The organism is Mangrovimonas sp. ST2L15, from assembly GCF_001280515.1.
In the GTDB taxonomy this organism is placed as follows: Bacteria; Bacteroidota; Bacteroidia; order Flavobacteriales; family Flavobacteriaceae; genus Mangrovimonas; species Mangrovimonas futianensis.
In genome coordinates, this window is the sequence record NZ_LBIQ01000030.1 from 230,687 (window position 1) to 346,029 (window position 115,343).

General features: G+C 36.4%; 108 protein-coding genes, 1 tRNA gene and 1 pseudogene (2 of these 110 running past the window's edge). 75 read left to right on the forward strand and 35 right to left on the reverse strand.

Going from position 1 to position 115,343, the window contains the following annotated elements; translation table 11 throughout:
* The 4 genes from ZA07_RS04870 to ZA07_RS04885 all read right to left on the reverse strand — a co-directional run.
* On the reverse strand, nt 1-65 hold the 5' portion of the coding sequence (locus tag ZA07_RS04870) for a slipin family protein (RefSeq protein WP_053972049.1). Its footprint begins 1,033 nt before the window's first position; the window shows 65 of its 1,098 coding nt (coding positions 1-65); the start codon lies at nt 63-65; the stop codon falls past the left edge of the window.
* A 1,047-nt stretch (nt 66-1,112) separates the two neighbouring features.
* Nucleotides 1,113-1,703 carry a hypothetical protein gene (locus ZA07_RS04875; protein WP_053970607.1) on the reverse strand — a complete coding sequence of 197 codons (591 nt, stop codon included), beginning with the start codon at nt 1,701-1,703 and terminating at the stop codon, nt 1,113-1,115.
* 744 nt (nt 1,704-2,447) lie between these two features.
* Nucleotides 2,448-5,033, reverse strand: a complete 2,586-nt coding sequence (locus ZA07_RS04880; protein ID WP_053972050.1) for a phosphoenolpyruvate carboxylase — start codon at nt 5,031-5,033, stop codon at nt 2,448-2,450.
* Between the two features lie 162 nt (nt 5,034-5,195).
* Complete coding sequence (locus ZA07_RS04885; protein ID WP_053970608.1) at nt 5,196-5,528, reverse strand: single-stranded DNA-binding protein; 333 nt, start codon at nt 5,526-5,528, stop codon at nt 5,196-5,198.
* A 176-nt stretch (nt 5,529-5,704) separates the two neighbouring features.
* Between ZA07_RS04885 and ZA07_RS04890 the strand changes: the two genes are divergently transcribed.
* The 4 genes from ZA07_RS04890 to ZA07_RS04905 are packed head-to-tail and all read left to right on the forward strand — an operon-like array spanning nt 5,705 to nt 8,627.
* Nucleotides 5,705-6,343, forward strand: a complete 639-nt coding sequence (locus ZA07_RS04890; RefSeq protein WP_053970609.1) for a spermidine synthase — start codon at nt 5,705-5,707, stop codon at nt 6,341-6,343.
* A 44-nt stretch (nt 6,344-6,387) separates the two neighbouring features.
* On the forward strand, nt 6,388-7,527 hold the full coding sequence (locus ZA07_RS04895) for a serine hydrolase (RefSeq protein ID WP_053970610.1): 1,140 nt from the start codon (nt 6,388-6,390) through the stop codon (nt 7,525-7,527).
* 2 nt (nt 7,528-7,529) lie between these two features.
* Entirely contained in the window at nt 7,530-7,880 is a 351-nt protein-coding gene (locus ZA07_RS04900; protein ID WP_053970611.1) for a hypothetical protein, read from the forward strand.
* A gap of 48 nt (nt 7,881-7,928) precedes the next feature.
* Entirely contained in the window at nt 7,929-8,627 is a 699-nt protein-coding gene (locus tag ZA07_RS04905; protein ID WP_053970612.1) for a hypothetical protein, read from the forward strand.
* Between the two features lie 8 nt (nt 8,628-8,635).
* On the opposite strand, the gene ZA07_RS04910 is transcribed toward ZA07_RS04905, so the two are convergent.
* Nucleotides 8,636-9,115: a CBS domain-containing protein gene (locus ZA07_RS04910; RefSeq protein ID WP_053970613.1), complete on the reverse strand. Its 480-nt coding sequence runs from the start codon at nt 9,113-9,115 to the stop codon at nt 8,636-8,638.
* Between the two features lie 121 nt (nt 9,116-9,236).
* On the opposite strand from ZA07_RS04910, the gene ZA07_RS04915 reads away from it, so the two are divergent.
* The 5 genes from ZA07_RS04915 to ZA07_RS04935 all read left to right on the forward strand — a co-directional run bounded on the left by ZA07_RS04915 (nt 9,237) and on the right by ZA07_RS04935 (nt 16,451).
* A complete protein-coding gene (locus ZA07_RS04915) occupies nt 9,237-11,534 on the forward strand; it encodes a M28 family peptidase (RefSeq protein ID WP_053970614.1) in 2,298 nt (765 codons plus the stop codon).
* A 120-nt stretch (nt 11,535-11,654) separates the two neighbouring features.
* Nucleotides 11,655-13,037 carry a sensor histidine kinase KdpD gene (locus ZA07_RS04920; RefSeq protein ID WP_053970615.1) on the forward strand — a complete coding sequence of 461 codons (1,383 nt, stop codon included), beginning with the start codon at nt 11,655-11,657 and terminating at the stop codon, nt 13,035-13,037.
* Nucleotides 13,034-13,735 carry a response regulator transcription factor gene (locus ZA07_RS04925; protein WP_053970616.1) on the forward strand — a complete coding sequence of 234 codons (702 nt, stop codon included), beginning with the start codon at nt 13,034-13,036 and terminating at the stop codon, nt 13,733-13,735. Before ZA07_RS04920 ends, ZA07_RS04925 begins: the two co-directional genes overlap by 4 nt.
* Before the next feature lie 15 nt (nt 13,736-13,750).
* A complete protein-coding gene (locus ZA07_RS04930) occupies nt 13,751-15,535 on the forward strand; it encodes a T9SS type A sorting domain-containing protein (protein WP_053970617.1) in 1,785 nt (594 codons plus the stop codon).
* 214 nt (nt 15,536-15,749) lie between these two features.
* A complete protein-coding gene (locus ZA07_RS04935; protein WP_053970618.1) occupies nt 15,750-16,451 on the forward strand; it encodes a hypothetical protein in 702 nt (233 codons plus the stop codon).
* Nucleotides 16,452-16,510: 59 nt separating this feature from the next.
* On the opposite strand, the gene ZA07_RS04940 is transcribed toward ZA07_RS04935, so the two are convergent.
* Nucleotides 16,511-18,601 (reverse strand): M13 family metallopeptidase, encoded by a 2,091-nt coding sequence (locus tag ZA07_RS04940; protein ID WP_053970619.1) that lies wholly within the window; start codon nt 18,599-18,601, stop codon nt 16,511-16,513.
* A gap of 74 nt (nt 18,602-18,675) precedes the next feature.
* The gene (locus ZA07_RS04945; protein ID WP_053970620.1) at nt 18,676-19,182 is read right to left on the reverse strand and encodes a hypothetical protein; all 507 of its coding nucleotides are present in this window, start codon (nt 19,180-19,182) and stop codon (nt 18,676-18,678) included.
* A 130-nt stretch (nt 19,183-19,312) separates the two neighbouring features.
* On the opposite strand from ZA07_RS04945, the gene ZA07_RS04950 reads away from it, so the two are divergent.
* From ZA07_RS04950 to ZA07_RS04975, 6 genes are all read left to right on the forward strand, one after another.
* Nucleotides 19,313-20,275 carry an NAD-dependent epimerase/dehydratase family protein gene (locus tag ZA07_RS04950; protein ID WP_053972051.1) on the forward strand — a complete coding sequence of 321 codons (963 nt, stop codon included), beginning with the start codon at nt 19,313-19,315 and terminating at the stop codon, nt 20,273-20,275.
* A gap of 160 nt (nt 20,276-20,435) precedes the next feature.
* Nucleotides 20,436-21,152, forward strand: a complete 717-nt coding sequence (locus ZA07_RS04955) for a hypothetical protein (RefSeq protein WP_053970621.1) — start codon at nt 20,436-20,438, stop codon at nt 21,150-21,152.
* Nucleotides 21,153-21,309: 157 nt separating this feature from the next.
* A complete protein-coding gene (locus ZA07_RS04960; protein ID WP_053970622.1) occupies nt 21,310-22,122 on the forward strand; it encodes an alpha/beta hydrolase in 813 nt (270 codons plus the stop codon).
* A gap of 141 nt (nt 22,123-22,263) precedes the next feature.
* Complete coding sequence (locus tag ZA07_RS04965; RefSeq protein WP_053970623.1) at nt 22,264-22,845, forward strand: hypothetical protein; 582 nt, start codon at nt 22,264-22,266, stop codon at nt 22,843-22,845.
* 176 nt (nt 22,846-23,021) lie between these two features.
* Nucleotides 23,022-23,711 carry a hypothetical protein gene (locus ZA07_RS04970; protein ID WP_157492067.1) on the forward strand — a complete coding sequence of 230 codons (690 nt, stop codon included), beginning with the start codon at nt 23,022-23,024 and terminating at the stop codon, nt 23,709-23,711.
* A gap of 163 nt (nt 23,712-23,874) precedes the next feature.
* Complete coding sequence (locus ZA07_RS04975; RefSeq protein ID WP_053970625.1) at nt 23,875-24,480, forward strand: hypothetical protein; 606 nt, start codon at nt 23,875-23,877, stop codon at nt 24,478-24,480.
* A 40-nt stretch (nt 24,481-24,520) separates the two neighbouring features.
* Here the strand turns inward: ZA07_RS04975 and ZA07_RS04980 are convergent, their stop codons facing one another.
* Nucleotides 24,521-25,765 (reverse strand): NAD(P)/FAD-dependent oxidoreductase, encoded by a 1,245-nt coding sequence (locus ZA07_RS04980; protein WP_053970626.1) that lies wholly within the window; start codon nt 25,763-25,765, stop codon nt 24,521-24,523.
* Nucleotides 25,766-25,873: 108 nt separating this feature from the next.
* On the opposite strand from ZA07_RS04980, the gene hutH reads away from it, so the two are divergent.
* The 34 genes from hutH (at nt 25,874) to ZA07_RS05150 (ending at nt 60,058) form a co-directional block, all read left to right on the forward strand.
* Entirely contained in the window at nt 25,874-27,394 is a 1,521-nt protein-coding gene (gene hutH / locus ZA07_RS04985; RefSeq protein ID WP_053970627.1) for a histidine ammonia-lyase, read from the forward strand.
* Between the two features lie 12 nt (nt 27,395-27,406).
* A complete protein-coding gene (locus ZA07_RS04990; protein ID WP_053970628.1) occupies nt 27,407-28,534 on the forward strand; it encodes a WG repeat-containing protein in 1,128 nt (375 codons plus the stop codon).
* A gap of 24 nt (nt 28,535-28,558) precedes the next feature.
* Nucleotides 28,559-29,290 (forward strand): 3-oxoacyl-ACP reductase FabG, encoded by a 732-nt coding sequence (gene fabG / locus ZA07_RS04995; protein ID WP_053970629.1) that lies wholly within the window; start codon nt 28,559-28,561, stop codon nt 29,288-29,290.
* A gap of 11 nt (nt 29,291-29,301) precedes the next feature.
* A complete protein-coding gene (locus ZA07_RS05000; RefSeq protein ID WP_053970630.1) occupies nt 29,302-30,525 on the forward strand; it encodes a beta-ketoacyl synthase in 1,224 nt (407 codons plus the stop codon).
* Between the two features lie 2 nt (nt 30,526-30,527).
* Nucleotides 30,528-30,770 carry an acyl carrier protein gene (locus tag ZA07_RS05005; RefSeq protein ID WP_053970631.1) on the forward strand — a complete coding sequence of 81 codons (243 nt, stop codon included), beginning with the start codon at nt 30,528-30,530 and terminating at the stop codon, nt 30,768-30,770.
* Nucleotides 30,771-30,791: 21 nt separating this feature from the next.
* Nucleotides 30,792-31,685: a lipid A biosynthesis acyltransferase gene (locus ZA07_RS05010; RefSeq protein WP_053970632.1), complete on the forward strand. Its 894-nt coding sequence runs from the start codon at nt 30,792-30,794 to the stop codon at nt 31,683-31,685.
* On the forward strand, nt 31,685-32,614 hold the full coding sequence (locus tag ZA07_RS05015) for a hypothetical protein (RefSeq protein WP_053970633.1): 930 nt from the start codon (nt 31,685-31,687) through the stop codon (nt 32,612-32,614). Before ZA07_RS05010 ends, ZA07_RS05015 begins: the two co-directional genes overlap by 1 nt.
* Nucleotides 32,615-32,617: 3 nt before the next feature.
* A complete protein-coding gene (locus ZA07_RS05020) occupies nt 32,618-33,751 on the forward strand; it encodes a beta-ketoacyl-ACP synthase III (RefSeq protein WP_053970634.1) in 1,134 nt (377 codons plus the stop codon).
* Nucleotides 33,752-34,183, forward strand: coding sequence for a FabZ (locus ZA07_RS05025; protein ID WP_053970635.1), 432 nt, complete (start codon nt 33,752-33,754; stop codon nt 34,181-34,183). It begins immediately after the preceding gene.
* A complete protein-coding gene (locus tag ZA07_RS05030; RefSeq protein WP_053970636.1) occupies nt 34,176-34,625 on the forward strand; it encodes an ABC transporter permease in 450 nt (149 codons plus the stop codon). Before ZA07_RS05025 ends, ZA07_RS05030 begins: the two co-directional genes overlap by 8 nt.
* A 6-nt stretch (nt 34,626-34,631) precedes the next feature.
* A complete protein-coding gene (locus ZA07_RS05035) occupies nt 34,632-35,042 on the forward strand; it encodes a hypothetical protein (protein ID WP_053970637.1) in 411 nt (136 codons plus the stop codon).
* Nucleotides 35,032-36,027, forward strand: a complete 996-nt coding sequence (locus tag ZA07_RS05040) for a BtrH N-terminal domain-containing protein (RefSeq protein WP_053970638.1) — start codon at nt 35,032-35,034, stop codon at nt 36,025-36,027. Before ZA07_RS05035 ends, ZA07_RS05040 begins: the two co-directional genes overlap by 11 nt.
* Before the next feature lie 5 nt (nt 36,028-36,032).
* Entirely contained in the window at nt 36,033-36,776 is a 744-nt protein-coding gene (locus ZA07_RS05045; RefSeq protein ID WP_053970639.1) for an ABC transporter ATP-binding protein, read from the forward strand.
* Nucleotides 36,769-38,040 carry an ABC transporter permease gene (locus tag ZA07_RS05050; RefSeq protein WP_053970640.1) on the forward strand — a complete coding sequence of 424 codons (1,272 nt, stop codon included), beginning with the start codon at nt 36,769-36,771 and terminating at the stop codon, nt 38,038-38,040. The genes ZA07_RS05045 and ZA07_RS05050 overlap by 8 nt, the downstream gene beginning before the upstream one ends.
* Nucleotides 38,018-38,467 (forward strand): thioesterase family protein, encoded by a 450-nt coding sequence (locus tag ZA07_RS05055; RefSeq protein WP_053970641.1) that lies wholly within the window; start codon nt 38,018-38,020, stop codon nt 38,465-38,467. The genes ZA07_RS05050 and ZA07_RS05055 overlap by 23 nt, the downstream gene beginning before the upstream one ends.
* A complete protein-coding gene (locus tag ZA07_RS05060; protein WP_053970642.1) occupies nt 38,460-39,608 on the forward strand; it encodes a beta-ketoacyl synthase in 1,149 nt (382 codons plus the stop codon). The genes ZA07_RS05055 and ZA07_RS05060 overlap by 8 nt, the downstream gene beginning before the upstream one ends.
* Nucleotides 39,605-40,669 carry a methyltransferase gene (locus tag ZA07_RS05065; protein ID WP_053970643.1) on the forward strand — a complete coding sequence of 355 codons (1,065 nt, stop codon included), beginning with the start codon at nt 39,605-39,607 and terminating at the stop codon, nt 40,667-40,669. Before ZA07_RS05060 ends, ZA07_RS05065 begins: the two co-directional genes overlap by 4 nt.
* Nucleotides 40,670-41,287 (forward strand): 3-oxoacyl-ACP synthase, encoded by a 618-nt coding sequence (locus ZA07_RS05070; protein WP_053970644.1) that lies wholly within the window; start codon nt 40,670-40,672, stop codon nt 41,285-41,287. It abuts the gene before it with no gap.
* A gap of 2 nt (nt 41,288-41,289) precedes the next feature.
* Nucleotides 41,290-41,547: a phosphopantetheine-binding protein gene (locus ZA07_RS05075; RefSeq protein ID WP_053970645.1), complete on the forward strand. Its 258-nt coding sequence runs from the start codon at nt 41,290-41,292 to the stop codon at nt 41,545-41,547.
* A 7-nt stretch (nt 41,548-41,554) separates the two neighbouring features.
* Nucleotides 41,555-42,757 carry a beta-ketoacyl-[acyl-carrier-protein] synthase family protein gene (locus ZA07_RS05080; protein WP_053970646.1) on the forward strand — a complete coding sequence of 401 codons (1,203 nt, stop codon included), beginning with the start codon at nt 41,555-41,557 and terminating at the stop codon, nt 42,755-42,757.
* 2 nt (nt 42,758-42,759) lie between these two features.
* Complete coding sequence (locus tag ZA07_RS05085) at nt 42,760-43,821, forward strand: beta-ketoacyl synthase N-terminal-like domain-containing protein (RefSeq protein ID WP_053970647.1); 1,062 nt, start codon at nt 42,760-42,762, stop codon at nt 43,819-43,821.
* On the forward strand, nt 43,815-44,591 hold the full coding sequence (locus tag ZA07_RS05090; RefSeq protein WP_053970648.1) for a polysaccharide deacetylase family protein: 777 nt from the start codon (nt 43,815-43,817) through the stop codon (nt 44,589-44,591). Before ZA07_RS05085 ends, ZA07_RS05090 begins: the two co-directional genes overlap by 7 nt.
* Nucleotides 44,584-45,201 (forward strand): outer membrane lipoprotein carrier protein LolA, encoded by a 618-nt coding sequence (locus ZA07_RS05095; protein ID WP_053970649.1) that lies wholly within the window; start codon nt 44,584-44,586, stop codon nt 45,199-45,201. The genes ZA07_RS05090 and ZA07_RS05095 overlap by 8 nt, the downstream gene beginning before the upstream one ends.
* Nucleotides 45,179-45,787, forward strand: a complete 609-nt coding sequence (locus ZA07_RS05100) for a hypothetical protein (RefSeq protein WP_231628631.1) — start codon at nt 45,179-45,181, stop codon at nt 45,785-45,787. The genes ZA07_RS05095 and ZA07_RS05100 overlap by 23 nt, the downstream gene beginning before the upstream one ends.
* A gap of 5 nt (nt 45,788-45,792) precedes the next feature.
* A complete protein-coding gene (locus ZA07_RS05105) occupies nt 45,793-46,404 on the forward strand; it encodes a porin family protein (protein ID WP_053970651.1) in 612 nt (203 codons plus the stop codon).
* 4 nt (nt 46,405-46,408) lie between these two features.
* Nucleotides 46,409-46,774, forward strand: coding sequence for a 3-hydroxyacyl-ACP dehydratase (locus tag ZA07_RS05110; protein WP_053970652.1), 366 nt, complete (start codon nt 46,409-46,411; stop codon nt 46,772-46,774).
* A gap of 1 nt (nt 46,775) precedes the next feature.
* Nucleotides 46,776-47,270: a hypothetical protein gene (locus tag ZA07_RS05115; protein WP_053970653.1), complete on the forward strand. Its 495-nt coding sequence runs from the start codon at nt 46,776-46,778 to the stop codon at nt 47,268-47,270.
* Nucleotides 47,271-47,289: 19 nt separating this feature from the next.
* Nucleotides 47,290-48,486, forward strand: a complete 1,197-nt coding sequence (locus tag ZA07_RS05120; protein WP_053970654.1) for a DUF2062 domain-containing protein — start codon at nt 47,290-47,292, stop codon at nt 48,484-48,486.
* Complete coding sequence (locus ZA07_RS05125; RefSeq protein WP_053970655.1) at nt 48,479-52,168, forward strand: 1-acyl-sn-glycerol-3-phosphate acyltransferase; 3,690 nt, start codon at nt 48,479-48,481, stop codon at nt 52,166-52,168. The genes ZA07_RS05120 and ZA07_RS05125 overlap by 8 nt, the downstream gene beginning before the upstream one ends.
* Before the next feature lies 1 nt (nt 52,169).
* A complete protein-coding gene (locus tag ZA07_RS05130) occupies nt 52,170-53,699 on the forward strand; it encodes an NAD(P)/FAD-dependent oxidoreductase (RefSeq protein WP_053970656.1) in 1,530 nt (509 codons plus the stop codon).
* A gap of 3 nt (nt 53,700-53,702) precedes the next feature.
* Entirely contained in the window at nt 53,703-54,572 is an 870-nt protein-coding gene (locus ZA07_RS05135) for a cupin-like domain-containing protein (protein ID WP_053970657.1), read from the forward strand.
* The gene (locus ZA07_RS05140; protein WP_231628632.1) at nt 54,565-56,265 is read left to right on the forward strand and encodes a C45 family autoproteolytic acyltransferase/hydolase; all 1,701 of its coding nucleotides are present in this window, start codon (nt 54,565-54,567) and stop codon (nt 56,263-56,265) included. Before ZA07_RS05135 ends, ZA07_RS05140 begins: the two co-directional genes overlap by 8 nt.
* Nucleotides 56,262-57,551, forward strand: a complete 1,290-nt coding sequence (locus ZA07_RS05145) for a phenylacetate--CoA ligase family protein (protein WP_053970658.1) — start codon at nt 56,262-56,264, stop codon at nt 57,549-57,551. Before ZA07_RS05140 ends, ZA07_RS05145 begins: the two co-directional genes overlap by 4 nt.
* A gap of 80 nt (nt 57,552-57,631) precedes the next feature.
* Nucleotides 57,632-60,058, forward strand: coding sequence for an ATP-binding protein (locus ZA07_RS05150; RefSeq protein ID WP_053970659.1), 2,427 nt, complete (start codon nt 57,632-57,634; stop codon nt 60,056-60,058).
* Here ZA07_RS05150 and ZA07_RS05155 read toward each other — a convergent pair.
* Together ZA07_RS05155 and ZA07_RS05160 are read right to left on the reverse strand one after the other, a co-directional pair.
* Nucleotides 60,055-61,392 carry a sigma-54 dependent transcriptional regulator gene (locus ZA07_RS05155; RefSeq protein WP_053970660.1) on the reverse strand — a complete coding sequence of 446 codons (1,338 nt, stop codon included), beginning with the start codon at nt 61,390-61,392 and terminating at the stop codon, nt 60,055-60,057. The genes ZA07_RS05150 and ZA07_RS05155 overlap by 4 nt on opposite strands.
* Nucleotides 61,393-61,536: 144 nt before the next feature.
* Nucleotides 61,537-61,857, reverse strand: coding sequence for a hypothetical protein (locus ZA07_RS05160; RefSeq protein ID WP_053970661.1), 321 nt, complete (start codon nt 61,855-61,857; stop codon nt 61,537-61,539).
* Between the two features lie 272 nt (nt 61,858-62,129).
* Between ZA07_RS05160 and nhaA the strand changes: the two genes are divergently transcribed.
* Both nhaA and ZA07_RS05170 read left to right on the forward strand, forming a co-directional pair.
* A complete protein-coding gene (gene nhaA / locus ZA07_RS05165; protein ID WP_231628633.1) occupies nt 62,130-63,452 on the forward strand; it encodes a Na+/H+ antiporter NhaA in 1,323 nt (440 codons plus the stop codon).
* A gap of 32 nt (nt 63,453-63,484) precedes the next feature.
* The gene (locus ZA07_RS05170; RefSeq protein WP_053970662.1) at nt 63,485-65,143 is read left to right on the forward strand and encodes an FAD-dependent oxidoreductase; all 1,659 of its coding nucleotides are present in this window, start codon (nt 63,485-63,487) and stop codon (nt 65,141-65,143) included.
* A 56-nt stretch (nt 65,144-65,199) separates the two neighbouring features.
* Here ZA07_RS05170 and ZA07_RS05175 read toward each other — a convergent pair.
* The 3 genes from ZA07_RS05175 to ZA07_RS05185 form a co-directional block, all read right to left on the reverse strand.
* Nucleotides 65,200-65,273 (reverse strand) — tRNA-Asn (locus tag ZA07_RS05175).
* A 57-nt stretch (nt 65,274-65,330) separates the two neighbouring features.
* Complete coding sequence (rseP, locus tag ZA07_RS05180) at nt 65,331-66,677, reverse strand: RIP metalloprotease RseP (protein WP_053970663.1); 1,347 nt, start codon at nt 66,675-66,677, stop codon at nt 65,331-65,333.
* 70 nt (nt 66,678-66,747) lie between these two features.
* Nucleotides 66,748-68,682: a M1 family aminopeptidase gene (locus tag ZA07_RS05185; RefSeq protein ID WP_053970664.1), complete on the reverse strand. Its 1,935-nt coding sequence runs from the start codon at nt 68,680-68,682 to the stop codon at nt 66,748-66,750.
* Between the two features lie 97 nt (nt 68,683-68,779).
* On the opposite strand from ZA07_RS05185, the gene ZA07_RS05190 reads away from it, so the two are divergent.
* The 3 genes from ZA07_RS05190 to feoB (ZA07_RS05200) all read left to right on the forward strand — a co-directional run bounded on the left by ZA07_RS05190 (nt 68,780) and on the right by feoB (ZA07_RS05200) (nt 71,850).
* Nucleotides 68,780-69,451, forward strand: a complete 672-nt coding sequence (locus ZA07_RS05190; protein WP_053970665.1) for an SCO family protein — start codon at nt 68,780-68,782, stop codon at nt 69,449-69,451.
* Nucleotides 69,452-69,524: 73 nt separating this feature from the next.
* Entirely contained in the window at nt 69,525-69,758 is a 234-nt protein-coding gene (locus ZA07_RS05195; RefSeq protein ID WP_053970666.1) for a FeoA family protein, read from the forward strand.
* Entirely contained in the window at nt 69,751-71,850 is a 2,100-nt protein-coding gene (feoB, locus tag ZA07_RS05200) for a ferrous iron transport protein B (RefSeq protein WP_053970667.1), read from the forward strand. Before ZA07_RS05195 ends, feoB (ZA07_RS05200) begins: the two co-directional genes overlap by 8 nt.
* 159 nt (nt 71,851-72,009) lie before the next feature.
* Here the strand turns inward: feoB (ZA07_RS05200) and ZA07_RS05205 are convergent, their stop codons facing one another.
* The 4 genes and pseudogenes from ZA07_RS05205 to ZA07_RS05220 form a co-directional block, all read right to left on the reverse strand.
* Nucleotides 72,010-72,444, reverse strand: coding sequence for a hypothetical protein (locus ZA07_RS05205; RefSeq protein WP_053970668.1), 435 nt, complete (start codon nt 72,442-72,444; stop codon nt 72,010-72,012).
* A 10-nt stretch (nt 72,445-72,454) separates the two neighbouring features.
* Nucleotides 72,455-74,630 (reverse strand): annotated as a pseudogene (gene feoB / locus ZA07_RS05210) (ferrous iron transport protein B).
* 16 nt (nt 74,631-74,646) lie between these two features.
* Nucleotides 74,647-75,669 carry a FeoA domain-containing protein gene (locus ZA07_RS05215; protein WP_053970669.1) on the reverse strand — a complete coding sequence of 341 codons (1,023 nt, stop codon included), beginning with the start codon at nt 75,667-75,669 and terminating at the stop codon, nt 74,647-74,649.
* Nucleotides 75,666-76,325 carry a metal-dependent transcriptional regulator gene (locus ZA07_RS05220; protein ID WP_053970670.1) on the reverse strand — a complete coding sequence of 220 codons (660 nt, stop codon included), beginning with the start codon at nt 76,323-76,325 and terminating at the stop codon, nt 75,666-75,668. The genes ZA07_RS05215 and ZA07_RS05220 overlap by 4 nt, the downstream gene beginning before the upstream one ends.
* A gap of 104 nt (nt 76,326-76,429) precedes the next feature.
* Here ZA07_RS05220 and ZA07_RS05225 point away from each other — a divergent pair, with 104 nt between their 5' ends.
* Nucleotides 76,430-78,682: a TonB-dependent receptor gene (locus ZA07_RS05225; protein ID WP_053970671.1), complete on the forward strand. Its 2,253-nt coding sequence runs from the start codon at nt 76,430-76,432 to the stop codon at nt 78,680-78,682.
* Nucleotides 78,683-78,691: 9 nt separating this feature from the next.
* Here the strand turns inward: ZA07_RS05225 and ZA07_RS05230 are convergent, their stop codons facing one another.
* The 4 genes from ZA07_RS05230 to ZA07_RS05245 all read right to left on the reverse strand — a co-directional run bounded on the left by ZA07_RS05230 (nt 78,692) and on the right by ZA07_RS05245 (nt 82,913).
* On the reverse strand, nt 78,692-79,612 hold the full coding sequence (locus tag ZA07_RS05230; RefSeq protein WP_053970672.1) for a hypothetical protein: 921 nt from the start codon (nt 79,610-79,612) through the stop codon (nt 78,692-78,694).
* Nucleotides 79,613-79,716: 104 nt separating this feature from the next.
* Nucleotides 79,717-81,513 (reverse strand): hypothetical protein, encoded by a 1,797-nt coding sequence (locus tag ZA07_RS05235; protein WP_053970673.1) that lies wholly within the window; start codon nt 81,511-81,513, stop codon nt 79,717-79,719.
* 10 nt (nt 81,514-81,523) lie between these two features.
* Complete coding sequence (locus ZA07_RS05240; protein WP_053970674.1) at nt 81,524-82,063, reverse strand: RNA polymerase sigma factor; 540 nt, start codon at nt 82,061-82,063, stop codon at nt 81,524-81,526.
* A 61-nt stretch (nt 82,064-82,124) separates the two neighbouring features.
* Complete coding sequence (locus ZA07_RS05245; RefSeq protein ID WP_053970675.1) at nt 82,125-82,913, reverse strand: TerB family tellurite resistance protein; 789 nt, start codon at nt 82,911-82,913, stop codon at nt 82,125-82,127.
* Between the two features lie 117 nt (nt 82,914-83,030).
* Between ZA07_RS05245 and ZA07_RS05250 the strand changes: the two genes are divergently transcribed.
* The 4 genes from ZA07_RS05250 to ZA07_RS05265 all read left to right on the forward strand — a co-directional run bounded on the left by ZA07_RS05250 (nt 83,031) and on the right by ZA07_RS05265 (nt 85,927).
* The gene (locus ZA07_RS05250; protein WP_053970676.1) at nt 83,031-83,441 is read left to right on the forward strand and encodes a BrxA/BrxB family bacilliredoxin; all 411 of its coding nucleotides are present in this window, start codon (nt 83,031-83,033) and stop codon (nt 83,439-83,441) included.
* 78 nt (nt 83,442-83,519) lie between these two features.
* Nucleotides 83,520-84,257, forward strand: coding sequence for a 1-acyl-sn-glycerol-3-phosphate acyltransferase (locus ZA07_RS05255; RefSeq protein ID WP_053970677.1), 738 nt, complete (start codon nt 83,520-83,522; stop codon nt 84,255-84,257).
* Nucleotides 84,258-84,269: 12 nt separating this feature from the next.
* Nucleotides 84,270-85,262 (forward strand): acyl-ACP desaturase, encoded by a 993-nt coding sequence (locus ZA07_RS05260; RefSeq protein ID WP_053970678.1) that lies wholly within the window; start codon nt 84,270-84,272, stop codon nt 85,260-85,262.
* A gap of 14 nt (nt 85,263-85,276) precedes the next feature.
* On the forward strand, nt 85,277-85,927 hold the full coding sequence (locus ZA07_RS05265; protein ID WP_231628634.1) for an HD domain-containing protein: 651 nt from the start codon (nt 85,277-85,279) through the stop codon (nt 85,925-85,927).
* Here ZA07_RS05265 and ZA07_RS05270 read toward each other — a convergent pair.
* Nucleotides 85,924-86,808, reverse strand: coding sequence for an AraC family transcriptional regulator (locus tag ZA07_RS05270; RefSeq protein ID WP_053970680.1), 885 nt, complete (start codon nt 86,806-86,808; stop codon nt 85,924-85,926). The two genes, ZA07_RS05265 and ZA07_RS05270, sit on opposite strands and share 4 nt — an antisense overlap.
* A gap of 207 nt (nt 86,809-87,015) precedes the next feature.
* Here ZA07_RS05270 and ZA07_RS05275 point away from each other — a divergent pair, with 207 nt between their 5' ends.
* On the forward strand, nt 87,016-87,615 hold the full coding sequence (locus ZA07_RS05275) for a hypothetical protein (protein WP_053970681.1): 600 nt from the start codon (nt 87,016-87,018) through the stop codon (nt 87,613-87,615).
* 81 nt (nt 87,616-87,696) lie between these two features.
* On the opposite strand, the gene ZA07_RS05280 is transcribed toward ZA07_RS05275, so the two are convergent.
* The 8 genes from ZA07_RS05280 to ZA07_RS05315 all read right to left on the reverse strand — a co-directional run bounded on the left by ZA07_RS05280 (nt 87,697) and on the right by ZA07_RS05315 (nt 95,747).
* Nucleotides 87,697-88,770, reverse strand: coding sequence for a PA0069 family radical SAM protein (locus tag ZA07_RS05280; protein ID WP_053970682.1), 1,074 nt, complete (start codon nt 88,768-88,770; stop codon nt 87,697-87,699).
* 110 nt (nt 88,771-88,880) lie between these two features.
* Nucleotides 88,881-89,663: an enoyl-CoA hydratase/isomerase family protein gene (locus ZA07_RS05285; protein WP_053970683.1), complete on the reverse strand. Its 783-nt coding sequence runs from the start codon at nt 89,661-89,663 to the stop codon at nt 88,881-88,883.
* A gap of 3 nt (nt 89,664-89,666) precedes the next feature.
* A complete protein-coding gene (locus ZA07_RS05290) occupies nt 89,667-91,127 on the reverse strand; it encodes an ATP-binding protein (RefSeq protein ID WP_053970684.1) in 1,461 nt (486 codons plus the stop codon).
* A gap of 50 nt (nt 91,128-91,177) precedes the next feature.
* Entirely contained in the window at nt 91,178-91,726 is a 549-nt protein-coding gene (locus ZA07_RS05295) for a CopD family protein (RefSeq protein ID WP_053970685.1), read from the reverse strand.
* Between the two features lie 2 nt (nt 91,727-91,728).
* Nucleotides 91,729-93,090 (reverse strand): MATE family efflux transporter, encoded by a 1,362-nt coding sequence (locus tag ZA07_RS05300; RefSeq protein WP_053970686.1) that lies wholly within the window; start codon nt 93,088-93,090, stop codon nt 91,729-91,731.
* Nucleotides 93,091-93,094: 4 nt separating this feature from the next.
* Complete coding sequence (hemH, locus tag ZA07_RS05305) at nt 93,095-94,123, reverse strand: ferrochelatase (protein WP_053970687.1); 1,029 nt, start codon at nt 94,121-94,123, stop codon at nt 93,095-93,097.
* A gap of 12 nt (nt 94,124-94,135) precedes the next feature.
* Nucleotides 94,136-94,834: a ThuA domain-containing protein gene (locus ZA07_RS05310; protein WP_053972054.1), complete on the reverse strand. Its 699-nt coding sequence runs from the start codon at nt 94,832-94,834 to the stop codon at nt 94,136-94,138.
* A 13-nt stretch (nt 94,835-94,847) separates the two neighbouring features.
* On the reverse strand, nt 94,848-95,747 hold the full coding sequence (locus tag ZA07_RS05315; RefSeq protein WP_053970688.1) for a helix-turn-helix transcriptional regulator: 900 nt from the start codon (nt 95,745-95,747) through the stop codon (nt 94,848-94,850).
* A gap of 189 nt (nt 95,748-95,936) precedes the next feature.
* Between ZA07_RS05315 and hemA the strand changes: the two genes are divergently transcribed.
* From hemA to ZA07_RS05390, 15 genes are all read left to right on the forward strand, one after another.
* Nucleotides 95,937-97,196, forward strand: a complete 1,260-nt coding sequence (gene hemA / locus ZA07_RS05320; protein WP_053970689.1) for a glutamyl-tRNA reductase — start codon at nt 95,937-95,939, stop codon at nt 97,194-97,196.
* A complete protein-coding gene (gene hemC, locus ZA07_RS05325) occupies nt 97,189-98,100 on the forward strand; it encodes a hydroxymethylbilane synthase (protein WP_053970690.1) in 912 nt (303 codons plus the stop codon). The genes hemA and hemC overlap by 8 nt, the downstream gene beginning before the upstream one ends.
* Complete coding sequence (locus ZA07_RS05330; RefSeq protein WP_053970691.1) at nt 98,097-98,744, forward strand: uroporphyrinogen-III synthase; 648 nt, start codon at nt 98,097-98,099, stop codon at nt 98,742-98,744. Before hemC ends, ZA07_RS05330 begins: the two co-directional genes overlap by 4 nt.
* Complete coding sequence (hemE, locus tag ZA07_RS05335) at nt 98,741-99,766, forward strand: uroporphyrinogen decarboxylase (RefSeq protein ID WP_053970692.1); 1,026 nt, start codon at nt 98,741-98,743, stop codon at nt 99,764-99,766. The genes ZA07_RS05330 and hemE overlap by 4 nt, the downstream gene beginning before the upstream one ends.
* 3 nt (nt 99,767-99,769) lie before the next feature.
* The gene (locus tag ZA07_RS05340; protein WP_053970693.1) at nt 99,770-100,306 is read left to right on the forward strand and encodes a GNAT family N-acetyltransferase; all 537 of its coding nucleotides are present in this window, start codon (nt 99,770-99,772) and stop codon (nt 100,304-100,306) included.
* The gene (hemF, locus tag ZA07_RS05345) at nt 100,296-101,198 is read left to right on the forward strand and encodes an oxygen-dependent coproporphyrinogen oxidase (protein WP_053970694.1); all 903 of its coding nucleotides are present in this window, start codon (nt 100,296-100,298) and stop codon (nt 101,196-101,198) included. Before ZA07_RS05340 ends, hemF begins: the two co-directional genes overlap by 11 nt.
* Entirely contained in the window at nt 101,189-102,211 is a 1,023-nt protein-coding gene (locus ZA07_RS05350) for a DUF4421 domain-containing protein (RefSeq protein ID WP_053970695.1), read from the forward strand. Before hemF ends, ZA07_RS05350 begins: the two co-directional genes overlap by 10 nt.
* A 1-nt stretch (nt 102,212) precedes the next feature.
* The gene (gene hemB / locus ZA07_RS05355; RefSeq protein WP_053970696.1) at nt 102,213-103,202 is read left to right on the forward strand and encodes a porphobilinogen synthase; all 990 of its coding nucleotides are present in this window, start codon (nt 102,213-102,215) and stop codon (nt 103,200-103,202) included.
* Nucleotides 103,203-103,228: 26 nt separating this feature from the next.
* On the forward strand, nt 103,229-104,317 hold the full coding sequence (locus tag ZA07_RS05360) for a CNNM domain-containing protein (RefSeq protein WP_053970697.1): 1,089 nt from the start codon (nt 103,229-103,231) through the stop codon (nt 104,315-104,317).
* Nucleotides 104,317-104,790, forward strand: coding sequence for a methylated-DNA--[protein]-cysteine S-methyltransferase (locus tag ZA07_RS05365; protein WP_053970698.1), 474 nt, complete (start codon nt 104,317-104,319; stop codon nt 104,788-104,790). Before ZA07_RS05360 ends, ZA07_RS05365 begins: the two co-directional genes overlap by 1 nt.
* A 37-nt stretch (nt 104,791-104,827) precedes the next feature.
* Nucleotides 104,828-105,991 (forward strand): serine hydrolase, encoded by a 1,164-nt coding sequence (locus ZA07_RS05370; RefSeq protein ID WP_053970699.1) that lies wholly within the window; start codon nt 104,828-104,830, stop codon nt 105,989-105,991.
* Nucleotides 105,975-106,688 carry a 3'-5' exonuclease gene (locus tag ZA07_RS05375; protein WP_053970700.1) on the forward strand — a complete coding sequence of 238 codons (714 nt, stop codon included), beginning with the start codon at nt 105,975-105,977 and terminating at the stop codon, nt 106,686-106,688. The genes ZA07_RS05370 and ZA07_RS05375 overlap by 17 nt, the downstream gene beginning before the upstream one ends.
* A gap of 2 nt (nt 106,689-106,690) precedes the next feature.
* Nucleotides 106,691-108,379 carry an ABC transporter ATP-binding protein gene (locus ZA07_RS05380; RefSeq protein ID WP_053970701.1) on the forward strand — a complete coding sequence of 563 codons (1,689 nt, stop codon included), beginning with the start codon at nt 106,691-106,693 and terminating at the stop codon, nt 108,377-108,379.
* 421 nt (nt 108,380-108,800) lie between these two features.
* A complete protein-coding gene (locus tag ZA07_RS05385) occupies nt 108,801-109,445 on the forward strand; it encodes a hypothetical protein (RefSeq protein WP_157492069.1) in 645 nt (214 codons plus the stop codon).
* Between the two features lies 1 nt (nt 109,446).
* A complete protein-coding gene (locus ZA07_RS05390) occupies nt 109,447-110,103 on the forward strand; it encodes an outer membrane protein (RefSeq protein ID WP_053970703.1) in 657 nt (218 codons plus the stop codon).
* Nucleotides 110,104-110,106: 3 nt separating this feature from the next.
* On the opposite strand, the gene ZA07_RS05395 is transcribed toward ZA07_RS05390, so the two are convergent.
* The 5 genes from ZA07_RS05395 to ZA07_RS05415 form a co-directional block, all read right to left on the reverse strand.
* Entirely contained in the window at nt 110,107-110,760 is a 654-nt protein-coding gene (locus tag ZA07_RS05395) for a 3-oxoacid CoA-transferase subunit B (RefSeq protein ID WP_053970704.1), read from the reverse strand.
* Between the two features lie 2 nt (nt 110,761-110,762).
* Entirely contained in the window at nt 110,763-111,464 is a 702-nt protein-coding gene (locus tag ZA07_RS05400; RefSeq protein ID WP_053970705.1) for a CoA transferase subunit A, read from the reverse strand.
* Between the two features lie 290 nt (nt 111,465-111,754).
* On the reverse strand, nt 111,755-114,085 hold the full coding sequence (locus ZA07_RS05405; RefSeq protein WP_053972055.1) for a penicillin-binding protein 1A: 2,331 nt from the start codon (nt 114,083-114,085) through the stop codon (nt 111,755-111,757).
* Between the two features lie 6 nt (nt 114,086-114,091).
* A complete protein-coding gene (locus ZA07_RS05410) occupies nt 114,092-114,580 on the reverse strand; it encodes a gliding motility lipoprotein GldH (RefSeq protein ID WP_053970706.1) in 489 nt (162 codons plus the stop codon).
* Nucleotides 114,570-115,343: the 3' portion of a regulatory iron-sulfur-containing complex subunit RicT gene (locus ZA07_RS05415; protein WP_053970707.1), read on the reverse strand. 456 nt of this gene lie beyond the right edge of the window; 774 of the gene's 1,230 nt are visible here — the last part of the coding sequence; its start codon lies beyond the right edge, outside the window; the stop codon is at nt 114,570-114,572. The genes ZA07_RS05410 and ZA07_RS05415 overlap by 11 nt, the downstream gene beginning before the upstream one ends.

A 115,343-nucleotide genomic window follows, 5' to 3' on the forward strand; every position in this document is an offset into this window, starting at 1 on the left:
CGAATATAATCACCATTTTTAAAAACCAAACCTACCTTACCGGCATTGATTCTTACTCGTTTCATGTTCATTCATTTTTAAATTAAACAACTGATTTTGACAAATCCTGTAACGGAGGCTGTCCACTTCAATCTCACGTTGAAGTTTATTTTCAATTCATTTTTCCTTTTTTAAAAACAGTAGATAGCAAATCATCTATCGGGCACGGGATAAAAAGTGGGTACACGGTTGGAAGTTCGTTTTTCGGCATTGGGAAATTTCAAACATTCCAAAAAGAATGGTTTCTATTTCTGAACACCTTAAAGGAACAACTACTCGTAGTAACCTATCCAATTATTCAAAGTACATTCTAGATTGCTTGTTAACCCTAAAGTTTTAAAGCGAACTTGCCATCTACCATTTTTGGTTATCAGTTTTACAAGATGATAAGCTTTGGTGTTGATGGATTATAAGTCCATAAACTACATTAAAAGTGTAGTGCTCTGCCGTTGAGCTACAAAAGCCATGGATGTCTCCAAGCTTAAGACCGGACTCGAACCGGCACCCTCTAAAGAGCTAATGTTCTAACCAGACTGAACTACGGAGCCATTTTAAAATATCTTTGTGGCTCCGGTGGGATTCGAACCCACGACCTATAGCGTGTCAACTATTTTTTGGTTAATAGTCAAAACCTCCAAGTCTGGTTGGATATAAAAGGGTCATACGAAACCGCAACCTTCTATACAATAGTGCCATACAGAAACACCCAACAAGACCAGCTTGATATTATCTCCTGCGTAGGCAGGAAGTTTTTTAATGAACTATTCATTTAAGGAACATACAGGAATTGAACCCGCAACTTTCCGAGAGACAGTCGGGTGCTCTACCTTTTGAACTACCCTCCTATTTTTAGTGTGGGAATTGAAGGATTAGTTCGCAAGTCTTCTATCTATTTTCCAATCGTGCTCATGAATGCTTTGCATTTCGAACCTCCTAAGCAAAATGCAACAAGTTTTAGCTCAAAATCAATATTTAATATTGTTGATTCGCTGAATGCATAAATGCATTTCAGACAGTTTCAGCACTCCAACGCTGACTAATTCCCGAGAATTCCCCAGCATTTAGGCCGGGGATTACAACAAGCCGTTTAGTCTATTTTTAAACCAACCGTTTGAAGCTTCTTTTTCCTTTTCTAACTCTTTTTTCTCTTCATTTTCTTTAACACGCTCTTTATTATTTCTCTCCTTTCTTTTTTTATCTACACGTGTTAAAACGTCATCTACATAGTAAGAAAAATCATTATTCATACTTAGTTGCTTCGCTTCTTTCAAAGCATCTTGAGCAGCTTTATAGTCTTCTTGAGCTTCCATGATATAGCCTTGATACAAGGCTATTAATGCTCTATCAATACCTTTAACATCTTTAGCATAATCAATCACTTTTTGAGCCACATCATAATCATGGTTGTTAATTAAAACCATGATGTAATCAGGGTATACATAAGATGCTTCTATATTGATTGCGATAGCCTTTTCAAAATAACTTTTTGCTATCTCATAGTCATTCAATTGCTCACTGTAAACTTTACCCATTAGGTGTAACCCTCGTACATTTTCTGGATCGTAAGACAGTGCATAATTTAAAGCCTCCACTGCTTTCTCCAATTCATAGGGATAATTCTCTATGGCTCGAAACAGATACATGTTATTTAAATTTGTTTCCATTTTCTTTAGTTTTAATAATAAATACTTCTGCAAGCTTACAGTACAAATCCTGTAAGGTGCTAACTGTTTGGATAGTTGTATCCTAAAATGAATGCGTAGGAAATCAATCCGAAACGGTAAATCTATTTGCTTCGGATCTCTTGTGGAAAGTTCTACAGAAAATACCGAAGCCAACTGAATGATCCATGATCACCCTTTTGTATTGTAATTGCTATAAGCTTTAACATGGCTTCTTAAGTTTTTATAAATATTATTTATTTTGACAGTTTGTTTATTGAAAACTGCGGTGCAAAGATGAAAACAAATTTTTAAAATCCAAACAAATTTTTGATTTTAATTTACTGATTATCAATGCTTTATAATGTTTTTAGACATAGTTATTCCTGTCCGCTTATGGCAGATAAATAGAGCTTAATGGCAACATACTGTCTCTCAATTGCTTACTCTTCAATTGCTGTATTCTTACTTTTTAAAATCTTGTTCCAAATTCTTCAAAAATTTTTTCATAAAAAAAGCGCCCAATACCTTGGACGCTTCTAAATCTATATATGTTTCTAACTTAAGTCAATAAAAAAATCAGTTTGAAATAGATACATAACGCCCTTTTCTTTGTGGATTACTTGATTCAATCCCACAAAAATCACACTGCTGTAAATACAGTGGTCCAGTTGCTTTATGTATACTTAAATTTCTCATTAGTTCTGCAAATATCATAAAAATCAGGATACTTACAAATTTATCTTTCTAAGCTGAATTTCTACTAGCATTGATATTTCCAAATAAGGAACGGGTCACCAATTTTTCGAAAACCTCTATTTTCTCTTTATCTGGATCTCCCTCTTTCTGCATTTCTTGAATCTTTTTCAGGGCGTATTGCTGTATGGTCAAAAGAGGTAATACAATGGATTCCCTTATGGCTATAGAAGCCTTCCCTGAAGGTTCTTCCTGCATTAATTCTGAATACCCTGTCAACTTCAAAATAAGTCGCTTGGAGGTTTCAGATTCCTCATAGATGATTTTCCAAAATTCCCCAAACTCAGGATCATCAGCCATGTATTTGGTTAGATCAAAAAAGGATTTGGATAAGGACATCATACTGTTTTCGATCAATGTTTTGAAAAAGCTAGATCCCTTATATAATTCCACGACTTTATCAAACTCACCAGCATCTTCATAATGTTTCAATGCTGTTCCAACTCCATAAAATCCGGGAACATTTTGTTTTAACTGACTCCAACTACCTACAAATGGAATAGCCCGTAAATCTTCAAATACCAGTTCAGAAGACTTTCCTCGCTTGGAAGGTCTACTTCCTATATTTGTTTTGGCATAATATTTAAGTGTACTCATGCGCTCCAAATAAGGCACAAATTTTGGGTGCCCTTTAAAGTCTGAATACGCCTTATAACTTCTTTTTGCCAAATCATCCATCACTTCAATATGTTCTTGTGACATAGCTAAACTTTCACCGTGCAATTTATTCTGGATTCCAGAACTGATTAATTGCTCCAAGTTATACTGGGATGAATCTAAAGTTCCAAAATTGGAACTGATGGTTTGTCCTTGAATGGTTAACTGTACTTCCTTGTCCTCAATAGTTGGCCCCAATGAAGCATAGAATTGATGGGTTTTACCTCCACCACGAGCTGGTGGTCCACCACGACCATCAAAGAAAATCACCGTTACATCATATTTTCTTGAAACCTCTGTCAAACGTTCTTTAGCTTTAAAGATTCCCCAATTGGCCATAAGATATCCACCGTCTTTAGTACCATCAGAGAAACCTAACATAATAGTTTGCTTATTGCCTCTTTTCTTTAAATGTGCCGCATATTGCGGATTGGTATAAAGTTCCTCCATGACTGCAGGTGCATTTTCCAAATCCTCGATAGTTTCAAATAATGGTCCAATATCTACTGTGAGGTCATCATGGAAAGCCACCAATTTTAACATAGCCCAAAGTTGCATCACATTTAGGGTAGTCTGGTTGTTACTGATGATATATCTATTGGCTGCCCTTTCCCCATTTTCTTCTTGAATGGTTTTAATAACCTTCATAGTCTCCAATGTTTTTAAAACATCTTCATCTTCAAAAATGGACAAATCAATTTTCCCCTTGATATTAGAGAGAATTTTTACTTGTTCCTGCTCAGTTAAATCATGGTAATTCTTTGGGAAAATATCACTTCCTGTTTCAAGAAGTTTATCCACCATATCGTTGAATACCTTCGCGTGTGCTCTACTATCTTGACGAATGTCTAAATTGGCAAAATGGAAACCGAAAAGATGTACTTTATTGATCAAACTGTTTACCTGATCGATATACAAGCTTTGATGCTCCTTGATTAAAGTCTGTTTGATGTTTTGTAAAATGGATTTAAATTCCTGTACGTCCATAGCTTTTGGGTTCTTACCCTCACACATAGGTATGATTTTGCTTTCCAGTTCTGACACCTTATCTTCCACACCTCTAAAAGTCAAGCGTCTTTTTAACCTACGAACATCTTTATAGTAGTTTCTTAAAATGCTCTCTTTAAGCCTTTGAGCGACTTTCAAGGTAATTTCTGGAGTTACAAATGGATTTCCATCTCGGTCTCCCCCAGGCCAAAATCCTATGTTGATGACTTCATTTTCTAAAACCTCATCTTCAAAAATATTCTGTTGGATGTAGTCATATATTTTTCCGAAGGAATGATAGAATACATTCTGTAAGTACCACATCAAGCTTACGGCCTCATCATAAGGTGTAGGTTTGTGGTGTTTAAAAAATGGTGTTTTACCCAACTGGGCCAACAAGTCATTTATTTTTAAAAGGTCATTGTCTTCAATAGCCTCAGAAAGATCTGTGATAATTCCCAATACCTCGCCAGGATAAAATTGCGTAGGATGCGCTGTTAAAACAATACGCACCTTAAACTCCCGAAGGTATTTTTTTAGTTCCTCCAACTTGTTTTCGGCACGGGCAGATCCTTTTAAACTTCTTAAGGTACCTATTCCATCCATGTTATTTACAATGGGAAAAGCAGCATCTTCAATGGCATCAAATAAAACCACCTGTCTTTCAATATACTGAATGAATCTAAAAAGTAAATTTAATTGGCTTTCTTCATTTCTTCTACCTTGATACTTTTTAAAGAAGGTCTCAACAATTGTTGTTGGATTATCTCCATTCTTAAACCCTTTTTCACAGGTTTCATGAAACAACGGTAAGAGGACTCCCGTTTTTGAAATGGTATCAAAAGGCAGCGTCATAAAAATACTGTTGTAAATATGATATTTGGATAAGACGTTTTGTTTAAAGCGTGTTAATTTTGGTTGTTGTGTAGACATAAAATATGCTTGGTTTTTCATAAAATTAAGAAAGCTTTGGCAAAGGCTCAAGTCGATTTAAATATTTTAAGTATAAAATAACGTTACAACGATTTCGAAACCCGACTTAGAAATAAAAAAGGAGGCCCTAAGACCTCCCTTTCATTTAAAAATAACATACGTCTATTTACTAAGCATCAATAATTCATTGCAAATTATTTCTGTAATATACCTCGTTTCGCCATCCTTCGTTTCATAACTTCTCGAGGTTAATTTCCCTTCAACAGCAATTTCCTGTCCCTTGTTTACATAATTTTCAACAACTTTTACGAGTCCGTTGCGAACTACCACATTATGCCAATTGGTGCGTTCTACTTTGTTTCCCATTTTGTCTTTGTAGCTATCATCTGTAGCCAAAGAAAATTTTGCCATTTTAGCTCCATCACCAAAAGTGATAATTTCTGGGTCTTGCCCTAATCTTCCAATCAACTGTACGTTGTTTCTAAGTGAGTTCATAATAATTTAATTTTACGGTTAAACAGTTAATACTATCGAGTTCTTATGTTTCGACAAGGCAAAGATGATTTGATTGATAGTGATTATACGGTAGTTACCTATTTAAATTCGTTTGTAAATGTTTGTAGTCGTTTGTAAACGATTAAGTTTTTATTCTAAAATTGTACTTTAGCCCCATGAAACGCTGGTTAAGCTATATTATTCCCTTTACCAAAAAGGTGTCATCTTCTCATAATGGTATTTTGGAAATTACTTGGTATAATGGAAAAAAACATCTCAACACCCAAAACACCAATTACTCTTATGGCTCTTTGCAACGTATTTTAAAAACCGGTTTACGGCAATTAAACATAGAAGGTTGTCAACATATTTTATTACTTGGTTTGGGAGGTGGCTGTGTGATAGAAACCCTTCGAAAAGACTTTGACTATCAAAATAAAATAACAGCTGTTGATATCGACCCAACCATGATTTCCATCACGAAAGAAGAATACGGGTTGCAGGAAAATGAGTTCTTGGAATTGATTTGCATGGATGCACATGAATTTGTTTCGAATGCAACTTCAAAATTTGACCTTATCATTGTTGATATTTTTGTCGATGATCAAGTACCGAAACTATTTTTAGAACGCCCCTTTTGGTCAGAACTAGTCCATCGTTTTTCAAAACAGGGACAATTACTATTCAATGCCTCCTTGAACGGAAATTCCAAGAATTTAAAAGCCATAGAAGAGATCTTAAATTCCAATGGTTTCCATTGCCAATGGTTAAACAAAGTTAACGGCACAAACACTTTACTATTAGGGAAGAAATAGTTTAGGAAAATTCGCTATCTTGAATAACTAAACGCGCTTCCTCCATGAAAAAATATGGTCTTCTATTTGCTCTTTTGTTTTCGTTTCATTTGAGTGTTAATTCGCAATCAAAAGTAACCACGGCAGATTCTATTACTTCATACTTAGAAAGAATTGTTAAAGAGAATAACCTGCCTGGAATGAATTTCACCTATGTGAGTGATGATGGATGGCATCATGATTTTTCAGTAGGCTTGTCGGACGTTGAAAAAGAAATTCCACTAACTACTAAAAACACTTTTTTTTCTGGCAGCATTGGAAAAACCTATGCAGCAACCATCATTTTCCAATTGATTGACGAACAAAAACTGGCATACGACCAGTTGTTTAAAAGCTATTTTCCTGAAATAGATTGGTTATCTAAGCTACCAAATATCGATGAGATTACCATCGAGATGCTTCTTACCCATAGCAGTGGTTTGCCAAGATATGTTTTGCTTCCCGAAATATGGAGCCAACTTCATGAAAACCCTGATAAAGTATGGAACTACGAAGATCGCTTATCAGTTATTTTTGATAAGGAACCTATTCACGAAGCTGGAAAGGGATTCGCTTATTCAGACACCAATTACATCTTATTAGGAATGCTTATTGAAAAGTTAACCAACAAGCCTTATTACGAACTCATTCAAGAAACCATTTTGACACCTTATGAATTAAGCTCCACTTATCCATCCCTAAAAAGGGACATGCCAAATTTGGCTGTGGGTTATTCTAAAATGCCCCCAAGTTTTATGGTTCCTAACAAAACAGTAACCGATGGTTCTTATATTTTTAATCCCCAATTTGAATGGACAGGAGGCGGATTTGCATGTACCGTTTCAGATTTAGCTCAATGGGCAACCATCTATTATACGGGTAAATTATTTTCTGACCTGGCTTTGAAAAGAATTCAAAACTATTCTCCAGAGGATTTTAAGAATGGGAAACCCATGGTCTATAGTATGGGAAGCTTTGTCTTCAATACACCCTATGGCATTGCATATGGCCACTCTGGCTTTATGCCCGGATTCAATTCCATTTTTATGTATTACCCCGAATTGAAAATAGGTGCTGCCATCCAAAGCAATTGTGACTATGTTGAATCCAAAATCCGATTACATGACTTAATGAATCAATTGATTGGAATTGTAAAATCTAACTAGATATGGCAAAAAACTGTTTGGAATGTGATGAAAAAATTGTGGGACGCATCGACAAGAAGTTTTGTAGTGATGCCTGCCGAAATGCCTACAACAACAAACTAAACAAGGACTCAAAAAACCTCATCAGGAATGTCAATAACAGATTGAGAAAAAACTATCGTATTTTGGAATCCTTGAACCCCAATCAAAAATCAAAAGCCTCCCGCTCAAAACTCATAGAAAAAGGATTTGATTTCAATTACGTTACCACCATCTACACTACCAAAGCTGGAAAAACCTATTATTTTGTATACGATCAAGGATATTTGCCATTGGAAGATGATTACTATGCCTTAGTAAAAAGAGAAAATTAGATTGTAACAAATAGACAAAAACAATCACTTATCCTAAAAATACCACCAATGAAAATCTTTCTTTCTGGAACTCCTTGGCCTGTTATTATCATTATCGCTGGTTTCGTTATTGCTATTATCTTAACACAAGTATTTAGCGCCAAAAATGTCATTTTAAGAACCCTTAAAAGACTTCCAAGTAGATCAATTAATGGTGTTAAATCCAATGAATTTGTAAAAATACATGGCAAAGCACTCCACGCCAACGAGCCCCTTTTGGCACCATTAAGCCGAAGGAAATGTGTCTTTTATAGTATTAAAATTGAGCAGAAAAAAGGTAGTGGCAAAAACTCCCATTGGAAGACCTTGGTGCAAGAAGAACGCTATCAGGATTTTTTTGTGGAAAAAAATGGTGAATTACTGCTTATAAAACCCACTAAAAACCCTCTAAATTATATCAATTATTTAGTTACGGATAAAGAAACAGACTCTGGAACTTTTAATGACCCAACCCCTGAATTTGAAAGGCTATTATCTCAATACGGCATTAGCAGCACAGGGCTATTTGGCTTCAATAAATCACTAAGGTATACTGAAGGAATTATATCGGTGGGAGAACGCATTACAGTAGCGGGGAAAGTTTTTTGGAAAACACTTAATGAGCCCATTCCAGAATATCCCTATTCAAAAATTGCGCAATTAGAAGCTGATGGCAAACAAAAAATAATCATAACCGATCTACCCGAAGCACAAAAAACGACTATCTAAACAATAGATCATTTCCAATTATGCCCCCTTAATTTCATGGCGGCTTTTAGGATGTCTTTTTGGCTAATTTGACCAACCAATTTTCCACCTTCCAATATGGGGAATCGTCTTACTTTAGAATCCAAAAACTTTTTAGCCGCATCAAAAACATCCATATTGGCATCAATGGTTTCTACTTCAGTCACCATTCTGCTTCCAACATCATCCTGCATCATAGGCATGTTATAATATCTGCTGTCACTTATCTGTTTTAGGCAATCTCCTTCTGAAATAATTCCCACCAATTCATTGTTGTCATTTACTACAGGTCCCCCCGATATTTTATGAACAATTAATGCTGAAATAACCTCCTCAACAGATTGCTCTGGCCTAAAGGTTACAAGCTCTTTGGTCATGTAATCACTCACCTTGATAGGGTCCTGTAACATCATGTTTTGTTGCTCTTTTTGGGTTTGCCTTCTTGCCCCTTGAAAACTTTTAATTCCCATAAGTCTGATTTTGAGTTTCTTAAATATACCTTTTTTTTATGAGCATTCCTAAGAAATATTATTAACAGCCATTTTGTATATAATTTGCTTATTTTTATAGGAACTAACTTTCATTCCACCCATGTTAAGAAAAATCATTTCCATTCTTCTGATAGTTTTGGCTATCTATTGGAGTTTTAAAGCTTTGTTACCTAACACCATTTCAACAAAAGATGCCGCTTCCAATCAATTTTCAACGGCACGAGCTTTAGAAAAGTTAAAGCCCATGAGCTTAGCGCCACACTTTTTAGGAAATAAAGAGCATGAAAGCGTGAGAAACTATTTAGTGGACGAGTTGAGAGCCCTTGGTTTAAAACCAGAAATTCAGGAAGGTTATTCCATGAGCCAATGGGGGAATTTAGCAAAAGCTAAAAACATCCTAGCCAGGATAAAAGGCTCCCAAAACACCAAGGCATTGTTGTTGTTAAGCCATTACGATAGCAACCCTCACTCTTCCTTAGGGGCCAGTGATGCCGGTTCTGGAATTGTAACGATCCTGGAAGGTATTCGAGCCTACATGGCTGATGGTAAAAAGCCAAAAAACGATATTATTATTCTTTTTTCTGATGGAGAAGAGCTTGGATTAAACGGCGCCGATATTTTTGTCAACCAACATCCATGGGCTAAAGATGTAGGGTTGGTTCTCAATTTTGAGGCCCGAGGAAGTGGCGGCCCTAGCTATATGCTGGTAGAGACTAATCAAGGAAATAGTCTATTAATGAAAGGTTTTGTGGAAGCTCATCCAGAATATCCCGTGGCAAACTCCCTCGCATACAGTATTTATAAAATGCTTCCCAACGACACCGATTTAACCCGGTTTAGGGAAGATGGAAATATTGATGGTTTCAATTTCGCATTTATAGGGGACCATTTTGACTATCACACCGCATTGGACAATTTTGAAAGACTGGACAGAAATACCTTAGAACACCAAGGCAGTTATTTTATGCCGCTTTTATCCTATTTTTCTCAAGCAGATCTCACCCAATTAAAAAGTAACGACGACCACATTTATTTTAATGTTCCCTTTTTAAAGACAGTTACTTACCCTTTCTCATGGATTTGCCCTATGTTAATTATTGCCTTTGGGCTCTTTCTATGGCTTTTAATTTATGGCTTTAGGAATCAAAAGCTATCTGGTAAATGGCTAGGAAAAGGGTTTTTAGCATTTTTTGGAAGTTTGATGCTGTCTGGGGGAATCGGTTTTTTTCTTTGGAAACTTATGCTATCCATTTACCCTCAATATGGTGAAATCCTTCATGGCTTTACTTATAACGGCTATACCTATATTGCAGCATTTATTTCTTTGGCAATGATGATAAGTTTCTTTATCTACTCTAAGTTTCATACAGAGACTAAATTAGCTAGTTTGTTCGTCGGGCCCTTAACCTTTTGGCTCTTAATATGTACTATAGCAGCCTTTGCCTTAGAGGGAGCAAGCTTCTTTATTATTCCTGTTTATTTCGGCCTTTTAAGCCTCTTTATCATGCTCAGGCAACAAAAACCAAACCTCATACTATTGGCGTTACTGACCGTTCCGGTGCTCATGATTATGTCACCATTTGTAAAAATGTTTCCAGTAGGTTTAGGCTTAAAAATTCTTTTTGTAAGCTGTATTTTGACCGTCATGATTTTTGGGTTGGTTGTTCCTGTTCTGGGATCCATAAAACATAAAAACAGGTTTACAATCGTGTTTGGAGTACTAACTCTATGGCTTTTATTCTCGGCTCATTTTAACTCTGATTTTTCTGAAGATAGACCTAAACCCAATAGTTTAGTATATCTATTGGATTCCGACACACATACAGCCCAATGGGCCACTTATGACCATTTGCTTGATGACTGGACGCAAAACTACATCTCTCAAGAAAAAATGGAGGTTCAATCAGAAAACCAAAATGTATTTGCGAGCAAATACAGCACGGGTCTAACTTATACACACAAAGCTCCAGTAAAAATGATTCCAGAACCTACTATTGAGTACATTCAGGATACGATAATAAATGGCTTTAGAAATATTGAACTCATTATGATTTCAAATAGATCTGCCGAGAGAATTGAAGTATTCTCAGACTCCACTTCTGTTTTCAAAAACACCAAAGTCAACGAAGTCTTAGCGTTTTCAGACTCTTTAGGATATAATTTCTCTGAGAGGAAAAACAATCGCCTTTTTAGTTACTATGTATCTGATGAAGAACCTTTGAAACTTTCCTTTTCAGTGCCCGAGAATCAAGCGACAACCTTACAGTTTTATGAAGCTACTTTTGATTTATTAACCAATAAAAAATTTACAATACCACAACGAAAATCCAACATGATACCGAAACCATTTGTTTTAAACGATGCTGTGATTATTAAAAAAACCGTTCAAATTAATTAAGTCCCTTACTATGGCGAAATAAGGGAATTTTTAATTTTTCTTTATCGGTTAATTTAATGTTAAACGGATTGTTTATTTTACTGTAAAATAAACCGTTACAATAATTTTAACGCCGTGAAGATGATAAAAAATACCCGCCTTCTAGTTTTCCTGTCAGTGTTTACTTTAATAGCACTAACGGGCATACAGTCCTATCTTATCTTCAATACCTATAAATTAAAAAAGAAGGATGCTATAAACAATGCCAGAATTTCATTAGCAAAGGTATATACCACAAAGAAAATCGATTCACTTATGTGGATTTACAGAAATGATTTTCTAGTTCAGCTTGAACAATTTGAGCAAGGAAAAATTTCTAAAGATCAAGTTTTAAAAAACCTCGAAATTAAAACTGAAGAAGTTAATCCTGTTTTTAGAGAAGCCTACCAAAATGGATTAAAGGACCAAAACCTACCATTTACGGTTAAGTTCAATAAAAGTGCCATATCCATATTTGTAAAAGATAGTTTAGATCAAACCACGTCTTTTTTATCTCAAAGCGATGCCCCCATATTTTTATTAGGAGACAAGCTAGGACCAGACGAAGAATCCATACTGGTAAACAACAGCTCATGGAATAAAGACCATGAAATTATAATAGATGGTCAATCGCAAACTTTTCTATTAGACTTTAAAACTCAAATCTATATGAGTGTGGAAAACTGGAGAATGTTTGTTGCAAAGCAAATGACCATTCTTCTGCTTTTATCTTGTCTTCTATTTCTATTCATGACGGGTTTATTTTATTACTCGATTAAGAGCCTAATGAAACAAAAAAAACTGTCGGAAATCAAAACAGATTTCATTAATAACATGACTCATGAATTAAAGACGCCTCTATCAACTTTATCCATAGCCACTCAAAACTTAACAGACAATTTTGATCACGATGACAAATCTATGTCTGCAGAAATCATTAACGTCATTAACAGACAAAATATTAGATTACAAAAATTGATTGACCAGGTGTTGAATAGCAGTCTGGGATATCAAGAAATTGAATTAGAAAAAGAGGAAATCGAATTCGTCGCTTTCATGGAGGAGCTCATAGACGATTTTAAAATCCCTCTTCCAGACAATATTGAAATTAGATTCCTTTCTGATTTAAAGTCTGCCACTATGGTCTTAGACCGATTTTATATCAGTACTGCGATTTTAAATATTTTAAACAATGCTGTTAAATATGGTGGTACGGTTGTCGACATACATTTTTCAAAAGATACATCAACCAATTCCTATTTATTGAACATTCATGACAATGGTATTGGTATTGACAAGAAACACTTACCAAATCTTTTCCAGAAGTTTTATCGTGTGAGTGAGAAGGACCAACATAATTACAAAGGCCTAGGCTTGGGTCTATATTATGCAAAGCAAATTATCACGGCACATAAAGGGACTATTTCAGTAAAAAGCTCAAGAAGCACAGGAACTACATTCACCATTAAATTACATCATCCATGAAAAAAATATTGCTAGCAGAAGATGATATCGATCTAGGCACCATGCTCAAGCATTACTTAGAAGGGAACGGATATTTGGTGGATTGGGCTCAAGATGGAAATCAAACTTTGGATGCATTCACAACAAAAAATTACGATCTGTGCATTTTGGATGTGATGATGCCCAAACTAGATGGGTTTAATGTGGCTAAAAAAATGGTTTATATCAACCCCGAAATCCCTTTTCTATTTGTCACTGCCCGAATAACCGGTGAGGATAAAATAAAAGGATTAAAATTGGGTGCCGATGATTATATCACCAAACCATTTAACGCTGAAGAACTTCTATTAAGAATAAAAAATATTATTAAAAGAACAGAACAGCAGCAATTTGTTTTAAAGGATATAGAAGACAAAAATATCATACAAATAGGCTCTTATGCTTTTGATTTTAAAAATTCACTTCTTAAATCTAAAGACGAATCCTTTAACCTAACTAAAAAAGAAGCGCAATTAATTTACCTCCTATACAGCCAACAAAATCAATTAATTAGAAGAGAAGATATTTTAACAAAAATTTGGAACAGTAATGACTTCTTTTCAGGCAGAAGTATGGATGTGTATATAAGTAAAATCAGAAAATACTTTAAAGATGACGAAAGCATTCAAATCAAAAGTATAAGAGGATTGGGCTTAGAATTTCAGATAAATAATATTTAATTAAAAACAAATTTCATGAAACAATTCAACCTTTTAATTTTAATGGCCATTTTCTTGGGACAATCCATTTATGCCCAGGTCTACAATCAGACCAACACCTTTGGTCAGGCGGGACTTACCTTCCCATTTGGAAGAGCTTATGATAGTCAAAATAATTATTACACAGTTGGTTTCCATCAAGGGTCATTTACCTATGGAGATACAACGGCATCCTTTGTAGGAGGGAATCAAGATGTTTTTTTAACAAAAACAGATGCCAATGGTAACCCGGTTTGGGTGAAATCATTTAATGGTGCAGCAGATAATGCAGGATTAAATATTACCATTGATAATAATGATAATATTTATCTCACTGGTTTTTTTCAAGGAGCTGGATCCAATGCTTTTGATGCAGACCCAGATCCAAATACTGAGTACTTTTTAGCACAAACTTCCTTTTTATTATCACGTGATGCTTTTATCATCAAATTAGATAGTAATGGTGATTTTTTATGGGCAAAACAATTTAGTAATGCCTATGGTGGGGCCAATGAAAATGGTAAAGGTATTAAGGTAGACTCAGAAGGTAATGTTTATGCTATTGGCGAATTTTTGGTTGCAGATTTTGATCCTGGCTCATCAGAATATGCACTTTGTGCTAATAATGGAGCTGGCATTTATACAAGTCAAATTGATTGTGTTTCTACCAGTGAATCACTTTCTCAAGATGCCTATATTGTAAAATTGAATGCAAGTGGTGATTTTATTTGGGCCAAACAACTAAAAAGTCTTGGGACCAACCAGAGTACTACAACTGCTGAATCTATTGATATTGATGAGTCAGACAACCTTTACATAGCTGGAACTTTTAACCAAACTATTGATTTAGATCCTTCCTCAGAATCTGAAGACCTTCATGATAATGTAGGAAGCTTCGATTCTTATGTAGTAAAACTTACCAATGACGGTGATTTTGTTTGGGGACACACTTTTGGAAATGCCTCTCTTGATGATGTACAATCTGTCATTTGCATCAATGAAAATGTTTATGTAACAGGTCAAGTTTGGGGGAATACAGATTTTGACCCAACCGAAGGAGAAAATACCATATCCATTCAAGGCGGCACTGCCGGATTTGCATCAAAATTTAATCAGGATGGTACCTATCTTAGCACCTATATAGTTGATGGAAATGATGCAAGTGGAACAGGTGAGATGATTTATTCAGTGGGCCTAAATGGCGGTAATCTTTATTTCTCAGGAGTTATTCAAGGTGAAACAGATTTCGATATTGCTACAGAAGGTGTGGTATCTGAAACATCAAACAATAATTCTGAGGATGCCTTCTTACTAGTTATTGAAGAAACGACTGGAAATTATGTAGAACATTATCTAATAGGTGGTACAGGAGATGAAGAAAAAATTTGGGCAGATGTATTAGATCAAAGCATATTTTTGACCGGAACTTTTAGGAGCCCAACTGTAGATTTCAACCCTTTTGAAGGAGAAGATATCCAATCAAAATCAGCTGGACAAGCAGACTCTTACGTATCCGTTTTTCAATTAAATTCTTTGAGTATTGACGAATTCGATGGTTCTACGGTACTTACTCTTTATCCTAGTCCTGCTGTTGACCAAATTAGAATTTCTGGAAATAATCCAATTAATAAATTTGAAATCTATTCCATCACAGGTCAGTTAGTAAATAAAGGGGATCTAACCTCAAATACCATTGACATTTCTCAACTTTCAAAAGGAACCTATCTCCTAAAATTAGTTGGAAGAAATCAAGTGTTTGCAAAAAAAATCATCAAAAAATAGGTCATGTTTAAACAGTTTATAAAATACAGGCTACAGGTAGCTTTAGCTATTTTATATCTCTTGATAACGATTTGCATCTTTTTATGGGTCATTGAATAATCAATTCATGCTCTATTCTCAAGCAAAAAGGCCATCATAATGATGGTCTTTTTATTTATATATTGACTTAAAAGCTAATATTTTTACTAGATTTGGCTCATTAAATTAAGAAGAAATGAAAAGAATTTTAATCCTATTTTTATGGGTTGGAGTGGCTGTTCAGGCCCAAAGCAATCAAGAACTAATTAATCATTATAAAGCCTATTATAAGCAAATGCAAAAGCAAGCAGATGCACAAGGGGTCATTAATGCACTTACTCATTTAAATGTCTTACAACCATCTACGCAGCGCCAAGATACCTTAGCCTATGTTTACATGAGTGAAGGCATGTACTTTCAAGCTCTGAACACCTCTGGAATTGAACTGAATCCTACTGATTCTGACATGTCAGTTGAAGTAAAAGCTGTTTCCCTAAAGGCCATGAGCCAAGTAGAAAAGGCCATCCCCTTTTTTGAAGAACTGTTTAAAAGAGAAGCTACAGTAGGAGTTGCTTATGAACTTGCAGAAATGTATTTGCAAACCCAACAATTGCTTCAAGCTACCAAATATGTTGAATACGGAATAGAAAACTCAAAGCCAGATGTAGGTAGAACCTATTACGAATCACAACAGCCTTATCAGGTACCTATCAAGGCTGGTTTTTTATATTTAAAAGCATTGGTTACTTTTAATAAAAACAAGGCGACCAATATTGATACAGCCATAACCACATTAGATGAAGCCATTGCCTTGGCACCTAATTTTAATTTGGCTCATATAACCAAACAGGCGTTACAGGGACAGAAAAACCCACCGCAACCAGAAACCAAAAACTAAAAACATATAAAAAAGGGGCGTTGTAAACGCCCCTTTTTTTATTATTATTTCAATAGCTCTTACCAGATTCTAACTCTATCTTCTGGCGCCAAGTACATGGCATCTCCCTCTTTCACATCAAAAGCAGAATAAAAAGCATCAACATTCTTTAATGGCATGACAGCACGGAACATTCCTGGAGAATGTGGATCTGTTTTAATTTGGTTTCTTAAAGCGTCATCACGATACTTAGTTCTCCAAACGGTTGCCCAACTTAAAAAGAAACGTTGCTCTGGGGTAAACCCATCAATTTCCCCTGGGTTTCCATTTTCTGCCAAATACATTTGTAATCCATCATAAGCGGCATTAACACCTCCTAGATCACCAATGTTTTCTCCTAGAGTAAATTCACCATTAAGATTAACTCCTGGAAACACTTCTTCATTACTAAATTGACCCGCTAATTCTTTACCCAGCTTGGTAAATTGCTCCAAATCTTCTTCGGTCCACCAATTATTTAAATTACCATTGGCATCATATCTAGAACCGGAGTCATCAAAACAATGTGAAATTTCATGTCCTATAACTGCTCCTATACCACCATAGTTTACAGCCTCATCTGCCTCATAGTTGTAAAAGGGAGGTTGTAAAATAGCTGCTGGAAACACAATCTCATTATAAGATGGGTTAAAATAGGCATTCACAGTTTGAGGAGACATCCCCCACTCTGATTTATCTACAGGTTTTCCTAAATCTTCTAAATCCTTATTAAATCTCCATTTAGATACATTAGTCATATTATCATAGTAAGAACCACCCTCTTCATAAGTTTTCACCTCCATTTGGGAATAGTCTTTCCACTTATCTGGATAGCCAATCTTAACGGTCATTTTTTCTAGTTTTTCAATAGCCTTTTCTTTAGTTTCTGGGCTCATCCATTCTAGATTTTTGATTCTATTACCATAAGCGAGCATCACATTTTTAATCATGGCTTCTGCTTTGGCTTTAGCCTCTGCAGGGAATTTTTGCTCCACATATAGTTTTCCAAGAGCTTCTCCAACAGTCCAGTTGATAGTCTGCAAAGCACGCTCGTCTCTTTCTCTTTGTTCTTTAGAACCCTTTAAATCTCTTCCGTAAAACTCCCAACTTACTCTATCTAGTTCCGTCGTTAGCTTTCCAGAAGCACCATTAAGTAAAGTCCAAGTCAAATAGTCTTTCCAGTCTTGAACGCTCCCTTCCTTTAGGATTCCGTCCAAAGCTTTAAAATAACCAGGATCTGAAACAATAACCGTGTCTACAGATTGCACCCCGATACCTTTAAAATAATTGTTCCAATCGATAGATGGCGTCATTTCTTTCAATCCTTCCAAGCTTTTAGGATTATAGCGCTTTCTAGCATCTCTACGCTCTTCCTTCGTCATTCTTGGTTCAGCCAATCGTGTTTCAAATGCCAATATGTTTTCAGCCTTTTGGGTAGCGGTAGCATCATCGACACCTAGATATTTCATCATGGTTGCAATGTGCGCCTTGTAAAGCTCCCTTTTTTGCTTGGTATCTTCGTCTTGGTCAACATAATAATCTCTACTTAAACCAAGAGACCCATTACCTAAATAAGCTGCATTAATATCGCTATTCTTTGGGTGAGATCCCACACCAAAACCTAGAAAACCAGCTCCACCTTGTGGTTCCATTTTTATTAAATAAGCTTGTAAATCGGCCAAATTGCTAATTCCATCAATTTCTGCTAAATAAGATTTAATAGGTTCCAATCCTTGATTATCCCTTGCAACGGTATCCATGATGGTTTCATAGATTTTAATGGCTTTTTCTTGATCAGATCCAGGCATAACTTTTATTTGTGCCATGTCTTTGTTATCTGATGCCATTGCTGACTTTAAAATACCTAAGGCATCTTCATCAGTCATTTGACGAAGTTCGTCAAAACTTCCCCATCTGGTTCTATCAGCTGGGATTTCGTTGTTTTCCAACCAAGTCCCATTGACATACTTAAAAAAATCTTCACTTGGTTTTACCAAAGTATCCATGTTCTTGAGCTCAATACCCGGAGCAACATATACTTCGGCCATTTCCTTCTTTTCTTCCTTACAAGATGATAAGCCTACTAGCACACCCGCGGCAAGAACAGAAGCGTTCATGATTTTACGATTCATATTTAATTATAATTTTAAAATTTGCTATTATTTAGTTGAGAGTAATTTTTATAAATAAGGATTATTCCAGCTATTTAGGGTTTGTAGATCTGTTGGGATTCACGTTCCAATTTCTTGTTCATTTGAAGTCTCATATTGTTAAAAGCAATTAATACCTCACCAATAACACTAACCATTTCTTCATTGTCAATATTTGATAAATTAGCTAAGCTTTCCAATTTTAAACAGGCATTTTCAACAGCCACCAAACGCGCCATTACCGAAGGCGAGTTTAACTCTTTAGGTATGGTTTTTTGAAGATCTGTCAACAAGGTAGATAAGATTTCCTGGTTGTCTTGAAAATAGGAATAATCGCCTAATTTCAATTTAGCTATAACATCATTCAGTTCGGTATATTTGTTCCAGTTTTCAGTGTAGACAGCGACTTTGGGATCAACGACATACTCGGTATATTTTATTTGGGCTATGTCCTCTTTGGTTATTGACGAACTTTTTTCAACCTCTTGAACTACTTCTGTTTGTTGGGATTCACCACAACTTAAAAGGATAAAAAGAATAAAAACATATGTTATCTTGCTCATGGGCACTACTATAAGATTAGCAAATATATTGAATTCAAACCATTCCCAAAGAGCTTTAAGATTTAAGTGGCTTTTATGATTTGAAACCACAAAATCTTCTTAATTTTGTGCAACTTTTTAAATGACCAAAATGACTTCAAAAATCTTAATCATTGGTGCTTGTGGGCAAATAGGATCTGAACTAGCTCAAGCACTTAGAAACAAACACGGTAAAGACAATGTGGTTGCCAGTGATATTGATTCCAGAAATATGGAAGTTGTTCAATCTGGTCCTTTTGAAATTGTAGACGCCAAAGATTATAATTCGGTCAAGAATTGTATTGACAAATATGACATAGACACTGTTTATTTAATGGCGGCCATGTTGAGTGCAACGGGAGAAAAAAACCCAATGGCTGCCTGGGATTTAAACATGAATTCTTTATTTCATGTCTTGAATTTAGCCAAGGACGGTGTGATTAAAAAAGTCTTTTGGCCTTCAAGCATTGCTGTATTTGGTAGTAACACTCCCAAAGAAAACACACCGCAACATACCATCATGGAGCCTTCTACTGTTTACGGTATAACCAAGCAAGTGGGTGAACGTTGGTGTGAATATTATTTTAAGAATTATGGCGTGGATGTGAGAAGCATTCGGTATCCAGGAATCATCAGTTGGAAAACCTTACCTGGTGGGGGAACCACAGATTATGCTATAGACATTTATCACAAAGCACTTACCGAAAAATCCTATGAGTGCTTTTTAAGTGCAGATACCTCTTTGCCCATGATGTTTATGGATGATGCCATAAAAGCGACCATTAACCTTATGGAAGCTCCAGAAGAAGATGTAAAAATTAGATCTTCCTACAATTTGGCCGCGATGAGCTTTACACCTCAAGACCTATTTGAAGCCATCAAAAAACATATTCCTGATTTTACAATCACCTTCAACCCTGACTTTAGACAAAAAATCGCCGACTCCTGGCCTAAAAGTATTGATGACACTTCAGCCCGAAACGACTGGCACTGGCAACATGCCTTTGACATTGAAAAGATGACGGTAGAAATGCTTGAAAAATTGGGCGAAAAGTATGGGGTGCGTATTTCTTAATGGCACAAAACAGGTACTTCTTTTTCAAATAGAAATTTTTAACTAGCTACTGAAGGGATAGAAAAGAGTTCCATGTAAGTATTTCTTTATATTTGGGTGCATATATAATAAAAATAAACACACCAATGTGTTTATACATATGTTAACTGCAATTAGAATTATGAAAAGAATATTACTAATATGCTTAATCTTAGGGACTGTTGGATGTAAAAAAAATAAAACAATTAATCTTACAACTAATAAGGAGCTGAGCACATTAATTAAAGATACTTTGATTAGCAAAACTCTTAGCAATCAAACGGATTCTATAAATTTAGCTCAAAAACCAATTGTAAATTACGATGTTGACTTTTCCGATTGGAAAACGGATGAAATTGATTTGTCCCAATTTGACTTTTTACACAGAGTAAATGACACCCTAAGAATAATTGCTAGAGACACAATAATCATGATAATTAATGAACCTTATGACGAGGTGAAACAGAATTTTGAAGCTTCTGATTTTATTGTGGCCCATGTTTATCTTAAAGAAAGTGTTGTTGAATTACAAGCTGTTGCATATGAGTATTCATATCACGTTTTAGCTGATTTAAAAACTGGAGATACAATTTCATCATACGGTCAACCATTGTTTTCAAAGGATGGTAATTTTATTTTCACATCAAATGTTGACTTAGAAGTTGGATATGATGATAATGGTTACCAATTAATTAAACTAGATTCATTAGGATTTACGAATATTAAAACTGTTGACATTGTTGATTGGGGAATTCAAAAAGCCTCTTGGATAAGTAAAGACAGTATTATCTACTCCAGAGTAACCCTAAATAACAACTATGAATTGAGTTCAAAAAATGAAAAAATGAAAATAAAATAGCAGTTAACATCGTATAAAAACAATGCTAACTTGGCTACTTAATCGAGAGTTCGTGCATCTTTGGTCACTCTGATTTTCCTGCGGAAAATCCTCGGACACAAAACCGCACTATCTTTATACAAACCGTTGGCACTCATTTAAGAAAAACGAACATAATATGAAAAAAACAACCTTCCTTCTATTAATTACAATTTTGACAATTAGTTGTAAAGACAAAGGAATGGTATATAATGACCCAATTCCAAAGCACGACAGCTTGACAATTTCATCAAAATTCGTGAATGAAGAACGAATAATTAACATTTGGACACCACCAAATTATAAAAATTCGGGTGACAGCTTTCCAGTACTCTATATGCCAGACGGTGGAATAAAAGAAGATTTTCCTCATATTGCCAATACGTTGAATAAATTACTGTCAGAAAATAAAATTCCCCCTTTTATATTAGTTGGAATTGAAAATACCGAAAGAGGACGGGATTTAACAGGGTTTTCGGAAGCTGAATATGACAAGCAATTTTGCCCAATAACAGATGGAGCAAAAAACTTTAGAGCATTTATTGTGGAAGAACTAATGCCAGAAATCAATAAAAAATACCGAACAGCAAATAGAAAAGGAATTATTGGAGAGTCACTGGCAGGACTTTTCGTTATGGAAACATTCTTTACAAAACCTAATACTTTTAATTTTTATATCGCAATGGATCCTTCTCTTTGGTGGAATAATCACTTTTTAGCAAAAAATGCAGATTCATTATTATCAAAATTTCCCGACCAAAATTTAAAACTTTGGTTTGCGGGTTCTAGCGCAGAAGACATTTCGCAGTTCACTAAGAGTATTGATAAAACTTTAAAAACTAATGCACCAGCAAAATTGATTTGGAAATATTCGGACGAACCAAACGAAAAACACAATACCATTTTCAGAGCAACAAAAGAAAAGGCGTTGATTTGGTCTTTAAATGAATAAAAAAGAAGTACCAACAACGTATTAAAAAATAGTGGTTTAAGAGGCTTAAACGAAAGAAAATAAAAAGATTAAAGGTCTTTATCCGAAAAGTTAGCGCATAAAAATCCGCTACTTTTCATATACAAAACTGTTGTGAGCAATATGAAGAAAACGCTATCGATAATGATTTTAACTCTGATTTTAGCTTGTCAAAAATCAGAATACAAAACGGTTGGCTTCAAAGCGTTTGAAATTACTGTTCCTTCAAGTTGGAAAAAACATAAAATAAAGGGAATTGATAGTTATGTAAGCGGACTAATAACTGACAAAAATGATACTTTGATTTTCGATTTAGGTTGGTACTCTGGAGATTTGACAAGAAACAATGAAGTTCTGGTATTTGATAAATCTGAATACTCTGGATTTACAGAAAAACAAAAAAAGCAATTGGAAAAAGTGAAGCACTTAGTTGTCGATGATTTTCTAAACGCAAAATATAATGCAAAAGATTATCTGAAATACGAATATGAACTAGATAGTATTGATTGCTTTCAGGCTAAATTCATCAAACCAAAGAACAAAGGATTTGGAGCAAGTGGGATTTATATTGACAGTCTTAAAGGTGGTGGACCAAATTCTAATATAACGAGATTGAGTTTTTATGGAAATAGTTTATCTGACTCAACTCAAACGGAATTTTTTAAAGCTTTGAAAAGTATAAAACTGACAAAATATTGTGAATAAAATACTGTTCACAACAATGTATAACCGCAATTAAGGCCGATTCGACAACTTCCACACCCATCTAGATTTGCTTATATCGGTGGCAAATTAAATACTAACCCAAAAATCATTAACTTTAACCCGTCTTGACGCAATAAGTTAACCCAACTAGTGTCTAAACGAAAGACATCAAAAAAATGAAATTTGTCGCAACCATAATAGTGCTGCTTCTTGTTTTAACCGCTTGCCAAAACGAGAAGAAACAATCATCTGAAGATATTGAAGGATCAAAAAACTTAGTCTATTCATATTTGGTACTTCATGACCGTTATGAAAACACCCTGGTTTCAGACACCCTATTATTGGGTCGTGAGGCACAGTTTTCACCAGTCTATATTGGTAAAATGAACGACTCCATCCAACCTTATTACAAAACTGCAAAGGTTGGTTACCGTGTCGAAGATTGGAACAAATACCGAAGTCCGGAAGCCGATGACTTAGAGATCTATATTGACACCACGCAAACCATTGGTTTCCCAATGGGTGTATGGGAATATGAACAAGAACCCGAGCGAAGAGTCAATAAAAAATCCTACCCTATATTTATTAGAAACCAAAGCAATGATACTTTGAGCATTGGGTTTGGAGAGATTTTACCTATCGTAACAGAGGCTCAAGACTCTTTGGGAAACTGGATGCAAATTGAAAGTCCGTTGATGTATGATTGCGGGACCGGTTTGACCCAGTTCTACTTACCTCCAAATGAAATTGCCATTTCTACTTTAAGGCAAAACAAGGGCACCAATAATACCAAGTTTAGAGTGAAATTCAGTTTTGGTGACCATCAAATCCTTTCTAATGAGATTGTAGGAAAAATAAATGAATAATTTTAACTTTAAGTCAAGTTCAACTCAAGCTGCAAAAAGATAACAATACATTAGAAGCTTAAGAGTTTTCTTCATATTTTTCTAAGAAATAATCTATTTCCTACTTGTTTTCTATAATGGTATTTGTTTAGATTTGAGACTTAATCTAAACTATTCATCTATAATGAAAAAACTATTATTTATTGCCCTAAGTTTATTTATTACAACTAACCTAACTGCCCAAAAGGCCAAGGTAACCAAAGGAGACTGGAGTAACCTTAAAGGTATTACCTCCTATAATGTGGTATTTGATTACTCTGATTTAACCATTCCTAAATATGATTCTGAGGAAGAATTTTTAAAGGACAAAATGGCAAAAAGAGAAGAAAAAGAGCCTGGTACCGGAGAGGCTTTTAAAAAGTCTTGGTTTTCTGATAGAGAAGAATTTTACGAGCCAAATTTCATTAATACGTTCAACGACAGATACAAAGATGGCGCTGTAAAAGTTGGGAAAGACTTACCCAATGCAGAATACACCATGAAAATTCATACTACCTTCATTTACCCAGGTTATAATGTGGGTGTGGTAAGACATAATTCAAAACTTGAAGTGACCTTAAGCGTTTACAAAAATGATGCTCCTGATAATGTAATTTTTTCAGTGGATTACACAAAAATTGAAGGACAAGGAAATGGGGGATTTGATTTTAATTCTGGACAAAGAATTGCTGATGCCTATATCATTTTTGCAAGAGCCTTGACAAAGCATATGTACAAAAACAACAAATAAAATTTATTTGATAAAGAAGATGTAATGAGCGAATAGAAATCTATTCGCTCATTTCTTTTTGCATATCGATCACATGAGCCAAATTGGCTACAATACGATCATGTTTCTTTACAAATGGATTGGTTTCATCCCAAACATAACCAGCCAATACCGCACATATTTGTTTTTTAACCTCTAAGTTTTCAGGACGATGGAAAAACAAGGTCTGTAAATTACCCGTGTACCATTCCTTCACATAGGTGGCAAATACATTTACGCCATATTTAATGTAATCGGCATAGTCTTTTTCCCAATCTACGGTCTCGCCATTTAGTTCATTTGAAATCAATTTAGACGATTTTAAGGCAGATTCTGTAGCAAAAGTAACCCCTGAAGAAAACACAGGGTCCAAGAATTCGGCACTATTGCCTGTTAGTACAAAGCCCTTTCCATAAAACTTTTTCACGGCTTTGGAATAATTTCTAATACAAACGGGCTCAAACTCAAACTCCAAACCTTCAAACCTAGAATGGTAATACTCTGTAAGCTTCAACATGGCTTTCATTCGTTCAGTATTAGAACCGCTGTATGAATCTATCAATTCATTTTTTCCTACAAAACCGATACTGGTGATACCATTTGAAAAAGGGATAACCCAAAACCAAGTATCGGTATCCAATACATCAAAGGTAATCAGGGTTCCTTCTCTTCCTTCTGGGCGCTTTAAATCTTTAACATGAGTAAAAATAGAGGAGTGCTCTGGAATGGAAGAGGGTTTATCCAAATCCAACAAGCGAGGAAGCACCCTTCCATAACCACTAGAGTCGACTATGAATTTGGCGTTTACCTGATAGGATTCTCCTTGATCATTCTTTATTTGGGTTGTCGAACTTCCATCTTCCTGAATTTGCACATCCAATACCTCATGACCAAATTGAATATCTACGCCTCGTTTTATAAGTTCTTGAGTCAAGGTGTGATCAAAATCAGCTCTAGGTACTTGCCAAGTCCAATCCCATCCTTCGGTATGCTTTTGGCTAAAATCAAAATTACAAACCACATCATCCCTAAGAAATCGGGCACCTGCCTTGACTTCATAATTTCGTTCCTTTAAGCAATCTAGCAAACCAACTTCTTCAAAATGGTCCATGCATCTAGGAAGCAAGCTCTCACCTATTACAAACCTCGGGAAATGGCTCTTTTCAACCACTTTCACACGATGGCCTTGGTTAAATAAATAAGAGGCTGCCACACATCCAGAAGGACCAGCACCAATAATTAACACATCTACTTGCACATCCATCATAATCAATCAGCTATATAATTCATTTATTATATTAAATTTGCAATCCAAATTAACTATTTTTAGTTCAAGTTATTTAAATTTTTCACAAAAAAAATCCAATAAATATTAATGCTGACACTTAAAGGGACTCTAGGGATCAAGGAATTCTATCAAATCATTTTTGAACAACAAGATTTTCAATTGGATGACTCTGTTTTAGAGATTGTAGAAAAGAGCTTTAATTTTCTTAAAGAATTTTCTGAAAACAAGGTCATATATGGGGTAAACACAGGGTTTGGTCCTATGGCACAATACAAAATCAAGGATTCTGAGCGTAATGAATTACAGTACAACCTCATACGCAGTCATGCCTCTGGGACTGGCAACCCGATTCCTCCTATCTATGTGAAAGCTGCAATGGTCGCTAGATTAAACACCCTATCGCTGGGTAATTCTGGAATTCATAAATCAGCAGTTATGTTGATGACGGAGTTGATCAATAGAGATATTACCCCTTTGATTTTTGAACACGGAAGTGTTGGAGCCAGTGGTGATTTGGTTCAATTGGCCCATTTGGCCTTAGTGTTAATAGGCGAAGGCGAAGTCTTTTACCAAGGAAGTTACCAACCCACCAAAGAGGTTTTTGAAAAGGAACAGTTAACACCTATTTCTGTAGAATTACGAGAAGGGCTGGCACTAATGAACGGAACATCAGTGATGACTGGAATTGGATTGATCAATACCGTTTTCACAAGAAGATTACTGGATTGGGCCATCACTTCTTCTGCTGCTATTAATGAAATAGTGAAAGCATATGACGACCATTTATCCTTTGAGCTAAACGAGTCTAAGAAGCATATCGGTCAAAGAGAAATTGCTAAGAAAATGCGTGAGCATTTAGAAGATAGCCAATTAACCAGAAAAAGAGAACATCATTTATATTCTAAAAACGAAGATGTTTCTGTCTTCAAAGAAAAAGTCCAGGAATATTACTCTTTAAGATGTGTTCCCCAAATTTTAGGTCCTGTCCTAGACACCTTAAACAGCGTGGAAAAAATTCTAATTGAAGAAGTAAATTCTGCAAATGACAACCCTATCGTGGATGTGGAAAGACAACATGTTTACCACGGCGGGAATTTTCATGGTGATTATGTGTCTTTGGAAATGGATAAACTAAAAATGGTTGTTGCCAAATTAAGTATGCTTTCTGAAAGACAGCTAAACTACTTGTTAAATTCACGTTTAAATGACATGCTACCTCCATTTGTTAATCTCGGGCAACTTGGGTTAAATTTTGGTATGCAGGGAGTGCAGTTTACAGCAACCTCTACAACGGCAGAAAACCAAATGCTGTCAAACCCAATGTATGTGCACAGTATTCCTAACAACAATGACAATCAAGATATAGTAAGTATGGGAACCAACTCGGCTCTTATTACAAAAAAGGTCATAGAAAATGCATTTGAAGTGGTTGCTATTGAATTGATAACTATCGTTCAAGCTATTGAATATCTGAATGTTAAAGATCAGGTTTCTTCAAAAACACGTAAAGTATATGATGAGATAAGGAATATAGTCCCTATCTTTACCAAAGACGTTGTGATGTACCCCTATGTCAATAAAGTTAAGGAGTACCTCATCAATCATTAAAAGCTATTAATCATGTTTCGAGTATTCTTTTTTATTTTCATGATTGCTGGTTTCAGCAGTCATGGCCAAGAGTTAGCACTTGCCAGAACGGACGGTCAATTTGGTTTTATCAACACTTCTGGAGAATGGCATATTAAACCCCAATTTAAGGACGCCAAAAGTTTTTCAGATGATTTGGCAGAAGCCATGAATGATGACAAATCTTGGGGATACATCAATAGAAAAGGGGAATGGGTGATCAAGCCACAATTTAAAGATGTTAAGGCTTTTCACTCTGGAATTGCTTTAGCTACCGATGGCAATGATTGGTTTTACATTGACAAATCTGGAAATAAAACCCTTGCTCAAGTTCAAACAGATAAATACTATGATTTTAGTGATGGCATGGCCATCATCAGAAATGGAGATTTAGTAGGTTTTATAAATACCCAAGGAGCGGTTGTTGTCCAGCCTAAGTTTGAAAAGGCGTTCCCTTTTCAAAATGGTCACTCTAAAGTATTGGAAGGTGGGAAATGGGGATTGATTGACAAAACTGGAGCCTATCTGGTGAAAACAGAATATGATGGAATAGGTCAAGTTTCCAATGGCCCTGTTGTTGCTGAAATGGGATCCTCTAAAGGCTTAATAATTGACGGTCAATTCAAAGAGATTCCAGGAGCTGAAAAAATTTGGGATTTCACCTCTACTGAAGGTCTTGCCTTTGCAAAAAAAGATGGTCAATTGGGTTTTATAGATGCTCAAGGTAATTGGGTTATCGAACCCCAATTTGACAAAGTAAAAGATTTTAGCAATGGATTAGCCCCTGTTATGAAAGACAAAAAATGGGGGTATATTGATACCAATGGTCAAGTAATTATTGATTATCAATTCAAGGATGCTGAGACTTTTAGCAAAGATGGATTAGCACCAGTTAAACCATCTAAATTATGGGGATTTATTGATAAAAAAGGCAACTTAGTAATTGAGGATAAATACGATATTTCCTCGGTAAATTTTGGGGCCCTTTTTGGTGCCTCAGAAGACAAAGGCTTTATTGATGGCTTATCCAGAGTCAAACTGAAAAAAGAATGGGCTTTTATCAAACCCAACGGTGAAGTCCTAGGTAATACATGGTTTGAAAACCTAGAATTATTTAAATAAACGAAACTAAACGAACTATTATAAATGAAATGTGCCCTAATCACAGGCGGTTCTCGCGGCATTGGACGAGCAATTTGCATCCAACTGGCAAAAGATACCGACTATCATATTCTTATTAATTACAACAGTAACGAGCAAGCAGCATTAGAAACCCTAAAAGAAGTAGAAGCTCTAGGAAATTCTGGTGAGATTTTAAAATTTAATGTTTCTGATGCCGAACAAGTAAACTCTACCTTAGACACTTGGCAAACCAATAATCCTGATGCTATCGTAGAAGTTATAGTTAACAATGCAGGAATCACTAAAGATGGCTTGTTTATGTGGATGCCATCAGAAGATTGGAATTCTGTTATTAATACCTCTCTCAATGGATTCTATAATGTAACCCATTTCTTCATTCAGAAATTACTTAGAAATAGATACGGAAGAATCATCAACATTGCCTCAGTTTCTGGTGTGAAAGGAACTGCTGGTCAAGCCAATTATTCGGCCGCTAAAGGTGCCTTGATTGGTGCAACCAAAGCACTAGCACAAGAAGTAGCCAAAAGAAAAATCACTGTTAATGCAGTAGCTCCCGGATTTATTAAATCTGACATGACTGCAGAATTGGATGAAAAAGAATTAAAAAACATGATTCCAATGAACCGATTTGGAGAGGCTGAAGAAGTCGCCCACGTCGTATCCTTTTTAGCTTCCAAAAAAGCATCGTATATTACTGGAGAAGTCATTAATATTAATGGTGGAATTTACTCATAAATAAAGGGAACATGAAGCGAGTTGTAATTACAGGAATGGGTATTTATTCTTGTATAGGTGAAAATTTGGAGGAAGTAAAAAAGTCTTTATACGAAGGTAAATCTGGTATTGTCATAGATCCTCAAAGAATAGATTTTGGATACCGATCACCGCTTACGGGAATGGTCAATAGGCCCGATTTAAAAGGCATGCTATCTAGAAGACAAAGGATAAGTATGGGTGAGGAAACTGAATTTGCCTATATGGCTACCATTGAAGCCTTAAGAAATTCTAGGATAGACCAAGACTTTATCGACAACCATGAGGTAGGTATCCTTTATGGCAATGACAGTACGGCCAAATCTGTGGTAGAATCCAATGACAAAATAAGAGATAAAAAAGACACAACATTAGTAGGTTCTGGAGCCATTTTTCAAGGCATGAATTCTTCGGTCACCATGAACCTCTCCACCATATTCAAACTGACTGGCGTCAATTTTACTATCAGTGCAGCCTGTGCCAGCGGATCCCATTCCATTGGAATGGCTTACCAACTTATAAAAGCAGGTTTGCAAGAATGCATTATTTGTGGTGGAGCCCAAGAAATTAATCCCATTGCCATGGGGAGTTTTGACGGATTAGGAGTGTTCTCAACCAATACAGAAAACCCAGCGCAAGCCTCAAGACCTTTTGACAGTAACAGAGATGGACTGGTTCCTAGTGGAGGAGCTGCAACGCTTATTTTAGAGTCCTATGAATCTGCCGTAAAAAGAGGCGCCCCCATTTTGGGAGAAGTATTGGGTTATGGCTTTTCCTCTAATGGCGACCACATATCAACTCCCAATGTAAATGGCCCAAGCAGAGCAATGGAAATGGCTTTGAAACAGTCAAACATTAAAGCTTCAGATATTGAATATGTGAATGCCCACGCCACCTCTACTCCTGTAGGAGATGCCAATGAAGCACGAGCTATTTTTGAAGTCTTTGGTGAAAATGGACCTTATGTGAGTTCCACCAAATCCATGACAGGTCATGAGTGCTGGATGGCAGGTGCCAGTGAGGTTATCTATTCCATGCTAATGATGCAAAACGATTTTATCGCTCCCAACATAAACCTAGAAACTCCAGATGAAGCCGCCTCAAAATTAAATTTGGTGAGCAAAACGCTAGATAAAAAATTTGATGTATTTTTGTCCAATTCATTTGGATTTGGCGGGACAAATTCCGCCTTAATTATTAAAAAAATGTTGGTGTAGCAATGGATAAAGAAGTTATTATTGAGAAAATAAACGACTTTCTTATAGATGAATTTGAGGTTGAAAGTGAAGATATTTCACCTGAAGCCAATTTAAAGGACACTTTGGAACTTGACAGTCTAGATTTTGTAGATTTAGTGGTAGCTGTTGAATCTAATTTTGGTGTTAAATTGGTAGGAGAAGACTTTGTTGGGGTTAAATCCCTTGAAGATTTTTATAACCTTATAGAAAGAAAATTAAGCTAAATACAGCCCCTAAAATAATGTATGGCTACTGAGTGGAAAGGTAAATCCCGCGGAACGGTTTTGGGTTACAAAATATTTGTATTTTGTATGAAAAACCTAGGATTGGGGTCTGCCTATTTCGTCCTTAATTTTGTAGCTACATATTTTGTTTTCTTTGCATTAGATGGTTCTAAGGCTATCTATTATTACTTTCACAAACGCTTAGGATATTCCAAATTCAAAAGTCTCATTAGCATTTTTAAAAGCTACTACGTTTTTGGGCAAACCATCATTGATAAAGTGGCGATTTCATCAGGACTTCGGGAAAAATTCACTTATGAATTTGACGGTATGCACCTCATTGAAGAAACTTTAAGAGCTAAAAAAGGAGGGGTTCTTATTAGCGCTCATGTTGGCAATTTTGAAATAGCTGAACATTTTTTTGGAGATCTAGAAGAAGACGCATCCATAAGCCTTCTCACCACAGATGTAGAACATTCTGCCATCAAAGATTATTTGGAAAGCGTGACCAAGAAATCCAATATCAATTTCATTCTTATTCAAGAAGATTTATCACACATTTTTGAAATTAATGCCGCTTTAGCAAGGAATGAAATTGTTTGTATGACCGGAGATCGCTATATTGAAAATTCAAAATTTTTAGAACATGAATTATTGGGTAAAAAGGCTAAATTTCCTGCCGGACCTTTTTTGCTTGCATCCCGATTAAATGTTCCTGTTTTGTTTGTGTATGTCATGAAAGAAACCAATACCCATTATCACCTTTACACCAGAAAATCGCACACCAAACATAGAGATGCTTTAGGCCTTCTTGAAGAATATACACAAAGTGTCACTTGGATGCTTAAAAAATACCCCTTGCAGTGGTTTAACTATTTTGATTTTTGGGGTGCAAATAAAGACCTCAAAAACTAATGAAACACGTTTTAGTCATCCATTTTTCCCAATCTGGACAATTAACAGAAATAGTCAATAACGTGGTTACGGATCTCAAGAACCATGATCAAGTTCAAATAGATTATCACCAAATTGAAATGGAAGACCCCTTCCCTTTTCCTTGGTCCCGAGAAGCCTTCTATGGTGCTTTTCCTGACACCTATAGTCAGAAACCAAGAGCCGTAAAACCTGTTTCTGAAACCATATTGAACACCTCCTATGACTTGATTATTTTGGGATATCAAATTTGGTATTTAACCCCTTCTCTACCCACCATATCTTTTCTAGCAACAGATGACGCCAAGAAGCTTTTCAAAAACACCCCAGTAGTTACTGTTATTGGGTGTCGAAATTTATGGATGATGGCTCAGGAAAAGATGAAAGTTCATTTAACTAGTTTGAAAGCACAGTTAGTTGGCAACATTGCATTGGTAGACCATCACCTAAATCATATCAGTGTGATCACTATTGCCCAATGGATGTTTTCTGGAGAAAAGAAAAAGTATTTAGGCATCTTTCCTAAACCTGGTGTACAACAAAAGGACATTGACCATTCCGTAAGATTTAGTAAAACGATTTTAAACCATTTATTGAGTGGGGACTTTTCAAATTTACAACCCAGTTTATTAAAACAAGGTGCTGTTTCGCTTAAATCCTTTTTAATTTTAACCGATCAAAAAGGAAATAAGATTTTCTCAAAATGGTCCCAAATAATTCTAAGAAATAGTAAGGAAAATACATCAAAAAGAAGATTATTGGTAAAAATGTTCAGTATTTACCTTTTATTTGCAATTTGGGTCATATCCCCAATAGTTTTTATTTTATTTTTGTTGACTTATTTACCTTTGCGAAAGAGGTATAGTAAACAAAAAAGCTATTATTCATCAGTCGCCTTAAATGGAGAATAAACAATGAAGGAAGTCTATATAACACGCATATCTAAATTTTTACCTAATCGCCCTATTTCTAACGATGAAATGGAAGACAAATTAGGTTTAATAAACGGCCAACACTCAAAGGGAAGACGTATTGTATTGCGTAACAATCAAATCAAAACGAGATATTACGCGATTGACGACAATGGGAATATTACTCATAATAATGCCCAATTGACTAAAGAGGCTGTAGAAAGATTGTGTGATGACAACTTCAAAACCACAGACATCGAATTGCTTTCCTGCGGTACGTCAAGCCCAGACCAAATTTTACCTTCACACGCAGCCATGGTACATGGTTTTCTGAAAAATGGTAATATTGAAATCAACTCTCCTTCAGGAGCATGTTGTTCTGGGATGAACGCCATGAAATTCGGCTACCTTTCGGTGAAATGTGGACAAACTCAAAATGCTGTTGTAACGGGATCTGAAAGAACATCTTCTTGGATGAAATCCGATGTTTTTGAAGACGAACTCAAGCATTTAGAAAACCTAGAAGACAACCCCATATTAGCTTTCAACAAAGATTTTCTTCGCTGGATGTTATCAGATGGTGCTGGAGCCTTTTTATTGGAAAGCGAGCCCAAAGGGGATTGCCCTTTAAAAATTGAATGGATGGAGGGCACTTCATTTGCCCATGAGATTGAAGCTTGTATGTATGCTGGCGGTGATAAATTGGAAGACGGCTTTTTAAAACCTTGGAGCGAGTACCCTTCTAACGAATGGAGCAAAAAATCGCTATTTGCCATGAAGCAAGATGTTAAGCTTCTTGGTAAATTTATATTGAAGAAAGCTGTTGAAACCCTTCAAATGCTTTTTGAAAAACACCAAATGTCTTCATCAGAAATTGACTATTATTTACCTCATATCTCCTCTTACTATTTCAAAGAGCAACTTTATAAAGAGATGAAAGAAGGTGGTGTAGAAATTCCATGGGAAAACTGGTTCATGAATTTGGAACGTGTTGGAAACGTAGGTGCTGGTTCCATTTACATCATGCTTGAAGAATTAGTAGCTTCTGGAAAGTTGAAAAAAGGAGACAAAATACTCTTATCTGTTCCTGAAAGTGCCCGATTTGCATATTCTGTCGCATTAGTAACAGTGGTTTAGATGTCAAAACTCCCAATTACTGATATTTCAAATCTTATTCCGCAAAAATCTCCTTTTGTGATGGTGAATTCTTTGGAACATTTCTCTGAAACAGAAGTTGTTTCCACCTTTACGATTTCAGAAGACAACATTTTTGTTGAAAACGGTCAATTACAAGAACCTGGATTGGTGGAGAACATGGCCCAGACGGTGGCGCTTCATACTGGATACGCCTATTTTCTAAAAGGAGAAGATGCACCCACAGGATATATTGGATCCATAAAAAAAATAGCTGTAAAAAAACTCCCATCCATCAAAGAGACCATAACTACAAAAGTTAGTATTTTACACGAAATAATGGGAGTAACCATGGTTAACGTAACTGTATTAAACGTTGACCAAGAGGAAATTGCCTCAGGCGAAATGAAAACTGTTATTGCTGATAATGGATAAGATTCACAATCTTGATATCACCAAATTTCTACCGCATCGTGAACCTTTTTTAATGGTTGATCATGTACTTTCAATTGATGATCAACATGTATCGACCTCTTTTCATGTAACCGAAAATTGTCTTTTTACTGAAAATGGTTTTTTTAATGAAGTTGGGCTAGTAGAAAATGCTGCCCAGACTTGTTCTTCAATTGTTGGGAAAACCTATTTTGATGGCAACGATGCCAATGACATCAAACTCATTGGATATATTAGCGCCATTAAAAAAGTTTCCATTCTTTCTTTACCAAAAGTTAATTCTACTATAGTTACCAATGCCAAGTTAATCTCCCGTTTTGACACAGAAGAATTTAGCATCTGTACGTTACAATGTAAAATTGTCCAAGACCACAAAGAATTAGTATCTTGTGAATTGAATTTAGTGATTCAAGAATTAACATAGGAGCAAATGAAGAAGAATGAAGTGCCTCAAGATAAAAGTAATTTAGAATCTGCCAATTTTAAAGAATTGTGCTATGCTGTTGATGAGAACGGGGAGTATACCACGGTAAATAGTAGTGGTTGGACCCCTAAAACCATCGCTCTTAATCAAGCCATTGAAGATATTAATGAACGTGTTGCAGCAGCCAAAAATAGGGTCTTGAATAACGATGTTAGTCCTATTGAGTACTACATGGAATACCATAAAATGGATTTAGGTATCTTATCCAGTTATGTTGGTATGTGGCAATGGCGCGTAAAACGTCATTTTAAACCTAATGTTTTTAAAAGGCTATCTACCAAAACTCTAAAAAAATATGCTGATGCTTTTGATGTGAGCATTGAGAAATTAAAAAATATCGAATTGCATGAAAATTGATTTTACGCACCATCAATCGGCACATTGTGAAAATGGTGTGGTATCCAATTTAATGAAGCACAATGGATTTGAAGTAAGTGAACCCATGGTTTTTGGAATTGGATCTGGATTGCTTTTCTGCTATGTTCCATTGTTGATGGTCAATCATGCACCGGCCATTACATATCGCGCGATGCCAGGATTTATTTTTAAGCGATTTGCCAATCGTGTGGGTATTAAAATTAAAAGAGAAAAATTTAAAGACCCAGCCAAGGCCAAGGCTCGATTGGATGAAAATCTTGAAAAAAATAATCCTGTTGGATTGCAAGTAGGTGTTTATAACCTACTTTATTTTCCAGATGAATATCGCTTTCATTTCAACGCCCACAATATGGTAGTTTATGGCAAGGAAGGAGATACGTATCTTATTAGTGATCCCGTTATGGAAACGGTCACAACACTTACCGATAAACAATTGGAGAAAGTACGGTTTGCAAAAGGTGCTTTTGCTCCTAAAGGACATATGTACTACCCAATTGCCTTCCCCAAGGAATTACACTTGGAAAAAGCCATCATAAAAGGCATCAAACAAACCTGTAAGGATATGTTGGCCCCTGTACCCATTGTAGGAGTCAAGGGCATTCGAATGATAGCCAAACTGATAAGAAAATGGCCCAAAAAGAAAGGCACCAAAGTGGCCAACCACTATTTGGGACAGGTCGTAAGAATGCAGGAAGAGATTGGAACTGGCGGCGGTGGCTTTAGATACATCTTTGCAGCTTTTTTACAAGAATCCAGTAAAATTTTGGGCAACCAAAAACTTTCCGAACTTTCAAAAGAAATGACTAGCATCGGTGATGCCTGGAGGGATTTCGCACTGGAGGCTTCCCGCATATATAAAAATAGAAGTCCGAAAACAGATGCCTACAATCAAGTGGCCGATATGTTGGACGTCATAGCAGATAGGGAAGAACAATTCTTTAAGAAATTAAGAAAAGCTATCTAGTAGTTATGATTCAAATTGACCAGGTATCAAAAAAATATAAGGACGCCGATTATTATTCGGTATCCAATTTGAGCCTGCACGTCAATGAAAAGGAAATTTTTGGTCTTTTGGGACCAAATGGCGCTGGAAAAACAACTCTCATTTCTATTTTGTGCTCCTTGATTAAACCCACTTCTGGGACTTTCAAAATTGATGGATTGGATTATCAACATGATAAAAACCGATTAAAACAACTCATAGGTATTGTTCCTCAAGAATACGCCTTATACCCGGCTCTAACAGCCTTTGAAAACTTGCAGTACTTTGGAAGTATGTATGGTTTGAAGGGAAAGGATTTATCCAACAAAATTAATGTTGCCTTAGAGCGATTGGGTTTGCTCCCTTTTGCACATAAAAAAATACGAACGTTTTCAGGAGGAATGAAACGCCGAGTCAACCTGATTGCCAGTATTCTTCATCATCCCAAAGTGTTATTTCTTGATGAACCAACCGTTGGTGTGGATGTCCAATCCAAGAATGCGATTATTCAATTTTTACAAGAACTGAATCAAAATGGTACCACTATCATTTACACCTCCCATCATTTAAATGAGGCCGAAAATTTTTGTACTGAAGTGGCTATCATTGACCACGGAAAAATTATTATTCAAGGAAAACCGAAAGACCTTATTTCCAATCATGAAGGAACTCACAACCTGGAAGATGTCTTTTTAAGCTTAACAGGTAAAGCACTTAGGGATCATGCGTAAATTATGGGCATCTGCATATAAAGAATTTTTGTTGCTTACCAGAGACGTTGGGGGTATTGCTATCTTATTTATCATGCCTTTGGTCCTAATTGTAACCATTACATTAATTCAGGATAGCTCTTTCAAAACCATCGAAAATATTGACATTCCTATTTTGGTAGTTGACAACGACCAAGGAGATGTTTCTAAAACAATATTGGATGGCCTAAAAGAATCCGACGCATTTGAAATTCATTCCAAAACCTCTGAAGATGAAGCCAAGGATTTGGTTTTTAAGGGAAAATATCAAATGGCTATTGTCATTCCAAAAGAGCTTTCTGAGGAACTACAGGCCCAAGTAGATCAAAATGTGGAAGGTATTATGGCTAAATTTTCTATGGATTCTGATAGCACAGATACCACTCCCAAAAAACAGATTGAAATAAAGGAAGTTCGCCTCTATTTTGATCCAGCCACTCAAATTACCTTTAAGACATCGGTGAAGAACGGGATTGACAAGATGATCTCTAAAATTGAAACCGAATCCATTTATAAAGCTTTTCAAGAACAAATATCAGATGACCCTGAAGAAGTCATTTTTGATACAAAAAGCTTAATTAGCTTTAAAGAAGTTCTCCCAGAAAAAGACGAAAAAGAAATGATTCCCAATTCGGTGCAACATAATGTTCCGGCTTGGTCTCTATTTGCCATTTTTTTCATCATTGTACCTTTATCCATCAATTTGGTAAAGGAAAAAAATCAAGGAACGTTCGTTAGACTCCGAACCAATCCTGTGTCTTATGCTACCGTATTGGGAGGAAAAACATTGGTTTATTTATTGGTTTGCCTGATTCAGTTCATGCTTATGCTTATGATTGGGGTGTTTCTTTTCCCAAAAATAGGTTTACCAACCTTGGATGTATCTGGACGTTTACCACTATTGTTTGTCGTGGCATTGTTTGCTGGGTTAGGAGCCATAGGTCTGGGGCTTTTGTTGGGAACCATTGCTAAGACCCAAGAACAATCAGCGCCATTTGGAGCTACCTTTGTGGTAATTTTGGCAGCTTTGGGTGGTGTATGGGTTCCAGTGTTTGTAATGCCTAAATTTATGCAGACACTATCTCATATTTCACCTATGAATTGGGGGCTTAATGCTTTTTATGATGTTTTCTTGCGTAATGCTTCATTTTTGGATATTTTACCTGAAATTTTCACCTTACTTATCTTTTTTTTGGTGACAACTTTAATTGCTATCGTTTACAATGAAAGAAAAAATGCCGTCTAAACCTATCATTTCACATACCAGTAAAGTACGTATCCGATTTGTAGAGACCGATCCATTGGGAATTGTTTGGCATGGAAACTATATTCAATACTTTGAAGATGGAAGGGAAGATTTTGGAAGACATCACGGTATTTCCTACTTAGATCAAAAAAAATATGGCTTTGCCACTCCGATCATAAAATCAAGTACCGATCATAAAAGACCGTTACGCTATGGTGATATTGCGACCATAAAAACCATTTTTATAGATAGTCCGGCAGCCAAAATGGTATTTCGTTATGAAGTATTCAATCAAGATGATGATCTTGTTTGTACTGGAGAAACCGTTCAAGTTTTTGTAGACCAAATTGGGGAAGGAGAGCTTTGGCTCACGCCTCCAGATTTTTTTATTGCATGGAAGAAAAGTGTAGGATTGCTAGATGAATAAGGTATTTCTTTCATATAACAATATTATTTCTTCTTTGGGATTTTCAAGTGAAGCCGTTGTTGAACAAATTCAAAAGGAAGTTTCTGGTTTATCTTTAATTAAAGACAAAACTTATCTTCCACAGCCTTTTTATTCGTCATTGATAGATAACAACCTCTTAAATGAGGCCTTTGAATCTTTGGGGAGCCCACAAAACTATACCAAATTAGAAAGAATGATGATTCTTTCTCTAAATGACGTCATCACCCAATCAAATCTATCCATAAACGATCGTGTTGGATTGATCGTCTCAACTACAAAAGGAAATGTAGATGCCCTTGATGCAGACAATTCATTTCCTGAAGAAAGAGCCTATTTGAGCTCTTTGGCTAATTCCATTTCAAATTTCTTTGGAATAACTAGGACTCCCATCGTTATTTCTAACGCATGCGTTTCAGGGATTTTAGCAGTGGCTACCGCCAAAAGGTACATCCAACAAGGCATGTATGACCATGTATTGGTAGTTGGTGGTGATTTGGTTACCGAATTTATTTTGTCAGGTTTTAATTCCTTTCAAGCCTTAAGTGACGAACTTTGCAAACCTTATGATAAGGATCGCAAAGGAATAAATATCGGAGAAGTAACCGCTAGCGCATTGGTTACTAACGATATAGAGTTATTATCAGAAGATGCTGTTGCAATTATAGGAGAAGCTTCCTGTAACGACGCCAATCATATTTCAGGACCTTCTCGAACGGGTGAAGGTCTATTCAGAAGCATTCAGTCGGCCTTGGAACAGTCACAAATTTCGGCCAAAGACATCGATTTTATTTCTGCCCATGGAACGGCGACCTTATATAATGATGAAATGGAAGCCATTGCCTTTAACAGATCTGGATTGGAAGACGTACCAACCCATAGTCTTAAAGGTTATTTTGGACATACCCTTGGTGCTTCTGGCTTGCTTGAAGCCATCGTTGGGGTTCATTCATTAAAAAATGATACACTTTATAAATCTTTAGGTTTTGATACCCTTGGTGTTTCAAAACCCATTAATCTTATAACTTCTACACAAAAAACACCGTTACGAACCATGCTTAAAACAGCCTCAGGTTTTGGAGGTTGCAATACAGCTGTTGTTTTCAAAAAACATGCACTATGACAAAAACCGCCGTAAAAGCTTTAGATGCCTTAAATGAAGCCCATAAAATTGCTTTGGCTCCATTCTTATTTCAATCTGTCGTCTGCCTAAGAAATTTGGGAGTTTTTGATGAAATATTCAAGCATCGTAAAAAAGGAGGCGCTAATATGGCCGAGATAGCTGAAACTTTATCTTTAAGTGAGTATGGATTGGGTGTGCTTTTGGAAATGGCAGAAAGTTCAGATATTGTGGAAAAAAATGAATTAGGCCATTTTGAATTGACAAAAACGGGTTATTTCCTCGCCTATCATCCAACGGTCAATGTTAATGTGAATTTCACTCAAGATGTATGCTATAAAGGGCTGTTTCATTTAGAAGATGCGATAAAAAATGGGCAACCCGAAGGATTAAAAGAATTGGGGTCTTGGCCTACCATTTATGAAGGCCTATCCAAGCTTCCTTCTGATGTTCAAAAATCTTGGTTTGAGTTTGACCACCATTATTCGGATGACATTTTTAGATTGGCACTTCAGCAGGTACTTAAAAACAAACCCAGAAAAATCTTTGATATAGGAGCCAATACTGGCAAGTTCTCAATAGCATGTTGTGAAGAAAATGAACAGGTTGAAGTAACAATGATTGATTTACCAGGTCAACTGGAAATGGCTCTCAAAAACGCTCAAGAAAAGGGATTTGAAGAGCGTATAACAGGTTATGAAATAGATTGGTTAAAGGATAATCCTAAAATACCTACAGGAGCTGACACCATTTGGCTATGCCAATTTTTAGACTGCTTTTCAAAAGAAGAAATTTTAAAAATTCTATCCACTTGTGTGGCTTCTATGGATGATCATACTCAATTGGTGATTGTGGAAACCTATACTGACAGACAACGTTTTGACAGTTCTAGATATGTGCTGGAAGCTACCTCCTTATATTTTACAGTTATGGCTAACGGAAACAGCAAAATGTACAAGTCAACTGATATTTTGGAATTAGCTGAGCAAGCCGGATTGGAGATCTATAAAGATTTACCTCTAGGAGAATATCACACCATGTATATTTGCAAGAAATCCTCTTAAATGACAAAAGAGAGCTTAGGCATATCGTCTTATATCCAGATTAAGGACCATCATATTAAATTGAATGGGAAGCCTCTATTTTCACATGAAGGAGCCTTTTCAGAATTTATAAAAATGGGGTACAAACAATGTGGTGTAGCTTATCCCAAGTTTTTTAAAATGGATGATTTAAGCAAATTGGCATTGGTTGCAGCAGACATCCTTTTAAAACATGAAGGTGTCCAACCCGAGAATGAAGAAAATATTGCTCTTATTTTTTCAAACAAGGCCTCTAGTTTAAATACCGATAGAAGCCACCAAGAATCTATTCAAAATAAAGACAATTACTACCCAAGTCCGGCTGTATTTGTCTATACTTTACCCAATATTTGTTTGGGTGAGATCAGCATTAAATATAAACTCTATTCTGAAAATAGTTTTTTTATCTTTGACAACTTTAATGCTGAACATCTGTATCATTACAGTCAAAGTTTAATGCAATCCAAACAAGCAGAAAAAGTTTTGTGTGGTTGGGTTGACGTTGATAATGACACTTATGAAGCATTTTTATATTTGGTTTCCAAAAATGGAAGCTACGAACACACAATAAACGAGATTAACAAATTATACAAGAAATAACTATGGACGCTTTAAAACAAGAATTGAAGGAGAACATTATTGAGCAGTTGAATTTAGAGGATATGTCTCCAGCAGATATCGCAGATGATGATATGCTTTTTGGCGATGGTTTAGGATTGGATTCCATAGACGCTTTGGAATTGATTGTCATGTTAGACAAAAATTATGGTATCAAATTAACTGATCCAAAAGAAGGACGTTCCATCTTTGAGTCCATTAATACTATGGCCACTTATATTTCAGAACACAGAACCAAGTAATTCATTTATGGGGAAAGGTGTTGCTATTACTGGGATGGGAATTATTTCTGCCATTGGTAACAATGTGGAAGAAAATTTTCAATCCTTAATCGATAAAAAAAAGGGCATTGGAAGAGTCAAAAAAATCCAAACGAACCATGTCAATGACATTATGGTAGGAGAAATTGATTTCACCAATGATGATTTTATTGAACAATTGCAATTACCCGCAACTAATAATTATTCGAGAACCGCTTTACTAGGTGTCATAGCCGCGAAAGAGGCTATTAAAAATGCTGGGATTTCTGATATAACTCAGTACAAAACTGGTTTGGTTTCAGCCACCAGTGTTGGTGGTATGGATATGACTGAAAGGTATTTTTATGAGTATTTAGAGAATCCTGAAGTCCAGAAATATATTGATGGTCATCATGCGGGAGATTCTACTCAAAAAATAGCAGAACAACTTGGTATAGATGGCAGTTTGGTTACTACTATTAGTACGGCGTGTTCTTCTGCTGCAAATGCCATAATGTTGGGTGCCCGTTTAATTAAAACAGGCCGTTTGGATCGCGTTGTGGTGGGCGGGTCTGATTGTTTATCAAAATTTACCATCAACGGATTCAAAACGTTGATGATTCTTTCAGACACCTTCAATACACCTTTTGACGAAAATCGTAAAGGCCTGAATTTAGGGGAGGCTGCTGCGTTTTTGGTATTGGAATCTGACAAAGTTGTTCAAGCCGAAAACAAAACCGTCCTTGCCTATGTAAAAGGTTATGGGAATGCCAATGACGCATTTCACCAAACCGCTTCTTCAGACGATGGAGATGGTGCTACCCTAGCCATGGAACAAGCCCTTAAAATAGCGGGTCTACATCCTGAAGATATTGACTACATAAATGCACACGGGACAGCTACTGGCAACAATGACCTTTCAGAAGGAAGAGCCATACTAAGGGTTTTTGGAGATCGTGTTCCCGATTTTAGTTCTACCAAAGCATATACCGGACATACCCTAGCCGCTGCTGGAGGCATTGAAGCAGTATATTCTGTTTTGGCATTACAAAATAATGTGATTTATCCCAATCTCAATTTTGAAACACCCATGAAGGAGTTTGACATTACTCCCGAATTGAGCATTAAACAAAAAGAAATCAAGACAGTACTTTCCAATTCTTTAGGATTTGGAGGGAATTGTTCTACCGTTATATTTTCAAAAGAACCATAATCATGAAGCAAGTATATGTAAATAGTGTTGGTTCTATTTCTACCCAAAAAACCTTTGACGGCAGTTTTTTGGAAGATGTTATTGATCATGAAGATCATGTAATCCATGCCATGGATCCTGTTTATAAGGATTACATCCCACCGGCTGCCGCCAGAAGAATGGCTAAAGGTATCAAAATGGGAATTGTGGCTTCCAAAATAGCCCTTACCGAAGCTGGTATTGATAATGTGGATGCCATTATTACAGGAACAGGAATGGGATGTGTAAGAGATTCTGAGAAATTTGTTAGTGCTATTATTGACAATGACGAACAGTTTTTAACGCCCACACCATTCATTCAATCGACACACAATACCGTTGGCGGTCAAATAGCTTTAGAAATTCAATGTAAAGGCTACAACTTCACTTATGTCCATGCTGCCATTTCATTTGAATCAGCTTTGCTTGATGCTTTGATGCAAATCCAAGAGGAGGAAGCCAATCACATCCTTATAGGAGGAGTCGATGAATTAGGAGATCATACCGTAAAAATCCATCAGGTTATCAATCATATCAAAACTGAAAAAGTAAAATCTTCCCAACTATTAGCTTCTAAAACATCGGGTGCTGTATTTGGTGAAGGTGCTAACTTTTTTGTGCTCTCCAGTGAAAAAGGTGAAACTTCGTATGCTGAAGTTCTCGACACTAAAACATTTAATACCTTAGAAAAAGATCAGCTGCAATCAGAGTTAAATATCTTTCTAAAGGCAAACAACATAGAAGCCAATGACATTGATTTACTAGTTTTAGGAAACAATGGTGATGTTGATTTTGATGATTACTACAATGCACTTGCCCAAGATCTATTCACCCAAACACAACAAGTTTATTTCAAACATTTAAGTGGGGAGTTTAACACCGTATCTTCCTTTGGGTTTTGGCTCGCGTCAAACATTTTAAAACATCAGTCGGTTCCTGAAGTCATAAAATTAAATCATACTCAGACAGTTCAATTTGACAACGTCTTATTGTATAATCAGTATCGTGGGGAAAATCATAGTTTCACTTTACTTAAAAAATGCTAACTTTTAAAACAGTTAATATCATCACTGTTTTATTACTTATAATATTACTTCTTGGTTATGTTTTAAATTGGAATCCATTGTGGTTAATCTTCCCAATAATTACCATTTGGCTTATTCTAACAGCATTGGGATCGGGTTTAATAGGCTGGAATTATCATTTTAAATCTGTCAATTCCAATCCAAATACTCAAAAACACCAAGTTGCTATTACATTTGATGATGGCCCAAACCCAGAATTTACTCCACAGGTGTTAGCCCTTTTAAAAAGCTTTCATGCAAAAGCCACTTTTTTTTGTATTGGAAAAAATATAGATCAGCATCCAGACCTTTTCAAGACAATAATTGAAGACGGTCACACGATAGGAAATCACACCTACTCCCATTCCAATACCTTTGGTTTTTTTGGATTTACTAAGGTATTAACAGAACTTCAAGAGACCAATCAGTCTATTAAAAAACATGGAGGATTGCATTGCAAATTATACCGACCTGCATTTGGTGTAACTAACCCAAACATTAGAAAGGCTGTAAAAGTACTGGGGTTGACTTCCATAGGATGGAATCAACGTTCTTTTGATACTACCAATTTGAGTGATGTAACCATTCTGAAGCGCATAACGAAAAACCTTAAAAAAGGTGATATTATTTTACTTCATGACAGCAGCGCAAAAACCCTTCGTGTTTTGGAACAGTTATTGTTATTTTTACAACAACAAAATTTGGAATCTGTCACTATAGATTCCTTATGTCAATTGGAAGCTTATGCGTAACCTTTACTTTCTTTTCTTTTTCATGATGTTTTCGGTTTATGGCCAAACCAAAATGAGTAGCTCACAAGCTGAAGCATTAAGAAATTTGGTTAAAGAACAAGCTGAAACCACCAAAACAATAAAGAGTGATTTTATTCAATACAAACATTTAGATTTTTTATCAAATGACATAATTACAAAAGGAGAACTGCGCTTCAAGTCGCCAAATTTGGTGAAATGGGCCTATACTGAACCTTTTGAATACGCAGTCATTTTTAAGAATGAAACCTTATTTGTAGATGATGAAGGTAAAAAAAGCCAAGTTGATTTAGGGTCTAATAAAATGTTTAAACAATTAAATCAATTGATCATTAAAAGTGTCAAAGGAGATATGTTTGATAAGCAAGAATTTAATATTGCTTATTATGCGTTGCCTCACGGTAGCGAAGTTCATTTCTCTCCCAAGGATTCCAAACTGCTTGAATACATTAGCAGTTTTCAAATAATTTTCAGTGCCAAAGGAGATGTAGAACAAGTCAAAATGTTAGAGCCCTCTGGGGACTATACCAAAATAGAATTTAAACAAAGGACTCTTAATTCAAGATTGGATGATGCGATTTTTAATCCTTAGTTTATGCCTGCTCACATTAGGATGTGGTTCTTATCCAAAAAAAGCTGACCTTACACCAACCAATCTTCAGGTTAATACAGTTTCTAATTCTTACTTTTCAGATCTTACTAAAGACTATGTCTATAAAGCTCAAATTGAAGTTTACGGCAAAACTTTTGGCGGCTTATTTATTATAAAAAAAATAGGAGAAAACCATCACCGCGTAGCCTTTACAACAGAAATGGGAAACAAGTTATTTGACTTTTCATTTAACGGCGATAACTTCATGGTAAATTACATCATGGATGATTTAAATAAAAAAATGTTTATAAACATCCTAAAAGAAGATTTTTCAGCTTTAATCAAAGAACAGCTGGCTGTTACCGGCTCCTATCAAAAAGGAAATTATACCATTTATAAAACTCATATTTTAAACCAACCTTACTTTTATTTCATTCAAAACGAAGGATTGGAAAAAATTATAAAAACCAAAGGAGGAAAAGAAAAAACCTCCTTTCTGTTTCAAGAAATAAATGATAATATTGCAGACCAAATTACAATCAAGCATCAATCTATCAAACTGATTATTCAGTTAAAATCTATTTAAACCCTATGAAAAAAAACCTATTTATTTTAGCCCTTACTTTGGTCTCATTTACTTCCTTTTCTCAGGTCTCATTTCGACCAGGAGTAAGAATCGGGGCGAATTATTCAAGTATTTCAAACACAAGAACAGATTCCAAAATGGGATTGAATGCAGCCATTTTTGGGGCCCTGAAACTGACCGAATTCTATACCTTACAGCCTGAAATAGTATACAGTAACCAAGGTGCCGAAAGAAATTTTATAGGCGGTATCGAGGATAACTACGACATTCATTATGTATCTGTTGCAGTAGCAAATAAATTTTTCCCAGTTAAAGGATTAGGATTACATCTCATTGCTGGACCAAGTTTAGATTTTAACTTTGATGACAATTGGATTAATCTCATAAATGATGATAGTGATAGTGACATCACCCCATTTGATTTTTCCTTGTTTGCTGGAATAGGTTATGAATTCCCGTTTGGACTAGCCATAGAGGCCCGATACAAACAAGGATTTATTGATCTGGATTTTTGGGATGATAGCTATTATGATTCAAATGGATATTACCATAATGAAGAAAACAATCAACTTAATTCAGTCATTCAATTAGGGGTGGCTTATAAGTTCAACTTTTAAACTCATGCTAATCAAAGACTTTTATACCCTAAATGATTTGACCGTAGTTGAAAACTCAGCTAAGGCCCATATCACTATCAATAAAAACCATGAGGTGTTTAAGGGGCATTTCCCAGGAAATCCAGTGACTCCCGGTGTTTGTATGATGCAAATCATTAAAGAACTTACCGAACAAATTGTTGGTAAATCTCTTTTTATGGAATCTTCAAGTAATGTGAAGTTTATGGCCATCATCAATCCTGAAAAAACTCCAGATTTGGAATTAACCTTGGATATCGTTGAAGAAGACCAGCACTATAAGGTAAAAAACACGACGAAGTTTGGAGAAACTGTGGCATTAAAACTTAGCATGGGATTCAAAACCATTTAAAATGAAATTTCTATACCTTATCATAACTTTATTTGCCTTTACAAATCAATCTTTAGATTTGAAAGAGGTTAGAGATATGTATAGAGATGCTGCACACGACAAATCCAAGGTAGAAGCATTTTATGTTGCCTTGTCTCCAGTAAAAAAGGAAGATGCGGTTACTCTGGTAGCCTATAAGGGAGCTTCCATTGCATTAAAAGCCAGAGGTGCTAAAACCATTAAGGAAAAAAAGGAAGGATTTGTAGAAGGAGCCACTCTCTTGGAATATGCCATACAAAAGGAGCCCAATGCTATTGAACCCCGTTTTATAAGATTAGGGATTCAAGAAAACACACCCAAATTATTGGGTTACAAAGAGGACATAGATAAAGACAAGTTGTTTTTATTGAAACAATATTCAAGTATTTCTTCCATCAACTTGAAAAATCACATTAAAGATTATATCTTACAATCAACTCTTTTTACTCCTGAAGAAAAAGATTTGGTGCGTAATTAAGAACTAAGATTTGTAGCGGGTGAATTCAAATCAAATCACAAAAAAAATAGATCAGTTAAAAGTTTGTGTTGTTATTCCAACTTATAATAACGAACGCACTTTAAAACGTGTTATAGATGGCGTTTTAAACTATACAGAGCAAATCATTATAATCAATGATGGATCTACAGATTCCACTCCATCGTTGTTATCGGACTACCCCAATCTTACGGTTATTCATTTTGAAAAAAACCAAGGTAAAGGGATGGCATTAAGAAAAGGTTTTGAAGTGGCTTTGGAACAAGGTTATGAATTTGCCATTACAATTGATTCTGACGGACAACATTTCCCAAGTGATATTCCCCTTTTCATTAATGAATTGGAACTTAGCAAGAATCGGGATTTATTATTAATTGGCGCCCGTAACATGAGGCAAGAGGGCGTGCCCTCAAAAAGTAGTTTTGGAAACAACTTTTCTAACTTTTGGTTTTGGTTTGAAACGGGTATCAAATTAGATGACACCCAATCTGGATACCGTATGTATCCACTGCACATCATTAAAAATCTAAAGTTTTTTACTACCAAATTTGAGTTTGAAATTGAAGTCATTGTCAAGTCGGCATGGAAAGACGTCGAAGTCAAAAACATTCCCATTCAAATACTTTATGATCATTCTGAAAGAGTATCACACTTCCGTCCATTTAAAGACTTTACTAGAATTAGTATTCTGAATACCTGGCTGGTTTTTTTGACTTTATTTTTTATCAAACCTAGAAATATTTTTAGGAGTCTTAAAAAAAAAGGGGTTAAACGATTTTTTGTTGAAGATTTTTTAGGCAGTTATGATTCTCCCAGAAAAAAGGCATTATCTATTGCCCTAGGGGTTTTTATAGGGTTATCTCCATTTTGGGGATTCCATACCGTTATTGTTATTTTTCTAGCCATTTTTTTCAACTTAAACAAAGCTATCGCCTTTGCATTTTCAAATGTGAGTTTGCCACCATTCATACCCTTTATTTTGTATGCCAGTTCCAAGGTGGGACAATGGGTTTTAAATGTTAATTACCCCTTCACTTTGGATGACCTTGTTAACAATTTTGAAATTGTCAAACATCTAGAAACTTATATCGTCGGAAGCTTTACATTAGCCGCTTTCTCTGCCCTAATTTTGGGTATTTTGGCCTATTTCTTCTTCACTGTTTTTGAAAAAAGGAAAATGGTTTTAAATAATGGCTAAAATCTTCTTCAACATATACCAACAAATCAAAAAAAGGAAGACTCTTAGTTTCGTTGGGATGCTCTTCGCTATTTTAGGTTTGTTCTATGTGTCATTTAATATCCAATTTGAAGAAGACATTACTAAACTAATACCTGTCAATGACAAAAATGAAAATGCGGGAAAAATTTTCAAAACAGTCAATTTTGCTGATAAAATCATTGTCAATATTTCTAAATCGGAATCAGGAACCTTAAATGACCTATCCAAGTATGCCTCACAATTCTTAGACAGTTTATATGCAAAGGCTCCTTCATATGTAGCTTCTGTTCAAGGGAAAGTCGAAGACGAGGAAGTTTTAAATACCCTAAATTTTGTCTATGACAATCTTCCTTTATTCTTAGATGGGCAAGATTATGAGACCATCAAACAAAAACTAGATCTTGACAGTATTGAGCTTATAACTGAAGCTAATTACAAAACGTTGGTTTCTCCATCGGGATTCGTTACCAAAAAACAAATTGTAAAGGATCCTTTGGGACTTGGTTTAATAGGATTAAAAAAGCTCCAAAGTCTATCTTTTGGTGACAAAATTAGTCTTCACGATGGCTTTTTGGTAAGTGAGGATAAAAACCATATTTTACTTTTTATATCCCCCACTTTCCCTTCTAGTGAAACAGGTGAAAATGCCAAGTTTGCTGATCTTTTGTATCAAATAAACAAGCAACTAAATGCAGAATTTAAAGGAAAGGCAAGGTGCGAATATTTTGGAGGCGCCTTGGTAGCCGTCGAAAATGCCAAACAAATTAAACATGATATACAGTTTACGGTAGGTATTGCCATGACCGTTTTGCTGTTGATCTTGATCCTCTTTTACAAAAAGCTTTTTCTCCCTATCATACTTTTTGTTCCTACTCTTTTTGGCGGATTACTCGCCATGACACTTCTGTTTTTTATTAGAGAAAAAATATCAGCCATTTCCTTAGGAATAGGCTCTGTGCTTCTGGGAGTAACCCTGGATTATTCCTTACATGTGCTTACCCACATCAGAGCCAGCAACAACATGAAAGCCTTGTTTGAGGAAATCACCAAACCTATTTTAATGAGCAGCCTAACTACAGCACTGGCTTTTTTATGTTTGTTGTTTTTAGAATCCCAAGCATTACAGGATTTGGGGATATTTGCCGCCACTAGCGTTATTGGCGCTTCCTTCTTTGCTTTGGTTTTCATCCCACAAGCCTATAAAGATTCTATAAAACTAACTAATAGGAAGAGTTTAATTGACCGCTTTGCTGAAATTCCATTTCACCAGAAAAAGGTCATGTTTGTGATTTTAGGAGGACTCATACTTATAAGTCTATTCAAGTTCCATCATGTCTCTTTCAATAAAGATATTACCAAGTTAAATTATGAGCCCCCAAAGTTAATGGAAGCTCAAAACCGCTTGGAACAGATCACAAATATTGGATCAAAATCAGTTTATGTAGCGGCATTTAACACAGAACTGCAAAAGGCACTGCAAACGAATGATTCCGTTTACTCAATGCTTAAAAAACTGGAGTCCAACAAGGAAATCACTGATTTCAGTTCCATTGGAGGTTTAGTCAAGTCGATGAAAATCCAAAATGAACGCATTGCTGAATGGCAATCGTTTTGGGATGAATCCACCAAAAATGACTTGAAAAAGAATCTCATTTTAAGTGGAGAGAAGTTTGGCTTTAAGCCCAAAACACATCAGGATTTTTATAATCTATTGAACAAGGAATTCAATTCACTTTCGGTAGAAAGTTACCAAGCCATCAAAGCCATCCAAATTGAAGACTACGTGTCTACCAAAGACGGTTTTTCTACAGTCACATCTTTGATGAAACTTGACTCAAATGAAGTCAAAAACATCCATGAAAAGTTTGATTCCAATCCACATATATTTTTGATTGATCGACAAGGAATGAATGAGACATTCTTAGGGAATTTGAAAAATGACTTTAACGATTTGGTTCTTTATTCTCTATTGGCTGTTTTGTTCATATTATTTGCCTTTTATAGAAGCTTTTCATTAACATTAGTTACCTGTATACCCATTGGTTTAACTTGGTTCTTCACCATTGGTTTAATGGGGCTCTTTGGGATTGAGTTTAATATTTTTAACATCATTATATCCACATTTATATTCGGATTGGGCATAGATTACAGCATTTTTATTACCAATGGCTTGTTGCACGAATACCGAACTGGAGAAGCGGTTTTATCGACCCACAAAACCTCAATCATCCTGTCGGTAATCACTACCATTCTTGGAGTTGGGGTGATGATTTTCGCCAAACATCCGGCACTATATACCATTTCCCTTGTGTCCATAATTGGCATTTTATCAGCCATGGTGAATGCGTTTACAGTGCAACCCTTGTTATTTAAACTGTTTATTGGAAGCAATAAAAAGCGACCCATCAGTTTTAGATACTTGGTTTTTGCCATTATTTCATTCTCTTATTATGGTTTGGGAACTGTTTTAATTCCGATAATTGGAACCTTATTTGTAAAAATACTGCCCATAAGCCGAAAAAAAAGCATGCCGTGGTTTCATAAATTGGCCTCCAAGTTTATGACTTCGGTATTATACTCCAATCCTTTTGTCAAGAAAAAAGTTATTAATAAGGTAGGTGAAACATTTGAAAAACCCGCCATAATTATTTCAAACCACACGTCTTTCTTAGACACACTTGCCTTAGAAATGCTTTACCCAAAAATCATTTTTTTGGTGAACGATTGGGTATACAAGTCTCCCATTTTTGGATATGCCATGAAATTTACGGGTTACTACCCGGTAAGTGAAGGAATTGACAAAGGGATGGGTCATTTAAAAGAAAAAATAGAACAAGGCTATTCCATAGTGGTTTTCCCTGAAGGCACCAGATCTTACACGCACAAGATGAAACGCTTTCACAAAGGCGCTTTTCACTTGGCAGAAGAGTTTCAATTGGATATCCTTCCAGTTCTAATCCATGGAAATTCTGAGGTAATCCCTAAAGGTAGTTTTGTCATCAGGGACGGCAGTATTACCTTAAAAGTATTGGAACGTATTTCACCTCAGGACGCTTCTTTTGGCACAACAACCCGAGAAAAAACGAAACAAATAAGCGCTCATTTTAAAAACGAATTTTTCAATTTCAGAAGAGAAATTGAAGACGGTCGTTATTTTCATCGCCTACTTTTGGAGGAATATCGTTATAAAGGTGATACACTTTACCAAACAGTAAAAAAAGATATTTTCAATAATGAAGATACGTACCACCAAATTCTTTATGATCTGACTGAATATACTCAAGTTGCTCATTTATCTCAAGGTTTTGGCGCTTTTGATTTCTTAATGGCTCTGGATAAACCGGAGAGGAAAATCAATGTTTTCATTAAAAATTTAGACATAAGAACTATTTTAAAAAATAGTTTCTTAACCAACAGTCCTCATTACAATCTACATTTTAATGAAACAATTTCTTCAACAATCCATGATCAAATTGAAGTAGTCGTCATAGACGCTGCCTTTAATTTTGATATTTTCACTTTAAATTCCCTGCCAAAACTTAAAAAAGTTGTGCTGATTAAAGATGGTATATCCCTAAAAAACAAACTTTTGGAAAATTACCAACTAACCCCCACGATTGAAAACGAAAAACTTATTATCTTAAAGCTTCAAAAAAAATAATATGCAAAACCATTACGATGTTGTCATTGTAGGAAGTGGTCTGGGAGGTTTGGTCTCAGCCATTATTCTTGCTAAAGAAGGCTATAGCGTATGTGTTTTAGAAAAAAACCAGCAATTTGGAGGAAACCTTCAAACCTTCACCAGAAATAAAACCATATTTGATACAGGTGTCCATTATTTAGGAGGACTTAGTGAAGGACAAAATCTTTTTAAATATTTTAATTATCTAGGAATAGCACATGACCTCAACCTAAAAAAGATGGATGAGTTGGCCTATGATAGGATTACTTTTGGGAATGACCCACAATGGTACCCTCATGCCCAAAGCTATGCCAAGTTTGAAGAGGAACTTATTAAGAAATTCCCAACGGAGTCTGAAGCCATAATGGCTTATTCCAAAAAAATGAAAGAAACTTGTTCCAAGTTTCCTCTTTATTCTCTTCAGAAGGGATCTCCTTATGATTTGAGTGTGTTTCAAGAGTCTACTTGGGAAGTCGTGAATGCACTCACTCAAAATAAAAAGTTACAAGCGGTTTTAATGGGGTCTAACTACCTTTATGCCGGTTTGAAATCCACACCTTTTTATGTTCATGCCCTTTCAGTCAACTCCTATATTGAAAGTTCATACAGATGTATTAATGGAGGCAGTCAAATCACCAAATTATTGATAAGAAAATTGAAGCGTTTGGGGGGTGTTGCCTTAAAGCATCAAGAGGTAGTAAAAATGGATCTCAAGGATGATAAAATATCAAAGGTTTCCTGTTTAAATGGTACCGAATTTACTGCCAATTGGGTTATTTCAAATATCGAGCCTCAAACAACATTAAACATGTTTGGTGAAAGTCCGTTAAAAAAACCATACATCAATAGGATCAAAAACATTAAAAAAACCGTAGCGGCTTTTAGTCTCTATATTGTATTTAAACCCGATACCTTCAAATATTTCAATCACAATATTTACCATTTCAAAACTCCAGAAAAAGTATGGACCTCTCAAGACTACGACATCCAAAATTGGCCTGAAAGTTATATGGTATCCCTAGGAGTGAAAAAAAACATGGATGACTATGCCGAAAACATGACAATCATGTCCTACATGAGATATGAAGAGGTGCTTCCTTGGGCCCATACGTTTCATACGGTTAAATACAAAAACAAACGGGGCCAAACCTATGAGGAATTCAAAGCTGAAAAAACAGAACAAATCCTGCTTGAATTGGAAAAACAATTTCCAGCCATACGCTCTTGTATTTTAGAGACCTACACCTCTACCCCTTTATCTTACAGAGATTATATAGGAAGCCTTGGAGGGTCTATGTACGGCTTTTTAAAAGATGCCGAAAAGCCTATGCAAGCTATCCTTTCGCCTAAAACCAAAATAGACAATCTCTTGTTTACAGGACAAAGTCTCAACATGCATGGAATTCTTGGAGTAACAATAGGAGCCGTCTTAACCTGTTCAGAAATATTAGGAAAAGCCTATTTGGTAGATGCCATCAATGAAGCAAATCAAACTCAAGAAATAACCTAACCTATGGAAAGGATTCAAACCAAACCAATTGAGAGAGTAAAAGACATTTCAAAAGAAGCGTTTATTGAAAGGTACTATAAACCTCAAAAACCTGTTTTAATTGAAGGTTTGACAAAAGAATGGCCGGCCTACAAAAAATGGAATTTGGATTATATCCAAAGTCTAGCTGGAGATCAAGAAGTGCCTCTTTACAATAATGAACCCACCAAAGGAAAACAATATTCTGCAGAACCTGTTATGAAAATGAAACTCTATGATTACATAGAGATTTTAAAAACGAAACCCACCGACCTGAGGATTTTTTTCTATAATATTCTAGATAACATGCCAAAACTGATTTCGGATTTTGAATACCCCGATATCGGTCTAAAATTTTTCAAAAGATTGCCTGCTATGTTCTTCGGAAGTGAAGGTTCAAAAGTACTTCCGCATTATGATATGGACTTATCCGATTTGGTTCATTTTCATTTTCACGGAAAAAAAAGTGTTATGCTATTTGCTCCAGATCAAACTCAATACCTTTATAGAATTCCCTTTTCTGTACACAATTTAGAAGAAATAGATTTAGACAATCCCGATTTTGAAACCTACCCTGCCTTAAAGAAATTACAAGGTTATGAAGTAGTCATGAATCATGGTGATGCTTTGTATATGCCCAGTGGTTATTGGCATTATATTAAATACCTCAATGGTGGTTTTTCCATGACTCTTAGAGCTTTCACCAAGAAACCAAAGACCTTTGCTAAAATGTTATATAATGTTTTTTTTATGCGGCATTTTGAAAACGGTATGCGTAAATTGCGTGGTCAGAAATGGATTGATTATAAAAACGAAATCACCATCAAAAACACCCATAAGAATCTCAGTGAATAACGCCCAAACTTCTATCATAAAATCCTTGGCTCCTTCTTGGCTTATTATTGGTCTTTTGGTTATCAATCTTTGGTCTTGTGGTGTTTCTAAGTCCATTAAAGATATACCTGAGGTAAGTAATTACAATCATAACATTGCCGAAAGAACCCAAGTCAATGATTCCACCTTTGTGCTGGATTCAAGCCATCTTACCAAAAACGAACAAGGGCAATGGGAACTTATGGTTTCTGGCGATCCTCTCGAAATCGGAATGAAAACTGGACTTTTGACCCAGGAACTCTTTGTGAAACAAGAAGCTGCCTTCTTGGGTAAGGTGGAGGATATGGTCCCATCGAAATTCAAACAGAAACTACTTAGAAAAATATTAGCCTGGTACAACCGAAAAATGTACCTACACATTCCTGAAGAATACAAAGCAGAAATCTACGGGTTATCAAAATATGCTGGTGATAAATACGACTATGTTGCCGATGATTATCTTCGCATTCTTTACTTTCATGGCGCCCATGATATTGGACATGCTTTTCAAGACTTGGCTTTGGTCGGTTGTTCTTCCTTTGCTGCCTGGGGAAACAAAACGGAAGATGGCAGCTTGCTTGTTGCCAGAAACTTTGATTTCTATGCTGGTGATGACTTTTCAAAAAATAAAATCATCGCTTTTGTTGAACCCCAAGATGGTTACCCATTCATGTCTGTTACTTGGCCGGGAATGATAGGTGTTGTTTCAGGAATGAACACCCAGGGACTTACAGTTACCATCAATGCTGGCAAATCAAAAATACCTTGGGCCGCAAAAACGCCTATTTCCTTAGTGACAAGAGAAATTTTGCAATATGCCTCAAATATTGAAGAAGCCGTCGCCATAGCCAAGAAACGCCAGGTATTTGTTTCAGAATCTATTTTTGTGGGAAGTGCAAATGATAAGAGGGCTGTAACCATCGAGGTGTCTCCAAAGAACTTTGGTGTTTATGAAGTTATAAACTCCAATGAATTGATTTGCTCCAACCACTTCCAGAGTGATGCTTACAAAGATGATGAGAGAAATTTAAAGCATATAGCCGAAAGTCATTCCCAATACCGCTATGAGCGTATGGCGGAACTGCTAAACCAAACTGAAAAACTTACTCCTAAGAAAGCCATTGACATTTTGAGAAATAAAGAAGGTCTTCATGACGAGGCTATAGGTTATGGCAACGAAAAAGCCTTAAATCAATTACTAGCCCATCACGGTATTGTTTTCAAACCAGAGCAGGGATTGGTTTGGGTTTCTTCCAATCCTTACCAGTTAGGAGCATTTGTAGCCTATGACTTGAATAAAATTTTTGACAGTTCCATCAACGCTTCACCCGAAATCTCATTACAGGAAACACGGTTAACCATTGAAAAAGACCCATTCCTTTATACCGAGGCTTATAAAAATTATGAAACTTATCGTATTGATAGTCGGAAGATAGTTCAAGCTATAGAGGAAGATACCTCCTTGGAAACAGCATTTCTAAACCATTTTAAAGCGCTAAACCCAAACTTCTGGCAAGTTCATTATTTAGTTGGTAAATATTACTACGAAAAAGGAGAATACAATGAGGCTTTGCTTAATTTTGAAAAAGCACTGACCAAAGAAATTACTACGATACCGAGTAAACAAGAGGTCGAAAATTATATTAAAAAAACACATCGGAAATTAGACGAATGATTCCTGAAATAGAAAAAGCATCCGTACAAAATATAAAGGCTTTCCAAGAAGCCAAACTGCAAGAATTATTACCGTATTTAAAGGAACATTCCACCTATTACCAACGGCTGTTTGCAGGTCAAAATATTGATATAGAGCAAATCAAAACTTTAGAAGATTTAGCTAAAATTCCAGTGACCTCCAAGGATGACCTTCAAAAATATAATGACGATTTTCTTTGTGTACCCAAAAACAAAATCATTGATTATGTAACGACCTCTGGCACTTTAGGGGATCCGGTAACTTTTGCTCTAACCGATAAAGACCTTGATCGTTTGGCCTATAATGAGGCTATTTCATTTGCCTGTGCTGGTGTAACTGGCGAAGATGTGCTACAACTGATGACCACCATAGACCGCCGATTTATGGCGGGGTTGGCCTATTTTTTGGGGGTAAGGAAATTGGGAGGAGGGATCATTAGAGTTGGTGCTGGTATACCAGAATTGCAATGGGATTCTATTCTAAAATTCCGACCAACCTATTTAATTGTCGTTCCTTCTTTCCTTCTTAAATTGATAGAATATGCTAAGTCACATGATATTAATTTAGAAGAATCTGGTGTTAAAGGTGCTATCTGCATTGGTGAATCCTTGAGGAATCAAGATTTCACCTTAAATACTTTAGCTGAAAAAATCACCTCTCAGTGGGACATTCAATTATTCTCTACCTATGCGTCGACAGAGATGAATACCGCCTTTACCGAATGTGAATTTCAAAAAGGGGGACATCATCATCCGGAATTAATTATAGCAGAAATACTCGATGACCACAACCTCCCCGTACCTTCTGGAAAAGTGGGCGAATTGACTATTACCACCTTGGGTGTTGAGGGCATGCCCCTATTAAGATTTAAAACGGGAGATATGGTTACAGCCCATGAAGAACCCTGTGAGTGTGGTCGTCATACCAAGAGATTGGGGCCTGTGGTGGGGAGAAAAAAGCAAATGATTAAATACAAAGGGACTACCTTATACCCTCCAGCCATGGAGAATATATTGAATGATTTTAATGAGGTAGAATGTTATGTTATAGAAATTTATCATAATAATATTGGCACTGATGAAATCTGTATAAAAATTGCGAGTCATAACAAATCAGATAAATTCATGCATAACATCAAGGATCATTTCAGGGCCAAATTAAGGGTTACTCCTAAAATAGAATTCCATGACAAAAAGGAAATTGAAGCCATACGCTTTCCTTCGATGAGCCGAAAGCCCATTCTTGTTATAGACAAAAGAAAATAGCATGCCTTTTTAGTCTAGGTATAGGAGCTGCTGGTACAAATTTTCAATTATTTGATTACCTTGTCATTTCATTTTGATCTATGAAGTTACCACAGCACAGAATTACCCTCAAAGTCATTATTGGCTACATTATTTTAGGTATCCTCGCAGTCATTTCGGGTTATTTGGTATTATCTGAAATCAAAACTTTTACCCAATTCCAAAACCAAGATATTTCTGATCGCAACAAGATCATTAAAACAGGTGGATTAATTGCCGATATTTATGAAAATGAAAGTTTGGCTCGGGCTGCTATTCAACTAAGTTCTTCTGAAAAGTTTGATGTTTATGTTGAGGAAAACGAAGCATTACTTAAAAAAATAGATTCCCTTAACTTCATGGTAGATAATGACTATCAAAAGTTCATTTTGGATAGTATTAAGGTTGTTTTTAATAAAAAACTTCAAAACATTACAGACCTTAAGGAGTTGAAACTAAATGACAATTCAGATCGTTCAATCGAACAGGCTATCAAGAAGTTAGGCTCTATTGAATCTATTTTAGGAAAAATCACGGTAGAAGACTTTGTAGAAAACCCAAATGCCTTAGATAGGAAGACTAAAACAAATCTTCAAGAATATGTAGACCTCATCAATAAATACAACCCGCAAGATTCTATAAACACTATAAGCCAGAAGGAAATTGATTCCATAGTGACCATTTCCAAAAGTATGCTTAGGGATTTACAACGTGACAATACCAGACAAAGAGCCTCCCTCTTGGAAACAGAACGAGAATTGATAGAAAACGACCTTACTACTTCCCGTAAATTAAGGGAGCTCTTAAAAGCATTGGAAAGTGATATCATTCTTTATTCAAACAATCTAAATAAGAAACGGGCACAAACCTTAAATCATAGCCGACAAATTATCATTATAGCATCTGTTATCAGTTTTATATTGATAGTTATTTTTTCCTTTATCATTTTAAATGACTTTTGGAAAAGTCAGGAATACAGAAAACAATTGGAAGCTGCCAATAAAACCACGTCTTCCCTTTTAAAGAGTCGCGAGCAATTAATTTCTATGGTAAGTCATGACTTAAGAACGCCGTTAAGTACTGTGACGGGCTACAGTGAATTGCTTCAAAAAAATACCACTTCAGTTAAAGAAAAAAATTATCTAGAGCATATTAGGAATGCTTCATCCTACATGGGACAATTGGTGGAGGATCTTTTGGAGTTTTCAAAACTGGAAGATGGGAAAATAGCTATCGAATCAGTACCATTCAATATAAGACAGAATATCGATGACATTGCTCAAGGTGCGCAAAACATTTATAAAAACAAGCCCGTAGAACTCATAGTAGAACATGACAAACAAATATCATGGCCTATTGTTAGCGATCCCTTTCGAATCAAACAAATCCTCTACAACCTGATGGTAAACGCCTATAAATTTACCAAAACGGGCAGTATAAAGGTTAGAAGCACTTTAGAATCTGAAAGATCTCATGACTTTTTAAAAATTTCCGTAAGTGATACAGGAATTGGTATTAGCAAAGACCAACAAGAAACTATATTTAAGGCCTTTACGCAAGCCGATTCCAGTGAGGAGACTAAGCAAAATGGGTTTGGTTTAGGCTTGACTATTTCCAAAAAATTAGCGGAATTGCTGGGAGGCACCTTGACCCTTGAAAGTGATTTGGGCGTAGGCAGTACTTTTACCCTAAGAATTCCTGTTACTTTTTCAAAACAGCAAATAGTATTGGACACTCAGGCTCCTTTGGAAAACCAATGGAATCTTACCGCTTTGATTATTGAAGATGATCCCTCCTTAAGACAATTACTGAATGAATTGTTAGTCCAATATGGTGTGAAGCCCCATTTATATTCCAATGGGCAAGCGGCCTTAGAACAATTGCACGGACTGACGTATGATTTTGTTCTAACGGATATACAGTTGCCAAAAATGAACGGCATTCAATTTATGGAGCGTCTAAAACAGGAGTCAACCTATAGTAACCAACCCATTTTTGCCATGACAGGTCGGGCAAATCTTTCCGTAGAAGATTACAAAGAAAGTGGCTTTTCTGAAGTATTGATCAAACCCTTTCACCCAAATGAGCTACAGAAATTATTGACTCAGTATTTTAAGAATCGTTCTTTTGAGACCAAAATAAACACATCTTCTGTTGAATCATCAGAACCTGAAGGATTCAGCGTAAAATCTTTGGGATCTTTTATGAATCATGATCCCGAGGCCATAAAAAATACGCTTCGTTTGTTTTCTGAAGACAACGAACAAAACTATCTCCATTTGATGCAAGCTTTTCAGAATAAAAATATTGAGGCAATCAACCAAGTAAGCCATAAAATGTTGAGCATGTATCGACAACTGGAGGTGGAGCAGGTATTACCGTATCTCGAAAAATTTGAAACGGCATCAACCATTTCCGAAGAAGAATTTGATGCATTTCAAGATAATATGGAAGTATTTTTAGCCTCTTTAAAATTGTATCTCGGCTAAGACAAATTGTACTCCTTTAATTTGTTATAAAGCGTTTTTCTAGTGATGTTAAGCAATTTAGCTGCTTGGGTCTTATTGTTTCCTACCTCTTTTAGTGCACTCACTATTAATTCCTTTTCATTTTCTTTGGTCGAAAAAGTTTTAGGAGGAATTTGGCTGGGTTGCTCTTTTCCAAATTCTTCAGGAAGCGAATGTTTTTCAATCACCTGATCCTGAGTCAAAAGAACAGCTCTCTTTATGACATTGGACAACTCACGCAGATTTCCAGGCCAAGAATATTGCTGAAACAAGGTCATCACCTCTTTTGAGAACCCTACTATCGACTTATTCAATTGTTCATTGGCCATATCAAGGAAAAAGTCTGCAAACAGCACGAAATCATCCATACGATCCTTCAAGCTTGGAACTTTGATAGAAAATTCATTAAGCCTATGAAACAAATCTTCCCTAAAGTCTCCATTCCCAACCGCTTCAAATAAATTCTCGTTGGTAGCTGTAATGAGTCGGATATCCACTTTTATTTCTTCATTACTACCTATTGGCTTGACCTTTCTTTCCTGTAGTGCTCGAAGCAATTGAATTTGATTATCATAACTTAAATTCCCTACCTCGTCTAAAAAAAGTGTTCCACCATTGGCTGCCTCAAAGTGTCCCGTTTTATCACTTATGGCTCCAGTAAAAGAACCTTTCTTATGACCAAAGAACTCACTAGATGCCAGCTCTTTGGGAATAGCACCACAGTCTACTGCAACAAAAGGTTGGTTCTTTCTATTACTTTGGTTATGGATCATTCTAGCAACAACCTCCTTCCCCGTTCCACTCTCTCCGCTTATTAGAACAGTCATATTTGTTGGTGCTACCAGTCCAATGTAATCATTCAGTGTTTTTGATGCTCCACTGATTCCAGCAACAGTATCCGGATTTGATTTATTCTCGGATAAGTTATTTTCTAGGATTTCTATTTCTTCTGGTAATTGATCTTCCAAGGCATTATGAATAACTTCTAAAACTTCATCTGGATTGAAAGGTTTGGAGATATAATCAAAAGCTCCCTGTTTCATAGCTTGAACAGCGGTAGAAACTTCAGCGTAGCTAGTCATCAACACGACAGGCACTTGGTAATAATGTGTTTTAATTTTCTTCAGCAATGAAATTCCATCGCCATCGGGCAACCTCAAATCTGTAAAAACCAAATCGTAGGATTCAGATTTTAGCTTCAAAACAGCCTTTTCCATATTAAAGGCCACTTGAACCTTATAGTCATGGCGCTCTAAGAACTGTTTAAGCATCTCAGAAAATGTGATGTCATCTTCTACCAACAATATGGATTTCATACAAGTAATCTCCTTTTTTACAAAAGTATTAAGGAAGCTTCACCAATTCCTTTAAAAAAAACATAAAAAAAGGGACGTCTTTACTAAAACGCCCCTTTAACAAGAAAAAATTCGAGTTTTCAGGATAAAATTTATTCTTAGCTATTAATCATCAATTTCATTTAAATCATCTTTATCTATCCATTTTCCATCTTTGGAAGCAAAAACGGTTTTGGTTGTTCCCTCTACCATCAAATCCAGTTTGTACTGACCTTTATTATTGATATAGGCCTTATTAATGGTAGCTGTTTCGAAATCGTCTTTTACCGCATTGGTTACCGCCGTAGGTAATTTATTGATGGCGATTTCTCTAAAATCATCCACCATAACTACTTTCATATTTTGGGTTTCACATACACTATTTGTGGTGGCGAAGGTTGACAATCCTCCCGCCAATATCGCGACGGTTAAAATTACTTTTTTCATAATACTAAGTTTATTTGTTATTATTTGATTTATGATATCTATTGAAACAAATATGCCAGATAGCAATTAAATCACTTGAAACAACATAAGTCATTATATTTCAAAGGATTAATGTTATTTCTAAAAATTATTGAGAGAAGGAAACTGTGTAAGGATGTGAAATGCGCCATGAATTACGTATAAATTTTACACATTGTTAAAATAGAATGACACTCTTGGCTTTGAGATTATTATAAATATTAGTAATTTTTAGAAAATTTAAATCCTTCCCATTGCGTACTCTATTTCCAATAAAACGACTCATTCTTACGCCATTTGAAAAGTTTGTAAACATAGCTAGTTCCAGTGGTTTCATTTTATTTTTTGCCACTATAGTAGCACTTATTTGGGCTAATTCACCATGGTCAGACTCCTATGAAGCTTTCAAGAACTACCCTTTGGGATTTAGATTTGGAAATTTTGAATTGGTCAAACCGGTCCTATTATGGGTAAATGACGGACTCATGTCTATCTTCTTTTTCCTGATTGGATTGGAAGTGAAACGAGAAATTTTAATTGGAGAACTCAATACCTTAAAAAAAGCATCACTTCCCATTTATGCTGCTCTAGGTGGTGTGATTTTACCTGTCTTGATTTTTATTTTTCTAAATGACAACCCTGAAACAACCAAAGGTTGGGGAATACCAATGGCTACAGATATTGCATTCTCTTTGGCTATTCTCACAGTTTTAGGTAAACGAGTACCCATCGGTCTAAAAATATTCCTAACGGCTTTGGCCATCGTTGATGATATTTTAGCGGTAATGACCATTGCCATATTCTACAGTTCTAAAATTGAATGGATGCTCTTAGGTATGGCCATGATACCTTATGCCATTTTGGTTTTACTTTTATTCTTAAAAAAATACAGCAAATACGTTTCGGTTATTTTGGGTTGTATCATTTGGATGCTCTTTTTAAAATCAGGGATTCATCCAACCATATCTGGAATTTTGGTTGCTTTTACCCTGCCCCTGAGTCAAACTTTTACTGTAAGAAGTTCTATTGCCCAATTGGAACAAACTGTGAATAAATTAGCTAAAGCGAAAGCTTCAAATAAACCGATACTCACTAAAGAGCAAATTTATGCTATAGATGATATTGAAGATTGGACCAATAAAGTACAATCACCACTTCAATTACAAGAAAATGGGCTGCACGGATGGGTTGCTTTTTTTATAATTCCCATTTTTGCCCTATTCAATGCAGGCATCAATTTTACTAGTAATACAGAGAGTATTGATTTATCCCTAGTGACCAATCTAGCCATCGCTCTTATCGTTGGAAAAAGTCTGGGGATTTCTTTGTTTTCCTTTTTGAGTGCCAAGTTTGGGCTTTCTGAATTGCCTTTAAACATAAAATACCAACAAATTATTGGTATTGGCTTTTTGGCAGGAATTGGATTTACCATGTCTATCTTTATAGCCAATCTAGCCTATACCGATAGCCAAAAACTTATTGAGGACTCCAAATTTGGTATTCTAATCGGGTCTACTCTATCTGGAGTTATCGGTTATTTGGTTTTAAGATACTTTGGTCCCAAGAAGAACCCTTGATTTATGAATTTGACAATTTTAAATAATCCATTATGATAAGGAGCAATTTGATTATTATTCTTATTTTTTTGACTTCCATCGCATTTAGTCAAAATACTCTTCAAAAGGAAAACTATAAAGCAGATATTATTATTTATGGAGGTACGTCATCTGCGATTATATCGGGAATTAAAGCAGCTTCCTTGGGCCGAAGTGTAATAATTATTTCTCCCGACACCCATTTAGGAGGTATGACCACCAATGGTTTGGGATTCACAGATAGTGGTCATAAAGAATACATTGGCGGGTTAGCTAAGGAATTTTACCATAGGGTTTATCAATATTATTCAGAAGAAACGACTTGGAATTGGGTTTCCAGAAACAAGTTTAAAAATAAAGGTCAAGATGCCCCAAGTATAGATGATAAGACCCAAACGATGTGGACTTTTGAACCCCATGTAGCAGAACAAATTTTTGATGACTGGTTAAAAGAATATCCCATACTAATCTTAAAAAATGAGTGGTTAGACCGAGAACGACCATTAGATAAAGAAGCTCAGCAAATTATCGCCTTTTATACCCTTTCTGGTAAACGCATAGAAGGAAAGATATTTATTGATGCTTCTTATGAAGGAGATTTAATGGCTTTAACTGGGGTCTCCTATCATGTAGGACGGGAATCCAACTCAGTTTATAATGAAACTTACAATGGGATTCAAAAAGGAGTATTCCAACATGATCATAATTTTAAAGATTTAAAAATCAATGCCTATTGGGAGCATAATAGCAAAAAGTCTGGTCTATTGCCAAAAATATCAGAGGATACTCCTGGCAAAAATGGTGATGGAGATCATCGTGTTGAGGCATATTGCTACCGATTATGTTTAACTCAAGTAAGGGAAAATTTCATACCTATAACAAAACCAGATGGCTATAACCCCAAAAATTATGAACTATTAGGCCGAATCTATGAGGCTGGTTGGGACCAAACTTTTGTCAAATTTGATGCGATTCCAAATGGAAAAACCGATGTCAATAATCACGGTCCCTTTAGTCTTGATAACATAGGTATGAATTATGAATATCCCGAGGCATCTTATGAAAAACGGAAAGAAATAGAAAAAGAGCACCAAGCCTATCAACAGGGTCTCCTTTTCTTTATTAAGACCGATCCTAGAGTTCCTGATTCCACAAGATTAGCCATAGCTAAATGGGGTTATGCAAAGGATGAATTCAAAGACAATAAAGGGTTTCCACATCAATTATATATCAGAGAGGCACGCAGAATGATTGGCTCCTATGTCATGACTGAGCATGACGTCATGGGGAAGAAAAAAATAAATGACCCTATAGGCATGGGTTCCTACAGTTTAGATTCTCACAACGTACAACGATATGTTACCTTTTTCCATCATGTAGAAAATGAAGGTGATATTGGGGTGATTCCACCACACCCTTATAGTATTTCTATGAGGTCTATAATACCAAAAGAAAATGAATGCACTAATTTAATTGTACCTGTTTGTTTATCTAGTTCTCATATTGCCTACGGAAGTATTCGGATGGAACCTGTTTTCATGCTGTTAGGAGAATCTACTTCTCAATTAGCTGACCTTGCCCTCAAGAATAAGACAACAGTTCAAAAAGTCAATTATAATACTTTAAAAGGGGCTCTACTGGAAGCGAATCAGATTTTAACCTACCAGAAATAGTTCCTAACGATTTAAAAACAAAAAAGCCTTGATTTCTCAAGGCTTTTCTTTGAAAGCTCCCCCTCTTGGGCTCGAACCAAGGACCCTTTGATTAACAGTCAAATGCTCTAACCAACTGAGCTAAGGAGGAGTGTTTTTTCTTTTTGCGAGTGCAAATATATACTTATTTTTTAATCTCTACAAAATTTTAATCAAAAATTGCTTTAAAAAGATCATTCCCGTTTGCAAATAGGACTAAAGCAATCAAAATCACGAAGCCAACCATCTGAGCATACTCCAAAAATTTATCCCCAGGTTTTCTTCCAGAAACCATTTCATACAATAGGAACATTACATGGCCACCATCTAAAGCCGGAATAGGCAACAGATTTAAAAACCCTAACATAATAGATAAGAAGGCCGTAATACCCCAGAAATATTGCCAGCTCCATACAGTTGGGAAAATATCATAGATGGCTTTAAAACCACCCACTCCCTTGTAGGCACCTGTACTTGGTGTAAAAATAGCTTTAACCTGCTTAACATAAGAAACCAAACGCTCTTTGGTTTTACTAAAACCAACTGGTATAGATTCTAAGAAACCATATTTTTTAACATCATACTCGTAATACCCCAATTCTTCCAAAGTTTCTGGAGTGGCTCTTGTAGCGTATACAAGACCTAATTTTCCATCATCAGATATTTTAAGTGGTACATTAAGCTTTTCATGATCCCTTAAGATATGCGCCGTTACTTGTTGCCCTTTATAAGAGTCTAAACTTGAAACTACTTGGTCGATGTATTTGGTATCTGTATTATTAAATCCAACAATCACGTCTCCTTTTCTAATACCACTTTGCGCATTAGCCGATGTATCTGGAACTTGGGCAATAATAAAAGGCATCCTTAAATCAATGAACCCTTTTTCTTTGGCATCAATCAATTGGGCTAAAAAATCTTGAGGCAGGGTAATGGTCGACTGTTCACCATTTCTTAAAATGGTAACGTCTTTCCCAAATAACACTTTTTCTGGAACCTCGGCAAAGTTTTCAATCTTCTCCCCATCAACAGCAATTATTTTATCACCAGTTTTCAATCCTGCTTTATTAGCAACAGTACTTTCAATTACATATCCATCTGAAATGTTATCATTAGGTAAGAACTTATCACCATAATAATAGCTCATCCCGATATATATCACTATGGCCAAAAGAAAATTAACTGTAACTCCTCCCAACATAATAATCAATCGCTGCCAAGCTGGTTTTGATCTGAACTCCCACGGTTGTGGCTCTTGTGACATTTGCTCGGTATCCATGCTTTCATCAATCATCCCGGAAATTTTCACATAACCTCCAAGAGGCAACCATCCGATACCGTAAACGGTTTCACCAATTTTTTTCTTGAAAAGAGAGAACTTAATATCGAAGAACAGGTAGAACTTTTCTACTCTGGTTTTAAACGCCTTGGCGGGAATAAAATGCCCCATTTCATGCAAAATGATCAAAAGGGACAAACTCAATAAAAATTGAGATATTTTTATAACAAACTCCATATGCTAGCAAAAATTACTGGGCACAAAAATAACTTTTTAAAGACATTTAGAAAATTTAACGTCAAGTTATCTAGTTTTTTAACACGGTCTTAGTAATAACACCCCTGTTTGAGTGAATTTTTATAAATAAAACACCTGCCGATAACTTTGAAATATCAAGCGATTCGCTCCAAGTCGAACTCAAAACATGCTGTCCTAAAGCATTATACACTTTAATTTCATCTACTTGTAAGGATTCAGGCTTTTTAAGATAAATGGTGTTTTTACTTGGATTGGGATATAGTTGGAAGGCACTTTGCAAGGATTCTTCAATGCCCAATGAAATGGTATTATTTTTGGAAATTAAATCTGATTCTGGGTCAAAAAAGACATCTGTGACATTAAAAGTGATGCTTTCAGTAAAGGTTTGGTTGTTTTCTGAATTATCTAATACAACATCCAATATCTCACCTTCGGCACCCACCAAACGAATGGGAACCGGAGCCTCAAAAAATGAGACGGATTCATGACTTTGGGTTTGCCCAATAGTGATTTCAACAACAGTAGGTGATATTTGATCCACTGAAATATTATATGTGGGATAACCCTCATTGTAAATCCAATCATTAAAAAACTCTGTTAAATCCTCCCCTGAAGCGGCTTCCATGATATTTTGAAAATCCGGAGTTTTAGCATAGCTGTAAGCCAAATCATCATCGACTAGAAAATCTTGCATGCCCTGATAAAAATCGGTCTCTCCCAGTTTTTTTCTTAGCATGTGAAGGACCATAGCTCCCTTATTATAACTTAATCTACTACTAAAAACCCTATTGACACTCAAAGTATCAGCATCTGGAATGTAAACCGCACCATCTGGTAGTGAGGTGATCGAATTGACACGGTTCTGCTTCCAGGTTATGAAAGGTGAATTACCATCAAAATCTTCAATTACCAATCCTGCCAAATAGGTTGCAAAACCCTCATTTAGCCAAATATCCTTCCAACTTCCGCAGGTTACTTTATCACCATACCATTGATGAGCCAACTCATGGGCTATCAATCCTCTGTTGAATCCACCCATAAAAGAAACCGTGGTATGTTCCATACCTCCTCCCCACCCAAATTGAGCATGTCCATATTTTTCGTTTGCAAAAGGATATTCTTCAAATAAATCTGTAAACAGATTCATAATATCTACCGTGACCGGGGTTTGTGCTTGTGCCGTAGCTAGGTTTTCTGGATAGACATAATTCACAATTTCAAAGGGACTCCCATTGTTTTCAACCGTATGGTTATAAACCTCATAATTGGTCACAGCAATAGCAATAAGATAGGCTGGTATGGGGTATTTATGCTTAAATCTGGTTGTTTTTTCGTCCCCATTGATTTCTTGACTAATTTCCAACCCATTGGCGACTGCAATATTTTCAAGAGAATTTGGATTGAATGTCGGTGTGGTTAAATAGACATCCACAGAATCTATCTTATCAATTAAATCCTGCTTACAAGGCCACCAACCTTTTGCTCCATAAGGTTCTGAAAGCGTCCAAATAATTGGGTTTCCATTATGGGTTGTTTGCTCAAAAGAACCAAAACCAGAGCTTACGGGGTTTCCGGAATATGAAATGGTCAAAGAATCCAGTGTCCCCATGAGTTGAGTTTCAGGTAACGTAATTACCACCTCATCATTATCGTTTTGATCGAATTCCAATGAAGTTCCATTTTGGGTCACATTGGAAACAGTCATATTTCCAGTTAGTTCAAAAACAACCTGAGTGAGATCCTCTTTGGCCTCAAAATAGGAAGTCACATCGCCTGAGATAAAAGCCATTTCCGGATTCACATCTAATTCCAGTCTGTGATATTTTAAATCGTAATTACCAGTATTGTCATTCATTATAACGGCCAATCTGTTAAGGGCAGCTTTGGCCTCTGCTTCACTTATTTTTTCTACAGTGCCATCCAAATCCTGAGCAAAGATTTGAAATGGTAATAGACATAAAAAAAGGAACATGCTTCTTTTCATAACTCATTTAATTAGCTTGTTAAAATTACCCTTTTTATTGATAATGAATTGTATTTTTGTCAATAATTCTGACTGTTCAAGACTAATCCTCTAACTTATGTTGAACTTCTTTAAGGGTTACAAATACATTGGTATTTCTTTGGCCGTTATTTCAGTAATCATTGTTATTATCATTTACAACGTTTTAAATGTTTACCAACCTTTGCCCATATACCAGCCCACAATGGTCAACTCTGAATTGGTTGATAGCACCTTGCATTACCAAAAGAAATACCATAAGATTTCAGATTTTAAATTGGTTAATCAAAATGGGGATACCATAACGCAAGAACTATATAAGGATAAAATTTATATAGCTGATTTTTTCTTTACAACCTGTCAAACTATTTGTCCTATCATGACCGATAACATGGCGCAACTTCAAGAAAAGCTAAAAGATGACAACCAAGTGATGTTACTTTCACATTCAGTGACTCCTGAAATTGATAGTGTACCACAACTTAAAAAATATGCCCTCAAAAAAGGGGTCATAGATTCTAAGTGGAATCTGGTTACTGGTGACAAGAAACAAATTTATGAGTTGGCAAGGAAAAGCTATCTGGCTGTAAAAACAGATGGTGACGGCGGTCCGTTTGATATGATTCATACTGAAAACTTTATGCTGATCGACAAAAAGAAGCAAATAAGAGGCTTTTATGATGGCACCAACCAAGAAGATATGGAACGTCTATTAAACGATATTAAAACACTTGAAAAAGAATATGAGTAGTTTTCAAGCCATCGGTTTTTTTGGCGTGGAAAAATCACTTACTTTTGCTTTTTTAAAATCAATCTAAATAAGCTTGAACCTGACACTGGCACAATTAAAAAAGGGACAAAGAGGCATCATAAAGGATGTTTCCTCCATCCATATTCCACTTAAACTACTGGAAATGGGTTGCTTGCCAGGTAATTTTGTAGAACTAGTTCAAGTTGCTCCGTTTTCAGATCCCCTGTACCTCAACATTAACGGTTCTCATTTAGCTATTAGAAAAGAAACTGCTAGCCACATAATAATCGATTTAGAAAATGAGTAAGCAGATTAATGTTGCATTAATTGGAAATCCAAACACGGGAAAAACCTCTGTTTTCAATGCCCTAACAGGTTTAAACCAGAAAGTAGGTAACTATCCTGGCATAACGGTTGAGAAAAAAGAAGGCATTTGTAAATTACCTAGAGGTGTTAAAGCCCATATCATTGATTTGCCAGGAACCTATAGTTTAAATGCGTCTTCTCTTGATGAGAATGTGGTTATAGAGCTCTTGCTGAATAAAACCGATAAGGATTTTCCCGATGTAGCAGTCGTAGTGAGTGATGTAGAAAACCTAAAGAGAAACCTGCTTTTATTTACGCAAATCAAGGATTTGGAAATCCCCACCATTTTAGTCATCAATATGGCTGATAGAATGGCTTATAAGGGAATCAGTTTAGATATAGATTACCTTGAGAAAAAATTAAACACCAAAATAGCCTTAGTTAGTACAAGAAAAAAACAAGGTGTTGATGTTTTAAAAGAACTTATTGCCAGTTACAAGGAGCTTTCTACAGAGCCTTGTCTCAATGCTTCTGAAATAGATCCTCAATATTTTGACGGTTTAAGAAAAGCATTCCCTAATCAGTTGTTGTATAAACTTTGGTTGGTAATCACGCAAGATGTCAACTTTGGTAAGATTTCAAGGAATGAAATCGAGGTTTTGGATGATTTTAAAACCAAACCGAAGGCAGATTTAAAACGCTTACAGCAAAGAGAAACCATAAAAAGGTACCAATTTATTAATGATGCCCTGAAAAAAGGACAAACCATTGATTTAGCCACGGCCAAGGATTTAAGAATCAAATTAGATCGTATTTTAACCCATAAAGTATGGGGTTATCTTATTTTCTTCTTCATTCTATTGACCATCTTTCAAGCAATATATGATTGGTCTAGTGTGCCTATGGACTTTATTGATGGTATTTTTGCCTCTCTAAGTGAATGGACCAGTACCCATCTTCCTCAAGGACAGTTCACCGATTTGATCGCTGAAGGTGTTATCCCCGGCCTGGGAGGTATCGTGATATTCATTCCTCAAATTGCCTTTCTATTTCTATTCATTTCCATTCTAGAGGAAAGTGGTTACATGAGTCGGGTGGTATTCCTAATGGACCGTATCATGAGAAGATTTGGACTAAGCGGAAAAAGTGTGGTCCCTTTAATTTCTGGAACTGCCTGTGCTATTCCAGCGGTTATGGCCACAAGAAACATTGAAAGTTGGAAAGAACGACTTATCACTATTTTGGTGACACCTTTCACGACTTGTTCGGCTAGATTGCCTGTATATCTTATAATCATTGCATTGGTGATTCCTGAAGGGCGTTTCTTAGGATTAAGCTATCAGGCCCTTACCCTAATGTTATTATATTTATTAGGATTTGGCGCCGCTATTTGTTCAGCTTTTATACTCCATCAAGTTCTAAAAATAAAAAGCCGTAGTTTTTTTGTAGTTGAAATGCCTAACTACAAATTGCCTCTGTTTAAAAACGTGGCTCTTACGGTTATTGAAAAAACCAAAAGCTTCATTTTTGGCGCTGGTAAAATCATACTTGCCATATCCATTGTTCTGTGGTTCTTGGCATCGTATGGCCCTGGAGATAATTTCAATAATGCTGAAGAAATTGTTACAGAACAATTTAAGGACCAAGATCTATCTGAAGAAGATTTAAATCACCATATTGCCTCTTATAAATTAGAACATAGTTTTATAGGCCGTCTTGGAAAAAGCATTGAACCTGCCATCCAACCATTAGGCTATGATTGGAAAATTGGTATAGCCATTGTGAGTTCTTTTGCAGCCCGAGAAGTTTTCGTGGGCACCCTTGCTACGATTTATAGTGTGGGAAGTGAGGAAGAAGACACCATCAAAAATAGAATGGCAGGAGAGGTTAACCCAATTTTAGGAACACCATTGTTCAACTTTGCCTCCGGGATTTCACTATTACTTTTTTATGCCTTTGCAATGCAATGTATGAGTACGTTAGCTATTGTAAAACGCGAAACAAATAGTTGGAAATGGCCCGCCCTACAGCTCGTTGTTATGAGTAGTTTTGCTTATTTGGTAGCCTTGGCGGCTTTCCAAATTTTAAAATAATTTGTATCTTTTAGATATGGAAAATGATATCATCCAAACCATATTAGTTTTTTCGGCAGTGATATTAGCCGCAGGCTTTCTTGTTCGGAAATTTTTCTTTCCAAATAGTAAAAAAGCTGCCAATTCCTGTGGCAAAGATGATTGTGGCTGCCACTAAAACTACTCCATTATTGTAATAACCTGAAGACACCTATCACTGTCTTTTAGGGTAACTCCATCAATTGGATAAGGTTTTAAGTTCTGTACATGAAGGGATTCGCCATCTACGTCCAAAATTTGCGTCATGTCATCTTGAAAGTGCCTATAGGTAATCATTAAGCTCTTTTCTTCTAAAAGGACCCCTTCTTTAAAAATTTTCACTACCACAATGGCTTCGCCTGGACTAATGCAGTTCACCCCTTTAGGACAACGTGAATCTTGTTTGACCTCCGTGAATTGCAATTGATAACCTTTCCATTCCATGGTTTCACCAAATTTTAAATTAAGAAGAATCTGGGGAGGATCCCCTTCCAATTTTATTTGGTCTTGGGCATACCCTAATTGCCCTAAAAAGGATATCGCTAGAACGACAAGAAAATACTTGATTGCATGCATCTTTTCAAATTTAAGAAAACATATACCAAATCTGTGCCACTAAAAAAGTAACTACAAATCCCATAGCCAAAGGCATCAATGTGGCGACCGCGGTCCATTTTACACTTTTGGTTTCCTTGTAAATGGTATAAATGGTAGTACTACACGGATTGTGAAGCAAACTGAACAACATAAGGTTGATTGCCGTTAATAATGTCCAACCTCCAGCTCTTAAAATATCTCCAGTAGCATTGACAGAATCCAACTCAAACATCACTCCAGCTCCTGCTCCACCAGCCATCCCAGTAACCAAAACCGTAAGCATCAAAACCGTTGGAATTACAATTTCATTAGCTGGAATCGCCACAATATAAGCCACTAGAATAACCCCATTTAGACCAATCAACCACCCAAATCCATTGAGAGAATCAATCATCCAATAGGCAATGCTGTGGTCTCCAATCATAATATTGGATATCAACCAAATTACTGCTCCAGCTGGGGCAGCAAAAACGATGGCTCGCCACAGAACAATGAGTGTTCTATCAATCAAAGAAGTGTATAGTGTCTTCCAAAACCTTGGTGGACGATAGGGAGGTAATTCCAAGTTGAAGGTAGAAACTTGTCCCTTTAAAACCGTTTTACTTAACAACCAAGAACTGGCAAACATAAAGACCATTCCCAGAATGGCAATACCTATAACAGCAAATACAGCAGCTGTACCAGATAAAGCTTCGGGAACTATTGCACCAACAAAAATGGAGGCAATCAAAATTTGAGTTGGCCATCTCCCATTGCATAAGGAAAAGTTATTGGTTATAATAGCTATTAAGCGTTCTCGTGGACTATCAATAATTCTTGTAGCTACAACTCCAGCTGCATTGCACCCAAATCCCATACTCATGGTCAATGCCTGTTTTCCATGGGCACCAGCTTTTTTGAACAAATAATCCAAGTTAAAAGCCACCCTTGGTAAGTATCCGAAGTCTTCCAATAGCGTAAAAAGCGGAAAGAAAATGGCCATAGGAGGTAACATAACGGCAATAACCCAAGCCAAAGCCAAATACACCCCATCTATTAAAAACCCACTTAACCACCAAGGCATCCCAATACTATTGGCACCAGATTTCAGTGCTGGATGAATGGTATCCAACAATAATTCTGCAAGTAGACTTGAAGGATAGTTTGCACCGATAATGGTAATCCATAAAATAACACCTAAAATCAAAAACATGATTGGGAATCCCCACTTCCTGCTAGTAACTATCTGGTCAATTTTGACATCGATAGCATTTCTTCCTTTTTTACCAGCTGTATTAACCGTTTCTTCTACAATCTCAGAGGCATCTGCATAAATACTTTCACTAATGTGATCATGAAATTCACCTCCCAGTTTCCATCGAAGCTCATTTGACAACCCTATGATATTTTCTACTTCATTCTTCATCTTACTGCAATTCAAATTCACCATTTCTTAAGGCCTCAACGACCCTTTCATCTCCCTCTAAAAGTCTGAAAGCAATCCAACGACTATTGGGAATGGATGGGAATTGTTTTTTTATTTTTTCACTTAATTTTTGAACCGCTTCGTTAATATTCTTGGGCACATTGGTAATTCTATGTGGTTGACACACTATTTGTCCGTTAGCCACTTGACTTACTACATCAATAAGCTCTGGAATTCCTTTATTAAACCTGGCACTTGTAGGAACCACGGGGATTCCCAAACGCTTAGCCAAAGCTCTCTCATTAACCTCAACGTGATTTCTCTTGGCTTCATCCATCAGATTTAAACATAAGACTGCTTTACCTGTTATTTCCAAAATTTGAAGTACCAAATTCAGGTTTCTCTCCAGTCTTCCAGCATCTACCACAATTACGGTGACATCTGGCTTTCCAAAAAGGATAAAGTTTCTGGCAACCTCTTCGTCTTGTGATGTAGAAAGCAAAGAATAGGTTCCAGGTAAATCTACCAGTTTGTATTTTTTATCATTGTATTGATACGCTCCTTCAGCTCTTGTTACCGTTTTACCTGGCCAATTACCGGTGTGCTGCCTTAACCCTGTCAAGGCATTGAATACGGTGCTTTTTCCAGTATTGGGATTACCCGCCAAGGCAATAACAAAATCGGTATTTTCTGCATTGACCCCCAATTTTTTTAATCCGTGTGGATTAAATTGCGGACATGCCTCACATGCACTTGTTATTTTCTTGTTCTCCATTTTACCGTTTTTTAATAAGTATTTTGGCCGCCTGATCTTCTCGCAACGCAATGGTGGTTCCCTTAACCAAATACGCTTTTGGATTACTTAAAGGGCTTACCAAATCAATTTTTATAGGGGTGCCTTTTACAAAGCCTAAATCCAGTAGTCGTCGTCTGCCATCACCTCTAAATTCTTTGGAAATCCCTATAATTTCAGCCTCCTCTCCCTTCTTAAGGGAAGACAACCTAACAGCATCTTCTTCAAATACTACTTCTGTTTCAAAAACTTGAATCGTAATATTTTTTGCCACTTCTGGAGCTAAGACAAACTCTTCGCCCTCCGAATAGAACAACACCCGTTGCTTGCTATTTTCAACCACCCTAATTTGTGAACCTATATGTATGTTTTCAGCTAAAATCTGCTGGTAAATCACATCAGGTTCATCTTCGATATGTACAATTTTACCAACGGTATCTACATCCAACTCTGCCAAAGATTCTCCTTCTATATCCAATACGTCTCCTTCATGCGTTGGGATAGGGTCTCCATGAGGATCGTACATAGGATTTCCTAATTTGGTCGCCAATATATTGGTCTCCTCATGACTTAATCGGTGCTCCATTTTCTCAGCGCGATGGTGCCACTCACTTTTTTCAAATCCTGTTTTTTCCGCTAGATATTTTTCCCAAAGACGGTGAACACGCACAATTTTTATAGCATAACTCCTACCTGATCGCGTTAGTTCCAACACCTCTTCAGTTTGGGTGATGAGCATGCTTTTTTCCATGGTTTCCAAAACATCTTCTTGCGTTCCATCACTGTATTTCAAACTCTTGATCAAATCTTCCTTGAAAATATCAACTCCCTGATTTTCCCAAGTGTACATTTGTTTCAAGATATCTTCGGTGATGGTTTTTTGATCGGTTCTAACACTGTTTTGAATAATCCAAAACCAACCTTTGGTAGGTCGAAACAAAAAATAAAGCAAGCCTGCAAGAAGCACAAAAAGAATCAGGTTATATAATGGCTGACTTATATTCATTGGTTGCTCTTTACAAATAAGTTATTCGATACCACTTTAGAGATGCTCAAAGGCTTGTTGTGCACTTCCAAAATCATGGATTCATCAAAAGCCTCTTTGGACAATACTTTAAACTGGGTTCCCAAAGCAATCTGATGTTTATCCAGATACTTCAAAAACTCTTTGGAAGAATCCTTAACGCCAACGCACATGCAATGTTCGTGTTCCTTTACCTGCGCCAAAAGCACCTTGTCTGTTTTCTTTATTTGCCCATTTTTATCCGGAATGGGATCTCCATGTGGATCATGGGTGGGAAATTCCAAAAAAGCATCAAGTTGATTAATCAATTTTTCAGATTGAATATGTTCTAATTGCTCTGCCACTTCGTGAACCTCATCCCACGAAAAATTAAGGTGTTCCACTAAGAAAACTTCCCACAACCTATGTTTTCTTACTACCGAAGCCGCCAGTTTTCTGCCATTTTCTGTAAGCTTCGCCCCTTGATATTTTTTATAAACCACTAATTCCTTCTCTGCCAACTTTTTTATCATATCAGTTACAGAGGAAGCTTTAGTGGCCATTTTATCAGCAATAGCATTAGTACTCACCGAAATAGTCCCAAATTTTCCTAGATGATATATGGCCTTTAAATAATTTTCTTCGGCTAATGATAACATGGTTTTCTTTTGGTCAAAGATATCAATTTACTTCAATAAAAACAATTTTTTAGTCTTGTCTAAATTTTATTTTAACTTTGCATAAAAATAAGTTTATTTCATACATGCGCCACCTTTACTTTTTTATCTTTTTGGGCATTTTCAAAACCCACGGACAAAAGGATTTTACTATTTCTGGTATGGTTACTTCCAATGGCGAACCACTACCCTACGTCAATGTCTATTTAAATAACACCAATCTGGGAGGTGTGACTGATGAGCAAGGGAGTTATTTAATAAAAAATGTGCCTTCCGGGATTTATACCCTTACAGCTTCCTTTACAGGGTTTACTAACAAAACCAATAAAATTGAGATAACCAATCAGAATCTTAACATAAACTTCGCTCTTGATGAAACAGAAGCCCTAAACGAAGTTGTCATAACTGGAACCTTGAAACCTGTGAGCAGACTCGAGAGTCCAGTTCCTGTGGAAATCTATTCGACCACCTTTTTAAAACAAAACCCAACTCCCAGTATTTTTGAGGCTCTACAGAATGTAAATGGAGTGCGCCCCCAAATCAATTGCAATGTTTGTAATACAGGCGACATCCATATTAATGGATTAGAAGGTCCTTACACCCTGGTTCTTATTGATGGCATGCCGATAGTAAGTGGACTTTCCACCGTATATGGGCTGTCGGGAATTCCCAATTCATTGATTGAGCAAATAGAGATTGTGAAAGGACCTGCTTCTTCTTTATACGGAAGTGAGGCCGTGGGCGGTTTAATCAATATCATTACCAAATTACCAGAAAACACGTCCAAACTCACATTAGATAGTTTTGTGACTGGCTGGGGAGAAGCCAACATTGATTTAGGATATAAAGCCACACTTGGCAAAAAAACGAATGTCTTGACCGGAATTAATTATTTCCATTACAGCAACCCCATAGACAACAACAACGATTACTTTACCGATGTAACCCTACAAGATCGAATCTCGGTTTTTCAAAAATGGTCTTTTAACAGACCTAAAAACAGAGCTTTTTCACTTGCTGGTAGGTATTTCTATGAAGATCGATGGGGTGGAGAAATGAACTGGAACAAGAGTTATCGAGGTGGCGACGAAGTTTATGGAGAAAGTATTTATACCTCACGCTTTGAGATTATAGGCCTTTATCAATTACCTATTAGCGAAACCATAAACCTCCAGTTTTCATACTCTGACCATAATCAAAACTCGATATATGGGAGCATGCCCTACATAGCGCAACAACGTATCGGTTTTGGACAATTAATTTGGGATAAGTCCATCCAAAAACATGATTTACTCTTTGGCACTGCGATAAGATACAATTACTATAACGACAACACCACAGCCACAGAAACGGCCGACGAGGTAACCATTCCTTCGCTTTTGATTCAAGACGAAATAACCTTTAACAGGAAACATCATGTATTATTAGGCGCCCGTTATGATTACGATAAACGCCACGGGAGCATTTTTACCCCCAGAGTTGCCTATAGATTTAAACCCACTGACGAAGACATTGTCCGTATCAATGCAGGAACGGGGTTTAGAGTCGTCAATCTATTCACCGAAGAACACGCCGCTTTGACAGGCGCGCGCGATGTAATATTAGAAGAAGCGCTAGAGCCTGAAGAATCATATAACGTGAACATCAATTACCTCAAAAAAATATACGCAACCAATGGCATGATGTTTACCCTAGATGCTTCGGTTTGGTATACCTATTTCACCAATCAAATCGTACCCGATTATGAAACCAATCCCAACCAGATTATTTATGATAATTTAGACGGACATGCCATTTCGCAAGGTGTTAGCTTAAATTTGGATGCCGTTTTTGCACATGGCATCAAAGCCAATATAGGTGCCACTTTTCAAGAAGTGAATCAATTTGAAAATGGCGAAAAAAACAGGCAATTGCTTACTGAACGTTTTTCGGGAAATTGGGGTGCAACCTACAAACATTACCCAACAAACCTTTCACTTGATTATACTGGAAGCATTTATGGTTCTATGTTATTACCAACCCTAGGTGAATTGGATCCCAGAAGTGACGAATCGCCCATTTGGAGCCTTCAAAACATTCAAGTCACTTATGATGGTTTACAAAACATAGAATTCTACTGCGGCGTCAAGAATATTCTCAATTGGACTCCTGGTAAAAAGGAACCCTTCCTAATAGCTCGAGCCGACGACCCCTTTGATGAACATGTAGATTTTGATAGCGATGGCCATGTCATTCCTACCCCAGACAATCCGTATGCGCTTACTTTTGATCCCTCTTATGTGTATGCCCCCAATCAGGGCAGGCGCTTGTTTTTTGGTATGCGCTTAAACATAAAGTAACTGTTTGCTTTACACGCCAAGATTAGGCAATACAAATGATTTAGTATTTGGATGCAATCTAATCCACAAACCTGGATTGGCGTTTAATTGCTGTTTGGCTTCCTCCAAATCGGAACTGATTTCTGTTTTCAGCACCTTTGCATAAGTGTCTACTTTTGCTGGAGCTGTATCAGCATCAACCACCGACTGTACCACTTTTTTTGCTTGTAATATCGCCGTAGGACCAAGAGTTAAAATATATTTTGCTGCTCGACACTCTTGTTCGTCTCTTTCACTTACCAAACTGCCTCCAGCCTTAAATTTATTGATGTGATGCTCTAAAATACTATTTGAAATAGGGATGATTCCAGCAACATGATGCCACTGCGCCCCTGAAAACGGTTTTATATAAGCCAAGTGAGACGCTTGTTTGGCTTCTGGTCCATGTCCAATAAAAAAGATATCCAATCCACCTAAATTTTCTAGGTTCGTCAAATACCCCATAAGCGCCGATTCCAAATCGTCTGTATCGGTTTGCATGGGGGTAAAGCTTTTTATTTTCTTGAAGAAGGCGTCTCCCAAAATACGTTCAAAATCCCTAACAAAACTGAAGCCATTAGCCATGTTCATTGGTGCCAAAGCGTCTTGTGTAAATACATTAAACCGACTTAACAATGCATCTTGCTCACCTGTTTTAGCGATCTCACCTAGCAAACGATGTAATTCCTGGGCACCACGACCACCCAAAAGCGCGATGTTAATATCGCCTTCTTTTTCGGCTGCAGTTGCATATAATTCCTGCAACATGGCTTGTCCCACAGCTGCTTCGGAAGGCAGCACAGTTGGCGTTATTCCATGATCTACCACTTGAAACTTTGAAGTATCTAAATGAGACAACCACAAATTATTATTTTCTTCTTGTCTTGTAAATGGAATTTTATTATCTGTCATGTCTGTTTTTTATCATTCTATTTAAACCTCAAAAATAAACCTAAATGCCATATTTACCATTTATCTCAAAAAAACCGAAATTTAAGGCCTCAATATTCTCATGTTTATTCCTCTAAGTATGTATTTAGCTTTTCTAATTCTTGTTTCAAACTAGCGCTATCTAATTCCTTAAAATCCAACTCCATCTCAGATATATCCCTAACCAATTCCTCTTTCAATCCTAAATAAAAAGTATCTCCCACTTTCCTAATGACCACCAACATAACTTCCTCCTCCTTTGGCAACTCACCAAAATCAAAATAGTTATTGTTTGATTTGCCACGAAGAATGGATTTTATCGACTTAAAAACCAAACTAACCTTGCTTCCGTCGGCATTCTTTAATTTGAATTTATATTTTACTTTTTCCTTTTGACTTTTTACAAAGCGATCACAATTAATCCAACCCAATTTTGAGGTTGCCATCACATATTGAAGAATCTCACTGCTTGAGACCGATGATTTTCCTGATGCTTTGATACTATCTTGTTCCATCCATTTGCGATCAAAACTTTGAACATACAGCGAGTCATCTGCAACTCGAAAGGTACGTCTTGACCGCGTTTTACCCGGAAATTTAAACTCCAAAGGAATAAAATAAGGAACCACAACCTCCTTGTCTCGCTGTTTTGCCGGACTCATTTGCGGTAAAAGGTGAGCCACTCTTAGCGCCTCTTTACCTAATTTTTTATCCGGTGCATGAGCATACACATTAAAAACATTTCCCTCTGCATCTATTTTAAAAAATACCTTTACAGAAAATTTCCCAGTAAATTTTAACTCTTCAGCAATACTTAAATTAAACTTCTCTAAAAAGAAGGCCTTCATTTTCTCATTGAAGCAAGATATTAAAGCCTCCCTTCCTTCTTCTTGACATCCAGGAAAAACAGGGGGCTGCTCAACCAGGTTAAACGGGACTTCAACATAAGCCTCTTCAAATATCTCTGAAACTGGCTCCATGACTTCCAGATTTTCCAATTCATCTTCCTCCTCTACCAATACCCAATTAACCTCAGAATCTGACCACTCTCCTGTAAACAACTGCATATCCTTTTCCTTCTTTTTACACGGAAAACTTATTTCTATGGATTGATCAAGTTCTAAATTTTCACCTTCTTTTAAAGCCTCAACAAACAACATGCCTCCAGTTTCCAGAATTTCGCCTTCTGAGGTTGTTGATAAATTTGCCAACAGCATATCAGATATTTTGTAATATTCCGTAACCCTAAAATCAACAACGCCTTGAACCTTTAATCCTTTAGAATTCTTAAAGGAATTGGCTTTAATTTTAATTTGGGTCCCCTCGGGAAGCTTTAAAATTGTGTCCTTTTCAGACAGTAAAACAAAGTGAACCGCATTTTTAACTGGCCAATCTACATGGCTACTTTCAACAGAATCTTTAGCATTTGAAATATGCTTATTGCCTTTAAGACTCTTTTTTTCCACAGGAATATCTTCTTTCCTATCTATTATGGTATCATTTAAAATAGAATCTATACTTACTGGCGGAACTATAATCGCTTTACTGGGTAGTTCCTTTTTTGGCAGTTGTGAATCTTGGCTATTGTTATCATTCGTTTTTAGAACCAACAAATAGACCAACAAAAACCCAACTAATACAGCCGTAATTAAAATTCCGATCTTAAAATACCTCTTTGTCGTATATAACTTCCTAGCTTGTTGAATATCTTTTTTTAACGATGTCCTTTTCACTCCACCTAAGAATGCTTTATGAAAAGCAAAATCATTTTGAAAATCAACATCTGATTCCAAGTCTTGTTCAAAACTTAATGCCTCCTCATAACTAAGCTGCTCTTTCAAATAAGCTTCAATGGCATCTATATTTTTTGTGAATTTTTCCATGGTTTCTGAATTAAGAATGATTGGTAATTAAAGTTTCATAAATGCTCTTAACTTTCTTAAGGCATTTATACTTTTGATTCTTGGCAATTTTTTCAGATTTGAACTGCATATGTGTTGCAATAACTTTAAAAGACCAATCTTTCAAGTAAAACAGTTGCAGCAATTGCCGACATCGATTTCCTAATTCAGAGAATGCTTTCTCTGCTAATTTGTATTTCCTTTCCTCCAAAACATCTTGGAACATTTCGGTTTCTTCCTTTGAAAAATCCATAAGCTCCTGTTTTGAATATCCCTTTTGGATATCCTTCCAAACAAAACGTGATACAGAATATAAATAAGTGTAAAATGAAGAAATAAGTTTGAAATTTGTCTTTTCTAAATTGCGATGCAAGATGATTAGTGCTTCTTGAAACACATCTTGAGCATCATTTTTAGTGCCTCCTTTAGACAAAATAAGCTTCTCAATCCTAGGGTAAAGGGCGTAAAGTTTTAGAAAGGCTTTCTCCTCTTGACCATTTTTAAAAAGAGCCAATATCTTTTTATCATTCATAAGGTTGTTTTTCTTATTAATGGTCAAATAGACAAAAGGTCTCCTTTAAATATCCATTTTTTTAAAATCCTTTTTCTTTTTGAAGTTGTTCGTAAGCCTGTTGTACCTGCCTAAATTTCTCTTCGGCTCCTTCTTGGTGCTCCTTCCCTAAATGGGCCACCCGATCGGGATGGTATTTTTTGGCCATTTTTCTATATGCGGCTTTTATCTCTTCTACAGAAGCATTTTTATCAATTTCCAAGATTTTATAGGCATGGTTCACACTGTTATAAAACATCTCCTTAATGCTTTCAAAATCTCTAGAGCTCACCCCTAAATAACCAGAAATGGTATAGATTTGCTTGACTTCAGCCTCGGTGACATGTTCATCGGCTTTAGCAATACCAAATAAAAAGTGAATGAGTTGAAGTCTGGAGGGATGATCCATCATCCGTTGAATTTGCATACAGACCTGTCTTGTAGAAATATCTTGTTGGTTAATATTTTTAAACAGCTTAAAGGCGTGGTTTGCCCGTTCCTTACCATACATGTTAGCAAAATATTGACGCACAAAATTCAGCTCTCTTTGATCTTGATGGTTATCAGCCTTAATCACTACAGATGCCAAAATCAATAAACTCACCTCAAAATCTCCGGAGGTAGTTTTAGGTTGGGCTTCCCTTTCATAATTAGGCATTTTGCGGTATCTAGGTCGTTCTCTTTTTCTGGGCTCCCCTTCTCCCAAATAGGGAAATCCATCACCATCTGCCATCGAATCTACAACCGACCCCAAGGCCAATCCAATAATTGCTCCTATAGGTCCGCCAAAAGACCAACCCAAAGCAGCTCCAAGCCATTTTGAAATACTCATGGAAACTATCAATTTAATTTATAGGTAAATATACTATTTGTTAGTAGAATGCTTCTGCCATTTATTACACAATTGGTATCTTTGCCCCACAATTATTAATCATAAAAAATTAAATATATGTATCCAGCAGAATTAGTAAAACCAATGCGCGAAGATTTAACCAATGTTGGGTTTGAGGAATTGCATACTGTAGAAGCTGTTGATGCTGCTATAGCCAAAGAGGGAACTACATTGGTAGTAGTCAACTCTGTTTGTGGTTGTGCGGCAGCAAACGCACGTCCTGGGGCAAGAATGAGTTTGCAAAATGCTAAAACGCCTGATCATTTGGTGACCGTTTTTGCAGGTGTAGATAAAGATGCAACAACTAAAGCTAGAGAATATATGATTCCTTTCCCTCCAAGCTCTCCTAGTATGGCCTTGTTTAAGGATGGTGAATTGGTTCATATGCTAGAGCGTCATCACATTGAAGGAAGACCAGCAGAAATGATTGCTGACAACTTAATGGATGCCTACAACGAGCATTGCTAGATTTAAAATCTAAAAAAAATTAAAGCCACATTGATATGTGGCTTTTTTTTGTTTCCAATTTTGGACTAACTTTGGCCCATGCAAAAAATACTAGCTTATCCCTTAACTGTTTTATACTTTCTGTTTTTTGGGCTGACCTTAATTGTTTTTCATCCCATTCAATGGGTCTGCTTTAATGTTTTTGGTTATCAAGCGCATAAAATAAGCGTTGATTGGTTGCAGTTTTTTCTGATGCGCTCCATGAATGTTTTAGGAACTACTTATACGTTTCATAACGACTATGACATTGATACCAACCAACCTCTAATCATTGTCGCCAACCACCAAAGCATGTATGATATTTCTCCCATTTTATGGCATATGAGAAAACATCATCCAAAATTCATCAGTAAGATTGAATTGGGAAAAGGAATTCCCAGTGTGTCCTATAATTTAAGACATGGTGGCTCTGTTTTGATCGACCGAAAAAATCCAAGGCAATCTATTCCTGCCATTATGAAATTTGGGGAGTATATCGAGAGCAACAATCGGGCTGCGGTGATTTTCCCAGAAGGAACTAGAAGCAAAGATGGAACTCCTAAAAAATTTCAAACCAAAGGCTTGGAGATGTTATTCAAAAAAATACCATCTGCAACCATTGTGCCCATCACCATTAATAACTCCTGGAAAACGTTAAAATATGGGAAATTCCCTATGGGATTGGGTGCAAAAATCTCTTTAACCGTTCATAAGCCCATTAAATTGGCTACCTTTGAAAATAGGGAGAATTTGGTTTCTACAATAGAAGAAACCATTACCTCTGGAATTCAATACTAAAACCTCATAATTATGTCTTTAAAAAATGTAAGACTGGAAGTGATGCAGTTCTTGGAAAAAGACGTGGATTCACTCATCGAAAAATATCTTATCCCCATAGATAGCATTTGGCAACCTACCGATTTTCTGCCAAACTCAGAAAAAGACTCCTTCTTGAACGAAGTGGAAGAAATTAGAGAACTCTCAAAAGAATTACCCTATGACTTTTGGGTGGTACTTGTTGGAGATATGATCACCGAAGAGGCTTTGCCTACCTATGAATCCTGGTTGATGGATGTAGAAGGTGTAGACCAAGTGGGCAGAAATTCGTGGTCTAAATGGGTACGCCATTGGACCGCTGAAGAAAACCGCCATGGTGATGTGTTGAACAAATATTTATATCTCTCAGGAAGAGTCAACATGAAGGAAGTTGAAAAAACAACACAATACCTAATTGCTGACGGATTTGACATTGGAACCGATCGAGATCCTTATAAAAATTTCCTTTATACCAGTTTTCAAGAATTGGCCACCTATATTTCACATAATCGAGTCGCTCAAATTGCCAAGAAAAAAGGCAATATTAAGCTGTCCAGAATGTGTAAAATCATCTCAGGTGACGAAATGAGACACCACAATGCCTATTGTGAGTTTGTAGAACGTATTTTTAAGGTGGATCCTAGCAACATGATGTTGGCTTTCCACCACATGATGAAGTTAAAAATTACTATGCCAGCTCATTTCTTAAGAGAAACTGGGCAAAGCATTGGTCAAGCTTTTGAAGAATTTTCTAATACAGCACAACGTTTGGGTGTTTACACCTCTAAAGATTACGTTGACATTTTGGAAAAACTTCTTGTACGCTGGGAAATTGATAAAATTGGAAACCTCAACGATGAAGCTGAAAAAGCTAGGGACTATCTTATGAACCTACCAGCTAGATTAACCCGATTGGCTGAACGCATGAAAATCCCAAATGAACCTTATCAGTTTAAATGGGTTGAACCAGCTGCATTAAAAAGCTAAACATCTCTTTCTTTTTGGAACAAGAGCTTATAAAAAAAACTGAAGCGTTTGTAAAGCAGGAATTACAACATGCCGAAGGAGGCCACGATTGGTTTCACATCGAGCGTGTATATAAAAACAGCCTCTTGATAGCCAAAACCGAAAATGTCAATCATTTAATTGTTGCCTTGTCTGCATTACTTCATGACATTGCCGACAGTAAATTTCACGATGGCAATGAATCTATAGGTCCTGAAAAAGCTGAAAACTTTCTCAGGACCTTACATTTAGATCAAACCTATATTGATCATATTGTTCAAATTATCAAGAACATTTCGTTTAAAGGAGGAAATTTTCATCCCAATTTTCATTCAGCAGAGTTGGAAGTTGTTCAGGATGCTGACCGCCTGGATGCTATCGGGGCCATAGGAATTGCCAGAACCTTTAATTATGGTGGGTTTAAAAACAGGAAAATTTATGATCCTGAAGTAAAACCTCAACTCAATATGACCAAGGAAGCTTATAAAAAATCTGAAGCTCCAACTATCAACCATTTCTATGAAAAGCTTTTACTTCTCAAAGACCGTATGAATACGGAAACAGGAAAAAAACTGGCTCAAAAGCGACATGATTTTATGGTTGATTACCTCAACCAATTTTATTCCGAATGGAATGGTACGGTTTAGTACTGAATAATGTGTTTAATTTCTGCGCGATATTTGGAGGCGCTCTTTCCCGTAATTTCCTTAAACAGTTTATTGAAGTGTGAGAAGTTATTAAAACCACTTTCAAAACAAACATCAGTAATACTCAGCTGACTTTCGTTTAATAACTTGGTTGCGTGCACTACGCGATACTCATTGACCAGTCTCGTAAAGGTTTTCCCTGTTGCCTTTTTCAAATACCTACAAAATGCTGGTTCAGTCATACTCACCTTATCTGCAATTTCCTCTAAGGAGATGGCTCTTTTGAAGTTGTTGTTGATGAATTTGAAAATGATATTTAGCTTTTCATTGTCCTTAGGTTCTGTCTCAAAAGCAAACCCATCCACGTTCAAAAGAGTGTAATCTTTGGAAAGCCCCAGTTCATTGAGTATTTCCAATAGCTTGATGATTCTTTCAAAACCTTCAAAGGTAACTAGACTTTGTATCTTAGGCCCCACTTCCTTTTTTGTTTCAGGTTTAAATAAAATACCCTGCTTTGCTCGTTCCAATAACTGCTTGATATTGGTCATTTCAGGTTTATCAAAAAACAAGTCCCCCAAAAAATCAGGTTTGAATTGAATAATGGTTTCAGAACCATTACTGGTCAAACGATCTGTAAACCCATAGTGCGGTAAATTTGAACCTAAAAGCATTAACTGACTATTGTTAAAATAAGACAGGTGGTTTCCAATATGACGCTTCCCTTTCCCTTTATTGACATAAACCAGCTCAATCTCTGGGTGAAAATGCCATTTTCCATTACTCTTTTTAATCACATCATTAATGGCTTCGGTATGATGCCTTACCAAAATAGAGTTACCAAAACCTGTTGTAACCTTTTCGTATGTAGCCTTTATTTTCATTTCAGATCTCCTTTCGCTGCAAAATTAAAATTTACTCGAACTGCAAAAATATGGTTTTTTAACAACTATATATACTATTTTAACCCTACAACGTTTTCGTTTATTTATTGATGTTAATTTAGCATATAAATTTGAAAAAACTGTTGTTTTTATCTGCTCATTTAGCCTCTAAATTTGCCCCATGTGAAACCCATAAATCTCACTGTTATGAAAAAAGTACTTAAAAACAGCTTAATATTGGTAGCCGTATTTACTACCTTCTTAAGCTTCGGAAATGATTTTCCGCCATTGGCTAAAAAAAGAGCCGTAAAAGAAACCTATGTGACCTTTAAAGATGTTAAAAAAGGTGCAACATTAACCTTAAAGGATAACGATAATGAAGTTATCTATCTTGAGAAAATTCTTTTGTCGGGTACTTACGAGAAAAAATTTGATCTTTCTTTACTTCCTTCAGGAGAGTACTATTTTGAATTGGAAAAAGACATTGAAATAAAGACCAAACCATTTACAGTCACTTTTCAAGAGGTAACATTCCACGACAAAGAAGAAAGCCAATTCCATAAACCAATAGTTAGAATTGAAGAAGAGAAAGTGTTTATTTCTCAGTTGTCCCTTAAAAAGGAACCTCTTAAAATAGAGCTTTATTATGACGGGAATGGCAAGAACAATGAATTGGTTTATTCTGAAAAACTATCAAACGACATTATCTTGGAGAGAATTTTGAAACTTTCTAAAAATGAAAAAGGAAACTACAAATTAGTTATGTATTCAGAAGGACACGAATACATCGAAAAATTTAGTTTATAAGTCTGTTTTTGAATTTAAATTAGTGTGTGAAACGCTTATTGATTTTGAGTAAAAACCCCGAAGGATCGGGGTTTTTTTATTTTAAAACAGCCTTAACTGACCATTTTTATGTACCTCATGCATAGACGTGTTTAAAGGCGTCAAAGCTCTATCCTTGAAATATTTTCTTTTGGCCAAACCCATGGCTATTCCTATTTGCTCTGCAATTTTTCCTTCGCCCTTCATTCTGACACCATATCTACTTTCATTCAAAGTCCCTCCATGACAGCTTTCAATTTGATGCAAAACCTTTTCGGCGCGATCTGGCAGAGTCTTTTTGATCCAATCTGTGAAAATTTCACCAATAGCACCATTCAACCTAACCACTGTATGTCCAATTGATTGTGCTCCATACTCTGAAATCTTTTTTGCCAATGGTAAAATTTCATGACTATTTATAGATGGGATGACAGGAGCTATCATCACATTCACGGGAATACCTGCATCGCTAAGTATTCGAACCGTATCCAATCGCTTTTGAATAGTTGTCGTTCGAGGTTCTAAAATGCGTCTGGTTTCCTCAGACAACGAGGTAATGGACATATTGACTTGAATCAGCTGGTACTTGTTTAGCTCTTTTAATAAATCCAAATCCCTTAAAATCAAACTGTTTTTAGTTATAATTCCCACAGGATGCTTAAATTTTAAAAAAACTTCCAAACACTGTCGGGTCAATTCAAATTGTTTTTCGGCTGGTTGATAACAATCTGTATTACCAGACATGACAATGGGATAAGCCTTCCAAGATTTTTTTGATAAAAAAGATTCCAAAAGTTTAGGCGCGTTCTTTTTAACCATAATTCGCCTTTCAAAATCAAGGGCCGCATCATAACCCCAGTATTCATGAGAATTTCTTGCATAGCAATAAACACAGCCGTGTTCACAACCTTGATAGATATTCATGGAATAAGACATCCCTACATCGGGACTATCCACTTTATTGACTATGGTTTTTGGAAAAACTTCTAAAAAAAGGGTCTTGTTTTTATCAGCCTCTTCCCCTTCCTTAGCACAATACTCCAAAAAATCTGCCCGAACTTCATGATTCAGTTCAAAAAACCGATTGGCGACATTCATTTGGGCACCACGCCCTTTGATTGCAGTTTTGGAATCCATAATACTGGTTAAAAAAGAAATTTACACAGGAAATCTTTTTAAAGCTATCAATTATTAGACTCCAATAATGTTAAAGGATTTTGAAGTTATCCACAATGGACTCTGCCTTCCTATTTTCCAGGAAAATCAGCAGGTCGTTTTTCTAAAAATGCTGTGGTTCCTTCACCGAAATCTTCTGTTCCAAAACAGTTTCCAAATTCATTGATTTCGAGTTCAAAACCATTAACACCATCTTCATAATTGCCATTGATAGCCTTAATTGCTGAAGCAATAGCAACTGAAGAATTTTTCATGATTTTTCCTGCTATTTTTTGAGCTAAAGGCAATAACTCCTCTTGGCTAGACACGTGGTTTACCAAACCATATCCCAGTGCCGTATTGGCGTCTATCATACCAGCGGTCATAATAAGCTCCATCGCCCTACCTTTTCCAATCAATTGCGGTAGTCTTTGGGTTCCACCGTAACCAGGAATCACACCCAAAGAAGTTTCAGGCAATCCCATTCGGGCGTTGTCACTAGCAACTCTAATATGGCATGACATAGCTAATTCCAATCCACCACCTAAGGCAAAACCATTAACAGCAGCTATCACAGGTGTTGACAAATGAGCTACGAAGTCAAACAATAACTCTTGCCCTTTAGCCGCTAAAAGCTTTCCCTCGTTGACATCAAAATGGGCAAACTCACTAATATCGGCTCCCGCTACAAAAGCCTTTTCACCACTACCTGTAATGATAATGACTTTAACATCAATATCTTGATCTGCCTCCTTGAAAGCTTCGTGAAGTTCGGCAATGGTTTCTTTATTTAATGCGTTTAGTTTTTTCGGACGATTAATGGTAATGGTAGTAATTCCGTTATCAAAATCGGCAATAATATTGTTGTAAGACATAATTTATTCTTTTGGAAAGGATACCCTAAAAGTGGTCCCTTTATCTTTAATAGATGTAAAGGTAATACTTCCATGGTAAGTTTCCACGATGTTTTTAACCATAGCCAGGCCAAGTCCCATCCCACTCGTTTTGGTAGTAAATTTAGGTTCAAAGATTTTTTCTTTGTTTTCTTCTGAAATTCCTTGCCCATTATCAGCCACAGAAATAACCACGTTTGATGCTTCTTCAAAAACATGAACCACAATATTTTTGGGCTCTTGATCTTCAGGAATCGCTTGGATACCGTTTTTAACCAAATTGGTAATGACCCTTATAAGCTGTGTTCTATCAAACTTGGCAGTGATTTGTTCTTTATCCGAGCTGAAATGGATAAAGTCCTCACTAAAAATATCTAAAGCCAATTTGGTAATTTCTACAACATTAAGGGTTTCACTTTTTTGCGCAGGCATCTTAGCAAAATTTGAAAATGCCTCGGCAATAGAGCTCATAGTATCAATTTGCTGAATCAAGGTTTTTGAATATTCATTGACCTTATTGAAGATTTCTGGATCTTGAGGATCAAATTTCCTTTGGAAACTCTGCACGCTCAGCCGCATGGGTGTCAAGGGGTTTTTTATCTCATGAGCTACTTGTTTTGCCATTTCCCTCCACGCTTGTTCCCGCTCACTTGTGGCCAACTTAACCGCACTATCCTCCAGTTCGTCAATCATGCTGTTATATGAAGACACCAATAATTCTATTTCCTCACTTGGTGACTCAATGTTGATCTTTTTGTTTCGCTTTTCTAGTCTTGTTTCCTTGATTTTATCACTAATGGTTTTCAAGGATTTTGTGATGTATTTGGACAATAAGTAGGCCAATCCTACTGCAATGAAAAGCATAAACAAATAGGCAATTCCCAACTTAATCAAGAAATCTTCCAACTCTTTGTTTAGAAAGTTATCATCTCCCAGGTAGGGGATATGCAAAATGGCCAGAGGTTTAAACTTACGATCTGTGATATAGGAAAAAGAAGCCTGCTTTATCTGACCGTCTTCCATACTTTTAATGACATATCGATGTTCAGCTGTATTGGCCAATTGGTTTAAAATCTCAGCATCGAGACATTTTGGAATAGAATCGTTGGGCATGCTGGCTTTTGAAGAAATCAAAAAGCCTCCTTCCAGATCATATAAATTAATCGTTAGCCTATGAATGGCAGCAATTTCATAAATCTTATCATTATACCTGAAAATATTAGGTATTTTCTCAGTTTTGACTTCGTAGGTTGTCTCATTGATCACATAATCAATGTGTTCTTTAATATTGGCTTCCTTACTTTCTAGTCGGTCCTTATGATAGTCCTGAGCTTCTTCGTTATATTGATAAACTGTTACCACCGCAATGACAATGGAGGCTAAAAGCACCAAAAAAATCATGGCTATAAAGATGCGGTAACGAAACGAAAATCTTCTAAGCTGCATTTAAAGAAATCTATTGGATTGACCTAAAGGTAACAATTATCACACCAAATTTAAGCGTTTGGATTTTTACTTCTTATATTCTTGTAAACCCTAAATCCAAGCATGATTAATATTCCAAGAACTATTAAACCAACGAGACCAAACACCCAATTGATCGCACTTTTCAGAATAACCAAAAAGACTACAGCAAATAGAATAAAGGTGGCCCCTTCGTTCCAAAGTCGCATAAAATTCGAAGTTTTTTTTACCTCTCCTCTCTGTAGCTGCTTGAAAAACTGGTGGGTTTTTAGATGATAAATTATCAGGAGCACCACAAACAGCAACTTCACATGCATCCAAGGTTGCTGTAACCAAAAAGGTTGTAAAATTAATAGCCAAACCGCAAAAATAGTAGCTAGAATAGCAGATGGCCAAGTAATAATATTCCATAGCCTTTTGGCCATCAATCTTAATTGATCCCCCAAAATTTCCTTTTCGGGAGATGGTTTGTGAGAAGCCTCAATTTGGTAGACAAACAGTCTAGGAATATAAAAAAGACCAGCAAACCAAGTAATCACAAAAATGAGGTGTAATGATTTTATGTAGTTATAATATTCCACAGTTAATTTGATTGAATAGGTTGACCAATTAAATGTTTTCTCACCTCCTTATTCAAAAAATAGGCCGTAACAATGGTTGATAAAACATCAGAAATAGGAAAGGATATCCATACACCTCTTTCCCCTAAGAAAATAGGTAAAATAAGAATAAGTGGAATAAAGAAAAATCCTTGCCTAGTCAAGGTTAATAAAAGTGCCGGAATGGCTTTACCTATGGCCTGAAAGTAGGCAGCACCTATTAGCTGGATGGCAATAATAGGAGTTGCCGCAAACACCCAACGCATAGCAGAAGGCGTTTCTTTTAGAACTTCCTCATCATCAGTAAACAATCTGGTAATGTAATCTGGAAAAACCATCAGCAACACAAAAATGATACTGGCCAAGATAATGGCATATTTAATTGCTGTATTAATCGATTCGCGAACTCGAGCATATTCAGACGCGCCATAATTATATCCCGCAATTGGCAAGAATCCCTGCGTAATACCAAAAACAGGAAACAAGGCAAACATGAGCATTCTTCCAACAATAGCATAAGCCGTTACGGATAACTCCCCGCCCAAATTGAAAAGAATATTATTCATAAATAGATAGGTAATACTCACAACCGCTTGTCGAGCAAGGGTGACAAAACCCAATGACCCTATTTCTTTAACAATATCTTTTTTAAGAAACAAATGATGGAAACTCAATTTCAATTCAGAATGATTGGACTTGAAATACCAAACTATAAATAGGAAACACAACAAATATGATCCTGTAGTTGCCCAAGCAGCACCTGCCATTCCCCAATCCATCAAATTGATGAAAACGTAATCCAAGATTAAATTTCCAATTGATGGTATCAACATGGCGTACATGGCAAATTTAGGCTTGCCCTCTGCTCTAATAACCGTATTCCCCATCATACAAAGTGCCAAAAAGGGCACCCCATACAACACGATGATATAATAAATCTTTGCTGGACCAAAAATATCGCCTTTCCCTCCAAAAGCTGGTATCATGGTGTCTACAAAATAAAGTCCCAAAACAGCCAAAACGACTGTAAAAGTTATGGTTAACGACAATTGATTCCCGAAGGTTTGGAGGGCCTTCTCTTTATTTTTTGCACCCAAAGCCCGAGAGATTATGGAAGATCCCCCTACACCAATACTCATCCCTAGTGCGGCAATAAAAAAGGAAACTGGTAACACAACGTTGATAGCCGCAATGGCAATAGATCCAATCCAATTTCCAACAAAAATGGTATCCACCAAGATATTCAGGGACATCACCAAGATACCTATGGAAGCTGGAACCGCTTGCTTCACCAATAATTTACTTATTGGCTGTGTGCCTAAATCATCTGATGTTACTTTGGACATAAATTTAAGATGTTACAGATTGGCCCCAATGGTTTATCCATTTGGTCAACAAATTTACCCATTCTTGGTCATCATTCAAACAAGGCACTGTGGTGTAATTCTTACCTCCTACTTCATGGAAAATTTCCTGACCTTCCATGGCTATTTCTTCTAAGGTTTCTAAACAATCACTAACAAACGCAGGCGTTACGATAGCTAAGTTTTTTACACCATTTTTCCCTAACCTTTCAATCGTTCTATCGGTATAGGGTTGTAACCATGGATCAAATCCTAATCGAGATTGGAATGATGTGGAAAAGGCGCCTTCCTTCAAATTGAGTTTTTCAGCCACAAGTCTTGTTACTTCAAAACATTGATGTCTGTAGCAGAATTGGTGCGCTTTTGAAGCAGTCGCACAACAGCTACCATCAATTTTACAATGTGATTTGGTAATATCACTCTTTTTAATGTGTCGCTCAGGGATGCCATGGTAAGAAAACAAAACGTGATCATAAGATTGACCTTGCAGATGTCTAGCAATACTGTTTGAAAGCACATCAATATAATCAGAATCATTATAAAAGGCTGGTAAATCCGTTATGCTTAAATTCGGAAAAAATGCCTTTCTAACCTCTTCAGCTTTAACAAGAATGGTTTCTGTAGTTGCCATGGCAAACTGAGGATATAACGGAATCATCAATACTTCGTCTACACCTTGATCAACCAACTCCTGAAGACCTTTTTTGATTGTCATGCTTCCATATCTCATAGCCAATGCCACGGGAAAATCGATTTGCTTTTGAATCTTTTCCTGTAATCTTTCGGAAATTACAATAAGCGGAGAACCTTCTTCCCACCATATTTTTTGGTAAGCCGCTGCTGAAGCTTTGGGTCGTGTGTTTAAAATAATCCCACGAACAATAAAGCTACGCAATAGGTATGGCACATCTATAACACGTTCATCCATTAAAAATTCATCCAAATAGGTCTTTACATCCTTTGGATTCGGGCTATCTGGAGAGCCTAAATTGACCAACAATACGCCTTTTTTCATCTATATTCTATTCTATTTTTTTAAACAATATTGAATACCACCAAGTAAATGGCCTAAAAACTCTTTTTCTAGATAAGATTCCTTGGTATGGCCACATCCCGTGTAAAATGACCTGCCACCATCAAATTTTTGATACCAAGCAATGGGATGGTGGGTTCCATTTTCTCCACCAATATAGGATGATTCATCCAATTCCATGATAACCTGTATATCGTTTTTTATACGCTTATAATTATACCATTCATCAAATCTAACCCACTCTTTTGAAAGATGTTGGCAAGCCTGATGACTAGGCTCAACAACTCTAATTTTGGCTTCTGATTGTTCTGGGTGATTTAAAAAATAAGCCCCGACCAAATCACCGTACCAAGGCCAATCATATTCAGTATCTGCTGCAGAATGTATTCCCATAAAAGCGCCACCCTTGTTTATGTAATTCTTAAAACTAATTTCTTGTTCGGAATTGAGTACATCCCCAGTTGTATTTAAAAAAATGACCAAATCGAAATCCTTTAGTGTGTCTGGGGAGAATATTTTTGAATCTTTGGTATGTACCACCTCAAATTCATTTTCTTTTCCTAACTGCTTAATGGCCTGTACACCGGTTTCTATGGACTCATGCCTGAAACCAACCGTCTTAGAAAAGACTAAAACACGATCATTTTTACTACACGATAAAAGCAATCCAAATATCAGAAACAGGAAACCCATTCTGAAAATTACACTAAACAATGGATTGAATATATTTTTTAGGTGTTGTACCATATTTCTTCTTAAATGCCGAAATAAAGTGGCTGGCTGTACTATATCCCACTTTTAAACCCACTTCATTGACATTATGCTCTCCAGATTCTAATAGTTTTCTAGCATATTCCATCTTGTAATCAAACAAAAAGCTAAAAACGGAATCGCCATAGATTTCTTTAAAGCCTTCTTTCAATTTTTTCAAACTCAACCCAATTTCTTCAGATAACTCTTGTAAAGTTGGTGGCTCAGCCATCCTTGTAATCATAATATCTTTGGCCATTCTCAGCTTTTGCACATTGGTTTCATCTACTAGAAATGGGCATTGTTCAATATTAGCATCTTCGCTGCGGTGAAAATACAAACTTAAAAGTTCATAGGCCTTACCTTTAAAATAGAGATGCTTTATATTACTATTTAGATTGTAATTGATAAGTTGATTTAAAACAATGGCCATGGACGGAGTAATAATACCATCTTTGTAGTACTTTTTATCACGATTATCCGCACTTAAAAAAGTAATGTAATCTGCTTCTTGAGAGAACAATCCGTGAAACTTCTTAATAGAAATAATTAAGGATATAAGCCACGAACTTGGATTCAATTCTAAATGTATTGGTAAATCCCTTTCTGGATTGTAAAGCAACAAGGACTTTTCATCAGGAATATTTAAGGCATATCTTCCTTGATTAAACATAAATTGACATTCACCTTTAACACAAAAATGAAACTGGATAAAACTACTATCAATCTCACGTTCAACGATTTGTTTTTCTGCAGTGTCATTTTGATAAGTGAGCACTAAAAAATCAGAATCTACTTCCACCTCAGTGAACGACCCTTTAGCGGTATTTTTTTCTGTATTTAAATTAGCTTCCATTTTCTTTTATTTAGAATTATTCTAAACAGATATTCTGTAATACCCTATACAGTCCACAAAAGTATAACTTTTCACTGCTTTATGTCCAAATTGACTCTAAAAAACCAATAGCGACAATAAAAGTTCCTTAAGCGTTATTTTTTTTTTGACCAGCCTTCTATTTTTGTCCATTGAATTTCCAAGTCAGGTATGGAATACAACAACATTTCGAAAACCACATCATTTTATGCCATTGGTTTAAGTTACAAAAAAGCCGATGCCGAAACTAGAGGTCTTTTCAGTTTGGACGAAACTGGGAAGCAATTAGTTTTAGAACAAGCCAAAGAGAATGGCCTTGACAGCCTCATAGCTGTTTCCACTTGTAACAGAACCGAATTGTTTGGATTTGCCGAACATCCTTACCAGCTCATAAAATTACTTTGTGATAATACTAAAGGCTCTATTGAAACCTTTCAAGAAGTTGCCTATATCTATAAAAACAATGATGCCGTTTCCCATATGTTCAGAATGGGTTCGGGACTAGACAGTCAAATCCTTGGTGATTTTGAGATTATCAGTCAGTTAAAAATAAGCGCTAAACGATCTAAAAAATTGGGCATGCTGAATGCCTTTTTAGAACGTTTGGTCAACGCCATTATTCAGGCTAGTAAGCGCATTAAAACCGAAACAGACTTATCTTCAGGAGCTACATCGGTATCTTTTGCCTCCGTTCAATACATCATGAACAATGTTCCTGAAGTGAGCGCCAAAAACATTTTACTCTACGGAACAGGGAAAATAGGTAGAAACACATGTGAAAATTTGGTAAAGCATACCAAAAATGAACACATTACCTTAATCAATAGAACAAAAACAAAGGCTGAAGAAATTGCCGGCAAGTTTAATCTATTGGTAAAAGACATCAACCAACTGCAAGAAGAAATTCAAAGTGCAGATATTTTGGTAGTTGCTACTGGTGCTCAAAATCCGACAGTTGATAAAAGCATCCTTCAAATCAAAAAGCCTCTATTAATTTTAGATTTATCCATTCCAAAAAACGTCAACGTAGATGTCACTGAATTGGATCACGTGACGTTGGTACATTTAGATGATTTAGCAAAAATTACAGATGAGACACTTGAGAAGCGTAAAAGTCATATCCCCGTTGCCGAGACCATCATTGAGGAGATTAAAGCTGATTTCAATCTATGGCTCAACACTAGGAAATTTGCTCCTACTATTAAAGCTTTAAAATTGAAACTCAATGATTTTAAAGCTGCCGAATTGGAAAACCAAAGGAAAAAATTTGTAAATTTCAACGAAGAGCAGGCTGAAATTATCGGCAATAATATTATACAAAAAATAACCAATCACTTTGCTCATTATCTAAAGGAAGACGCCATGTCTACCGACGAAAGCCTCGACTGGATTAAAAAAGTATTTCAATTAGAAGATACAGGGCATGTCTAAAATAATTAGAATCGGCACTCGCGATAGCAAATTAGCGCTTTGGCAAGCTGAAACCGTTCAAAATAACCTTCAACAATTAGGATACCGCACCGAATTGGTCCCTGTGAAATCCCAGGGTGACCTCATATTGGATAAACCTCTTTATGAATTGGGGATTACCGGAGTTTTTACAAAAACATTGGATATTGCCATGATTCAAGGTGATGTCGATATTGCAGTGCACTCCATGAAAGATGTTCCAACCAGACTTCCAAATGGCATTATTGAAGGGGCCGTATTAAAACGCGCTAACATAGAAGACATCTTAGTTTATAAGAAGTTGGATTTTCTGGAATCTAAAGGCACAATAGCTACGGGAAGCTTAAGGAGAAAAGCTCAATGGCTTCATAAATACCCTAACCACGAAGTAACTGGCTTGAGAGGTAACGTGATCACTCGACTTCAAAAACTTGAAGAATCCGATTGGGATGGAGCAATTTTTGCAAAGGCGGGCCTTGAGCGTATTGAAATCTTACCTGAAAACCATATTTCCCTGGATTGGATGATTCCAGCACCAGCACAAGGAGCCATGTTGGTTGTTTGTATGGATTCAGATGAGTTTTCCATTGAGGCCGTTTCCAAACTCAATCATCAAGAAACCCAAATTTGTGTAGGTATTGAAAGAGAGTTCCTTAAAGTCTTGGAAGGCGGGTGTACGGCACCCATTGGCGCTATTGCCAAAATAAACCATGACCAAATTGATTTTAAAGGCGTGCTATTATCTCTTGATGGGAAGGACAAAATAAGCATAGAAAGAACCATAGCTTTGGATAATTACACGGGCTTTGGAAAAGCCTGTGCTCTGGAAGTTTTAGAAAATGGAGGTTATAATTTGATGCAAAGCATCAAGAAGGAGCTATCATGAAAGTACTTTCAACCAAAATATTGACTCAGGATCAAAAACAGATTCTGAAAGATGCCTCTATCGAATTAATTGAATACTCTTCCATTCAAATTGATTTTTTACCTTTTGATGAAGATATTATTGCAGATAATGCCATTATAACCAGTCAAAATGCCGCCAAAGCGGTTATTGATAAAAAAATTCTAATTAGAAACTGTTATTGTGTTGGTGAAAAAACCAAATCCTTTTTAGAAGAAAATGGCCAAAATGTGAACAAAATGAAGCAAAACGCTTCAGATTTAGCTCATTTTATATCTAAAAACCTAAATAATGAGCAGTTTTGGTACTTTTGCAACAACTTAAGGCGAGATGATTTACCAAGTATCTTAATGGCTCAAAACATCAAGATTAATGAAGTTGAAGTCTATAAAACGTCTTTAAATTTTCAAAAAGTAAATGAGGCATTTGATGCTATCTTGTTCTTTAGTCCGAGTGGTATCGAAAGCTTTACAAATCAAAATAAATTAAAGGATCAGGCTGTTTTTTGTATTGGAAACACTACCGCTCAAGCTGCCAAAACTTTTACAAACAACATTCATACTGCCAGTAAACCAACCATTGAACATGTATTGCAACAGGTAGTTAAATACTCAAAACAAAAATGATTAAAAACGATTTATTCTTAAGAGCACTTAAAGGAGAAACTGTAGAAAGGCCACCGGTTTGGATGATGAGACAAGCAGGCAGATATTTACCAGAATTCATGGCGATTAGGGAAAAATATGATTTTTTCACTAGATGTCAAACTCCTGAATTAGCCAGCGAAATAACCGTTCAACCCATCAGAAGATATGGAATGGATGCTGCTATTCTTTTCAGTGACATTCTTGTTATACCGCAAGCCATGAATATTGAGGTCCAAATGAAACCTAATTTTGGTCCTTACTTGCCCAATCCAATCAGAAGTCAAAAGGATGTAGATCAGGTCATAATTCCAGACGTAAATGAAACGCTAGACTATGTTTTTCAAGCTATTAAGGCTACTAAAGAATTATTGAATGAGGAGATTCCTTTAATAGGTTTTGCAGGTTCCCCTTGGACCATTCTATGTTATTGTGTGCAAGGTCAAGGCAGCAAAACTTTTGATAAGGCTAAAGAATTTTGTTTTACAAATCCAATAGCAGCACATCAGTTACTTCAAAAAATTACTGATACTACAATTATCTATTTAAAGGAGAAAGTAAAAGCAGGAGTCAACGCTGTACAAGTATTTGATTCTTGGGGAGGCATGTTATCTCCCGTAGACTATCAGGAATTTTCATGGCCTTATATTAACCAAATCATTGAGGCTTTAAAGGATGATGCACCAGTTATTGCTTTTGGTAAAGGTTGTTGGTTTGCATTGCATGAAATGTCAAAAAGTAATGCCTCTGCTTTGGGGATTGACTGGACTTGCTCTGCACAAAACGCACGTTATCTAACAGGGGGTAAAATCACACTTCAAGGAAACTTTGATCCCGCTAGATTACTTTCACCACCTGCAGAAATAAAAAGGATGGTCCACCAAATGATTAATGAGTTTGGTAAAGACAGATATATCGTAAATTTAGGACACGGTATTTTACCTAACATTCCATTGGATCATGCTAAAGCCTTTGTTGATGCGGTAAAAGAATATACCGTATAGCATATGATATCAGTTTTTGAGACATTTTATATTGACACGCTTAAACCTGAAGACGCATTGAGCTTAAGTAGCTTAATGATTCGTAATGGAAAAAGGTTTCAGGAATACCTTCCCAAGACCTTAGCAGCCAACTTATCAGAAAGTGCCTCAAAAGACTACATACAAAAAAAGCTTTCTGAATTTGAGAATAAAGTGGAATTCACTTTTGCAATTAAAGACAAGGACACCCATAATGTAGCTGGATTGGTCATTTTGAAAAATATTGATTGGGTCAAAAAGCAAGGAGAATTTGCATATTGCTTAGGCAGAAAATTTTCCGGTAAAGGTTGGATGAGTCAAAGCATGGAATCTCTCAAGGAATATGCCTTTTTAAATTTAGGTTTAAATAGGCTTCAAATTTTAATTCACAAAACAAATATAAGCAGTATCAATGTTGCTAAACGGGCTGGTTTTTCTTGGTCTGAAACCTTGGAAAACGAGTATGTTTCAGGGAAATCAACATTAGATATGGAATTATATGAATTAGCTCATGAAAGATAGATTTTACCAATACATTCAGGACTTACAAGACATTATTACTTCAAAATTAGAGGAGCTTGATGGTAAAGCTCGTTTTCAAGAGGATTTATGGGAACGACCCGAAGGTGGTGGTGGACGCACTCGTGTCATCCAAAACGGGAACGTATTTGAAAAAGGAGGCGTCAACATTTCTGCAGTTCATGGAGCATTACCCGAATCTATGCAAGCCTATTTTGGTGTTAAGGATGCTGACTTTTTCGCCTGTGGATTAAGTTTGGTACTACATCCAAAAAACCCAATGGTGCCAACTGTACATGCCAATTGGCGCTATTTTGAGATGTACAATAAGAAAGGTGAGATTGTAGACCAGTGGTTCGGAGGGGGGCAAGATCTAACTCCTTATTATCTATTTGAAGAAGACGCTATTCATTTTCATAAAACCTGCAAATGGGCCTGCGATAGACACCATCCGGAATTCTATCAAAAATATAAAGAAAAATGTGATGATTACTTCTGGAATACCCACAGAAATGAGGCTAGAGGTATTGGTGGGTTATTCTTTGATTATTGCAAAGCCCAGGAGGATTTTGGAATGGATGCATGGTTTGATTTTATAACCGAGGTAGGTGATAGTTTTTTAGAAGCCTATGTACCTATTGTATTAAAAAGAAAAGACTTAACTTACACGGAGCAACAACGTAAGTGGCAAGAAATAAGAAGAGGACGTTATGTTGAGTTTAATTTGGTACATGATAAAGGCACTTTATTTGGTTTAAAAACCAATGGAAGGATTGAAAGTATTTTAATGAGTTTGCCCCCACATGTACAATGGGTTTATGATTATCACCCAGAACCGGAGTCTGAAGAAGACAAACTGATTGAAGTATTAAAACATCCAAAACCATGGGTCTAAAAAACATAATTCTATTTGCCTCACTATGTTTACCTGCTATTATTTTCTCGCAGGAAACTGAAGAAGAAATCGTTTATATTGAAGAAACCGACCATAAGGTTTCCTACCCCAATCGCATTACGGCTCGAGCTTATTATGTTAATACCTCAAATTCTATAATTTTAAAAGACCGGTTTTCTGATCTGTTTTTCAATCTCGAACCCAATAAGCAAAACCGAATAGGAGCTTCGGTTTCTTTTAGAGGCCTCTCAGCTTCCTATTCTTTCGCTCCAGACTTTCTTGCCGAAAATGAAGACAATGAACATTCCAGACTTTTTAATTTTAGCCTAAGGAATTTTTTTGGAAAGCACTTTATGCAAACCTTCGATATTTTTAATGAAAAGGGCTTTTATTTAAAATTAAACAATGATGACGCCATATCTGTGTATCTTCCAAATACCAACAACTTTAAAATTGGAGGTGCAACATCCTATATTTGGAATGAGAACTTTTCATTTAGGGCCATTACCTCACAAGATGAAAAGCAATTAAAAAGTACAGGGAGTTTTATCCCCAGAATTGTATATTATTACACCAAGTTTAATTTAGAAGGAGAATCGGGAACAGATGGTTCCTACATTGACTCCAGTTACTATTCTTTTGATATCGCCTTTGCGCCATCTTACTATTACAACTTTGTACCTACCAAAAATTTATTACTGTCGGCTGGGGCTTCAGCAGGTATTGGCTTAAACAGATCCAAATCGGAAGGAGAAGACCCTTTGGTAACGCTATTGACCGAATTAAACTTTAGAGGGTCTGCAACTTATGACATAGACAACCTCTATTTAGGAGCCCATTACAGCTACTTAATTTTGAATCATGCCGCAGATAGAACAAGCCGAATAAAGGACAACATTCCTTATTTCCAAATATTTGTAGGATATCGATTTAAAGCTCCTAAATCCCTTGTTCAATTTGCTGATAAAATGGAAGGGAAATTGAATGAAGAAATTGATAAAATAAAATCATAACATGTATCCTATAAAACGCAACAGAAGATTAAGAACAAATGCAAGTATTCGTTCTTTAGTGCGAGAAACCATAATAACTCCTAACGATTTTTTAGTACCCCTTTTTGTGGTAGAAGGGAAAAATGTCAAGGAAGAAATTGCTTCCATGCCTAACTATTTCAGATTAAGTCTAGACCTTTTAGAACAAGAGGTTAAGGAATTATGGAGCATGGGATTGAAATCTGTCTTATTATTTGTAAAAGTACCTGACCAACTAAAAGACAACAAAGGAACCGAAGCCATCAACCCCAATGGACTCATGCAAAAAGCCATTAAAACCGTCAAGGATGCTTGTCCAGAAATGATTGTTATGACCGATGTTGCCATGGATCCATATTCCATCTATGGCCATGATGGCATAGTGGAAAATGGCCTGATCCTAAATGATGAAACTGTTGATCTTTTAACTGAAATGAGTCTTTCTCATGCGGAAGCGGGCGCTGATTTTGTAGCTCCCAGTGATATGATGGATGGTCGTATTTTATCCATTCGTGAAGCCTTTGAAGACGAAGGTTTTTTCAATACGGGTATCATGGCTTACTCCGCTAAATATGCATCTGCATTTTACGGTCCATTTAGAGACGCTTTGGATTCTGCACCAGTAGATTTAAAAAACATTCCTAAGGACAAAAAAACATATCAAATGGATTATGCTAATCGCTTTGAGGCGCTTAGGGAAACCGAACTGGACATTGAAGAGGGAGCCGATATTGTTATGGTTAAACCAGGATTATGCTATCTGGACATAGTACGCGATATTAAAAATGAAGTAGATGTCCCACTGGCTGTTTATCAAGTTTCTGGGGAATATGCCATGATTAAAGCAGCAGCAGAAAAAGGTTGGCTAGACCATGATGCCGTTATCCTTGAACAAACTTATGCGATCAAAAGAGCAGGGGCAGATATTATTGCTAGCTATTTTGCTAAGGATGTTGTGAAATTGATTTCGTAACTTCGTACAAACCCATAACCCAAAACATGAGCGCACTATTTTTCTGGGCCTTTATCTCCATCTTCTTTTCCTTTATGTGTTCCATTCTGGAAGCCGTACTATTAAGTGTTACACCCACCTTCATTACAGTCAAAAAACAAGAGGGTAAACATTATGCCACCGTATTGGAAAACTTAAAAAAAGACGTAGATAAACCTCTTATTTCTATTCTAACTCTAAATACTATTGCTCATACACTAGGTGCAATGATGGTAGGAATCCAAGCAGAGAAACTACCTTATAAAATAGAATTGTTTGGAATTAATACTGTAGGAGTTGTATCGGCGGCCATGACCCTATTAATTTTAATTGCCTCAGAAATTATTCCGAAAACGATTGGTGCCACCTATTGGAAATCTTTGGCGAATTTTACTTCAAAAGCTTTAACCGTCTTAATTTTTCCATTAAAATGGACAGGGATTTTATGGGTATTACAATTAACCACTAAACTTATTGGAGGAAAGGGACATCATGGAAGTGTTTTCAGCAGAGAAGATTTTCACGCCATGACCAATTTAGCAGAAGAAAAAGGCGTTTTTCTGGAATCTGAAAGTAAGGTGATTAAAAACATGTTGACTTTTAAGGATGTTTTGGCCAAGGATATCATGACCCCAAGAACGGTCATGAAAATTGAAAATGAAACAACAACTATCAAAGATTTTTTTGAAAAGAATTCCAATATTCGATTTTCAAGAATTCCTGTGTATACAGAGGAAACAGACAACATTACCGGCTTAGTCCTCAAAGATGAAATCTTCAGGGAAATGGCTTTTGGAAATGGAAATAAATTGCTCTCAGACATCAAAAGAACCATCATTATCATCAATCGCAGTATGCCTATCCCAAAATTATTTGAGCAACTCGTTGAGAGCAAAAATCATATGGCTTTGGTAGTGGACGAGTACGGATCCGTAAGCGGTTTGGTAACCATGGAAGATGTGATTGAAACGCTTTTGGGTATGGAAATTATGGACGAAAGTGATAGCATTGCAGACCTTCAGCTATTGGCCAGAAGAAGTTGGGAAACTCGTGCCAAACGTTTAGGCCTTATAGAAGATCAAAAACCAAAAGAATAATGGATTTCTGTATCATCCATACCCCTTTGGGCTACACCCAGATTGAGGGCGACTATTTGGGTGTGTCAAAGATTTCTATTTTGAATAGTGAAGTGAACGTGTCCAAAACCATCCCGAAATCTCTTGAAGAATGCTCGCGTCAACTACAAGAATATTTTGAGGGTAGCAGAACGGAATTCCAGCTAAACTTGAATCCAGCAGGAACAACTTTTCAAAAGAAAGTTTGGAGCGAATTACAAAAAGTACCCTACGGAAAAACCAAAAGCTACCTTGAACTATCCCGCAACTTAGGAGATGAAAAAGCCATCCGAGCCGTTGCCAATGCCAATGGCAAAAACCCCCTATGGATTGTTATTCCTTGCCACAGAATTATAGGAAGTGACGGCAGTCTTACAGGTTATGCAGGCGGATTGCACAGAAAACAATGGCTTTTGGAACATGAAAGTCCGTATAAACAAGAAACACTATTTTAATTTTTTGGTTATATTTAGTTACATCTAAATTAACTATATGAAATTTTTAAAGCCCCTTGCCAAATGGTTAGTTATTGTCCTAGGACTCCTAATCATTCTTCTTTATATCACTAACACTGACTACCTTATCAAGGCCGTAAGAACCATTTATTTAAAAGGCCATACCACTGCTTATCTTGAAGATTACAAAGAATTTGACAACAAATTCATTGAAGCAGGAAACCCAATACCCTGGCCCTATCACAAGGACTTCAACTTGGCTTCCATAACCGATAAATTGGCCCAGACTAACAAAGAGTTGGGTACCATAGCTTACGTGATTATTAAAAATGACAGCATTTGGTTTGAAACATATAATGATGGCTTTGGCGAAGACTCCAAATCCAATTCCTTTTCCATGGCAAAAAGTTATGTTACCGCTTTACTTGGAAAAGCCATTATGCAAGGATATATTAAAGGACTAGATCAACCTGTTTGTGATTTCCTCCCTGAATTTTGCGAGGGAATGGCAGCAAAAATGACGGTTGGAGACTTATCCAGTATGTCCTCTGGAACCAATTGGGATGAAGCCTATTATTCGCCATTTTCAATCACCACCAGAGCCTATTTTGACGACAATTTAAAAGAAGTCATTAACGGGTTAAAAGTGGTTCAAGAACCTGGCCAACGGTTTAAATATGCCAGTGGAGATACTCAATTGCTAGCTCTTGTTTTAGAGCGAGCCACTGGTAAAAAACTATACAATTATCTTTCTGAAGAGTTATGGAAGCCCTTGGGATGTGAACTGGATGCTCCATGGCAAGTTGATAGTGAAGAACATGATTTTGTTAAAGCCTATTGTTGTATTGCTAGTGATGCCAAAGATTTTGCAAAATTAGGAAAGCTATATAAAGATTATGGCAATTGGAATGGACAACAGATTTTAGATTCAGCTTTTATAGCCAAATGTGTGACACCAAGATTTTCATCTAGTCCCCAATATGGTTATGGATGGTGGTTAAAAACTATAGGAGACAAATCCTTTTTCATGATGCGAGGACATTTGGGACAGTATGTTATTGTGGAGCCCGAGGACAACATTATTATTGTTCGTTTGGGTCATTCCAAAGGCGCAGGGAATACCGTTGCAGTATTTACGGATGACATCAGCATCTATATTGAAGAAGCTTACAAAATGTTAGGTTATGATCTCAAAAATTAATCTTGAAAACATCCTTTTTTTAGACATTGAAACGGTTCCCGAAACAGAACATTTCAATGACTTGGATGAAACCAAACAGGAATTATGGGACGCCAAGTCCAGATACCAAAGAGGTGATGACTATTCTCCCGATGAATTTTACGACCGAGCTGGTATTTGGGCAGAATTTGGTAAAATCATTTGTATCTCCGTTGGCTATTTCAATCTTAAAAATGACGTAAGAACCTTTAGGGTTACCAGCTTTTATGGCGAAGAACCGAAACTATTAAAAGATTTTAAAAACCTACTCATTTCCCACTTTAGTCAAACCAAACATTTACTATGTGCCCATAATGGGAAGGAATTTGATTTTCCATATATTGCCCGACGAATGATCATCCACAATATAGAACTTCCTTATAAATTGAATCTGTTTGGCAAAAAACCTTGGGAAGTTCCTCATTTGGACACCTTAGAACTTTGGAAATTTGGTGATTATAAAAACTACACCTCTTTGAAGTTATTGACTAATGTTTTGGGCATTCCTTCTCCTAAGGAAGATATTGATGGCAGTGAGGTTTACAAAGTCTATTATGAAGATGGTGATATTGACAGAATAATCAAATACTGCGAAAGAGATACCATTGCCGTGGCTCAAATTTTCCTGAGATTGCGTGGAGACGACTTGCTTCTGGATGACGAAATTATCCACATTTAAGGATGAACAACAAATTATTAGACATTACAGACTTACATGTTTCTTTTGTTTCCAATCAAAAGGAAAAAGAAATCATTCATGGGATTTCCTATCAACTTTTTGAAAATGAAATTTTAGGGGTTGTAGGTGAATCTGGTTCTGGGAAATCAGTTTCATCATTGGCTCTTTTGGGTTTACTGCCCAAAGGAATTTCTAAAATCACCAAAGGCTCCATATACTTTAAGGGTCAAGACCTTACTCATTTATCAGATAAGGAATTTCAAGCCTTGAGAGGCAATGAAATTGCCATGATTTTTCAAGAACCCATGAGTTCCTTAAATCCATCCATGCGATGCGGTGAACAGGTTATTGAAATTCTTTTACAACATACCTCATTAAGCCAAAAGGAAGGGAAACAGAAAACCTTAGAACTCTTTGAGAAAGTAAAATTACCAAACCCAGAAAGGGTATATAAAGCCTATCCACATGAGATTTCGGGCGGACAAAAACAACGGGTTATGATTGCGATGGCCATTGCCTGCAACCCTAAAATTTTAGTCGCTGATGAGCCAACCACCGCCTTGGATGTAACCGTTCAAAAAGAAATTATCCTTTTGTTGAAACATCTTCAAGCCACCGAAGGGATGAGTATTATTTTTATTTCGCATGATTTATCCTTGGTTTCCGAAATTTCAGACCGCATTCTAGTTATGTATCAAGGTCAAATAGTAGAACAAGGCCCTGTTAAAGACATTTTTCTAGCCCCAAAGGAAACTTATACCAAAGCACTTATAAACTCAAAACCCGCTTTGGATGTCAGACTCAAAAAACTACCTACCATCCAGGATTTCATAAATGACACCACTAACAAGGATGTCATTACCCTGAAAGACCGCCATAAAAAACATCAAAAGCTCTATTCGCAAGCTCCTATTCTTGAAGTGAGCAATGTAGAGAAGGAGTATGTATCCCAAGCCGGATGGTTTGGAAAACCTACTTTTTTCAAGGCCGTAAACAATGTTAGCTTCAGGTTGTATGAAGGCGAAACTTTAGGACTGGTTGGGGAATCCGGTTGTGGTAAATCTACTTTATCAAATGCCATTTTAATGTTAGATCCGCCCACCGCTGGTCAAATATTCTATAAAGGTACTGACATCACAAAATTAAACAGAAAGTCGTTAAGGCGATTAAGAAAAGACATTCAAGTAATCTTTCAGGACCCGTTTGCTTCCTTAAACCCTAGAATTCCCATTGGAAAAGCTATTATGGAGCCCATGAAAGTCCATCATATTGGCTCTTCTGATAAAAACAGAAAGGAAAAAGTCATGACATTGTTGGATAAAGTAGGCTTAAATTCTGAATCGTTTTATAAATATCCACATGAATTTTCTGGCGGACAAAGACAACGTGTGGGAATTGCCAGGGCCATCGCATTAGAACCTAAATTGGTTATTTGTGACGAATCTGTTTCTGCGCTTGATATATCGGTGCAGGCACAAGTTCTTAATCTATTAAATGACTTGAAAGATAATTTTGGATTTACCTACATTTTTATTTCCCATGACTTATCGGTGGTGAAATACATGTCTGACCAATTAATTGTCATGAATCAAGGAAAAATTGAAGAGATGGGTGATGCTGATAAGGTTTATGGACATCCAGAAAAAGAATACACCAAAAAATTAATTCATGCTATACCCAAAGGGTTATAGCATGAATATTTTCTTGGCCAGATACCAAAGACTTTTAACAAATCTTATCGTTCTGTTGTAGTTCATGAATAGTCTCATCTCATAACTAGAAGTAGGTCGTTCAGGTAGATTTGAGGCAACATTCATAATAGGTTAGTTTAGTAAATTTGGGGCTCTTTAACTACGGTTTTAGATTTGGGGCATCTTAAAATCTTAGTTGTTAATTTTTTATTTTTAGTTGGTTAATTCTTGGTTTTGATTGGGACTGCTAATATGGAATAATTTTTTTTTAAAATCAGCTTAAAAGCTATATTATTCGATAAAATACATATTTTTTTAACATATTTAGTTAATTAATATGTTTTTTCTTACAGTAAATTTGATTTTAATTTGAGTTTCCTATCTCGTTTATTTCCTTAACTTTAATTCAAAAATTGCTTACATGAAAAAATTACTTTTACTTTTCATAATGGGTTTTCTATGTAGTTGTGAGATCCAATATGATATTTCCACCCGATATGTGTTTGAAGGACATATCACAGACAGAAATAACCAACCCATCAAGAATCAAACCATTGAATTATGGATCTATAATTCCCATGATACCGATCTTATTAGCTACACAACTTCTTCAGAGAATGGTAGTTTTGAAATGGTCATTCCGAAACCTACCAACGAAAGAGAGTTTGAAGTTAGAGTTTTAGGAAACTCTCAATACCGTCAAAAAGCTTATGTCAACATTTGGGAGTCTGATATAAAAAATTACTACTTCCCATTGGATAATGTCACCCTTATTGAGAATGATGACATCACTCAGTTGCAAATCGCTTTAAATCAGATAAACCCTGAAAATACCATAACAAAAATGGAACTTGATGGCCTATTAGCAGATTTAACCGTTTGGGTAAACCCGTTGGAAACCGAATACCCAGAATATTATTATGACATGTACTCTAAAACTGTTGCTAAAAACCAAATTCTAGACCTACACTATGAAGTGACAAATAGTTCAGGCCAAACCAATGGTTTTGATGAACAAATAATCGTTGGAAATGAAGTAGAAACCCCATATACTATTACCTACTAAGATGAAAAAGATTCTATTTATCCTAATTTTAATAGGTTATTCAACCTTCATTAAAGCTCAAGAAACCGCGGACCAAAACGAAAGTCAATCAAACGAATCCAAAGGTTTATCTGTGAAACCCCAAATGTATTTTTACACATTACACCATTTTAATTATGGGAATAACTTCCTTTCAGATGGTCATGAGCCCAAATTGGCGGGAGTAGGATTTCAACTAAATACTATCGAATATTACAATTTCAAATTGGGGTTTGGATTTGACTATATGAGATATGACGTCACCAACGTTGCTACCATAGGAAATATTAATAGAACTCATTACCATTCAGCATATGGTAAAATTCTATACCAATGGGATATCACAAAACCCATCTCTCTTGAACCCTATGTAGGTTTGGGAGCAGTTCAAGTGCGTCAAAATTTTAATTTAAATCTAAATGCATTGAATGAGGACTCTAACAGCTTCTACGGAATGATTTTTTATGCGGGTCTAAATGTGACTTTTAATTTAATTGACCATTTTTCGGTGTATGTTGGAGGTAATTACAATAATGTTAGTTTTAACATCGACACCCACAAAACCTGGGAAGATTACTTTAATAAAATCAATCAGGCCCAAATACATTTAGGCCTGATCGTAACTTTTGGTGATAATTAGAACTTAAATATTCATTTCAGGAACTTCGCCATCAACGATTAAAGTCCCTTCAGTGGCATTTTGAATATCTTCCACTGACACTCCAGGAGCGCGTTCCAAGAGATGGAATGCGCCATCCTTTATTTCAATAACGGCTAAATTGGTTACAATTTTGGTAACGCAACCAACTCCTGTCAAAGGCAATGTACAACTCTTTAATAACTTAGATTCTCCCGCCTTATTCGTATGCATCATGGCTACAATGATATTTTCGGCACTAGCTACCAAGTCCATGGCTCCGCCCATACCTTTTACCATTTTACCAGGTATTTTCCAATTGGCTATATCTCCATTTTCGGCAACCTCCATGGCTCCCAAAATAGTTAGGTCTACATGCTTTCCTCTAATCATCGAAAAGCTCATGGCTGAATCAAAGAAACTAGCACCAGGAAGCGTTGTTATGGTTTGCTTTCCAGCGTTAATGATATCGGCATCTTCATCGCCTTCAAAAGGGAAAGGTCCCATACCTAACACCCCATTTTCACTTTGAAATTCGACTTCAATATCATCACGAACAAAATTGGCTACCAAGGTTGGAATTCCAATTCCTAAATTCACATAGTATCCATCCTTAACTTCTTGAGCAATTCGTTTTGCTATTCCGTTTTTATCTAACATACCTAATTTCTTTGTCTTACTGTTCTTTGTTCAATTCGTTTTTCATAGGTCTCACCTTGGAATATGCGTTGTACAAATATTCCCGGAATATGAATTTGATTGGGATCTAAACTACCAACCGGCAATAACTCTTCCACCTCAGCTACCGTAATTTTGGCGGCTCCACACATGGCTGGATTAAAGTTTCTCGCCGTACCCTTGAATATAAGGTTTCCTGCTTCGTCACCCTTCCAAGCTTTTACAAAGGCAAAATCTGCCTTAAAGGCTTCCTCTAAAACATACATTTTACCATTAAATTCTCTCGTTTCTTTACCTATGGCTACTTCGGTTCCATATCCCGCAGGCGTATAAAACGCAGGAAATCCAGATTGAGCCGCTCTGCATCGTTCTGCCAAAGTACCTTGTGGGATCAACTCTACTTCAAGCTCGCCACTTAGCATTTGTCTTTCAAATTCATCATTTTCTCCTACATAAGAAGAAACCATTTTCTTTATTTGACGCTTTTGCAACAGCAATCCCAAACCAAAATCATCTACCCCTGCATTATTGGAAATACAAGTCAGACCATTAACATTTAATTTTACTAGTTCAGCAATGGCATTTTCAGGTATACCACACAGACCAAATCCACCTAACATCAAGGTCATATTATCGGTTATACCTTCTAATGCTTCCTGTACATTAGATACCTTTTTTAAAATCATTTTTGTTGATTGTTTGTATTTGTAATTTATGTTTTGAAAAATACGAAAATAACCGCGAGGAAAACAGAGAAATATTAAAATTCACCCCTTGACTATTGGCGAATTCGCAAAACAATTGTCAATGAATTTAAATCCTTTTTGAACAAAAAAAATCTGAAAGCCTATTCTTTTCAAAAGGCACCATAAATAGAAACTATTTTTATAGGGCAAAAAATAACACATCTAGTCGATAATCTATCCAAGGATAAACAATCGACTAAAAAATTTATCTGACCTACTTTTAAAAATAGTTAAAAGATATCTAGAGCATCGGGCTTCTCCTCGTCTGGAATTCCTTCTTCAGGGGAAGAGCTATCAGTACAATCAACTGAAATAGTTAATTCTTCTGGACGTTCAAAATCCGCCTTAGAGACCTCCAGTTCTTCGTCATTATAACAGCTTTTCATAAACTGTCCCCAAATAGGAAGTGCCATTGAGGCTCCCTGACCGTAAGTAATCGTTCTAAAGTGTGCAGCACGGTCTTCAGCACCAACCCAGACCCCTGTGACCAAGTTTGGAACCATTCCCATAAACCAGCCATCACTTTGATTTTGGGTTGTTCCCGTTTTACCAGCTATAGGGTTATCAAATTCATAAGGATAACCTGTTATGATTTCTTTATAAACGGCTACATTAGTTGCCCAATTGCTGCGTAACCTTTGCCCCGAACCATATTGGGTAACACCTTCCATTAAATTAACGGTTACATATGCTGCCTCCTCACTTAGTACATCTCTTGTTTCTGGTTTGAATTGATATAAGATGGTCCCATTTTTATCTTCGATATGGGTTACCATGACTGGTTTGTTATAAACCCCTTTATTAGCGAAAGTAGCATAGGCAGCCACCATTTCATATACACTTAAGTCAGCTGTTCCTAAAGCGATAGAAGGTACTGGTGGGATCTCTGCTTCCACACCTAATTTTTTGGCCAAATCCACCACAGGTTGTGGCCCTACCTTATCTATCAATCTAGCAGTAATGGTATTAACAGAATTTGCTAAAGCACTCTTTAATGTTAAGTCTCCACCATAGCTTCCATCTGAGTTTTTTGGCGTCCATGGTTCTATCAAACCATATTTTCCAGCTTCAATAGTAATTTGGGTATTAGGCAACTCATCGCATGGAGACAAATGCAATTGATCGATAGCCGTAGCATATACAAAAGGCTTGAACGTAGAACCAACCTGTCTTCTACCTTGTTTAACGTGATCGTACTGAAAATGTTTATAGTTCATACCTCCAACCCAAACTTTTATGTGACCTGTTTGGGGATCCATAGACATCATACCTGGCTGAAGGAATGATTTGTAATATCTCATGGAATCCAAAGGTTTCATGATTGTATCTATTTCACCTTTCCATGAAAAAACGGTCATTTGGGTAGGTGTGTTAAAAGATTCCAATATTTCCTTATCCTCCTTTTTAAGGTCATACTTCATGTGCCTCCACCTTTCCGATTGTCTAATTCCACGCTTCATCAAACCATCAATCTCATCTTTAGTTAACTCTAAAAATGGAGCGGTAGGATTCCTGTCTGGAGTGTTTTGATGATCAAATTCGGCCTGAAGTCTAGCCATGTGTTTTTGAACCGCTTCCTCGGCATAGGCTTGCATTCTAGAATCAATAGTGGTGTAAACTTTTAAGCCATCGTTATAAAGGTTGTACTTAGATCCATCTGGCTTAGGGTTATCTTTTATCCAATCCTTTAAGAAATCTCTTAAGTACATTCTAAAATATGTAGCAATTCCCTCTCGGTGTGACTCAGGAGAATAATTCAAATCAAGATCCAAATCTTTTAAAGAGTCCTTAACTGTTACTTGGATGAAATCATATTTATACATCTGATTCAGAACCACATTTCTTCGATTTGTCGTTCCAACGGGGTTTCTCCTTGGATTATATAGAGAAGAATTCTTAAACATTCCAACCAACATAGCAGATTCCTTGACATCTAAGTCTCTAGGCTCCTTATTGAAATAAATTCTAGATGCCGAACGAATACCATCAGCATTATTCCCAAAATCATAAATATTGAAATACATAGCAATGATTTCTTCTTTGGTATACTGGCGCTCCAAACGAATGGCAATAATCCATTCTTTAAATTTTTGAAGAATTCGTTCTACGATATTTTGGGATCCTTCGCCATGGAACAATTGTTTGGCCAATTGCTGAGAAATCGTACTTGCTCCACCTCCTTTTCCTAAGGTTAAAAAGGCTCTTAAAGTTCCACGTGCATCTATTCCAGAGTGGCTATAAAATCGAGCATCTTCAGTAGCTACCAAAGCATCTACCAAGTGTTTTGGAAGATCATCAAAACCTACTGGAGTTCGGTTATCGTTAAAGTAATATTTACCCAGTGTTTTCCCATCAGAAGAAATAACTTCGGTTGCCAAATTGGTTTTAGGATTTTCTAATACGGTATGGTCTGGCATTTCTCCAAAAACGCCCCAAGATGCCAATAAAAAAAGAAGGACGACAAATAGAATTCCTCCGAGAAATAATCCCCAGAACCAGCGGATAAATTTGCCGAAATCACTATTGGTACTGGATTTCTTGGTTTGTTTTTTCTTTGCCATAGCCAATTAGTTTTGTTCTATTTTTTCGATTCGGAAACCTACATCTGTAACTCCTTTTAAGTTTTCAACACCATCTACTTCTCCATTCTCCCTCATAGCCTGTTGTACCTTCAGGGTATACTCCCCAGACTCCTTAAAAACAACACCTTCCTTATACCACAACTTATTCTCTTTAATGTCTGAAAATCCAGTTCCTAGCAAGGATCCATCTGCTTTAGCCATTTCATATTCCAAAGTATCCGTTACCTTTTTCCCATGAGGAAAATCCATCTCCACAATTAAAAACAAGTTTTTGAAGGGGTAATCATTCGTATTTCTAAGATTTACGAATAAATTATAGGGTTGGATCGTATCTGGAGGATTAATTTTAAAACTAATGATCGAGTCCTTATGCCATTTATTTGGTAAGGAATGATAAGTATCATAAACCCTTTTGGAATCGCAAGAAGCCAAACTAATAGTTAAAATAAGTAGGAGGAACAGCCTATTTTGCATTCGATTTTTTGTTTTGGGGTTTTCTTCCTCTTTTGTTATTGTTATTCCCTTTGTTGTTATTATTCTTCGTGTTGCTGCCTTTGCTATTGTTGTTGCTCTTTCTCTTGTTATTGCGCTTTCTACTTCGCTTAGGCGTATCAAAACGAGTTAAACTATCTTGACCTACAACGTTCTCAAACTCATTTTTAGTATCTTCAACCAAGTCTGCAGCATATTCTTCAAGACTCGCTACTTTCTTTTTTTGTTTGTTCAATTCCAATATTTCATTGGCTTGATCTTGGGTAAGTTTGTGCCAATTAGCATACTCCCCTTCGTAGGCATACCATAGAAAGCCTTTAAAAATATCTGTCTTTTGACAAACTGCGGTTCCCTTTTCAGTAACTAATTTGGCATCTGTTTTAGGAAAATCTTTAAGAGCATCCAGATAGGTATCCAATTCATAATTAAGACAACATTTCAGCTTTCCACATTGGCCTGCCAACTTTTGAGGATTTAAAGAAAGTTGTTGGTATCTCGCCGCCGAAGTACTTACCGATCTGAAGTCGGTTAACCATGTAGAACAACATAATTCCCTACCGCAAGAACCAATACCACCAAGTCTGGCGGCTTCCTGACGAAACCCAACTTGTTTCATTTCAATTCTAGTCCTGAATTCTTTGGCGAATAGTTTGATTAATTCGCGAAAATCGACGCGATCTTCTGCGGTATAATAAAAGGTAGCCTTACTAGCATCCCCTTGATATTCTATATCTGAAATTTTCAT

Bases quoted from the DNA above. Each gene is read 5' to 3' on its own strand.
- ZA07_RS04875 (WP_053970607.1), bottom strand. From the start codon at position 1,703: ATGGAAACAAATTTAAATAACATGTATCTGTTTCGAGCCATAGAGAAT.
- ZA07_RS04880 (WP_053972050.1), bottom strand. From the start codon at position 5,033: ATGTCTACACAACAACCAAAATTAACACGCTTTAAACAAAACGTCTTA.
- ZA07_RS04885 (WP_053970608.1), bottom strand. From the start codon at position 5,528: ATGAACTCACTTAGAAACAACGTACAGTTGATTGGAAGATTAGGGCAA.
- ZA07_RS04890 (WP_053970609.1), top strand. From the start codon at position 5,705: ATGAAACGCTGGTTAAGCTATATTATTCCCTTTACCAAAAAGGTGTCA.
- ZA07_RS04895 (WP_053970610.1), top strand. From the start codon at position 6,388: ATGAAAAAATATGGTCTTCTATTTGCTCTTTTGTTTTCGTTTCATTTG.
- ZA07_RS04900 (WP_053970611.1), top strand. From the start codon at position 7,530: ATGGCAAAAAACTGTTTGGAATGTGATGAAAAAATTGTGGGACGCATC.
- ZA07_RS04905 (WP_053970612.1), top strand. From the start codon at position 7,929: ATGAAAATCTTTCTTTCTGGAACTCCTTGGCCTGTTATTATCATTATC.
- ZA07_RS04910 (WP_053970613.1), bottom strand. From the start codon at position 9,115: ATGGGAATTAAAAGTTTTCAAGGGGCAAGAAGGCAAACCCAAAAAGAG.
- ZA07_RS04915 (WP_053970614.1), top strand. From the start codon at position 9,237: ATGTTAAGAAAAATCATTTCCATTCTTCTGATAGTTTTGGCTATCTAT.
- ZA07_RS04920 (WP_053970615.1), top strand. From the start codon at position 11,655: ATGATAAAAAATACCCGCCTTCTAGTTTTCCTGTCAGTGTTTACTTTA.
- ZA07_RS04925 (WP_053970616.1), top strand. From the start codon at position 13,034: ATGAAAAAAATATTGCTAGCAGAAGATGATATCGATCTAGGCACCATG.
- ZA07_RS04930 (WP_053970617.1), top strand. From the start codon at position 13,751: ATGAAACAATTCAACCTTTTAATTTTAATGGCCATTTTCTTGGGACAA.
- ZA07_RS04935 (WP_053970618.1), top strand. From the start codon at position 15,750: ATGAAAAGAATTTTAATCCTATTTTTATGGGTTGGAGTGGCTGTTCAG.
- ZA07_RS04940 (WP_053970619.1), bottom strand. From the start codon at position 18,601: ATGAATCGTAAAATCATGAACGCTTCTGTTCTTGCCGCGGGTGTGCTA.
- ZA07_RS04945 (WP_053970620.1), bottom strand. From the start codon at position 19,182: ATGAGCAAGATAACATATGTTTTTATTCTTTTTATCCTTTTAAGTTGT.
- ZA07_RS04950 (WP_053972051.1), top strand. From the start codon at position 19,313: ATGACTTCAAAAATCTTAATCATTGGTGCTTGTGGGCAAATAGGATCT.
- ZA07_RS04955 (WP_053970621.1), top strand. From the start codon at position 20,436: ATGAAAAGAATATTACTAATATGCTTAATCTTAGGGACTGTTGGATGT.
- ZA07_RS04960 (WP_053970622.1), top strand. From the start codon at position 21,310: ATGAAAAAAACAACCTTCCTTCTATTAATTACAATTTTGACAATTAGT.
- ZA07_RS04965 (WP_053970623.1), top strand. From the start codon at position 22,264: ATGAAGAAAACGCTATCGATAATGATTTTAACTCTGATTTTAGCTTGT.
- ZA07_RS04970 (WP_157492067.1), top strand. From the start codon at position 23,022: ATGAAATTTGTCGCAACCATAATAGTGCTGCTTCTTGTTTTAACCGCT.
- ZA07_RS04975 (WP_053970625.1), top strand. From the start codon at position 23,875: ATGAAAAAACTATTATTTATTGCCCTAAGTTTATTTATTACAACTAAC.
- ZA07_RS04980 (WP_053970626.1), bottom strand. From the start codon at position 25,765: ATGATGGATGTGCAAGTAGATGTGTTAATTATTGGTGCTGGTCCTTCT.
- hutH (WP_053970627.1), top strand. From the start codon at position 25,874: ATGCTGACACTTAAAGGGACTCTAGGGATCAAGGAATTCTATCAAATC.
- ZA07_RS04990 (WP_053970628.1), top strand. From the start codon at position 27,407: ATGTTTCGAGTATTCTTTTTTATTTTCATGATTGCTGGTTTCAGCAGT.
- fabG (WP_053970629.1), top strand. From the start codon at position 28,559: ATGAAATGTGCCCTAATCACAGGCGGTTCTCGCGGCATTGGACGAGCA.
- ZA07_RS05000 (WP_053970630.1), top strand. From the start codon at position 29,302: ATGAAGCGAGTTGTAATTACAGGAATGGGTATTTATTCTTGTATAGGT.
- ZA07_RS05005 (WP_053970631.1), top strand. From the start codon at position 30,528: ATGGATAAAGAAGTTATTATTGAGAAAATAAACGACTTTCTTATAGAT.
- ZA07_RS05010 (WP_053970632.1), top strand. From the start codon at position 30,792: ATGGCTACTGAGTGGAAAGGTAAATCCCGCGGAACGGTTTTGGGTTAC.
- ZA07_RS05015 (WP_053970633.1), top strand. From the start codon at position 31,685: ATGAAACACGTTTTAGTCATCCATTTTTCCCAATCTGGACAATTAACA.
- ZA07_RS05020 (WP_053970634.1), top strand. From the start codon at position 32,618: ATGAAGGAAGTCTATATAACACGCATATCTAAATTTTTACCTAATCGC.
- ZA07_RS05025 (WP_053970635.1), top strand. From the start codon at position 33,752: ATGTCAAAACTCCCAATTACTGATATTTCAAATCTTATTCCGCAAAAA.
- ZA07_RS05030 (WP_053970636.1), top strand. From the start codon at position 34,176: ATGGATAAGATTCACAATCTTGATATCACCAAATTTCTACCGCATCGT.
- ZA07_RS05035 (WP_053970637.1), top strand. From the start codon at position 34,632: ATGAAGAAGAATGAAGTGCCTCAAGATAAAAGTAATTTAGAATCTGCC.
- ZA07_RS05040 (WP_053970638.1), top strand. From the start codon at position 35,032: ATGAAAATTGATTTTACGCACCATCAATCGGCACATTGTGAAAATGGT.
- ZA07_RS05045 (WP_053970639.1), top strand. From the start codon at position 36,033: ATGATTCAAATTGACCAGGTATCAAAAAAATATAAGGACGCCGATTAT.
- ZA07_RS05050 (WP_053970640.1), top strand. From the start codon at position 36,769: ATGCGTAAATTATGGGCATCTGCATATAAAGAATTTTTGTTGCTTACC.
- ZA07_RS05055 (WP_053970641.1), top strand. From the start codon at position 38,018: ATGAAAGAAAAAATGCCGTCTAAACCTATCATTTCACATACCAGTAAA.
- ZA07_RS05060 (WP_053970642.1), top strand. From the start codon at position 38,460: ATGAATAAGGTATTTCTTTCATATAACAATATTATTTCTTCTTTGGGA.
- ZA07_RS05065 (WP_053970643.1), top strand. From the start codon at position 39,605: ATGACAAAAACCGCCGTAAAAGCTTTAGATGCCTTAAATGAAGCCCAT.
- ZA07_RS05070 (WP_053970644.1), top strand. From the start codon at position 40,670: ATGACAAAAGAGAGCTTAGGCATATCGTCTTATATCCAGATTAAGGAC.
- ZA07_RS05075 (WP_053970645.1), top strand. From the start codon at position 41,290: ATGGACGCTTTAAAACAAGAATTGAAGGAGAACATTATTGAGCAGTTG.
- ZA07_RS05080 (WP_053970646.1), top strand. From the start codon at position 41,555: ATGGGGAAAGGTGTTGCTATTACTGGGATGGGAATTATTTCTGCCATT.
- ZA07_RS05085 (WP_053970647.1), top strand. From the start codon at position 42,760: ATGAAGCAAGTATATGTAAATAGTGTTGGTTCTATTTCTACCCAAAAA.
- ZA07_RS05090 (WP_053970648.1), top strand. From the start codon at position 43,815: ATGCTAACTTTTAAAACAGTTAATATCATCACTGTTTTATTACTTATA.
- ZA07_RS05095 (WP_053970649.1), top strand. From the start codon at position 44,584: ATGCGTAACCTTTACTTTCTTTTCTTTTTCATGATGTTTTCGGTTTAT.
- ZA07_RS05100 (WP_231628631.1), top strand. From the start codon at position 45,179: ATGATGCGATTTTTAATCCTTAGTTTATGCCTGCTCACATTAGGATGT.
- ZA07_RS05105 (WP_053970651.1), top strand. From the start codon at position 45,793: ATGAAAAAAAACCTATTTATTTTAGCCCTTACTTTGGTCTCATTTACT.
- ZA07_RS05110 (WP_053970652.1), top strand. From the start codon at position 46,409: ATGCTAATCAAAGACTTTTATACCCTAAATGATTTGACCGTAGTTGAA.
- ZA07_RS05115 (WP_053970653.1), top strand. From the start codon at position 46,776: ATGAAATTTCTATACCTTATCATAACTTTATTTGCCTTTACAAATCAA.
- ZA07_RS05125 (WP_053970655.1), top strand. From the start codon at position 48,479: ATGGCTAAAATCTTCTTCAACATATACCAACAAATCAAAAAAAGGAAG.
- ZA07_RS05130 (WP_053970656.1), top strand. From the start codon at position 52,170: ATGCAAAACCATTACGATGTTGTCATTGTAGGAAGTGGTCTGGGAGGT.
- ZA07_RS05135 (WP_053970657.1), top strand. From the start codon at position 53,703: ATGGAAAGGATTCAAACCAAACCAATTGAGAGAGTAAAAGACATTTCA.
- ZA07_RS05145 (WP_053970658.1), top strand. From the start codon at position 56,262: ATGATTCCTGAAATAGAAAAAGCATCCGTACAAAATATAAAGGCTTTC.
- ZA07_RS05150 (WP_053970659.1), top strand. From the start codon at position 57,632: ATGAAGTTACCACAGCACAGAATTACCCTCAAAGTCATTATTGGCTAC.
- ZA07_RS05155 (WP_053970660.1), bottom strand. From the start codon at position 61,392: ATGAAATCCATATTGTTGGTAGAAGATGACATCACATTTTCTGAGATG.
- ZA07_RS05160 (WP_053970661.1), bottom strand. From the start codon at position 61,857: ATGAAAAAAGTAATTTTAACCGTCGCGATATTGGCGGGAGGATTGTCA.
- ZA07_RS05170 (WP_053970662.1), top strand. From the start codon at position 63,485: ATGATAAGGAGCAATTTGATTATTATTCTTATTTTTTTGACTTCCATC.
- rseP (WP_053970663.1), bottom strand. From the start codon at position 66,677: ATGGAGTTTGTTATAAAAATATCTCAATTTTTATTGAGTTTGTCCCTT.
- ZA07_RS05185 (WP_053970664.1), bottom strand. From the start codon at position 68,682: ATGAAAAGAAGCATGTTCCTTTTTTTATGTCTATTACCATTTCAAATC.
- ZA07_RS05190 (WP_053970665.1), top strand. From the start codon at position 68,780: ATGTTGAACTTCTTTAAGGGTTACAAATACATTGGTATTTCTTTGGCC.
- feoB (WP_053970667.1), top strand. From the start codon at position 69,751: ATGAGTAAGCAGATTAATGTTGCATTAATTGGAAATCCAAACACGGGA.
- ZA07_RS05205 (WP_053970668.1), bottom strand. From the start codon at position 72,444: ATGCATGCAATCAAGTATTTTCTTGTCGTTCTAGCGATATCCTTTTTA.
- ZA07_RS05215 (WP_053970669.1), bottom strand. From the start codon at position 75,669: ATGAATATAAGTCAGCCATTATATAACCTGATTCTTTTTGTGCTTCTT.
- ZA07_RS05220 (WP_053970670.1), bottom strand. From the start codon at position 76,325: ATGTTATCATTAGCCGAAGAAAATTATTTAAAGGCCATATATCATCTA.
- ZA07_RS05225 (WP_053970671.1), top strand. From the start codon at position 76,430: ATGCGCCACCTTTACTTTTTTATCTTTTTGGGCATTTTCAAAACCCAC.
- ZA07_RS05230 (WP_053970672.1), bottom strand. From the start codon at position 79,612: ATGACAGATAATAAAATTCCATTTACAAGACAAGAAGAAAATAATAAT.
- ZA07_RS05235 (WP_053970673.1), bottom strand. From the start codon at position 81,513: ATGGAAAAATTCACAAAAAATATAGATGCCATTGAAGCTTATTTGAAA.
- ZA07_RS05240 (WP_053970674.1), bottom strand. From the start codon at position 82,063: ATGAATGATAAAAAGATATTGGCTCTTTTTAAAAATGGTCAAGAGGAG.
- ZA07_RS05245 (WP_053970675.1), bottom strand. From the start codon at position 82,913: ATGAGTATTTCAAAATGGCTTGGAGCTGCTTTGGGTTGGTCTTTTGGC.
- ZA07_RS05250 (WP_053970676.1), top strand. From the start codon at position 83,031: ATGTATCCAGCAGAATTAGTAAAACCAATGCGCGAAGATTTAACCAAT.
- ZA07_RS05255 (WP_053970677.1), top strand. From the start codon at position 83,520: ATGCAAAAAATACTAGCTTATCCCTTAACTGTTTTATACTTTCTGTTT.
- ZA07_RS05260 (WP_053970678.1), top strand. From the start codon at position 84,270: ATGTCTTTAAAAAATGTAAGACTGGAAGTGATGCAGTTCTTGGAAAAA.
- ZA07_RS05270 (WP_053970680.1), bottom strand. From the start codon at position 86,808: ATGAAAATAAAGGCTACATACGAAAAGGTTACAACAGGTTTTGGTAAC.
- ZA07_RS05275 (WP_053970681.1), top strand. From the start codon at position 87,016: ATGAAAAAAGTACTTAAAAACAGCTTAATATTGGTAGCCGTATTTACT.
- ZA07_RS05280 (WP_053970682.1), bottom strand. From the start codon at position 88,770: ATGGATTCCAAAACTGCAATCAAAGGGCGTGGTGCCCAAATGAATGTC.
- ZA07_RS05285 (WP_053970683.1), bottom strand. From the start codon at position 89,663: ATGTCTTACAACAATATTATTGCCGATTTTGATAACGGAATTACTACC.
- ZA07_RS05290 (WP_053970684.1), bottom strand. From the start codon at position 91,127: ATGCAGCTTAGAAGATTTTCGTTTCGTTACCGCATCTTTATAGCCATG.
- ZA07_RS05300 (WP_053970686.1), bottom strand. From the start codon at position 93,090: ATGTCCAAAGTAACATCAGATGATTTAGGCACACAGCCAATAAGTAAA.
- hemH (WP_053970687.1), bottom strand. From the start codon at position 94,123: ATGAAAAAAGGCGTATTGTTGGTCAATTTAGGCTCTCCAGATAGCCCG.
- ZA07_RS05310 (WP_053972054.1), bottom strand. From the start codon at position 94,834: ATGGGTTTCCTGTTTCTGATATTTGGATTGCTTTTATCGTGTAGTAAA.
- ZA07_RS05315 (WP_053970688.1), bottom strand. From the start codon at position 95,747: ATGGAAGCTAATTTAAATACAGAAAAAAATACCGCTAAAGGGTCGTTC.
- hemA (WP_053970689.1), top strand. From the start codon at position 95,937: ATGGAATACAACAACATTTCGAAAACCACATCATTTTATGCCATTGGT.
- hemC (WP_053970690.1), top strand. From the start codon at position 97,189: ATGTCTAAAATAATTAGAATCGGCACTCGCGATAGCAAATTAGCGCTT.
- ZA07_RS05330 (WP_053970691.1), top strand. From the start codon at position 98,097: ATGAAAGTACTTTCAACCAAAATATTGACTCAGGATCAAAAACAGATT.
- hemE (WP_053970692.1), top strand. From the start codon at position 98,741: ATGATTAAAAACGATTTATTCTTAAGAGCACTTAAAGGAGAAACTGTA.
- ZA07_RS05340 (WP_053970693.1), top strand. From the start codon at position 99,770: ATGATATCAGTTTTTGAGACATTTTATATTGACACGCTTAAACCTGAA.
- hemF (WP_053970694.1), top strand. From the start codon at position 100,296: ATGAAAGATAGATTTTACCAATACATTCAGGACTTACAAGACATTATT.
- ZA07_RS05350 (WP_053970695.1), top strand. From the start codon at position 101,189: ATGGGTCTAAAAAACATAATTCTATTTGCCTCACTATGTTTACCTGCT.
- hemB (WP_053970696.1), top strand. From the start codon at position 102,213: ATGTATCCTATAAAACGCAACAGAAGATTAAGAACAAATGCAAGTATT.
- ZA07_RS05360 (WP_053970697.1), top strand. From the start codon at position 103,229: ATGAGCGCACTATTTTTCTGGGCCTTTATCTCCATCTTCTTTTCCTTT.
- ZA07_RS05365 (WP_053970698.1), top strand. From the start codon at position 104,317: ATGGATTTCTGTATCATCCATACCCCTTTGGGCTACACCCAGATTGAG.
- ZA07_RS05370 (WP_053970699.1), top strand. From the start codon at position 104,828: ATGAAATTTTTAAAGCCCCTTGCCAAATGGTTAGTTATTGTCCTAGGA.
- ZA07_RS05375 (WP_053970700.1), top strand. From the start codon at position 105,975: ATGATCTCAAAAATTAATCTTGAAAACATCCTTTTTTTAGACATTGAA.
- ZA07_RS05380 (WP_053970701.1), top strand. From the start codon at position 106,691: ATGAACAACAAATTATTAGACATTACAGACTTACATGTTTCTTTTGTT.
- ZA07_RS05385 (WP_157492069.1), top strand. From the start codon at position 108,801: ATGAAAAAATTACTTTTACTTTTCATAATGGGTTTTCTATGTAGTTGT.
- ZA07_RS05390 (WP_053970703.1), top strand. From the start codon at position 109,447: ATGAAAAAGATTCTATTTATCCTAATTTTAATAGGTTATTCAACCTTC.
- ZA07_RS05395 (WP_053970704.1), bottom strand. From the start codon at position 110,760: ATGTTAGATAAAAACGGAATAGCAAAACGAATTGCTCAAGAAGTTAAG.
- ZA07_RS05400 (WP_053970705.1), bottom strand. From the start codon at position 111,464: ATGATTTTAAAAAAGGTATCTAATGTACAGGAAGCATTAGAAGGTATA.
- ZA07_RS05405 (WP_053972055.1), bottom strand. From the start codon at position 114,085: ATGGCAAAGAAAAAACAAACCAAGAAATCCAGTACCAATAGTGATTTC.
- ZA07_RS05410 (WP_053970706.1), bottom strand. From the start codon at position 114,580: ATGCAAAATAGGCTGTTCCTCCTACTTATTTTAACTATTAGTTTGGCT.